This is a genomic window from Microbacterium sp. cx-59, from assembly GCF_020805625.1.
In the GTDB taxonomy this organism is placed as follows: Bacteria; Actinomycetota; Actinomycetes; order Actinomycetales; family Microbacteriaceae; genus Microbacterium.
In genome coordinates, this window is the sequence record NZ_JAJHGO010000009.1 from 168,862 (window position 1) to 284,204 (window position 115,343).

General features: G+C 69.7%; 84 protein-coding genes and 2 tRNA genes. 39 read left to right on the top strand and 47 right to left on the bottom strand.

Translation table 11 applies throughout. The features are described from left to right. The first annotated feature begins 67 nt into the window (after nucleotides 1–67). From LMI96_RS13070 to LMI96_RS16355, 6 genes are all read left to right on the top strand, one after another. Nucleotides 68–2,974, top strand: coding sequence for a glycoside hydrolase family 3 N-terminal domain-containing protein (locus LMI96_RS13070; protein WP_228361805.1), 2,907 nt, complete (start codon nucleotides 68–70; stop codon nucleotides 2,972–2,974). 78 nt (nucleotides 2,975–3,052) lie between these two features. Continuing rightward, entirely contained in the window at nucleotides 3,053–5,500 is a 2,448-nt protein-coding gene (locus LMI96_RS13075) for a glycoside hydrolase family 3 C-terminal domain-containing protein (RefSeq protein ID WP_228361806.1), read from the top strand. Continuing rightward, the gene (locus LMI96_RS13080; protein ID WP_223722579.1) at nucleotides 5,500–6,120 is read left to right on the top strand and encodes a hypothetical protein; all 621 of its coding nucleotides are present in this window, start codon (nucleotides 5,500–5,502) and stop codon (nucleotides 6,118–6,120) included. The genes LMI96_RS13075 and LMI96_RS13080 overlap by 1 nt, the downstream gene beginning before the upstream one ends. Before the next feature lie 19 nt (nucleotides 6,121–6,139). Next, nucleotides 6,140–7,183 (top strand): glycosyltransferase family A protein, encoded by a 1,044-nt coding sequence (locus tag LMI96_RS13085; protein WP_223722578.1) that lies wholly within the window; start codon nucleotides 6,140–6,142, stop codon nucleotides 7,181–7,183. Between the two features lie 28 nt (nucleotides 7,184–7,211). Beyond that, nucleotides 7,212–7,934 (top strand): LytTR family DNA-binding domain-containing protein, encoded by a 723-nt coding sequence (locus LMI96_RS13090; protein WP_223722577.1) that lies wholly within the window; start codon nucleotides 7,212–7,214, stop codon nucleotides 7,932–7,934. Then, on the top strand, nucleotides 7,931–9,244 hold the full coding sequence (locus LMI96_RS16355) for a sensor histidine kinase (RefSeq protein ID WP_223722576.1): 1,314 nt from the start codon (nucleotides 7,931–7,933) through the stop codon (nucleotides 9,242–9,244). Before LMI96_RS13090 ends, LMI96_RS16355 begins: the two co-directional genes overlap by 4 nt. On the opposite strand, the gene LMI96_RS13100 is transcribed toward LMI96_RS16355, so the two are convergent. Next, nucleotides 9,241–9,879 carry a hypothetical protein gene (locus LMI96_RS13100; RefSeq protein ID WP_223722575.1) on the bottom strand — a complete coding sequence of 213 codons (639 nt, stop codon included), beginning with the start codon at nucleotides 9,877–9,879 and terminating at the stop codon, nucleotides 9,241–9,243. The two genes, LMI96_RS16355 and LMI96_RS13100, sit on opposite strands and share 4 nt — an antisense overlap. Before the next feature lie 319 nt (nucleotides 9,880–10,198). On the opposite strand from LMI96_RS13100, the gene LMI96_RS13105 reads away from it, so the two are divergent. After that, nucleotides 10,199–10,876, top strand: a complete 678-nt coding sequence (locus LMI96_RS13105) for a gamma carbonic anhydrase family protein (RefSeq protein WP_228361807.1) — start codon at nucleotides 10,199–10,201, stop codon at nucleotides 10,874–10,876. Here LMI96_RS13105 and LMI96_RS13110 read toward each other — a convergent pair. From LMI96_RS13110 to serS, 6 genes are all read right to left on the bottom strand, one after another. Continuing rightward, a tRNA-Ser gene (locus LMI96_RS13110) sits at nucleotides 10,855–10,946 on the bottom strand. The genes LMI96_RS13105 and LMI96_RS13110 overlap by 22 nt on opposite strands. Before the next feature lie 64 nt (nucleotides 10,947–11,010). Beyond that, entirely contained in the window at nucleotides 11,011–12,282 is a 1,272-nt protein-coding gene (locus LMI96_RS13115) for an LCP family protein (RefSeq protein ID WP_228361808.1), read from the bottom strand. Nucleotides 12,283–12,453: 171 nt separating this feature from the next. Further along, a complete protein-coding gene (locus LMI96_RS13120; protein ID WP_228361809.1) occupies nucleotides 12,454–13,500 on the bottom strand; it encodes an NAD(P)-dependent alcohol dehydrogenase in 1,047 nt (348 codons plus the stop codon). A 184-nt stretch (nucleotides 13,501–13,684) separates the two neighbouring features. After that, nucleotides 13,685–13,769 (bottom strand) — tRNA-Ser (locus LMI96_RS13125). A 59-nt stretch (nucleotides 13,770–13,828) separates the two neighbouring features. Continuing rightward, entirely contained in the window at nucleotides 13,829–14,737 is a 909-nt protein-coding gene (locus LMI96_RS13130; protein WP_223722571.1) for an HAD family hydrolase, read from the bottom strand. Further along, entirely contained in the window at nucleotides 14,734–15,999 is a 1,266-nt protein-coding gene (serS, locus tag LMI96_RS13135) for a serine--tRNA ligase (protein WP_228361810.1), read from the bottom strand. The genes LMI96_RS13130 and serS overlap by 4 nt, the downstream gene beginning before the upstream one ends. Nucleotides 16,000–16,783: 784 nt before the next feature. Here serS and LMI96_RS13140 point away from each other — a divergent pair. Then, nucleotides 16,784–17,782, top strand: coding sequence for a diacylglycerol kinase family protein (locus LMI96_RS13140; RefSeq protein WP_223722569.1), 999 nt, complete (start codon nucleotides 16,784–16,786; stop codon nucleotides 17,780–17,782). Between the two features lie 156 nt (nucleotides 17,783–17,938). After that, nucleotides 17,939–19,291: a deoxyribodipyrimidine photo-lyase gene (locus tag LMI96_RS13145; RefSeq protein WP_228361811.1), complete on the top strand. Its 1,353-nt coding sequence runs from the start codon at nucleotides 17,939–17,941 to the stop codon at nucleotides 19,289–19,291. A 34-nt stretch (nucleotides 19,292–19,325) separates the two neighbouring features. Here LMI96_RS13145 and LMI96_RS13150 read toward each other — a convergent pair whose 3' ends face one another. Further along, nucleotides 19,326–20,681, bottom strand: a complete 1,356-nt coding sequence (locus LMI96_RS13150; RefSeq protein ID WP_223722567.1) for a hypothetical protein — start codon at nucleotides 20,679–20,681, stop codon at nucleotides 19,326–19,328. Further along, nucleotides 20,674–21,093 (bottom strand): hypothetical protein, encoded by a 420-nt coding sequence (locus LMI96_RS13155; protein ID WP_228361812.1) that lies wholly within the window; start codon nucleotides 21,091–21,093, stop codon nucleotides 20,674–20,676. The genes LMI96_RS13150 and LMI96_RS13155 overlap by 8 nt, the downstream gene beginning before the upstream one ends. 306 nt (nucleotides 21,094–21,399) lie before the next feature. Between LMI96_RS13155 and LMI96_RS13160 the strand changes: the two genes are divergently transcribed. Further along, a complete protein-coding gene (locus LMI96_RS13160; RefSeq protein WP_228361813.1) occupies nucleotides 21,400–22,446 on the top strand; it encodes an LLM class flavin-dependent oxidoreductase in 1,047 nt (348 codons plus the stop codon). A gap of 393 nt (nucleotides 22,447–22,839) precedes the next feature. Here the strand turns inward: LMI96_RS13160 and pheA are convergent, their stop codons facing one another. Continuing rightward, on the bottom strand, nucleotides 22,840–23,793 hold the full coding sequence (gene pheA, locus LMI96_RS13165) for a prephenate dehydratase (RefSeq protein ID WP_223722564.1): 954 nt from the start codon (nucleotides 23,791–23,793) through the stop codon (nucleotides 22,840–22,842). A 245-nt stretch (nucleotides 23,794–24,038) separates the two neighbouring features. On the opposite strand from pheA, the gene LMI96_RS13170 reads away from it, so the two are divergent. Both LMI96_RS13170 and LMI96_RS13175 read left to right on the top strand, forming a co-directional pair. After that, nucleotides 24,039–26,336: a glycosyltransferase family 2 protein gene (locus tag LMI96_RS13170; protein ID WP_223722563.1), complete on the top strand. Its 2,298-nt coding sequence runs from the start codon at nucleotides 24,039–24,041 to the stop codon at nucleotides 26,334–26,336. After that, nucleotides 26,333–27,880 (top strand): chitinase, encoded by a 1,548-nt coding sequence (locus LMI96_RS13175; RefSeq protein WP_228361814.1) that lies wholly within the window; start codon nucleotides 26,333–26,335, stop codon nucleotides 27,878–27,880. The genes LMI96_RS13170 and LMI96_RS13175 overlap by 4 nt, the downstream gene beginning before the upstream one ends. On the opposite strand, the gene LMI96_RS13180 is transcribed toward LMI96_RS13175, so the two are convergent. Both LMI96_RS13180 and LMI96_RS13185 read right to left on the bottom strand, forming a co-directional pair. Further along, a complete protein-coding gene (locus LMI96_RS13180) occupies nucleotides 27,847–30,012 on the bottom strand; it encodes a sensor histidine kinase (protein WP_228361815.1) in 2,166 nt (721 codons plus the stop codon). The genes LMI96_RS13175 and LMI96_RS13180 overlap by 34 nt on opposite strands. Then, nucleotides 30,005–30,652, bottom strand: a complete 648-nt coding sequence (locus LMI96_RS13185) for a response regulator transcription factor (RefSeq protein ID WP_228361816.1) — start codon at nucleotides 30,650–30,652, stop codon at nucleotides 30,005–30,007. Before LMI96_RS13185 ends, LMI96_RS13180 begins: the two co-directional genes overlap by 8 nt. Nucleotides 30,653–30,765: 113 nt before the next feature. On the opposite strand from LMI96_RS13185, the gene pgm reads away from it, so the two are divergent. After that, nucleotides 30,766–32,409: a phosphoglucomutase (alpha-D-glucose-1,6-bisphosphate-dependent) gene (gene pgm / locus LMI96_RS13190; protein WP_223722559.1), complete on the top strand. Its 1,644-nt coding sequence runs from the start codon at nucleotides 30,766–30,768 to the stop codon at nucleotides 32,407–32,409. A 112-nt stretch (nucleotides 32,410–32,521) separates the two neighbouring features. Here the strand turns inward: pgm and LMI96_RS13195 are convergent, their stop codons facing one another. From LMI96_RS13195 to LMI96_RS13205, 3 genes are all read right to left on the bottom strand, one after another. Then, complete coding sequence (locus LMI96_RS13195) at nucleotides 32,522–33,499, bottom strand: Gfo/Idh/MocA family protein (RefSeq protein ID WP_228361817.1); 978 nt, start codon at nucleotides 33,497–33,499, stop codon at nucleotides 32,522–32,524. Nucleotides 33,500–33,673: 174 nt separating this feature from the next. Further along, on the bottom strand, nucleotides 33,674–37,774 hold the full coding sequence (locus LMI96_RS13200; RefSeq protein WP_228361818.1) for an RICIN domain-containing protein: 4,101 nt from the start codon (nucleotides 37,772–37,774) through the stop codon (nucleotides 33,674–33,676). 212 nt (nucleotides 37,775–37,986) lie between these two features. Then, nucleotides 37,987–39,030, bottom strand: coding sequence for a LacI family DNA-binding transcriptional regulator (locus tag LMI96_RS13205; protein ID WP_223722556.1), 1,044 nt, complete (start codon nucleotides 39,028–39,030; stop codon nucleotides 37,987–37,989). A gap of 121 nt (nucleotides 39,031–39,151) precedes the next feature. On the opposite strand from LMI96_RS13205, the gene LMI96_RS13210 reads away from it, so the two are divergent. From LMI96_RS13210 to galE, 6 genes are all read left to right on the top strand, one after another. Beyond that, on the top strand, nucleotides 39,152–40,072 hold the full coding sequence (locus tag LMI96_RS13210; protein ID WP_228361819.1) for a carbohydrate ABC transporter permease: 921 nt from the start codon (nucleotides 39,152–39,154) through the stop codon (nucleotides 40,070–40,072). Further along, nucleotides 40,069–40,995 carry a carbohydrate ABC transporter permease gene (locus LMI96_RS13215; RefSeq protein WP_223722554.1) on the top strand — a complete coding sequence of 309 codons (927 nt, stop codon included), beginning with the start codon at nucleotides 40,069–40,071 and terminating at the stop codon, nucleotides 40,993–40,995. Before LMI96_RS13210 ends, LMI96_RS13215 begins: the two co-directional genes overlap by 4 nt. Before the next feature lie 174 nt (nucleotides 40,996–41,169). Then, the gene (locus tag LMI96_RS13220) at nucleotides 41,170–42,516 is read left to right on the top strand and encodes a sugar ABC transporter substrate-binding protein (protein ID WP_308015772.1); all 1,347 of its coding nucleotides are present in this window, start codon (nucleotides 41,170–41,172) and stop codon (nucleotides 42,514–42,516) included. Nucleotides 42,517–42,588: 72 nt separating this feature from the next. Further along, on the top strand, nucleotides 42,589–44,112 hold the full coding sequence (locus LMI96_RS13225; protein WP_228361820.1) for an alpha-N-arabinofuranosidase: 1,524 nt from the start codon (nucleotides 42,589–42,591) through the stop codon (nucleotides 44,110–44,112). A gap of 17 nt (nucleotides 44,113–44,129) precedes the next feature. Beyond that, on the top strand, nucleotides 44,130–45,965 hold the full coding sequence (locus LMI96_RS13230; RefSeq protein ID WP_228361821.1) for a beta-galactosidase family protein: 1,836 nt from the start codon (nucleotides 44,130–44,132) through the stop codon (nucleotides 45,963–45,965). 166 nt (nucleotides 45,966–46,131) lie between these two features. Continuing rightward, the gene (gene galE / locus LMI96_RS13235) at nucleotides 46,132–47,106 is read left to right on the top strand and encodes a UDP-glucose 4-epimerase GalE (RefSeq protein WP_223723037.1); all 975 of its coding nucleotides are present in this window, start codon (nucleotides 46,132–46,134) and stop codon (nucleotides 47,104–47,106) included. Between the two features lie 225 nt (nucleotides 47,107–47,331). On the opposite strand, the gene LMI96_RS13240 is transcribed toward galE, so the two are convergent. Further along, complete coding sequence (locus LMI96_RS13240) at nucleotides 47,332–48,348, bottom strand: LacI family DNA-binding transcriptional regulator (protein WP_228361822.1); 1,017 nt, start codon at nucleotides 48,346–48,348, stop codon at nucleotides 47,332–47,334. A gap of 159 nt (nucleotides 48,349–48,507) precedes the next feature. Between LMI96_RS13240 and LMI96_RS13245 the strand changes: the two genes are divergently transcribed. The 5 genes from LMI96_RS13245 (at nucleotide 48,508) to LMI96_RS13265 (ending at nucleotide 55,967) form a co-directional block, all read left to right on the top strand. Next, nucleotides 48,508–50,526 (top strand): beta-galactosidase, encoded by a 2,019-nt coding sequence (locus tag LMI96_RS13245; RefSeq protein WP_228361823.1) that lies wholly within the window; start codon nucleotides 48,508–48,510, stop codon nucleotides 50,524–50,526. Next, a complete protein-coding gene (locus LMI96_RS13250) occupies nucleotides 50,523–51,431 on the top strand; it encodes a carbohydrate ABC transporter permease (RefSeq protein ID WP_223723040.1) in 909 nt (302 codons plus the stop codon). Before LMI96_RS13245 ends, LMI96_RS13250 begins: the two co-directional genes overlap by 4 nt. Next, nucleotides 51,428–52,315, top strand: a complete 888-nt coding sequence (locus LMI96_RS13255; protein ID WP_223723041.1) for a carbohydrate ABC transporter permease — start codon at nucleotides 51,428–51,430, stop codon at nucleotides 52,313–52,315. Before LMI96_RS13250 ends, LMI96_RS13255 begins: the two co-directional genes overlap by 4 nt. Before the next feature lie 83 nt (nucleotides 52,316–52,398). Then, the gene (locus LMI96_RS13260) at nucleotides 52,399–53,730 is read left to right on the top strand and encodes an ABC transporter substrate-binding protein (protein WP_228361824.1); all 1,332 of its coding nucleotides are present in this window, start codon (nucleotides 52,399–52,401) and stop codon (nucleotides 53,728–53,730) included. Nucleotides 53,731–53,810: 80 nt separating this feature from the next. After that, nucleotides 53,811–55,967 carry an alpha-galactosidase gene (locus tag LMI96_RS13265; RefSeq protein ID WP_228361825.1) on the top strand — a complete coding sequence of 719 codons (2,157 nt, stop codon included), beginning with the start codon at nucleotides 53,811–53,813 and terminating at the stop codon, nucleotides 55,965–55,967. A gap of 582 nt (nucleotides 55,968–56,549) precedes the next feature. On the opposite strand, the gene LMI96_RS13270 is transcribed toward LMI96_RS13265, so the two are convergent. Next, nucleotides 56,550–57,515 (bottom strand): LacI family DNA-binding transcriptional regulator, encoded by a 966-nt coding sequence (locus LMI96_RS13270; RefSeq protein ID WP_228361826.1) that lies wholly within the window; start codon nucleotides 57,513–57,515, stop codon nucleotides 56,550–56,552. Between the two features lie 66 nt (nucleotides 57,516–57,581). Between LMI96_RS13270 and galT the strand changes: the two genes are divergently transcribed. Both galT and galK read left to right on the top strand, forming a co-directional pair. Further along, complete coding sequence (galT, locus tag LMI96_RS13275; protein WP_223723045.1) at nucleotides 57,582–58,748, top strand: galactose-1-phosphate uridylyltransferase; 1,167 nt, start codon at nucleotides 57,582–57,584, stop codon at nucleotides 58,746–58,748. Beyond that, nucleotides 58,745–59,926 (top strand): galactokinase, encoded by a 1,182-nt coding sequence (gene galK / locus LMI96_RS13280; protein ID WP_228361827.1) that lies wholly within the window; start codon nucleotides 58,745–58,747, stop codon nucleotides 59,924–59,926. Before galT ends, galK begins: the two co-directional genes overlap by 4 nt. A 142-nt stretch (nucleotides 59,927–60,068) precedes the next feature. Here galK and LMI96_RS13285 read toward each other — a convergent pair whose 3' ends face one another. After that, on the bottom strand, nucleotides 60,069–62,288 hold the full coding sequence (locus tag LMI96_RS13285) for a glycoside hydrolase family 3 C-terminal domain-containing protein (protein ID WP_228361828.1): 2,220 nt from the start codon (nucleotides 62,286–62,288) through the stop codon (nucleotides 60,069–60,071). A 102-nt stretch (nucleotides 62,289–62,390) separates the two neighbouring features. Between LMI96_RS13285 and LMI96_RS13290 the strand changes: the two genes are divergently transcribed. Then, a complete protein-coding gene (locus LMI96_RS13290) occupies nucleotides 62,391–63,002 on the top strand; it encodes a TetR/AcrR family transcriptional regulator (RefSeq protein WP_228361829.1) in 612 nt (203 codons plus the stop codon). Next, complete coding sequence (locus LMI96_RS13295) at nucleotides 62,999–64,465, top strand: carboxylesterase/lipase family protein (protein ID WP_228361830.1); 1,467 nt, start codon at nucleotides 62,999–63,001, stop codon at nucleotides 64,463–64,465. Before LMI96_RS13290 ends, LMI96_RS13295 begins: the two co-directional genes overlap by 4 nt. Nucleotides 64,466–64,852: 387 nt before the next feature. Here LMI96_RS13295 and LMI96_RS13300 read toward each other — a convergent pair whose 3' ends face one another. Next, nucleotides 64,853–65,686 (bottom strand): site-specific DNA-methyltransferase, encoded by an 834-nt coding sequence (locus LMI96_RS13300; RefSeq protein WP_228361831.1) that lies wholly within the window; start codon nucleotides 65,684–65,686, stop codon nucleotides 64,853–64,855. Then, nucleotides 65,683–66,732 carry a biotin/lipoate A/B protein ligase family protein gene (locus LMI96_RS13305; protein ID WP_228361832.1) on the bottom strand — a complete coding sequence of 350 codons (1,050 nt, stop codon included), beginning with the start codon at nucleotides 66,730–66,732 and terminating at the stop codon, nucleotides 65,683–65,685. Before LMI96_RS13305 ends, LMI96_RS13300 begins: the two co-directional genes overlap by 4 nt. A 100-nt stretch (nucleotides 66,733–66,832) precedes the next feature. On the opposite strand from LMI96_RS13305, the gene LMI96_RS13310 reads away from it, so the two are divergent. Further along, nucleotides 66,833–68,446, top strand: coding sequence for a DHA2 family efflux MFS transporter permease subunit (locus LMI96_RS13310; protein ID WP_228361833.1), 1,614 nt, complete (start codon nucleotides 66,833–66,835; stop codon nucleotides 68,444–68,446). 85 nt (nucleotides 68,447–68,531) lie between these two features. On the opposite strand, the gene LMI96_RS13315 is transcribed toward LMI96_RS13310, so the two are convergent. Next, nucleotides 68,532–69,383 carry an alpha/beta fold hydrolase gene (locus tag LMI96_RS13315; protein WP_228361834.1) on the bottom strand — a complete coding sequence of 284 codons (852 nt, stop codon included), beginning with the start codon at nucleotides 69,381–69,383 and terminating at the stop codon, nucleotides 68,532–68,534. 87 nt (nucleotides 69,384–69,470) lie between these two features. Between LMI96_RS13315 and LMI96_RS13320 the strand changes: the two genes are divergently transcribed. After that, nucleotides 69,471–69,950 carry a MarR family winged helix-turn-helix transcriptional regulator gene (locus LMI96_RS13320; protein WP_374197927.1) on the top strand — a complete coding sequence of 160 codons (480 nt, stop codon included), beginning with the start codon at nucleotides 69,471–69,473 and terminating at the stop codon, nucleotides 69,948–69,950. Nucleotides 69,951–69,955: 5 nt separating this feature from the next. Next, a complete protein-coding gene (locus LMI96_RS13325) occupies nucleotides 69,956–71,275 on the top strand; it encodes an MFS transporter (protein WP_223723054.1) in 1,320 nt (439 codons plus the stop codon). Between the two features lie 457 nt (nucleotides 71,276–71,732). Here LMI96_RS13325 and LMI96_RS13330 read toward each other — a convergent pair whose 3' ends face one another. The 5 genes from LMI96_RS13330 to ddaH all read right to left on the bottom strand — a co-directional run bounded on the left by LMI96_RS13330 (nucleotide 71,733) and on the right by ddaH (nucleotide 77,571). Beyond that, nucleotides 71,733–72,578: a transglutaminase family protein gene (locus LMI96_RS13330; protein WP_223723055.1), complete on the bottom strand. Its 846-nt coding sequence runs from the start codon at nucleotides 72,576–72,578 to the stop codon at nucleotides 71,733–71,735. Then, a complete protein-coding gene (locus LMI96_RS13335; RefSeq protein WP_223723312.1) occupies nucleotides 72,575–73,507 on the bottom strand; it encodes an alpha-E domain-containing protein in 933 nt (310 codons plus the stop codon). The genes LMI96_RS13330 and LMI96_RS13335 overlap by 4 nt, the downstream gene beginning before the upstream one ends. Then, a complete protein-coding gene (locus LMI96_RS13340) occupies nucleotides 73,501–75,210 on the bottom strand; it encodes a circularly permuted type 2 ATP-grasp protein (protein ID WP_228361835.1) in 1,710 nt (569 codons plus the stop codon). Before LMI96_RS13340 ends, LMI96_RS13335 begins: the two co-directional genes overlap by 7 nt. Nucleotides 75,211–75,481: 271 nt before the next feature. Continuing rightward, nucleotides 75,482–76,702: an ornithine--oxo-acid transaminase gene (gene rocD / locus LMI96_RS13345; protein WP_228361836.1), complete on the bottom strand. Its 1,221-nt coding sequence runs from the start codon at nucleotides 76,700–76,702 to the stop codon at nucleotides 75,482–75,484. Next, nucleotides 76,699–77,571: a dimethylargininase gene (gene ddaH, locus LMI96_RS13350; RefSeq protein ID WP_228361837.1), complete on the bottom strand. Its 873-nt coding sequence runs from the start codon at nucleotides 77,569–77,571 to the stop codon at nucleotides 76,699–76,701. Before ddaH ends, rocD begins: the two co-directional genes overlap by 4 nt. Nucleotides 77,572–77,752: 181 nt before the next feature. Here ddaH and LMI96_RS13355 point away from each other — a divergent pair, with 181 nt between their 5' ends. Next, complete coding sequence (locus LMI96_RS13355) at nucleotides 77,753–78,643, top strand: aldo/keto reductase (protein ID WP_228361838.1); 891 nt, start codon at nucleotides 77,753–77,755, stop codon at nucleotides 78,641–78,643. Nucleotides 78,644–78,667: 24 nt separating this feature from the next. On the opposite strand, the gene LMI96_RS13360 is transcribed toward LMI96_RS13355, so the two are convergent. The 5 genes from LMI96_RS13360 to LMI96_RS13380 all read right to left on the bottom strand — a co-directional run bounded on the left by LMI96_RS13360 (nucleotide 78,668) and on the right by LMI96_RS13380 (nucleotide 84,685). After that, the gene (locus tag LMI96_RS13360) at nucleotides 78,668–80,179 is read right to left on the bottom strand and encodes an alpha-N-arabinofuranosidase (protein WP_223723060.1); all 1,512 of its coding nucleotides are present in this window, start codon (nucleotides 80,177–80,179) and stop codon (nucleotides 78,668–78,670) included. 82 nt (nucleotides 80,180–80,261) lie between these two features. Continuing rightward, the gene (locus LMI96_RS13365; protein WP_228361839.1) at nucleotides 80,262–81,200 is read right to left on the bottom strand and encodes a carbohydrate ABC transporter permease; all 939 of its coding nucleotides are present in this window, start codon (nucleotides 81,198–81,200) and stop codon (nucleotides 80,262–80,264) included. Continuing rightward, nucleotides 81,200–82,120: a carbohydrate ABC transporter permease gene (locus LMI96_RS13370; RefSeq protein WP_223723062.1), complete on the bottom strand. Its 921-nt coding sequence runs from the start codon at nucleotides 82,118–82,120 to the stop codon at nucleotides 81,200–81,202. The genes LMI96_RS13365 and LMI96_RS13370 overlap by 1 nt, the downstream gene beginning before the upstream one ends. Before the next feature lie 50 nt (nucleotides 82,121–82,170). Beyond that, complete coding sequence (locus LMI96_RS13375) at nucleotides 82,171–83,508, bottom strand: ABC transporter substrate-binding protein (protein ID WP_228361840.1); 1,338 nt, start codon at nucleotides 83,506–83,508, stop codon at nucleotides 82,171–82,173. Between the two features lie 163 nt (nucleotides 83,509–83,671). After that, entirely contained in the window at nucleotides 83,672–84,685 is a 1,014-nt protein-coding gene (locus LMI96_RS13380; RefSeq protein ID WP_228361841.1) for a LacI family DNA-binding transcriptional regulator, read from the bottom strand. 186 nt (nucleotides 84,686–84,871) lie between these two features. Here LMI96_RS13380 and LMI96_RS13385 point away from each other — a divergent pair, with 186 nt between their 5' ends. Next, nucleotides 84,872–86,785, top strand: coding sequence for an MDR family MFS transporter (locus tag LMI96_RS13385; protein ID WP_228362023.1), 1,914 nt, complete (start codon nucleotides 84,872–84,874; stop codon nucleotides 86,783–86,785). Between the two features lie 113 nt (nucleotides 86,786–86,898). Here the strand turns inward: LMI96_RS13385 and LMI96_RS13390 are convergent, their stop codons facing one another. Together LMI96_RS13390 and LMI96_RS13395 are read right to left on the bottom strand one after the other, a co-directional pair. Next, on the bottom strand, nucleotides 86,899–90,630 hold the full coding sequence (locus LMI96_RS13390) for a bifunctional proline dehydrogenase/L-glutamate gamma-semialdehyde dehydrogenase (RefSeq protein WP_228361842.1): 3,732 nt from the start codon (nucleotides 90,628–90,630) through the stop codon (nucleotides 86,899–86,901). A gap of 76 nt (nucleotides 90,631–90,706) precedes the next feature. Further along, nucleotides 90,707–91,201, bottom strand: a complete 495-nt coding sequence (locus LMI96_RS13395; RefSeq protein WP_267059848.1) for a thioesterase family protein — start codon at nucleotides 91,199–91,201, stop codon at nucleotides 90,707–90,709. 208 nt (nucleotides 91,202–91,409) lie between these two features. On the opposite strand from LMI96_RS13395, the gene LMI96_RS13400 reads away from it, so the two are divergent. Beyond that, on the top strand, nucleotides 91,410–91,916 hold the full coding sequence (locus tag LMI96_RS13400; protein WP_223723068.1) for a GNAT family N-acetyltransferase: 507 nt from the start codon (nucleotides 91,410–91,412) through the stop codon (nucleotides 91,914–91,916). Between the two features lie 168 nt (nucleotides 91,917–92,084). Here LMI96_RS13400 and LMI96_RS13405 read toward each other — a convergent pair whose 3' ends face one another. The 8 genes from LMI96_RS13405 to LMI96_RS13440 form a co-directional block, all read right to left on the bottom strand. After that, nucleotides 92,085–93,113: a cytochrome b/b6 domain-containing protein gene (locus tag LMI96_RS13405; protein WP_228361844.1), complete on the bottom strand. Its 1,029-nt coding sequence runs from the start codon at nucleotides 93,111–93,113 to the stop codon at nucleotides 92,085–92,087. Nucleotides 93,114–93,133: 20 nt separating this feature from the next. Beyond that, nucleotides 93,134–93,910, bottom strand: a complete 777-nt coding sequence (locus LMI96_RS13410) for an enoyl-CoA hydratase-related protein (protein ID WP_223723070.1) — start codon at nucleotides 93,908–93,910, stop codon at nucleotides 93,134–93,136. 139 nt (nucleotides 93,911–94,049) lie between these two features. Further along, complete coding sequence (locus LMI96_RS13415) at nucleotides 94,050–95,234, bottom strand: thiolase family protein (protein WP_228361845.1); 1,185 nt, start codon at nucleotides 95,232–95,234, stop codon at nucleotides 94,050–94,052. Between the two features lie 2 nt (nucleotides 95,235–95,236). Continuing rightward, nucleotides 95,237–96,427: a bifunctional 2-methylcitrate synthase/citrate synthase gene (locus LMI96_RS13420; RefSeq protein WP_223723072.1), complete on the bottom strand. Its 1,191-nt coding sequence runs from the start codon at nucleotides 96,425–96,427 to the stop codon at nucleotides 95,237–95,239. Between the two features lie 118 nt (nucleotides 96,428–96,545). Continuing rightward, nucleotides 96,546–97,445, bottom strand: a complete 900-nt coding sequence (prpB, locus tag LMI96_RS13425; RefSeq protein ID WP_228361846.1) for a methylisocitrate lyase — start codon at nucleotides 97,443–97,445, stop codon at nucleotides 96,546–96,548. Beyond that, nucleotides 97,445–98,971 (bottom strand): MmgE/PrpD family protein, encoded by a 1,527-nt coding sequence (locus tag LMI96_RS13430; protein ID WP_228361847.1) that lies wholly within the window; start codon nucleotides 98,969–98,971, stop codon nucleotides 97,445–97,447. Before LMI96_RS13430 ends, prpB begins: the two co-directional genes overlap by 1 nt. A 321-nt stretch (nucleotides 98,972–99,292) precedes the next feature. Further along, nucleotides 99,293–99,778, bottom strand: a complete 486-nt coding sequence (locus LMI96_RS13435) for an NUDIX domain-containing protein (RefSeq protein WP_228361848.1) — start codon at nucleotides 99,776–99,778, stop codon at nucleotides 99,293–99,295. 2 nt (nucleotides 99,779–99,780) lie between these two features. Next, complete coding sequence (locus tag LMI96_RS13440; RefSeq protein ID WP_228361849.1) at nucleotides 99,781–100,791, bottom strand: aldo/keto reductase family protein; 1,011 nt, start codon at nucleotides 100,789–100,791, stop codon at nucleotides 99,781–99,783. A 290-nt stretch (nucleotides 100,792–101,081) separates the two neighbouring features. Between LMI96_RS13440 and LMI96_RS13445 the strand changes: the two genes are divergently transcribed. Further along, nucleotides 101,082–102,545 carry an HNH endonuclease signature motif containing protein gene (locus tag LMI96_RS13445; protein WP_228361850.1) on the top strand — a complete coding sequence of 488 codons (1,464 nt, stop codon included), beginning with the start codon at nucleotides 101,082–101,084 and terminating at the stop codon, nucleotides 102,543–102,545. A gap of 9 nt (nucleotides 102,546–102,554) precedes the next feature. Here LMI96_RS13445 and LMI96_RS13450 read toward each other — a convergent pair whose 3' ends face one another. The 6 genes from LMI96_RS13450 to rlmN all read right to left on the bottom strand — a co-directional run bounded on the left by LMI96_RS13450 (nucleotide 102,555) and on the right by rlmN (nucleotide 109,504). After that, nucleotides 102,555–103,181 carry a response regulator transcription factor gene (locus LMI96_RS13450; RefSeq protein ID WP_223723078.1) on the bottom strand — a complete coding sequence of 209 codons (627 nt, stop codon included), beginning with the start codon at nucleotides 103,179–103,181 and terminating at the stop codon, nucleotides 102,555–102,557. Beyond that, the gene (locus LMI96_RS13455) at nucleotides 103,178–104,362 is read right to left on the bottom strand and encodes a sensor histidine kinase (RefSeq protein ID WP_228361851.1); all 1,185 of its coding nucleotides are present in this window, start codon (nucleotides 104,360–104,362) and stop codon (nucleotides 103,178–103,180) included. The genes LMI96_RS13450 and LMI96_RS13455 overlap by 4 nt, the downstream gene beginning before the upstream one ends. Further along, nucleotides 104,363–105,220 (bottom strand): ABC transporter permease, encoded by an 858-nt coding sequence (locus tag LMI96_RS13460; protein WP_228361852.1) that lies wholly within the window; start codon nucleotides 105,218–105,220, stop codon nucleotides 104,363–104,365. After that, entirely contained in the window at nucleotides 105,217–106,125 is a 909-nt protein-coding gene (locus tag LMI96_RS13465) for an ABC transporter ATP-binding protein (RefSeq protein WP_228361853.1), read from the bottom strand. Before LMI96_RS13465 ends, LMI96_RS13460 begins: the two co-directional genes overlap by 4 nt. A 124-nt stretch (nucleotides 106,126–106,249) precedes the next feature. Further along, nucleotides 106,250–108,217 (bottom strand): AarF/ABC1/UbiB kinase family protein, encoded by a 1,968-nt coding sequence (locus LMI96_RS13470; protein ID WP_228361854.1) that lies wholly within the window; start codon nucleotides 108,215–108,217, stop codon nucleotides 106,250–106,252. A gap of 30 nt (nucleotides 108,218–108,247) precedes the next feature. Further along, the gene (gene rlmN, locus LMI96_RS13475) at nucleotides 108,248–109,504 is read right to left on the bottom strand and encodes a 23S rRNA (adenine(2503)-C(2))-methyltransferase RlmN (protein WP_228361855.1); all 1,257 of its coding nucleotides are present in this window, start codon (nucleotides 109,502–109,504) and stop codon (nucleotides 108,248–108,250) included. An 83-nt stretch (nucleotides 109,505–109,587) separates the two neighbouring features. Here rlmN and LMI96_RS13480 point away from each other — a divergent pair, with 83 nt between their 5' ends. The 4 genes from LMI96_RS13480 to LMI96_RS13495 all read left to right on the top strand — a co-directional run bounded on the left by LMI96_RS13480 (nucleotide 109,588) and on the right by LMI96_RS13495 (nucleotide 115,034). Beyond that, nucleotides 109,588–110,523, top strand: coding sequence for a PRD domain-containing protein (locus LMI96_RS13480; protein ID WP_223723084.1), 936 nt, complete (start codon nucleotides 109,588–109,590; stop codon nucleotides 110,521–110,523). 184 nt (nucleotides 110,524–110,707) lie between these two features. After that, entirely contained in the window at nucleotides 110,708–112,564 is a 1,857-nt protein-coding gene (locus tag LMI96_RS13485) for a beta-glucoside-specific PTS transporter subunit IIABC (protein ID WP_223723085.1), read from the top strand. Nucleotides 112,565–112,656: 92 nt separating this feature from the next. Then, on the top strand, nucleotides 112,657–114,072 hold the full coding sequence (locus LMI96_RS13490) for a glycoside hydrolase family 1 protein (protein WP_228361856.1): 1,416 nt from the start codon (nucleotides 112,657–112,659) through the stop codon (nucleotides 114,070–114,072). Nucleotides 114,073–114,197: 125 nt separating this feature from the next. Then, nucleotides 114,198–115,034, top strand: a complete 837-nt coding sequence (locus LMI96_RS13495) for an HAD family hydrolase (protein WP_228361857.1) — start codon at nucleotides 114,198–114,200, stop codon at nucleotides 115,032–115,034. Nucleotides 115,035–115,343: the final 309 nt, after the last annotated feature.

Consider the following 115,343-nt stretch of genomic DNA (forward strand, 5'->3'; position numbering starts at 1 on the left):
GGCACCGCTGCGCCGATGCAGGGTACCGATCTCCATCGTCGGAGATCTGCACACAGAGGAGTACACAGTGAGTTCAGCGACGGCTAAGCGGCCGATGTCGAACAAGAAGTTTCTCGCCATCTGGATCCCGATCGTCGCCGTGGTGGCCATCGTGGCCATCGGCGCGAACATCGCGATCGGAATGTTCCGAGGCGCGATCGAGTCGTACATGGGGGCCGGGACCTACGACATCAGCAATACCGCTGAAGGATCGGAGCTCGACACCGACTACTACGGCGCCGACTACGAGACCGTCGATGACGCCAAAGCGGCATCCAGCGCTCTCGTCGAAGAGATCGCCGGCGAGGGAATGACCCTGGTCAAGAACAACGGCACGCTCCCGCTTGCTGCGGGCGCCGTCACTCTGCTGGGTCGCGGTGCAGCCGATCCCGTCTACGGCGGCTCCGGCTCGGGCACCGCCGACACCCGGACGGCGATCAACATCCGCGCGGGCGTCGAGAACGGCGGGTTCACCGTCAACGGAACCGTCTACGACCAGCTCGCCGCGTTCGCAGAGGCGAACCCTGCGGCCGAGGGCGGACGCACCAACATCGTGATGGACAAGCCCGACGAGTCCAACTACAACATCGGCGAGATGCCGGTGGATCAGTACACGCAGGAATCCGTCGACAGCTTCGCCGAGTTCGGCGACGCAGCGGTCGTCGTCATCGCCCGCGGCGGCGGCGAGGGCGGCGATCTGGCGACGAACATGGAGCAGTGGGATGAGAACGCCGAGCCCGGCCAGCACCAGCTCGAGCTGAACAAAGACGAGAAGGACCTCCTCGAACTCGCGAAGTCGAACTTCGACAACGTGGTCGTCGTCGTCAACGCGTCGACCTCACTCGAGCTTGGTGCACTCCAGGACGATGAGGGCATCGACGGCGTTCTTCTCGCCGGATCTCCCGGTGCCGTCGGCTTCGGCGCCCTCGGCCCGATCCTCGCCGGCGAAATCAACCCGTCCGGCCGCACGGTCGACATCTTCTCGAGCGATTTCACCGCCGACCCGACGTTCGCCAACTTCGGCGACTATGCCTACAGCAACGTCGACGACGCCTACTTCGTGGACTACGAAGAGGGCATCTACGTCGGATACCGCTACTACGAGACGGCGGCCGTCGAAGGATTCATCGACTACGACGCGGCTGTCGTCTACCCGTTCGGCTACGGCCTGAGCTACACGGAGTTCGACTACGCGGTGACGGGGCAGAGCCTCGGAGCCACCGACGGAGAGATCTCCGTGGACGTCGAGGTCACCAACAGCGGTGACACGGCGGGCAAGGACGTCGTGCAGCTCTACTACACGGCGCCCTACACTCCCGGCGGCATCGAGAAGTCGTCCGTCGTGCTCGGCTCGTTCGCGAAGACCGATGTCCTCGAGCCCGGCGCGTCCGAGACCGTGACGCTCAGCATCCCGGTCGAGCAGATGGCTTCTTACGACAGCGAGGGCGCCGGGGCGTACGTGCTCGATGCGGGCACCTACGAGATCAAGGTGCAGACCGACTCGCACACGGTCGCGCCGGGGACCTCCCCGATCGCATACACCGTCGCCGAGACGGTCGCGTACACCGACGGTCGAGCCAGTGACGAGACCCCGGCGACGAATCAGTTCGCCGACGCGACGGCGCCGTTCACCGACGGCACTCTGACCGAGTTCTCGCGCGCGGACTTCGCCGGAACCTTCCCGAACGCCCCCGAGGGCGACGACCTCGTGGCGAACGACGCGACTCTCGCCGCGTTCGCTCCGTACGACGCCGCGGCTGCGGCAGAGGAGAACGGCGACGTCGAGGCACCGACCTGGGGCGCCGACGGCGACCTGTCGCTCATCGACATGCGCGGGCTCGCCTGGGACGACCCGGCCTGGGATTCGTTCCTCGACCAGCTCGAACTAGCCGACATCGTCGACATGCTCACCTCGGGTGCGTACAACACGGCCGGGCTCCCGGAGATCGGCAAGATCCGCACGAACGACCTCGACGGTCCCGCCGGATTCAGCTCGTTCATCAACCCGGACCTGTGGACCGGCACCGCGTTCCCGTCCGAGTACCTGCTGGGCCAGACGTGGAACGTGGATCTCGCCGAAAAGATGGGCGTCGCGATCGGCAACGAGGCGCTGACGATGGGCGCGAACGGCTGGTACGCGCCCGCCGCGAACCTTCATCGCTCGCCGTTCGCGGGTCGCAACTTCGAGTACTACTCCGAAGACCCGACCCTGTCGGGGATGCTGGCGACCGCCGCCGTCGACGGTGCGCTGACGAAGGGCGTCTACTCCTTCACGAAGCACTTCGCGATGAACGATCAGGAGACCAACCGTGTCAACGGCATGGGCATCGCGACGTGGGCCACGGAGCAGACCATCCGCGAGATCTACCTGAAGCCGTTCGAGATGATCGTCAAGGACGCCTCAGGGGAACTCAGCTGGTATGACGCGGACAACCAGAAGCAGACCACCGAGATCGGCGCGACGGCCATGATGAGCTCGTTCAACCGCATCGGGGCCACCTGGGCGGGCGGCTCGTCCGCGCTGATGCACGACGTGCTCCGCGAGGAGTGGGGCTTCACCGGCTTCGTCATCACGGACTTCAACCTGTACCCGTACATGTATGTCGATGAGGCGTGGGCCGCACGCGGAACCGATCACATGCTGACCTTCTCGGGCACGAAGACCGTCGACGACACGGAGAGCGCATTCGCGCAGTCGAACATCCGGTACGCCGCGCACAACGTGCTGTACACGGTCGCCAACTCCAACGCCGTCAACGGCATGGCCCCGGGCGCGACCCTGGCCTACCAGCCGGCCGCGTGGGAGATCTGGGTGACCGTGGTCACGGTCGTCCTCGGGGCACTGATCGTCGCCGGCATCGTCTGGATGGTGGTTCGCGTGCGTCGCCACCGCCGCCGCCCCGTCGTCACCACAGAAGACACCGCGTCGGCCTGATCTCGGTCCGACACCGAACGGGGCCGGGCGAGGTCTCCCCTCACCCGGCCCCGAACAGAAAGAACCATCGTGACTGACGTGAACGACACACTGGCGGACTTGAGCCTCACGGAGAAGGCTGCTCTGCTGAGCGGCGAGAACACGTGGCAGACGCGCGCCATCCCCGCACTCGGGGTTCCGCGCATCTGGATGGCCGACGGTCCGCACGGGGTGCGCAAGCAGATCGGGTCCGCCGATCACCTCGGCATCAACGGCTCCGAGCCCGCCACCTGTTTCCCGACCGCGGCCACGGTCGCCAACAGCTGGGACGAGTCACTAGCGGAGGAGATCGGCGCCGCACTGGGGCGCGAGGCGTCCGAACAGGGCGTGCACGTGCTCCTCGGGCCCGGCCTGAACATCAAGCGCAGCCCGCTCGGCGGGCGCAACTTCGAGTACTTCTCCGAAGACCCCGAGCTCGCCGGACGACTCGCCGCCGCCTACGTCCGCGGTATCCAGTCCGAGGGCGTCGCCGCATCTCCCAAGCATTTCGCCGTCAACAGCCAAGAACTCCGCCGCATGGTCAGCGACTCCATCGTCGACGAACGCACCCTCCGCGAGCTGTACCTCACGGCGTTCGAGATCGTCGTCCAGGAATCCGCCCCGTGGACGGTCATGAGTTCGTACAACCTCGTGAACGGCGAGTACGCGCACGAGAACACCCACCTTCTCCAGCACGTCCTGCGCGACGAATGGGGCTTCGGCGGGGCCGTCGTCTCCGACTGGGGCGGCAGCAACGACGCCGTGGCCGCCGTTCGCGCCGGCGGCACGATCGAGATGCCCTCCCCCGGTTTCGATTCCGCACGGGAGATCGAAGCGGCCGTGCGTTCGGGTGCTCTCGACGAAGCCGACCTCGATGCGCGGGTGCGCGAGGTCCTGACGCTCGTAGCACGGGTGACGGCTCGCCCCGTCCCCGCCTCCGTCGACGTCACCGCCCATCGCGCGCTCGCACGCCGCGCTGCCGCCGAATCCGCCGTTCTCCTTCGCAACGAGAACCGGATGCTGCCGCTCGCTACGGGCACTCGCGTCGCACTGATCGGTGATTTCGCGACCACGCCGCGCTACCAGGGCGCCGGTTCGTCGCTCGTGAACGCGCGGGACGTCTCCACTCTCGCGCAGGCGCTCGGAGCCAGCACGCTCGACCTCGTCGGCACCGCCCGCGGATTCCGCCGCGACGGCGTCGCCGATGCCGCGCTCGTCTCGGAGGCGCGAAGCCTGGCCGCATCCGCCGACGTGGTGATCCTCACGCTCGGACTTCCGGAGATCGCCGAGTCCGAGGGCTCTGACCGCGTCACGCTTGCCCTGCCGGCCGACCAGATCGCCCTCATGAACTCCGTCGCCGCCGTGAACGCACGTGTCGTGGTCGTGCTGAGCGCCGGTGGGGTGGTCGAGGTCCCGGCACTCGATGGTGCCGCCGCTCTCGTGCACGGTTACCTCGGCGGTGAGGCCGGTGCCGAGGGCATGGCTGATGTCCTCACCGGCGTCGCCGAGCCCGGAGGACGTCTGTCCGAGTCGATGCCCCTCCGACTCGCGGACACCCCGACCGCGGGGAGGTTCCCCAGTACCGCCCGCACCGCCGAGTACCGCGAAGCGCTCTCGGTCGGCTACCGCTGGTACGACGCATCCGGCACTCCCGTTGCCTTCCCGTTCGGATTCGGGCTCGGCTACACGACCTTTGCGTACAGCGACCTCCGGGTGCAGAACGGCATCGTGACGGTGACCGTCACGAACACCGGCGAGCGCGCCGGTAGCGATGTCGTGCAGGTCTACGTCGGGCGTTCCACGCCGAGCCGGATGCCGCGGCCCACGCGCGAGCTGAAAGGCTTCTCGAAGGTGCGCCTCGAGCCCGGCGCGTCGACGACCGTGCGTGTGCCGCTCGGCGACCGCGCCTTCCGCTATTTCGACGTCGATCTCGACTCATGGCAGGTCGAGGGCGGCGAGTACGACGTCTCGGTCGGGCACCACTCGGGCGATCACACGCTGTCGGAGACGGTGCACGTCGAGGAGTCGATCTCCGAGGGTGCGGCCGCGAGCGATCCGCACGCGGCGCGTGCGGAGGCGGGGCGAGTGCTCACCGATTCCGAGTTCGCCGCGCTCCTCGGCCACGACGTGCCAGCACCGGGCTGGGGAAGCGGTCCGCTCGGCTACAACGATCCGATCGACCGCATCTCGACGTCGAAGAGCGCGCTGGTGCGGCTCGTGTTCCGCATCCTCGACCGGCGCCGCCGCAAGGCAGAGGCGTCGGGGCACCCCGATCTCAACATCCTGTTCATGTTCAATGCGCCGTTCCGCGTGCTGTCGAAGATGAGTGGCGGCCTCGCCACCCGTCGCCTCACCGAAGCCGTCCTCACGGTCGTCAACGGTCAGGTCGTCCGCGGCGTGGGAGCGGTCGTGTCCGCCTACTTCCGCGGGCGACGTCTCGAGAAGACGAGCCGTGAGCGCTTCCGCGCCGCATCCGAACGCCCCCGCACGACCCGAAGGAGCCGGTGATGTTCACCGCCATCAAAACCCGCTGGACCACATTCGCGGACGGTCACCCGGAGCTGTCGAAGTTCCTGATGTTCTTCGTCTTCTCCAACGGCGTGACCCTCCTGCAGATCGCGCTCATGCCCCTGTTCCGCTGGGGATTCGACGCGTTCAGCGATCTCACGCAGGTCTCGTTCCAGGTGCTGCCCATCGGGTCGAACGTGGACGGCAGCCAGTACTACATGTTCAACTACGCCGCGGGTCCGCTCCCTGAAGGCGGCGGCGGCCTGTCGTACTTCCTGTCGGTGCAGATCACGCTGCTGATCGCACAGGTGATCAACTTCTTCCTGCAGCGCAACATCACCTTCAAATCGAACACCTCGGCCTGGGTCGCTGCCGGGTGGTACACGCTCGCGTACGTCGTGATCACGTTCGTCGCGGCCGCGGCGCAGGGTTTCTACAAGGCACCCATCTACGATTTGCTCATGAACATCTGGGGCTGGGGCGCGACCGGCGCGGTCGTCGCCGACGTCATCACGGTGATCATCAACTCGGCCATCTCGTTCTGGGTGTTCTACCCGATCTTCAAAGTCATCTTCCGGCAGAAGACCGTCGAGCCGACGCTCACCGGCGCCTCCGCTTGACCCGCCCGCAACACCTCGAATGCACACCGTCCCCACTCCGCTGCTGAGCGTCATCGTGCCGGCGTACAACGCCGTCGCGTACCTCTCGCGCGCACTCGACCCGTTGGCGACAGCGTCGCCGCGGGAGATCGAGGTCATCGTGGTCGACGACGGATCGACCGATGCCACGGGAGCCCTCGCCGACGCGTACGCGGCGGCCCTCCCCGATCTCATCCGAGTGGTGCATCAGCGCAACGGCGGCCACGGCGCGGCGATCGAGGCGGGGATCGCGCTCGCGCGCGGCGAGTACGTCAAGGTTCTGGATGCCGACGACTGGCTCGATACCTCGGCGCTGCTCTCAGTGCTCGCCACGCTGAGAGACCTGGCCGGACGCGGCGGTGTCGATGCGCTATTCACCGACTTCGTCTACGACCGCGCCGGGAAGAGCAACCGCGTCTCCCGGTTCGATACCGTCTTCCCCAGCGACCGGCTCTTCGGCTGGCACCAGACGGAACGGTTCGGAAAGCGTCAGCACCTGATGATGCACGCCATCATCTACCGCACCTCACTGCTCCGGGCGAGCGACCTCTCGCTGCCGCACCACACCTTCTACGTTGACAACCTCTACGTCGTCCGGCCGCTCGTGCGCGTCCGCACGATGTACTACCTGCCCGTGCAGCTCTACCACTACTTCATCGGACGGGCCGGGCAGTCGGTCGACGCCGACGTGATGCTCGCGCGGGTCGACCAGCAGCTCCTCGTGAACAAGCTCGCTCTGGGCGCCCTCCCGCCCGCCGCAGACGTCGCCGCCGGGTCCATCCCCGTCCAGCTCTATGCCGCGCTCCTCCACTACGTCGAAGCGCTGTGCGCGGTCACGTCCGCCACGCTCGCGCGGGGCGGCGACGACGCCCACCTCGCCAAGCGCGACGCGTTCTGGTCGCACGTGAAGCGCGAGAACCCGTGGGTGTACACCCGGATGCGGCGGAGTTTCATCGGCACGAGCAGCAATCTGCCGGGCGGCGCGGGCCGCAGGGTCACCTCGCTCGCCTACCACGTCGCGAGGCGCGTCGTGGGGTTCAGTTAGGATCGCGCGAGCGGGAGAGGAGCACTCGATGATTCGGATCGGCGTCGTCGAAGACGACCCCGCCAGCATCGACCGTTTGGTCTCCCACCTCGACCGCTTCCAACGCGACCACGGCGAGCGGTTCCACGTGGGTGCGTTCCGCGACGGTCGGGACATCATCGACGACTACCGCCCCGACTGGGACATCCTGCTGATGGACATCCAGATGGAGCGCGTCGACGGGATGACTGCGGCCCGCCGCATCCGGGAACACGACGCCGAAGTTCTGATCCTGTTCGTCACCAGCTCGCCGCAGTTCGCGATCAGCGGGTACGAAGTCGACGCCCTCAGCTACCTGCTGAAGCCCGTGTCGTACCCGGTTTTCGAACAAGAGCTCCAACGATGCCTGGTTCGGCTGCGACGACGGGAACGTCGCCACATCCTGTTCTCCACCGTCGACGGCGACCGCCACCGCGTCGACGTCGCAGACGTGCTGTACGTCGAGAGCGCCAAGCATCAGGTCGTCATCCACACGCTGACCGGTGACTACTCGGTCGTCTCGTCGCTGAAGGCGATGGAGGCCGAGCTCGCCGGCGACGACTTCTTCCGGTGCAACAGCGGCTATCTCGTGAACCTGCGCCACGTCACCGGGATCGAGGGCAACGACTGCTCGATTCGCGGCGGAGTCCACGTTCAAGTGAGCCGCCCTCGGAAGAAGCTCTTCCTCGCCGCCCTGGCCGCGCACATCGGCGCGAAGGGCATCACCTCGTGATCCCCGAGGTGGTCGCGAACATCCCCCGCACGTACACCGCCCTGGCCGAGTGGGGTGCGTGCATGGTGTTCGTGTTGATCGTGGCGCGGCGGATGCCGTGGCTGGCGACCGCGGCGACGATGCTGGGCGGCCTCGGCGCGCTGCTCGCGGTGCAGACGATTGCGGGCCTCCTGTCGGTGACACTGTGGATCCCCGGCATGCTGGCCGCGGTGGCGACGATGTTCGTGCTGCTGCTCGGAGTGCTGAGGGTGACCGCGGTGACCGCCGGCTACCTCACGGCGCGGGCGTTCGTTCTCGCCGAGCTCACCGCATCCATCCACTGGCAACTGGACAGGTTCTACGCCGACGCCCCGGAGGCGGGAAAGGCCGCCCTGCTCGTGCTCGTCTACGCGGGCGTGCTGGCGGCCGCGTGGTTCGTGGAACGCCGGCACATGCCGCGTGGCACGCACGTCGACGTCGGCGTCGCGGACCTCGTGAGCGCATTGGCCATCGCCGGCGCGACGTTCGGCATCTCGAACCTCAGCTTCGTGAATGCCTCGACCCCGTTCAGCGGTCGCCTCGGCCCGGAGATCCTCTACATCCGGACCCTGGTCGACCTCTGCGGCTTCATCGCCCTGTACGTGCAGCACGAGGTGCGGCGAAGTTTGCAGACCCGACGCGAGTCGGAAGCGATGGCCCGTCTCCTCACCAGTCAGCACGATCAATACGAGATCTCGCGGCGGACGATCGACGAGGTCAACCGCAAGTATCACGACATGAAGCACCACCTCGACGCTGTCCGCGCCGAACAGGACGCCCAGCAGCGCCTGGTGATCCTGGACGAGCTGGAGACGTCGATCCGCGATTACGGTGCGCAGGTGCGCAGCGGGAATGCTGTTCTGGATGCGGTGCTCACGGGCAAGCAGATGTACGCGCGAGAGCAGGGCATCCCGGTCGTCGTGGTCGCCGACGGCCGACTGGTCGACTTCGTTCGACCTCTCGATCTCACCGCGATCGTGGGAAACGCACTCGACAACGCGTTCGAGGCGACGATGCGCCTCGGCGAGCGAGAACAACGGATGGTGAAGTTCTCGCTCTTCGCCCACGACGATTTCGTCATGCTGCGCGTGGAGAACACCTTCGACGGCCGGGTGCACCGTCGCGCCGGTCGGATCGTGACGCGCAAAGAGGGCGAGGGCCACGGGTACGGGCTGCGTAACATCGAGGCCGCCGCCGAGAAGTACGGCGGATCGGTCTCGCTCGGGCAGGACGACGGCTGGTTCTCTCTGCGTGTCCTGCTCCCCCGGCGCGGGTCTGCGCAGTCTTCCTAGGCCGGGATTCGATCGCGTTCGTCGGCCGCATCTGCGGTCGTGCCGATCTCCGGCTCGCGCCGGAAGATGATCTTGAAGATCGGGAAGTACACCGCCGCTGAGAGCAGGGCGTTGATCAACATGGTGACCATGTCGGCCGCAGCCTCGCCCGTCGCCCCCATTCCCCACGTCGTGATGAAGAGGTCGTAGATCGGCGCTTTGTAGAAGCCCTGCAGCGCCGCGGCGCCGAACGTGATGACGACGTAGGCGAGCGCGTACCAGACGGCTGCGACCCACGGGTTGCTGTTCGATTTGAACGTGATGTTCCGCTGGGCGAAGAAGTTGATCACCTGCGCGATCGCGAGCGTGATCTGGACGGCGAGGAAGTACGCGAGCCCGCCGCCACCATCCGGAAGCGCGCCGGCGGCGTAGTCGAAGACGTAGTACTGACCGGTCTCGGTGGGCGCCCCGATCGGCAGCGCTTGGAAGCCCGTTTCCACGAGGGGCGTGGACTCGAAGAGCATCTTGATGACCGGCATGAGGATGAGCTGCAGGACCGTCATCCCGACGTTCAAGATCATGAAGATGATGAGCTGCGCGAGAGTCGGCTTCGCAGCTTCGAAGCTCGACCAGCGACGGGTGATCCGAGTGAACATGACGCGCTTTCTGACGACGGCGTGAGGTGGCTTCGCATGGGCCGAAGTTCAGGCAATCACGGACATGAAGGGTGGCCCCGGCGGCACACACGATCTGTCGATCTGACGTCACAACCTGCGTGCGAATCCCCGCGACTCCGCCCTGAGAGGGAGGCACGCACCCGCGCGGCTGGTTAGCGTGAATACTGGGAGCAAGACGGCCAAGAGCTCCTCTCGGGACGGCGACGACGCGTAGGGAGCGTCCATCGCACCAACCTCGCGGGGTACGGTCGGGAGGAGCCGAAGCGAGCGGCGCTGGTGCGGGACGAGGAGCGAGCGAATGCTCATCAGACATCGGGACTGCGAGCCGACGATCGATCCGACCGCCTACGTCGCTCCGTCCGCCGTCATCGTGGGAGCTGTGCGGATCGAGGCGGGCGCCCGCATCCTGCACGGGGTGGTCATCACCGCCGAAGACGGCGAAGTCACCATCGGCGAGAACACCGTCGTGATGGAGCAGGCCCTGATCCGTGGCCGATCGGGGCATCCGGTGCGCATCGGCGCAGCGGTCATGATCGGCCCGCACGCGCACGTGAACGGCAGCGTCGTGGAAGACGAGGTCTTCGTCGCCACGGGGGCGTCACTGTTCCCCGGGAGCCGCATCGGCCGCGGGGCCGAGATTCGAATCAACGCGGTCGTGCACGTGAACACGGTCCTCGAACCGGGCGCCGTCGTTCCGATCGGATGGGTTGCGGTGGGCGAACCGGCGTCGATTCTGCCGCCGGAACGTCACGACGAGATCTGGGCGATCCAGCGACAGCTCAACTTCGGAGGAACCGTTTACGGCATCGGACCTGCCGTGTCGATGCGGGAACTCATGCGACAGCAGTCCGCGTTCTACGGCGCACACCTGGAAGACCGAGCGATCGACGAGGAAGACCGCTGCCGGATAGGCGGCGTCGAGCAAATAGATTCGACGTCTGGCGGGGCGTTGACTGGCGGAGACGGAGGGATTTGAACCCTCGGTCCCCGTGAGGGGACTCCACCTTAGCAGGGTGGTGCACTAGGCCGAACTATGCGACGTCTCCAGGCGCTCGCCTCGCGACGAGCACACCTGGCAATCATAACGGCTGCCAGGCGATCTTCCGAACGCTAGCGAACGTTGCCGTTCGAGCAGGTTTCTTCGGCCGCCGTCTGACCGGCGATCGCGGACGGAAGCTCGGCCACATCCGGTGCGGTCGCCGCCGACTCCGTCGGGGCGGGCGTCTCCTCCGGCGCGGTCGTTTCAGCGGGCGCCGGCGTCTCCGTCGGGCTCGCGACGATCGTGCCGTCGCCCTGGCTGGTGGTTCCGGTCAGCACGAGCTGCTGGTTCGCCTCGAGCGCCGTGAACAGCGCCTCGGCGGCCGGGTAGTTCGGCACGACCTTGTTCGGGTCGGACGGATCGGCGTTCGTCGGGTACTGCACGAACACGATGTCCTCGAACGGCACGCCCTTCAGCGCGAGCGCGAGCTGCACGAGCTTCAGCGGGTTCGTCAGGCTCTGGCTGGGCGTGATGTTGTCAACGGCCACGGTGGCGAGCTTGTACAGCGTCGCCGGGTCGGACAGCACATCTTCGCTCACGACCTTGCGGGCCAGACGCGACATGTACTGCTGCTGGTTCGAGATGCGACCGAGGTCGCCGCCGTCGCCGACGCCGTGCCGGGTGCGCAGGAACTGCAATGCTTCGAGGCCCTGGATGTTGCGCGGACCGGCCGGCCAGTCGATGCCGGTGTAGCGGTCCTTGATGCCGTTCGCGATGCAGACATCGACACCGCCGACGGCGTTCGTGATCTCGATCACGCCACCCCAGGTGACCTTCGCCGCGTACGGAATGCTCTCGCCCGTGAGCGTCGAGATCGTCTTCACCGTGCACGACAGCCCGCCGTAGGTGAACGTCGAATTCAACGGCTGCTTGCTCATCGCCGACGTCGAGGACCCGTCCTCCTGCTCGCAGGAGGGGACCGGCAGCATGAGGTCGCGCGGGAACGAGATGACGGTGACCCGGCGCGGATTGTCGGAGATGTGCACCATCAGGTTCACGTCGTTGAGCTCGCCGCCCGCATCCGCACCCGTGCACCGGGCACCGAAGTACTGCTCGTATGCCGCTTCGCACGCGTCGGTTCCGGCGAGGAACACGTTCGTGCCGCCCTCGATCGCCCCGATGTCGGGCGGTGCCGCATCCTGACCCTCGAGCGCGACAGCTCCGTCGGCGTAATCCGTCGCCAGGGTGGCGACGTTGTACCCGATGATCCCGACACCGGCGACGAGAACGACGGCAAGGCCCACCGCCAGAAGTTTGAAGAACTGCGAGACCGGATGCGGCGAACGCAACTGGCCGTGGCGCGCGATGGTCTCGCGGCGCCCAGGTCGGGTTGACGGGCTCACTCGGGTCCTCTCCTCCGGGGACGCGACCGAATGCGCCGCTCCTCCATGACGGCCCTCATCCTACGGGCGCAGCCCTGAAAGCTCGTTGAAGGCGCGGCGTGCGTTGCCCGGGTGGTCCGGCTCCGCTTCCGGCGAGGAATGTTCGTCGCGGAAGCGGAGCCGGATGCAGACCTACGCGGTGACGAGGGTCTTGGCGTCGATGACGAAGCGGTAGCGGACGTCGGAACGGAGCACACGCTCCCACGCATCGTTGATCTCATCGGCCGAGATCAGCTCGGTCTCCGGCGCGATGCCGTGCTCGGCGCAGAAGTCGAGCATCTCCTGCGTCTCCTGGATGCTGCCGATGCCGGAGCCGGCGAAGGACCGCCGGTTGCCGAACAGCGTGAACACCTGGATCGGCAGCGGCTCGGGCGGGGCCCCCACGTTGACGAGCGTGCCATCGAGAGCCAGCAGCCCGAGATACGCGCCCATGTCGATGACGGCAGACACCGTGTTGATGATGAGATCGAACTCGTTCGCGTGCTCTTCGAAGACCACGCCATCGGCGGTGGCGTAGTAGTGGTCGGCACCGAGCCGGAGCCCGTCTTCCTGCTTCGACAGCGACTGCGACAGCACCGTGACCTCGGCGCCCAGAGCGTGCGCGATCTTCACGGCCATGTGCCCGAGGCCCCCCATCCCGACGACCGCGACCTTCTTGCCGGGGCCGGCGTTCCAGTGGCGGAGAGGTGAGTACGTGGTGATGCCGGCGCAGAGGAGGGGAGCGGCGGCGGCGTAGTCGATCGACTCCGGCACGCGGAGCACGAAGTCCTCGTCGACGACGATGTGGGTCGAGTACCCACCCTGCGTGATCGTGCCGTCGCGGTCGACGGACGTGTACGTCTGAGTGTTGCCCTTCAGGCAGTAGTTCTCCATGCCTGCCTTGCAGTTCACGCACTCGCGGCACGAGTTGACCATGCAGCCGACGCCGACACGGTCGCCGACGGCGTACTTCGTGACGCCCGAGCCGACCTCGGTGACGACGCCGACGATCTCGTGACCGACGACCTGCGGGTAGCTGATCGGGCCCCACTCACCGCGGGCGGCGTGGATGTCGGAGTGGCAGATGCCGGCGTAGGCGATCTCGATCAGGACGTCCTGGGCGCCCACATCGCGGCGCTCGATGGTCGTAGGGACGAGGGGTTCTGTGGCGGACGGGGCCGCATAAGCGTTAACAATCATCCTGGCCACCATAACCACCGCACGCCCGAAGAAAGAGGGTCTGATGGGGCACCCCTCCGCGGGAATAAACCGGAGACCGGATGCGGATGCGGTTGCGGGGGCGGCGTGGGCCCACCCAAGGCTTCGAACCCGCTCTACCGAATGGTGAGAGGGAGGCCCCCTGCGGGGACCTCCCTCTCACCAGCGGAGGGTGTGGGATTCGAACCCACGGGACATCTCTGCCCACTGGTTTTCAAGACCAGGTCCATCGGCCGCTCGGACAACCCTCCCGACGACACCGTCACCGGCGCGCGTCGAAACCCGAGTCTAATGCGCGGGCCGACCCGGCTCAGAGTTCGCGCAGAACCGCCGCGACGCCGCCCTCGGAGACGGATGCGGTGACCTCGCCCGCCGCATCCCGAACCTCCTGCGGCCCCTGGCCCATGGCGACCGCGCGGCCACCGTTCTCGCGCGCCCACGCGAACATGCCGACATCGTTGCGCCCGTCGCCCATCACGAGCACCCGCGCGGCGTCGATGCCGGTCCACTCACTGACGTGCGCCAGCGCCGTGCCCTTGTCGACGCCCTTGGGCGCGATATCGAGCCAGGCCGTCCAGCCCACGGCATACGAGACCTGGTTCAGCCCCACCCGCTCGACGAGCTCGACGAAATCACGCTCGGTCTGCTCGGGCGACACCACCACGACGCGGGTGACCGGCACCCGTGACAGCTCCTCGAACTCGACCTGCTCGGCCCGATCGAGGTTCCAGTCGTCCATGTAATCGGTGTACTGACGGCGACCGTCGGGCAACTCCACGAGGTAATGCGCGTCGGGCAGGTGCTCGCGCAGCAGCGTCAGCACCTCGCGCGCATCGAACGTCTCGGTGTGGAACCGCTCGTAGGCGGCGGCGCCCGCATCCGGATCCCCCGTGCGCTTCATGATCACCGCACCGTTCGAGCACACCGCGTAGTCGGGCGCGATCTCGAGCACGTCGTGCAGGCGATGCGTCGCCTCCCAGCTGCGACCGGTCGCGAGCATCACATCGTGACCCGCGCGACGGGCGTCGGCGATGGCCTCGACGATTCCGGGGCTCGTGGACTCGTCCTCGAGCAGCACCGTCCCGTCGATGTCGAGCACGATCAGCATCGTCTCGGCGCCGGATGCGGCATCCTTCGCCAGCCCCTCGACGAGCTCCGCCGCTTCGCTCACCGGCTCGACGTCGACCTCGCCGCGGGCGGGAAGGCTCGCGTCGTTCACGCGATCGGCTCCATGACCTCGAGACCACCCAGATACGGGCGGAGCACCTCGGGCACCGTGACCGAGCCGTCGGCCCGCTGGTGCGTCTCGAGGATCGCCACGATCCAGCGCGTCGTGCCGAGCGTGCCGTTCAACGTCGCGACCGGAGCGGTCTTGCCGCCGTCGGGGCGATGCCGCACATCCAGGCGACGCGCCTGGTAGGTCGTGCAATTGCTCGTGCTGGTGAGCTCGCGGTACGCATCCTGCGTCGGAACCCACGCCTCGACGTCATACTTGCGGGCGGCGGAGGATCCGAGGTCGCCGGCCGCGACGTCGATGACGCGGTACGCCAGACCGAGGTCCTGCAGCATCCGCTCCTGCATGTCGACCAGGCGCAGGTGCTCCGCCTCGGCGTCGCTCGGGTCGGCGTAGACGAACATCTCGAGCTTGTTGAACTGGTGCACCCGGATGATGCCGCGGGTGTCTTTTCCGTACGAACCGGCCTCGCTGCGGTAGCAGGTGGACCACCCCGCGTAGCGCTTCGCGCCGCGGGTCAAGTCGAGGATCTCGCCCATGTGATAACCCGCGAGCGGTACCTCGCTCGTGCCGACGAGGTAGAGGTCCTGCTCCTCGAGGTGGTAGACCTCGGCGGCATGCTTGCCGAGGAACCCGGTGCCGCGCATGACCTCGGGACGCACGAGCGTCGGGGGGATCATCGGGGTGAAGCCGGCCTGCAGCGCGCGGTCGAGCGCGAGGCTCATGAGCGCGAGCTCGAGGCGGGCGCCGATGCCGGTGAGGAAGTAGAAGCGGCTACCCGAGACCTTCGTGCCGCGTTCCATGTCGATCGCACCAAGCAGTTCGCCGAGCTCGAGGTGGTCGCGGGGCGCGAAGTCGAAGGAGGGGATCTCCCCGTGCGTCCGCAGCGTCACGAAGTCGTCTTCGCCGCCGGCCGGAACACCGTCGATCACGATGTTCTCGATCGCACCGAGAGCCTCGGCGGCCGCCTCTTCGGCAGCGGTCGCGGCGACCTGTGCCGCCTTGACCCGCTCGCTCAGCTCCTTGGCCTCGGCCACGAGCGCGGCCTTCTCGTCTTTGGGGGCCTGCGCGACCTTCTTGCCGTGGGCGTTCTGGGCCGCGCGCAGCTCCTCGAAAGCGGTGATGGCGGCGCGCCGGTCGCGGTCCGCGACGAGCGCGGCATCGACCGTGTCGGCCGACTCTCCCCGGGCTTCCTGCGAGGCTTTGACCAGCTCGGGCGCGTCGCGAAGCAGTGCAAGATCGATCACCCCGCAAGTCTAGACGCGCCCGGGGTGCAGACTCGCGTGGGGTGCGTGGGGTGCGGGGGTGCGGGGTGCGGGGTGCCAGGCGGGTGCGGCGTGCAACTCCTCCAAAACGAGCTGTCCCCGCACCCCTGGCGCCCGAGATAGCCCCGTTTGGAGGATTTACGCCATGCGCTACCCCCGAACCGCCGCCGAACGGGGGCGGTTCCCCGGCGAGAGGCCGCGGGGTGAGCCTCCGGAGCGAGGGGGTGCGCAGTGCGAGGGAGGTGCGCGGTGCCAGGCGGGCACGCCGTGTAACTCCTCCAAAACGAGCTGTCCCCGCACCCCTGGGCGCCCGAGTTAGCCCCGTTTGGAGGAGTTGCGCCATGCGCTGCCCCCGAACCGCCGTCGAACAGGGGCGAGGGTGGCTCTCCGAACGCGGAGCCGCGGGGTGGGGCTCGCGGAGGGCGGAGCGAGGGGTGCGCGGAGCGTGGGGCGCGCGGTGCGAGGAAGGTGCGCGGTGCGAGGCGGATACGCCGTGCGAGGCGGGTACGCCGTGCAACTCCTCCAATACGAGCGATACGCGCGCCCCAGGCGCCCGGGGCGCGCATTCTGGAGGAGTTGCACGCCGGCTGCGGCCGAACACCTCACCGCACGCCGCGGCGGCCGAACCCCCTGCCGCACGCCGCTGCGGCCGCGCCGCATGCCGCTCGCCGCGGCGGCCGCGCCGCACGCCGCTCGGCGCGGCCCAGACCAGCACCCCACGCCGCTCGGCGCGGCGGCGCGGCCGTACCGGGTTATCGTGTGACCCATGACAGCGGACGCGGCGACACGGCGCCGCGCCGCACTCATCTACAACCCGATCAAGGTCGACGCCGAGGCGCTGCGCGAGCAGGTCACACACTTCTCCCGACGCGCCGGGTGGACCGACCCGCTGTTCTTCCCGACCTCGATCGACGACATCGGGCAAGGACAAGCTCACGCGGCCGTGGCCGCGGGCGTGGACGCTGTGCTCGTCGCGGGCGGTGACGGCACGGTGCGCGCGGTCGCGGAGGGCCTCGCCGGCACCGGAGTCGCCCTCACCATCGTGCCCAGCGGAACGGGCAATCTGCTCGCCCGCAACCTGCGGTTGCCGCTCGATGACGCGGAACGCATCATCCGCAGCACGTTCACCGGCGAGCGGATGCAGGTCGACGTCGGCTTCGCCCTCCTTCGCCGCGTCGATGGCACCGCCGACGAGCACGCGTTCGTCGTGATGGGCGGCATCGGACTCGATGCCGCGATGATCGCCAACACGAACCCGAAGCTCAAGAAGAGCATGGGCTGGGTGGCCTACGTCGACGGCGCCGCCCGCTCGCTCGCGTCGGCCCATCCCTTCCGCGTCGTCTACCAGGTCGGCGATAACCGCATGCATTCGGCCCGGGTGCAGAGCGTTCTCTTCGCCAACTGCGGCTCGCTCCCCGCCGGGCTCGAGCTCATCCCGGAGGCATCCGTCACCGATGGGTCGATGGACGTCGCGGTGTTCCAGCCGAAGGGCTGGTGGGGCTGGCTCTTCGTGTGGCGACGGGTCGCCTGGGACAACAGCGTGCTCCGACGGTTCCGCGCCGGGCGCCGCGTGCTGTCGCTCCGCACGCGCGACAACTCGGTGCGGTACTCGCGCGGGGTGTCGCTGGACGTGGCGGCGGCGGGTCCGCATCCGGTGCAGCTGGATGGCGACGAGTTCGGCGAGGCGGTGCACATCATCGCGCGCATCGAAGCGGGGGCGCTGACGGTCGCCGTGCCGCCCGGGCACGACCTCCGCGGGCTCTGACCCGCCCCAGGTCTCCCGACCGCGAGACGGCAGTGGGGCGGCGAGACGTTGGCCCGCGACCGACGTCTCGTTGCGAAACTGCAGTCTCGCGGTCGGAGCAGCGGCGGGGTGTCAAGCCCGCGGCGGCGGCGCAACGGGCCCGGCATGATGAGTGGAATGACCGGCCCTTCGATCGTGTGGTTCCGCGACGACCTGCGCCTCGCCGACAACCCCGCCCTGCGCGCGGCCGTCGACCGCGATGAGCCCGTGATCGCTCTGTTCGTGCTCGACGAGGAATCCCCCGGCATCCGTCCGCTCGGTGGCGCCGCGCACTGGTGGCTGCATCACTCGCTCGCGTCTCTCGGCGAGCGCCTCCGCGAACGCGGCGGCAATCTCATCCTCCGCCGCGGCCCGGCCGCCGAGGTCGTTCCTACGGTGGTGTCGGATGCGGGCGCCACCGCCGTCTACTGGAACCGCCGCTACGGCGGCCCGGAGCGCGAGATCGACGCGGCGCTGAAGTCGAGCCTGCGTGCCGACGGGCTCGAGGTCCAGTCGTTCGCCGCGAACCTCCTGTTCGAGCCGTGGACGGTGCAGACCGGCGCCGGCACGCCGTTCGCCGTCTACACCCCGTTCTGGCGCGCCTGCCTGCAATCACCCACCCCGCGCGCGCCGCTTCCGGAGCCGCAGAAGATCCGCGGGGCGACGCCGCATCCGCCGTCCGACGACCTCGCCGACTGGAACCTGCTGCCGACCTCCCCCGACTGGGCCGGCGGCTTCCGCGAGGCATGGGAACCCGGCGAGCCCGCCGCCCGCGCCCGCCTGCGGGAATTCCTCGCGGACGACATCGCCGACTACGACCGCGCCCGGGACGAGCCCGCCGCGGGGGTCACCTCGGCGCTGTCGCCGCGCCTGCGCTGGGGCGAGATCAGTCCGTTCACGGTGTGGCACGAGACTCTCGCGGCGAACGCGGATGCGGGGCGCTTCCTCTCCGAGATCGGCTGGCGCGAGTTCGCGTGGCACACGCTCTTCTTCCACCCCGACCTCGCGACGGTGAACCTGCGGCGGCGCTTCGATGCGTTCCCCTGGCCGGACCTCGACGAGGAGCACCTCCGCGCCTGGCAGCAGGGGCGCACCGGGATTCCGCTCGTCGACGCCGGCATGAAGGAGCTGTGGCAGAGCGGCGCGATGCACAACCGCATCCGGATGGCGACGGCGTCGTTCCTCATCAAGAACCTGCTGATCGACTGGCGCCTCGGCGAACAGTGGTTCTGGGACACCCTCGTCGACGCCGACGGCGCGAGCAATGCGTTCAACTGGCAGTGGGTCGCGGGTTCCGGGGCGGATGCGTCGCCCTACTTCCGCATCTTCAACCCCGAGACGCAGGCCGCGAAGTTCGACGCGAACGGCGAGTACATCGCGCGCTGGGCCCCCGAGCACCGCAGCGGCGACGCGCCGGACCCGATCGTCGACCTCAAGGCGACACGAGCCCGCGCACTCGACGCCTACGACGTCGTCAAGAACGCGAACTGACCCGCCGCACGGCGGAGTCGGCGGTCGGCGTCGGTCAGTTCCAGGGGTCGGTCGGGTTGCCCGCGTCGAGATCGGCGAGCACCTTCTCGATCTCCTGAGTGATCCGTTCCTCGTGCGCCTGCAGATCCTGCAGCACGAGATCGAGGTTCGTGGCCGCCTTCGTGACGTCCCAGGACAGGTTGGTGAGAAGTTCGCGGAGCAGGAACGACAGCTCCGCCCACTCCACCCCCGGCCCCGTGGCGCCGATCCCCAGCGACGGGTCACGACGCGCGCCACCGATCGACGTGCCCGCTACCGTTCCGGCAACACTCGTCAGCTCGGTGGCGATCGCCGGGAGGTAGGTCTTCGTGATCTCGGTAATGAGGCCTGGCTGGTAGGCGATGACGTCGGTGGTGTCGGCCTGGTCGTTGCGGATCGGCGGGGCCGACAGGTCGTACGACGTCTGATCCGCACGGACGTTCGCGAGGTTCGTCGAGAGGTTGTCCCGCAGCCGGGTCTCCTCGGTCGAGATGTCGGAGTTGATGCGTTCCAGCGCGGATTCGAACGCGCTCAGCACGGCCTCCGCATCGGCCCCCGATACCTTCGGGTCATCGCCGGGTTTGCCCGTCGATTCACCGAGGATCTCGATCCCGAGCGACGCGACTTCGAGCACGGCACCCGCGCCGGGTACGAAGATCTTGGCGCCCTTCGCCGCCCAGCCGGCGACTTGCAGCACCACCTCGGGACTCCCCGATGACCCTGACGCGGCGAGCGCGGAGGAGGCTGCGACTCCGGCGGCGACCGCATCCGCCACCGCCTGGCGCGCCGCGCCCCAGAGCCCTTCCTCCGCCGCCAGCGCCGAGCCGACCACGAGGGAAATTCCGTGGTGTCCTCCGATCACCGGCCCCAGCTGCGCGAGGAACTGCGACTTGAACGCCGCGATCGCGTGACCGGCCATCGCGTCGCTGTTCTCCAGGATGAGCGAAATGTTCCCCGGGATGATGCCCGCGCCCACCTGACCGCCACTCGACGCCGCCGCCGCACCCGACAGCTTGCGGGTCACCTGGCGGCACTCCTCGACCTCCGGCGTGATGTCGGCGGGGTCGGGAAGAGTCAGCCACGGCGCGATCGCGGAGTCGATCCGGGAGCGGATGCTGTCGAACGCACCGCCGTACTCCTCGTCGTTCGAACCTCCAGTGAAGATATTCGCGATGAAGTTGTTGCTCGACCAGTCGCCGCCGCCCTCGCCGTCCGCGCCGGGGCGGGTCACCTTTGTGTTGGTGCTGCTCGAGCTGATCTCGTAGTGGTCGCCCTCGATCGACCACGCGTACGGCAGGGTGCGCATGTACGCGTCGATCGCGGCGCGCTTGAAGTCCTTGATCAGGTCCGGAATCTCGCTGTACTCAGCCACGGGTCGCCTCCTCGGTGTGGGCGACGGTGCCGGTGTCGGTGCGGCGGACGAGGGTCAGCGCGAGAGCGAGTCCGGTTCCGAACACCGCGGTCAGAGTCATCCACAGTGAGCGGGTGTCGCGGGCGTCCTCGCACAGCGCGCGGACATTCGCGAAGACTTCGCCCGCATCCTCTGCCGTCGGCGATTGGGAGATGTCGTCGATGTACAGGTTCTGCAGCAGCCACTCCTGGCTCCGCTCCTGCTGCTGATCGGTCAGCGAGTCGGTCAGATCTGCCGCATCGATGGGCGCGAGAACCGCACGGCACTCCATCGCCCCTACCCCCGCCGAGAGGCCGACGGATGTGGGCGCGAACCCCATCCACGCGACCCCCGCGATCGTCACCGCTGCCACTGCGATAGCGGACTTCCGCATCGTTCCCCCATTCATCTCTTCACAGCAGCCTATGGACACACGGGATTCTGGCCTCGTGCTCTTTCATCTGCGGCGGCGCTGGTGTAGCGGGGCGGGGCGGGGGCGGGGCTCTGTGGGTGGCGGGGGCGGGGGCGATACTCCCGGGGGCGGGACGGCCGCGCATCGTGGGTGCGGCCGCGAGTCGTCGGATCGGAGCGACGCCGGGCGCCACACCCGCCACATCCGTCATCATCCGCCCCACCGATCCGACGACTGCGGAGCGCCGGGGGGAATGAGCGCGCCCGCGGGCGGGTTGGCATGAGGGATATGAGCATCTCCCTGTCTGTCCTCGACCTCGTTCCCGTGCGCACCGGCCAGACCAGTGCCGAAGCGGTCGCCTCGTCGCTCGCCCTCGCCGAGCGCGCCGACGAACTCGGCTTCACGCGCTACTGGTTCGCCGAACACCACAACATGCCCGCCGTGGCCTCGACGACTCCGCCGGTTCTGATCGCCGCCGCGGCCGCACGCACGCGCCGCATCCGGGTCGGGTCGGGCGGCGTGATGCTGCCGAACCACTCGCCGCTCATCGTCGCGGAGCAGTTCGCCGCGCTCGAGGCGCTTGCCCCCGGGCGCATCGACCTCGGTATCGGCCGCGCCCCGGGCAGCGACCCGGTCATCACCCAGCTGCTGCACCGCAGCGGAACGACGAGCGACGTGGACCGGTTCCCCGATCACGTCCGCGACATCCTCGCGCTCACGAGCGCCGAGGGTGCCACCATGTCCTTCACGTCGGGCGGCACCTACACCGTGCGCGCGACGCCCACCCCGACCGGCACCCCCGAGGTGTGGTTGCTCGGCTCGAGCGACTACTCGGCGCAGTTGGCGGCCGCATCCGGGCTCCCCTACGTCTTCGCGAACCACTTCTCCGGTGAAGGACTCGAACGGGCGCTCGCTCTCTACCGAGGGCAGTACCGGCCGAGCGAGGCGCACCCCGAACCCCGCACGTTCGTGACGGCGAACGCGGTCGTCTCGCCCACGGCCGAGGAGGCCTGGGATCGCGCGCTGCCGCAGGTGCGCATGATGGCGCGCCTGCGCACCGGGCGTCCGCTCGTCGCGCTCGAGACGGTCGAGGAGGCCCGGGATGCGGAGGCCTCCGACAACCTCGCCGCACCGTTCGCCGACTGGGCACGCTCGTCGTGGTTCCTCGGAACGCCGACGGATGCGGCCACCGCCCTCCGCGACTTCAGCGCACGCCATGGCGTCGACGAGGTCATGATCTCACCGGTCGCCGGGGCCTACGCGGACGAGCCGATGAGCTCGGCCACGGGGCGCGCGCAGACACTCGAGCTGCTGTCGGGCGCGATCGCCGCGTAGCGTCCGCGTTCCGCATCCGTCCGCGCTGCATCTTCCCGCCGCTCACGTGTCGCAATCGGTCGCCGCGCCCCACGGAATGCGACACGTGAGCAAAACGGGCTCGCGCTCACATGACGCAATCCGTCGCCGCACCCAGCGAATTGCGCCACGTGAGCGATGTCGACTCGCGCTCACGTGACGCAATCGGTGCGCTCGCCCGACGGAATGCGACACGTGAGCGATGTCGACTCGCGCTCACGTGACGCAATCGGCGCGCTCACCCGACGGAATGCGACACGTGAGCGAAGTGGGCTCACGCTCACGTGGCGCAATCGGCGCGCGCGCCCAGCGGATTGCGACACGTGAGCAAAGTGGGCTCACGTGAGCGAAATGGGCTCGCGCACGCCCGGGGGATCAGGCCTCGGGCTCGCCGCTCAGCAGCCCGCGCAGCCAGTCGCGCGCTTCGACGAAGATGTCGTCGGAGTAGCGATCGGGATAGCGGATGATGGCGCGATCGGCCCGCGGATACGAGCCGAGGAAGATGACTTTCGGGCTCGTGCGGCGAAGACCGAGCAGCGCGTCGGCCATCCGCTCGTCGAGCACGTGACCGTCCGCGTCGATGACGAATCGGTAGCGCCCGAGGGCGTCGCCGATCGGGCGCGAGGCCAGCAGACTCAGGTTGATGCCGCGGGTCGCGAACTGCTCGAGCATGTCGAGCAGGGCGCCCGGGCGGTCATCGGACAGCTCCACGATGAGCGAGGTCTTGTCGGCGCCGGTCTGGGCCGGCGGGGCGACCGTGCGGCTCACGAGCACGAAGCGGGTGACCGCATCCTTCTTATCGCCAATGCCGTCGGCGAGCAGGTGGAGATCGTGGTGCTCGAGGATTCCGGGCGGGGAGATCGCCGCATCCGCAGCGCTCGTGCCGTCGATCAGTCCGATCGCGCTCGCAACGTTGCTCGCGGCGGGAATGTGGGCGTGAGCCGGCAGTTCGCGGCTCAGCCACTGCAGGCACTGCGCGTACGCGACCGGGTGCGCGGCGATCAGCGACACATCGGCCAGCGTCGTTCCGGGGCGGCCGACGAGCACGAAGTTCACCGGCACCAGATACTCGCCGACGATCCGCAGACCCGGCATGGTCGCGAGCGCGTCCTGCGCGGTCGAGACACCGCCGTCGACCGAGTTCTCGATCGCGATCATGGCGGCATCCGAACGCCCCTCGACGACATCGGCGAGCGCTTCGGCGACGTTCCGCACCGGGCGCCACACCTGTCCGCGCGCTTCGGGCACCTGCGCGAGGGCCGCTTCCGTGAACGTCCCGGCGGGGCCCAGATAGCTGTAGGTACGGGGCGGGACGGATGCGGTAGTCACAGCGACCCAGCCTAGGCGGTCGCGCGCCGTCGCCGCCTTGGAAGGTTCGATGCATCCCCCGCACCCGCAAACCCCCACACCCGCAAACCCCCGCCCGCCGAAAACCACCAGTCTCGGTGGCCGGGCGGGCGACGCCGCATGCGCCGGAGCCGAGAGGATGACGATCGAATGCCCCCGGCTGCGTGCCGGCCGCGCGCACAGACGACCCGAAGCCCGTCTGCGCGCCGGGCAGGGGAGGAAACGCCATGACCCTCAACGCGCCCGCACGCACCCGGCACCGCCGCCGCGACGATCGCCGGCGGCCGCGTGCCGCATCCGCGCCGCCCCGGCGCCCCGGGCGGCGTGCCCGCCGCATCGCGAGAGACGCCGCGCAGCCGTCGGTGTTCCACGCCGCCCCGAGCGCCGGCCGCATCGCGCGGGCTCGACTCGCGGTGTGCCTGTGCATCGTGCTGTGGATGCTGTACATCGTCACGGTCATCGTCACGCTCGCCCGGGGCGGCGCGCTCTCGGATGCCGCGCAGCTGCTCTCGACCAGCGCGTTCCTGCTGTCCGTGACGCTGCTCACGTTCTCGGCCTGCATGTATCTGCTCGCCCGGGCGGCCGCGCTCCCGCGGTTCGCGGCGCATCGCCGGGTGCGCCGGGTCGACCTGGACGCGCACTTCGCGCACCACTCCCCCACGCTGACCGCGCTGCTGCCGTCGCGGGCAGAGGATCCGGACCTCGTTCGGATGGCGCTGTGGTCGGTCGCTCTGCAGGAGTTCGGCGCGCTGCGGATCGTGCTGCTGCTCGATGACGATCCGCATCCGAGCGATGCCGACGAGCGCGCGGTCCTCGACCGCAGCCGCGCCCTGACCGCCGAACTGGTGCAGGACTTCGCGCCGCCCCGCGCCCGCGCCGAGTACGCCCTCGAGCGGCTTCGCGGCGAGGTCCTGGACGCCCGCACGACCGAGATCGTGATGCGCGAGCACGCGGCCGCCGCGGCCTGGCTGCGTGGGCGAGCGGATGCGGAACCCCCGCGCACGCACGTCGAGACGTTCTTCGTCGACCGGGTCCTGCGCGGTCTCGCGGCCGACCTGGACGCGACGGCGACGGCTCTGCACGAGGCCGCCGAGGCGGGCGAGCCGCCGCTTCCCCGGGCGCGCGCCGAGCAGCTCCTGCTGCGGATCGTGCGGATCTTCTCGGTCGAGGCGACGGTCTTCGAACGGAAACGCTTCGCCTCCCTCTCGCACGAGCCCAACAAGGCAATGAACCTGAACAGCTACCTCCAGCTGCTCGGCGGTCGCTACCGTGTCGTCTCCGACGGGATCACCGAAACGCTCGTCCCCGCCGGCGACGCCGCGCACGAGACGGGCGAGATCATCGACGTGCCCGAGAGCGACTACATCCTGACCCTCGACGCCGATTCGATGCTGCTTCCGGAGTACTGCCTCCGGCTGGTGCTCGAACTCGAGCGGGCCGGCAACGAGCGGGTGGCGGTCATGCAGACCCCGTACTCCGCGTACCGCGGCGCCCCGTCGCGGATCGAACGCCTCGCGGGCGCGACGACCGACCTGCAGCACATCGTGCACCAGGGGCTCTCGGCGTTCGGGGCGACGTTCTGGGTGGGCGCGAACGCGATCCTCCGCCGCGAAGCGCTCACCGATCTGCGCCGCGAGAGCGTGGAGCGCGGGATGCGGGTCGTCCGGTTCATCTCCGACCGCACCGCGATAGAAGACACCGACTCCAGCCTCGATCTCGCGATCCACGGCTGGTCGCTGCGCAACTACCCCGAGCGGCTCAGCTACAGCGCCACCCCTCCGGATTTCGGCGCCCTCGTGATCCAGCGCCGGCGTTGGGCGGATGGCGGACTGCTCGTGCTGCCGCGACTGCACGACCTGATCCAGCGTCGCCGCCGCGCGGGCACCCCGCTGTCGGTCCCCGAGCGCCTGCTGCGCGCGAACTACCTCGGTTCGATCGCCTGGGTCACGCTCGGGCTGATCGCGATCCTCACGCTGTATCCGCTGGACGGGCAGCTGGTCACGGTGCTGCTGCTGCTGATCGTGCTGCCCTACTTCGTCGAGATGGCGTCCGATCTGCATCACCTCGGGTACCGACGTCGTGACGTCGTCGGCGTCTACGGCCTCAATCTCCTGCTGCTGACCGTGAATCTCGCGGGCACGATCGGGTCGATCGGGCAGGCTCTGACCGGCCGCAAAGCCCGGTTCGTCCGCACCCCCAAGGTGCACACCCGCACGTCGGCGCCGGCTTTGATGCTGGTGGCGCCGCTGCTCCTCACCGCCGGCGCCACCGTCATCGCGGTGCGCGGGGCACTCGACGGCGCCTGGGGAACGACCGTGTTCGCAGGCATCACCGCGCTCTCGCTCGCTCTGGCGCTCGTGCGACTCGTCGGCATCCGGAACACGCTGTCGGACATCTGGTGGGGATGGCTGAACTGGATCTGGGTCGCCGCCGACGCGGCCCCGGCGCCTGCCCACGCGGGCGCGGCCCGATGGGCGAGCATCATCGACGACGGCCCCCTCGAGGCGATGGAGGTGGCCCGATGAGCCGCATCCGCCCCGCCACCGTCTCGCGGTTCGCCGGCAGGCGCCTCTCGCTGCCGCGTCTCGCGGCGAGCATCGTGGGCATGATCGTCGCGTCCGCATCCGTGTTCGCGGCCGTCGTGATGCCCCAGCTGGCCCCGCCGATCTCCGGCGCGGCCGCCGCGCAGCAGTGGTTCGCCGGCTACTACGACGTGACGCTGGAGTCGGGCGAACAGCTCGCTCGGAGCGCGCTCGAGCAGACGACGGGCGGCGCGGTCCTCGCGTTCGTGGTGGCCGCAGGAGACGACGACTGCACGCCGACCTGGGGCAAGGCCTACACGCTCGACGACGCGGCGAGACTCTTCGAGCTCGACCGGCGGGTGGAGCGGATGCACCGCGAGGGCACACCGGTCGCGGTCTCGTTCGGCGGTGCGATCAACACCGAACTCGCCGCCGCCTGCGCGGATGCGGAATCGCTGGCGGGCGCGTACCGCACGGTGCTCGACAGGTATCGCCTCGACGTCATCGACCTCGACATCGAGGGCGACCTGCTCGCCGATACGGCCGCGACCGCCCGCCGCGCCGCCGCCGTCGCCGCACTCCAGGCGGAGCGTCGCGCCGATGACCGCCCGCTCGACGTCTGGCTCACCCTGCCGATCGCGCCGTACGGGTTGACGCCCGAGGGCCTCGAACAGGTCGACGCGTTGCTCTCGGCCGGGGTCGAGGTCGCCGGGGTGAACGGCATGACCATGAACTACGGCACCGACGGATCGGTCGCGTCGATGTCGGCGCTCAGCATCGACGCGCTGACCGCGCTCGCCCCTCAGCTGGCGGATGCGTGGGATCGCCACGCGGTCGACCTCCCGCCCGGCGGCGCCTGGTCGCTGATCGGCGCGACGCCCATGATCGGCCGCAACGACGTCGCCGGCGAGGTGTTCACGCTCGACGACGCGCGCGCACTGAACGCCTTCGCGAAGGAGCACGGGGTCGCGCGCATGTCGATGTGGTCACTCAACCGCGATCAAACCTGTGGGTCGAACTACCCGCATCCGACCGTCGTGTCGACCGGATGCAGCGGCATCGAGCAGGGCGGGGAGCGCTTCGCCGATCTGCTCGATGATGGCTACTCCGGGACGCCCGGGGGGCGCGCCCTCGACGAGGGCGACGGCGAGGTCATCGCCGACGACCCGAAGACGAGCCCGTACCCGGTCTGGTCGTCGCAGATGTTCTACTCGTCTGCCGTCAAGGTCGTCTGGAACGGTTCGGTCTACATGTCGAAGTGGTGGAACGAGGACGGCCCGACTCCCGATGACCCGACCCTCGACGTCGCCGGGTCCGCGTGGAGCTATCTCGGCCCCGTCCTCGACTCGGACACGCCCTTCACGTTGCCGCAGCTGCCGGCCGGCACCTATCCGGACTGGTCGGTGTCGACGCTGTACAACCAGGGCGACCGTGTGATGCTCGACGGCAGCGGCTACGAGGCCAGATGGTGGTCGCAGGGTCAGCGACCCGACCGGTCCGTCCTCGACCGCGACTACTCGCCCTGGAAGCTCATCACTCCGTCGTGAACGGATGCGGCCGGTGCGTCCGCGGGCCCGAACTCGGCGAATCGCTCATCGATGGCGACCGTCGCCCAGGTCTCGCGCGACCTCGGCAGCATCCGCCCCACGGCGCGGAATCTCGCCTCACCGACGCGCGCCGCCATCCAGACCGCGACCGCATCCACGATCGCGTCCGCCGCCCCGACATCGCTGTCGTCCAGAAGGACGACATCCACTCCGCGCGCGCGGGCCTGCGCGGCGGCCGCGGTCAGCGGCTCGCGCACCAGTAGTCCGGCCCGCAGACTGTCGCGCAGTTCGCCCTCCTGCGCGGCGAACCGGCGCCGGTCCGCGGCGGTCGGCGGCGGGCCGTCGGCGAGCCGTTGCAGCACCGGCACGACCGTGCGAGCGAGGTCCGCGACGCGGTCGGCGAGCTCGTCACGCGCAGCGCGCGACCAGCTCTCGGCCTCGATCGACGCGACGGCCTCGGCATGCAGCGCGGCGATGTCGGCCTGCATCCGTCCGAGAACGCCGAGCAGCGCGGCCGCGAGGATCACGATCGCGATCGGTCGCACCGTCATCTGCAGCACCTGGCCCGAAGGAGCCTGCGCGACGAACCCCGCGACGACGATCGCGGTGACGACGACCGCCGCGCCGAGGAGCGCGATCCGCGGACGGCGGCGGAGGGCCACCGCGACGAGGACGAAGGCGGCGGCGGTCGCGAACCAGGTCGCGCCGTAGGTGAAGGGCACGAACGCGAGGCCGACGGCCACGGCTCCGACGACCGTCGCGACCACCACCGCGACCCGGCCGCGGGACGGAACGAGAGTCGGCGAACGCCGGAGGGTTTCGGCGGCCCACACCACGGCCGCGAGAATGACCGCCTGCACGAACACGCTCGAGGGGGCTGCCGCGACCGCCGCGACCGCCGAGAAGACCTGGACGATCACGAACATGACGGCGATCACGCCGAGTCCCGCACGGAGCGCGCGCTGGCCGTCGGCGCGGAGATCGCCGCCCACGGCCGGCCGCTGCACCACCAGCCGCACGCGGGTGCCCCGGCCGGGGGTCGAGAAGATCTCGCCGCTGCCGCCGGGCACGCGCGCCATCCGCGCCACGATGCTCTGCCGGATGCCGAGACGGTCGTGCGGGATCGCCGACACGTCGAACCCGACGCCGTCGTCTCCGACCTCGACATGGATCTCGGAGTCGGAGACGACCAGCGCGACGGTGCGCGCCGCATCCGGACCGGCGTGCCGCACGCTGTTGCCCAACGCCTGCCGCACCGCCGCCACGATCGGCTCCTGCACCTCGGCCGGCATCTCGGATCCCGTGCGTCCCGCCTCGCGGAACGCGGCGCCGTGCTGCGCGGCTTCGGCCCAGAGAGCCGCCCGCAGCGTCGGCCGTTCGTCGGCATCCGCATCGACGAGCCGGGTCACGCCCGCGGCCGCACGTCGCGCCTGCTCGGCCACCCGATCGTGCGGAATGGGCAGGTCGGTCGCCGCGACGTTCAACGTCGCGAGGATCTCGTCGTGCACGAGCGCACTCGCCCGGGCACGGGCAGCGAGCCTCCCCCGCTCCGCCGACGCGCGGGCCGCCGCGGCGGCGGTCTCGGTCGCGGCCCGATCGAGACCGCGCGCGACCGACAGGATGCGGTCGCCGACGACGCAGATCACCGCCCCGGTCAGCAGGGCGTGCAGGTCGTTGACGACGCCGTCCATGTCGAATCCGCCGAACAGCGGGCGGTAGACGATGCCGGCGGCCGCTCCCGCCGCGACCGTCACCCATGCCAGCGTGCGCCCCTGCGCGACGAGCGCCATCACGACCGCCGCACTGGACGCGGTCAGGATCCACGGGATCCGGCCGACGCCGTGCCCGGATGCGGCGACGGGGAAGGCGAGCAGCACCGACAGGTAGAGAAGCACGGCGACGAGCCCGCACACCCGCACCGCCCGGTCGGGCAGCCAGCGGACGACGACCGCGGGCAGAAGGGTGAGTACGGCCGCCGCACCCGCGAGCAGCGAGTACCAGAGCGGGAACGGGCGCTGCCCGCCGCCGGCGATGAAGGTGAGGTTGACCGCGACGATCGCCCCGATCAGGACGGCGGCGGCGATCACGAAGATTCGGCGCGCGGAACGCTCGCCGGGCCCGGCTTCAGCCACGGCGCGGAGCGGGCACGAACCCGTCTTCGATGCCGCGCTGGTAGAGCTCGACCTTCGTCGTGGCGGGCCGGCCGAGCTGGTGGTAGATCGAACGGATGCGGCGGAGGTGGTCGTTGACGGTGTTCTCACTGATGAAGAGGCGCGCGGCGACCTCCCGGGCGCCCAGCCCGGAGGCGTACAGCCCGAGCACCTCGCGCTCGCGCACCGTCAGCGGGGCGCTCTCGAGGCGGGGGTCGGTGTCGAGCGCCGACGCCCATTCGGCCGTCGGCACGTGCGTGCCCTCCGCGGCGGCGTGCAGCGCCGCGACGATGCTCTCGTGCGGGGCGGACTTGCGGAGGATGCCGAGCACGTCGGTGCGCGAGGCGGCACGGACCAGGTACGCGTCTTCGCCGGAGGTCAGCACGAGCACGCGCGCACCCCACGACCGGATGCGCGCGACGTTCGTCTCCGGATCGGTGCCGTCCCGGAGGCTGAGATCGAGCAGCACGACGTCCGCATCCCGCATCGGCTGCACCAGGTCGTGCACCGTGAGGGCGTGGCGGGCGAACACGAGCCCGTCCGCGCCGTCGACGAGGTGCCGCACGGCCAGGGCCAGCAGCTCGTGGTCATCCACGATCGCGATGCGCGCCGCATCTGCCATCGCTCCCCCTCGGGTCAACGTTCACCCTGAGTATGGCCCACCGGCCGGCGCGGTGAACGAACGAAGTCACGCAAGACGTGACCGATGCCGCCCGCGCACGGCAGACTAAGCGTATGAGCCGAGCTGGATCTCCCGCAGACGCGTCCGACCTCATCGATGTCGACGAGCTGATCTCCGCCTACTACGACCGCAAGCCCGACCCCTCGGTGCCCGCCCAGCGCGTGGCATTCGGCACGAGCGGCCACCGCGGCTCCAGCCTGTCGACGAGCTTCAACGAAGACCACATCCTCGCCACGACCCAGGCGATCGTGGATTACCGCAACGCGCAGGGCATCGCCGGCCCCCTGTTCCTCGGGCGCGACACGCACGGGCTGTCGCTGCCGGCGGAGCGGAGCGCGATCGAGGTGCTCGTCGCGAACGGCATCGATGTGCGCGTCGACGCCCGCGATTCGTGGGTGCCGACACCGGCGCTCAGCCACGCCATCCTGAACTACAACCGTGACCGCGACGCAGCCGACCCCGGCCGGAGCGACGGCATCGTCGTGACGCCGAGCCACAACCCGCCTCGCGACGGCGGCTTCAAGTACAACCCGCCCCACGGCGGCCCCGCCGACACCGACGCGACGAGCTGGATCGCCGACCGGGCGAACGAGCTGATCGCGGGCGGCCTCGAGGGCGTCCGCCGCACGCCGCACGCCGACATCGACGCCGACGCGCTCGGTCAGTACGACTTCCGCGAGGCGTACGTCCGCGATCTCGACTCGATCATCGACATCGCCGCGATCAAGAAGTCCGGCATCCGGATCGGCGCCGACCCGCTCGGTGGCGCCTCGGTCGAGTACTGGGGCCTCATCGCCGAGCACTACGGCATCGACCTCACGGTTGTGAACCCCGACGTCGACCCGACCTGGCGTTTCATGACGCTCGATTGGGACGAGAAGATCCGGATGGACCCGTCGTCGCCGAACGCGATGGCCTCGCTGGTCGCACGCCGTGACGAGTACGACATCCTCACCGGCAACGATGCGGATGCCGACCGGCACGGCATCGTCACCCCCGACGCCGGGCTCATGAACCCGAACCACTACCTCGCGGTCGCCATCGACTACCTGTTCTCGCACCGCGAGGGGTGGCCGGCGGATGCGGCAGTGGGCAAGACGCTCGTCTCGTCGATGATCATCGACCGGGTCGTCGAAGCGCTCGGCCGCCCGCTCTACGAGGTGCCGGTCGGCTTCAAGTGGTTCGTTCCCGGGCTGCTCGACGGGTCCGTGGCCTTCGGCGGAGAAGAGTCGGCCGGTGCGTCGTTCCTCCGCTTCGACGGCTCGGTGTGGACGACCGACAAGGACGGCATCCTGCTGTGCCTGCTCGCCGCCGAGATCCTCGCGGTCACCGGCAAGACGCCGTCGCAGCGGTACGCCGAGCTCGAGGACACCTACGGGGCATCCGTGTACCAGCGCGTCGACGCACCGGCGACCCCGGCGCAGAAGGCCGCACTCGGAAAGCTGTCGCCGGATGCGGTCACCGCGACCGAGCTCGCCGGCTCCGAGATCATCGCCAAGCTGTCGCACGCGCCGGGCAACGGCGCGCCGATCGGCGGCCTCAAGGTGGTCACGGCCGACGCGTGGTTCGCCGCGCGCCCCTCCGGCACCGAAGACGTCTACAAGCTTTACGCCGAGTCGCTCCGCGGCGAGGGACACCTCCGCCAGGTGCAAGACGCGGCCCGCGCGGTCGTCACCGAGGCCCTCGGCGACGCCTGACCCGCGCCGCGCGACCACGTCGGTCGAGCAACCCCTTTAGCATCGAGCCGGCCCGTTGGCAGCGCGACAAAAAGGGGTGGGTCGGCGATAAAGGGGCGGTTCGGGTCGAGGGTCAGGGGCGGAGGGACGCGCGCCAGTCCGCGAGCAAGCGGGCGGTCGCGACCGACTGCGCCCACGGCATCTGCGGGGCCTCACTGCGACCGTCGGCGATCGCGGCGGAGACCGCATCCGCTTCCGCCGCGAACGGATCGAGCGTCGACACCGTGACGATCTCGGCGCGCGATTCGGTCCGCACACCGAAGGTTCGGCCCGACTCGAGCCGGCTGCCCCAGAGGTCGCCGGAGGTGATCGTGCCCAGCCCGCCCTCGAGCGTCACGATTCTCGGCAGATCCTCCACGATCGAGGCACGCACGTCGGCGACGAAGGTGCCGGCCACGACCCGCGCGCGAGCGGTCTCGTCGACCGCGCCGACGACACCATCCGCTTCGCCGATGTGCAACTCGTCGAGGTCGATCCCCGCCGCCGCGGCGACGGCCACCACGAGCGACATCGGATAGCCGCCCACATCGAGGATCGCCCCACCCGCAACAGCCGGATCGAACAGCCGACCCTCGCGCGAGCCGGCCGCGAACCCGAACGACGCGGTCAGCGCACGCATCCCGCCGATCCGCCGCGAACGGATGACGTCATCGAACGCGCCCGCGAAGGGACCGAAGCGGTACTTGTAGGCCTCGACGAACGGGCGCCCGGTCGCCGCTGCGGCCGCGAGGACGCGCGTGGTCTCGGAGAGCGACGGCGACACGGGCTTCTCGCAGAGCACGGCTTTGCCCGACTCGAGCGCGGCGACCGACAACTCCGCGTGCGTCGTGTGCACGGTCGCGATGTAGACCGCGTCGACGTCGTCGCGGGCGAGCACGTCGGCGTATGTTCCGGCGACCGGAGCGCCGTATTCGTCGGCGAAGGCGCGCGCGCGGTCGGGATCGGTGCTGCCGACCGCCTGCAGCACCCCATGGGTGCTCCGCGGCAACGCGCGGGCGAAGAATCCGCCGATCTGCCCCGGCCCGAGGATGGCCCACCGTGTCCGCTGCACGCCCCGACCGTAGCAGCGTCCGCCCCGCTCGCCGCCACGCTCGGCCCCACCCCTGTGCCCCCGCCCGCAGCTCGCTAGGACGCCGAGACGGGATCTTCGCGCCGAGACAGTGGGGTTACCCCTCCGTCTCGGCGCGAAGATCCCGTCTCGCGGCCGATCTGGCCCGGGCGGCGGTTAGGCGCGGGAGCGGCGGATGCGGCGGCGGCGCGCGCCGACCGCGAACAGCAGCCCACCGAGCAGCAGCACGCCGTAGGCGATCGGGATGATCGGGCCGAGTTCGGCGCCGGTGACCGCCAGCGGAGACGCCGCGCGCACCTCCAGCGGAACCCAGCCGATCAGGGCACCGGACGCATCCGTCACCGCCAGACGGTGAGCGCCGACCGGCGTCTCCACCGGAACGCGCACCGAGATGTCTCCCGACGACGAGACGGTCCGCGTCCCGAGCAGCGTCGGCGTCGAGAACAACCACGCACTCACCGACTCACCCGCCCGGCCCGCGTCCACCCCGACCGTGATCGACGAACCCGCCGCCACCGAGCCCGGAGCGGTGATCCCACCCTGCAGCGCGGGCGTCAGCGCCGACTCGAGCGGCGCGATCGCACCACTCGGCGTACCGGGGCCACCACCCGGGCCCCCAGGCGTACCGGGCCCACCCGGCGTACCCGGACCACCCGGCGTACCCGGACCACCCGGCTCGACCGGCGCGGTCTCGACGATCACCGGCGACGACGTTCCCTCTCCGGCGACGAAGCCGGAGGCGGATGCGGTCGCCACCGCGCGCAGCTCGGCGCCCACGTCGGCCGTGGTCGCCGTGTACGTCGCTCCGGTCGCTCCGGTCGCGCCGATCGCGCGGCCGTCGCGGGTCCACGTGTAGGCGACCTCCGCGTCGCTCGGGTCGGTGGTGACGCTGGCGGTCAGCACCTCTCCGACGCGGGGCGTGCCCGTGATCGTCACGTCACCGAGGGTCACCTGACGCTCGATCGCAACCGCGTAGGTCCGTACCGCGCCGTTCGGGGCGGTGACGGTCACACTGCCGGTGGCGGATGCATCCGACGGCTGCGCGATCTGCACGGTCGCGTCGGAGTCGACGGCGACCGCAGACAGCACCGGCCAGCCGGAACCCTGAGTGCGCACGGTGTACTGCTCTGTCGCCGGATCGAAGTCCGCGACGGCGGTGCCGCCGACCGACAGGCGCGCGAGGTCGGCGATCCCGGCGGGCGCCGCGGAGAGGCCGAAGATCTCCACCTCGGAGACGATCATGTGCGTGTTCGGCCGCGCCTGCAGCACGACGCGCACGTCGTCCGCGGTGACGCCGGCGAGCGGCACGTCGACGACCGGTGCACCCGTGTCGGGCGCGGGAACGGCCACGGACTCTCCGGCGACCCACTCGCCGCCGGCCGTGCGGTGCTCGACGCGCAGGCTCGCGGGCCAGGTCGCCCCGCCATCGCGGTAGAAAGACACGCGCACGTGCCCGACCTGCTCGGTGCCGGAGAGCGCGTAGGTCAACGTGTCCTGCGCGTTCTTCGTGCCCGAGCGCCAGTTCGACCAGCCCTTGTCGGTGGTGACCCCGTTCGTCGTGCGTTCGACGCCGTAGCTCGAGCTCTCGGTGAACGTGGCCGTCGCCCTGCTCTGCGGAGCCACGTTGCGCTCGCTGGGTTCGGTGACGATCACCGTGAGCCGGGCGGGCAACGTGTCGGCGCCTCGTCCCGCGGCGGTTCCCGTCACGACGACGGTGCCCGGCTGGGCGAGGTCCGCATCCGATATCCCCGACCAGTCCCACTCGACCGGGGTGTCGTACGCGGTACCGCCCAGGCGCACCTCGGCGGGAACCGCGGTCGGCGCCGCCGCGCGCACCCGGTCGACCGCCGCGCCGGCGTAGGTCGTCAGCGATACGGGACGGGTCGCGGTGTACGCGCCCACCTCGACCGTCGCGAGCGCACCCTCGAAGCGGGCGCCGAACACGTCGGTACCCGATCCGGGCACCTCGACGGTTCCGGGCACCGACCAATCGGCCCCCGACAGATCCCATTCGACGGCCGCGGTGCGCTCGACGCCCCCGCGGTAGCGGAGCGTCACGGTGCCGGGAAGCTCCGGAGCCTCACCGACCGCCGTGCTGGCGGTGACAGGAGCGACCCCCTGCACCGCCGTCGAGGCCGGCGTCCACCGCTGGTTCGCACCGTTGTTCGAGGTCCATGTGCCGACGCTCGTGCCGTCCGCCGTGCCCTGACCGTTCACATCGAGAACTCGCTCCGCGGCGACGCTGAGCAGCGAGTACGTGCGACCGTCCGCGGTCGACGGAATCCACTGCAGCGCGGGATCGGATGCGGCCGCCGCCGCATCCGCCGTCACCAGGGTCGTGCCGGTACCGGACACCGCGAGGAACCGGCCGTCACCCGCCTGCAACGCCAGGCGGTGCCGGTTCGTGCCCTCGCCGCCGAGCGACCGCACGGTCCACGCCTGCGCGGGCGCGGTGGTCGCGTCGGTCGCACTCGTCCGGATGCGGAGGCCGGCCGCATCCGCGGCGAGCGCCTTTCCGCTCTGCACACCGAGCAGCTGGAGGGTCGCCCCGTCCTCGAACGCGACCGCATCCGCGGAGACGCCCGACACACCCGTGACCACGAAGGTCGTCACGGACTTCGCCGGAACCGTCAGGACGGCCGACCGGGATGCGGCGTCGATCGGCACCGCATCGCCCTCGACGAGCGCGTTGCCGGTGACGTCGCCGGCCGACGATTCGGTGGTCACCACGGGAGTGACGGTCGCGCCGGGAGCGATCTGCCCGAACTGCGAGAGGTCGAGCTCGACCGTGCGCGCAGACGCCTCACTGTTGACGTGCACGAGCGTGACACCGTCGCCCTCGGCCGTGAGAGCCGCGGTCGTCTGCGCGTCGTTCGTCGGGATCAGGTGGTCGCCGGGCTCGATGTAGTGCGTGAAGTTGCGCACGGTGTTGAACTTCGCGTTCGTCAGCACCTGGCACGACGGGTCGGCGTCGCCATCCGCGATGCGCCGTTCCGAATCGCCCTCGGCGTTGCAGTCGAAGTCGATGAAGACGCTGCCCCAGTTGAGGTCTTCGACCTTCTCCATGTTGTAGAGATCTTCGACGGGCTGCCAGAACACCCATGCCGCCGGCTCGAGCTCGCGGAGGTCGTCGACGATGCGCGTGGCCATCCCGAGACCGTTCTCGATGTTCGTCTGGTTGAAGCCCGTGCCGTCCCAGTCGCCCTCGACCTCGCTCATCCACAGCGGCTTGTCGGATGCTTTCGCGATGTCGCGCGCGACCATCCGGTCGCCCGTGCCGTACGTGTGCACGTTGAGCTGATCGACCGCGTCCTTCGACTCGTCGCTCCAGCCGTTCCAGTTCTGCACGAAGATCGACGGGTTCGTCTCGTCCATCGCGGAGATGCTGACGTCGGTGGCCGTGCCGGGGGCGGCGAGGCGGTCGCGGAGCACCTGGATCATCTGGTCCTGGCGCGAGGGCCCGATGTGCGCGCCCTCCTGACGGCTCGCGCTCGTCGGCCAGGTCGCACCCGCAGGGATCCGTGTCTGCCAGTAGTTCGTGTTGGGTTCGTTGAACGGATCGAGCGTGTCGAACTGGATGCCGTGATCCTTCTCGAGCTCCTCGACGACGTTCACGAGGTACCCGGCGAACGCCTCCATGTCTTCGGGCGCCAGCTGCTCGCTCGTGGCGTTGTTCACGCCGCCGGAGACGAATCCGCTCTGGGTGAGGAAGTACGGCGGCGAGTTGCTGAACGCCTCCCAGTGGGTGACCTTGTCTTTCAGCGCGTCGATCCACCAGCGCTGCGCCGCGTCCGCGTCGAGGTCGTAGCTCGCCGGGTCCTCCGCGTCCCACGCGGCCGCGTACCGGTCGCGGTCGGCGAACGTCGCAGAGATGTCGCCGTCCGCATCCGTCGCGTCGAGGTCGGGGTTCCACCATCCGGGCACCGCGCCACCCGGGCGCAGGTACGACGGCACATCGGTCGCGTTGCCGCCGCCGATGTTGTACCGGGCGATGTTGAGGTTCAGCCCCTCTTCACCGAAGACCGCGTCGAACAGCTTCTGGCGCACATCCGCCGGGTAGCCACCGGTCGCGTTCGCGAACCAGACCAGGCTCGTGCCCCACCCCTCGAAGGGATCCGACGCGTACGACGGATTCGGGGTGATGCGGACGGATGCGGCCGCGTGCGCAGCCTGCGGCGCGGCCGTCGTTCCCGCGACGAGCGCGCCGGCGCTGAGTGCGCCGACGCACAGTAGCGACAGGATTCGGGTGGACTTCATCGTCGTTCCTTCCGGCCGCGGCGATGCGGCGTGGAGTGTGTGGCGGTGTGGTGCAGAGAGCGCCCGCGCAGAGCGGCACTCGTGTTGACGTAAACATGTTGACGTCAACACCGACCATAGGCGACACACAGTCCGCGCACAAGGTCTTTTCGCCCGCTCCCCGCGAGGGCGTGAGCCAGCGGCGGGTCAGGCGCGGAGGAGTGAGCGGCGGGTCAGGCGGGGGCGGCCGAACTGCCGCGGACCACGAGCTCGGTCGGGATCACCATCCGCTCGGTCGCCGCGCCCTCGCCGTCGATCTCGGCGAGGAGAGCCCGGATGGCGGCGGCACCGACGCGTCCGAAATGCTGGCGCACGGTCGTCAGCGGGGGCCAGAAGTTCGCCGCGTCGGCGGTGTCGTCGAACCCCACGACGCTGACCTCGCCCGGAACCGCGCGGCCCGCCTCGTGCAGCGCCCGGATCACACCCAGCGCCATCTGATCGTTCGCCACGAACACGGCGGTGATGTCGCGATCTTCGGCGATCCGCCGGCCGATCTCGTACCCGGAGTCCGCGGTCCAGTCCCCGACGGCCACCTCGGGCACGCGCACCCCGCGCGCCTCGAGCGTTTCGCGCCACGCCTCGCGGCGTCGCTCGGCGGCGTAGGACTCCAGCGGGCCCGACACGTGCCAGACCGTCTCGTGCCCGAGATCGAGCAGATGGCCCGTCGCGAGTCGCGCACCCTGCGCCTGATCGTTGTCGACGACCGGGTAGGCGTACGCCGCGTTCGAGTCGACGACGACCACGGGAAGTCCCGTCGGCAGCGCGAGCTCGGTCTCGCCCAGCCGGTGCGTCTCGATCAGGATGACGACGCCGTCCACCGCGTGCTCGACCAGGCGCACGAAGGCCCCCGACACATCGGACTGCGTCGCGGACTCGACCGTGATGAGGGTCAGCGAGTAGCCCGCATCCGCCGCGACCGACGCGACGGCGTCGAGCGTGCGCGTGTTGCCGTAGCTCGAGAGCGAGAACATGATCACGCCGATGCTGCGGAAGCGTCCGGAGCGGAGCGCCCGCGCGGCGCTGTTGGGCCGGTAGCCGAGCCGGGCCATCGCTTCGAGCACGCGTTTGCGGGTGTCGGGGTCGACGTTCGCGCGGCCGTTCGCCACCCGCGACACGGTCTGGCCCGAGACTCCGGCCTCGGCGGCGACGTCGGCCATCGAGGTCTCGCGTCGTCGGGAGCGCGCCGCAGCGGTCACGGATGCTGCGTCTTCGCCCATGTCCGGATCCCCTCGATGTTGACGTTGACATGTTATCCATACCGGTTTATGTTTACGTCAACATCCTCCGCATCGGTCAGTAACGACCCGCGGAGCGGCATGACAGAAAAGGCTTCGGACGATGACGACCACAGCAGCACCCCCACCCGCGGTGCACACACCCCGACGGCGACGGCTCCGGATCGACGAGCGCGGCTGGCTGTTCGTGGCCCCGTTCGCGATCGTCTTCGCGCTCGTGTTCCTCGCCCCGCTCGCGTACTCGCTCTACCTGAGCCTGTTCCGCGAACAGATCGTCGGCGGCAACGCCTTCGTCGGGTTCGAGAACTACCTCACCGCGTTCAGCGACCCGAAGCTCTGGGACGGATTCCTGCGCGTTCTGCTCTTCCTGCTCATCCAGGTGCCGATCATGCTGGCGCTCGCCCTCGCCGCCGCGCTCGCGATCGACAGCGGCCGCCTCCTCGGCTCGGGCTTCAGCCGCATCGTGATCTTCCTCCCGTACGCGGTGCCCGCCGTCGTGGCGGTGCTCATGTGGGGCTACATCTACGGCGATCGATTCGGTCTCGCCGGCAACATCAACGACTTCCTCGGGGGCGAGTTCCTGGGGCCCTTCCTGCCGGAATGGATGATGCTGTCGATCGGCAACATCGTCACGTGGCAGTTCATCGGCTACAACATGCTGATCTTCTACTCCTCGCTGAAGACCATCCCCGGCGACCTGTACGAGGCCGCGTCCCTCGACGGCGCGGGCGCCTGGCGCACGATCGTCTCGATCAAGCTCCCCGCGCTCCGCGGATCCATCGTGATCGCGACGATCTTCTCGATCATCGGCAGCTTCCAGCTCTTCAACGAGCCGAACATCCTGAAGCCGCTCGCCCCGAACACGATCACCACGTTCTTCACGCCCAACATGTACGCGTACAACCTTTCGTTCGCGGGCCAGCAGTACAACTACGCCGCCACCGTCGCGATCATCATGGGCCTCATCACCGCGATCGTCGCCTACGTCGTGCAGCTGCGTGGATCCCGTCAGGAGATTCGATGACCGCCCCCACCCTCGACCGGACGCCCACGACGCGGCGCCGTCGCTCGTCGGCACCCGGATACGTCCGAGCGTCCTCCACTCGTCCGCGCCGCTCGGTCGTGCTCACGATCCTGGTCGCGCTGTTCTTGATCTACTCGCTGCTGCCGCTGTTCTGGCTGCTGATCAACGCGACCAAGACGCAGGCCGACCTGTTCACGACCTTCGGGCTCTGGTTCGGCGACAGCTTCTCGCTGTGGGACAACATCGTCGCGACATTCACCTACCGCGACGGCATCTTCCTCCGCTGGCTCGGCAACACCCTGCTCTACGTCGTGGTCGGCGCCGGCGGCGCGACACTGCTCGCGACCCTCGCCGGGTACGGGCTCGCGAAGTACAACTTCCGCGGACGCAAAGCGGTCTTCGCCGTCGTCATCGGTGCCGTCGCGGTGCCCGGCACCGCCCTCGCCGTTCCGACCTTCCTGATGTTCAGCCAGCTGGGCCTCACGAACACCCCGTGGGCCATCATCATCCCGTCGCTGATCAGCCCCTTCGGCCTGTACCTGATGTGGGTGTTCGCCACCGAGGCCGTTCCGACCGAGCTGCTGGAAGCGGCGCGGATGGATGGCGCGGGCGAGTTCCGCACCTTCTTCACCATCTCCGCGAAGCTGCTCACCCCCGGCATCGTGACGGTGCTGCTGTTCGCGGTCGTCGCGACCTGGAACAACTACTTCCTGCCGCTCATCATGCTGAGCGATCCGGCCTGGTACCCGCTCACGGTCGGCCTCAACCAGTGGAACGCGCAGGCCACCGGCGCCGCCGCGCAGCCCATCTACAACCTGGTGATCACGGGCTCGCTCCTGTCGATCATCCCCATCGTCGTCGCGTTCCTCATGCTGCAGCGGTTCTGGCAGTCGGGACTCAGCGCCGGAAGCGTCAAGCAGTGACGAGGGGAACTGCCTGACCACGTTCGTCTCCTCCCTGCGGGGCATCCCGCCCCGCACCCGAAGAGCCGGAGCATCCGCCCCGGCACCCGAAATACCCCGGGGCATCCGCCCGGGAACCTGCAACACCCGGGGCACCCGCCCCGGCATCCACAACAACGAAGTGAAGGACATCCCATGACACCCATGCGCAAGGGCTCGGCGCTGCGTCGCATCGCATTCGTCGTGGCCGCGACTGCCATCGCCGGCAGCTCGCTCGCCGCGTGCTCCTCCGGCGGACCCGCCGCGGGCAGCGGCTCGGCCGACGACCTGGACGCCGCCCTCGAGGCCGGCGGCGAGATCACCTACTGGTCCTGGACCCCGTCCGCCGAGGACCAGGCCGCCGCGTTCGAGAAGGAATACCCGAACGTCAAGGTCAACGTCGTCAACGCCGGAACGAACACCGAGGAGTACACCAAGCTCCAGAACGCGATCAAGGCCGGTTCGGGCGCGCCCGATGTGGTGCAGGTCGAGTACTACGCCTTCCCGCAGTTCGCCCTCACCGAGGGCCTGCTCGACCTGGCCCCGTACGGCTTCGGCGACCTCGAGGGCGACTACACGGCATCCACCTGGAATTCGGTCGACTTCGACGGCAAGATCTACGGTCTGCCGCAGGACTCGGGCCCCATGGCGCTGTTCTACAACAAGACGGTGTTCGACCAGTACGGCCTCACCGTCCCCACCACCTGGGACGAGTACATCGCGGAAGCCAAGAAGCTGACCGCCGCCGACCCGACGAAGAAGATCACCAACGACACCGGCGACTCCGGCTTCGCGACCAGCATGATCTGGCAGGCCGGCGGCCAGCCGTTCCAGGTCGACGGAACGAACGTGACGCTCGACCTGGCCGACGAGGGCTCGCAGAAGTGGGCCGACACGTGGAACCAGCTCGTCGACGGCGATCTGCTCTCGGATGCCTCCAGCTGGAGCGACGAGTGGTTCCAGGGCCTCGGCGACGGATCGATCGCGACCCTCGTGATCGGCGCATGGATGCCCGGCAACCTGGAGGCATCGGTTCCGGATGCCGCCGGCGACTGGCGCGTCGCCCCCATGCCGACCTACGACGGCACCCCGGTGTCGGCGGAGAACGGCGGCGGCGGCCAGGCGGTCACCAAGCAGAGCGAGAACCCGGCGCTGGCCGCCGCGTTCCTCAAATGGCTGAACAACGACCAGGCGAGCATCGACATCTTCGCGGCGAGCGGTGGCTTCCCCTCCACCACCGCCGACCTCGAGTCGGATGACTTCCTGAACGCGACGTCGGACTACTTCGGCGGCCAGGAGATCAACAAGGTGCTGGCGCAGTCCGCATCCGACGTTCGCGAGGGATGGCAGTACCTGCCGTTCCAGGTGTACGCGAACAGCATCTTCAGCGACACCGTGGGCCAGTCCTACGCCTCCAAGGGCGACCTGAACGAGGGTCTCGCCACCTGGCAGGACCAGCTCGTGCAGTACGGCAACGAGCAGGGCTTCACCGTCAACAAGTGACGCACGCGAGGGGCGGGTCGCATCGATCATCGATCCGGCCCGCCCCTCGTCACGTCGCCGCAGAAAGCGATCATGACCTCCTCCACACGAATCGTCCTCGACCCGGCCGCCCCCGGCGCCGCGGTACCGCCTCGCCTGTTCGGCACCTTCGTCGAGCACATGGGCCGGTGCGTCTACGACGGCATCCACGAGCCCGGTCACCCGACGGCGGATACGGCCGGCTTCCGACGCGACGTACTCGAGCTCGTCCGCGAGCTGGGTGCGACCGTCGTGCGCTACCCGGGCGGCAACTTCGTGTCGGGATACCGCTGGGAGGACGGCGTGGGCCCCTCCGACGAGCGCCCCGTGCGCCTCGACGCCGCCTGGCACAGCACCGAGACGAACCAGGTCGGCCTGCACGAGTTCGCCGACTGGGCGGAGCAGGCCGGTCTCGAACTCATGCAGGCCGTGAACCTCGGCACCCGGGGCGCCGCCGAGGCCGCCGATCTGCTCGAGTACACGAATCATCCGGCGGGCACCGCGCTCAGCGACCGCCGGCGCCGCAACGGCCGCGACGAGCCGTTCGGGGTGCGCCTGTGGTGCCTCGGGAACGAGATGGACGGCCCCTGGCAGATCGGCCACAAGACGGCCGACGAGTACGGTCGGCTGGCCGCCGAGACCGCGCGCCTCATGCGCTTCATCGACCCCGACATCGAGCTCGTCGCCGCGGGCAGCTCCAACCACGAGATGCCGACGTTCGACGCGTGGGAGCGCACCGTGCTGCGCCACACTGCCGGCCTCGTCGACCACATCTCGGTGCACGCGTACTACGAGGAGGCCCCGGGCGACCCGGAGAGCTTCCTCGCCTCCGGCGTCGGGCTCGACCGCTACCTCGGCGACGTCGCCCGCATCATCGACGAGGTGCGCGCCGAAGAGGGCATCGAGAAGCCCATCGGCATCAGCGTCGACGAGTGGAACGTCTGGAACCAGACGCGGTGGAACGAGGTCGACAAACCCGACGTCTTCACGGGTGACTGGCCGGTCGCCCCGCGCCTCATCGAAGACGACTACACCGTGACGGATGCGGTCGTCGTCGGCTCCCTCCTCATCACGCTGCTCCGCCGGGCCGACCGGGTGACGATGGCGAACCTCGCGCAACTCGTCAACGTGATCGCCCCGATCCGCACCGAACCGGGCGGCGCCGCATGGCGCCAGACGACGTTCTTCCCGTTCCAGCTCACCGCGACCGCCGCGGCCGGTCACGTCGTCATTCCCGAGATCGCCGCCGCATCCGTCGACACGGACCGGTACGGCGCGGTCGACGCGGTGGATGCGGTCGCCACCGTGGACGGCGACGACATCGCCGTCTTCCTCGCGCACCGCTCGCTCACCGAAGCGACCGAGGTCGAGCTGCGTCTCGGCGTCGCCGCGCACGAGGTCGAGGGCGTCGTCCTGACGACACCCGACGGCGGCGATCGCGACACCGTCAACGCCGCCGCATCCCAGCCCGTCGCCCCCGTCCCCCTCCGGGTCGAGACCGACGACGACGGCTCCGTCCTGCGGTTCACCCTCCCCCCGCTGTCCTGGGCGCGCCTGCGCCTCGGGACCGCCCGCTGATCGAATCGGAACAGACTGTGACCACCTTCACCATCGGCGAGACCGACTTCCTGCTGGACGGCCAGCCGCACCGCATCCTGTCGGGGGCGCTGCACTACTTCCGCGTGCATCCCGACCAGTGGGCCGACCGCATCCACAAGGCCCGCCTGCTGGGGCTGAACACGATCGAGACCTACGTCGCCTGGAACTCCCACGAGCCCGTGCACGGCGAGTGGGACGCCACCGGCTGGAACGACCTCGGCCGCTTCCTCGACCTCGTCGCCGCCGAGGGCATGCACGCGATCGTGCGCCCCGGCCCGTACATCTGCGCCGAATGGCACAACGGCGGCCTGCCGGTGTGGCTGACCGGGCTGCCGGGGGCGACGCTCCGCAGCTCGGAGCCGACCTATCTCGCCGAGGTCTCGACCTACCTGCGCCGGGTATACGAGATCGTCGCGCCCCGCCAGATCGACCGGGGCGGCAACGTCGTGCTCGTGCAGATCGAGAACGAGTACGGCGCATACGGCGCCGACAAGGACTACCTGCGAGAACTCACCCGCGTCACGCGGGAGGCCGGGATCACCGTGCCGCTCACGACCGTGGATCAGCCGATGCCGCAGATGCTGCGTGACGGCAGCCTGGAGGGCCTGCACCTGACCGGATCGTTCGGCTCGCGCGCCGCCGAGCGCCTGCAGACGCTCCGCGAGTTCCAGCCGACCGGGCCCCTGATGTGCTCGGAGTTCTGGGACGGCTGGTTCGACTGGTGGGGCGGGGTGCACCACACGACAGATGCCGCCGCATCCGCCGCCGAACTCGACACCCTGCTCGCCGCCGGCGCCTCGGTGAACCTCTACATGCTGCACGGCGGCACGAACTTCGGGCTCACGAACGGCGCGAATGACAAGGGCCGGTACGCGCCGCTCGTCACGTCGTACGACTACGACGCGCCGCTGGATGAAGCGGGCAACCCGACGGAGAAGTTCCACGCCTTCCGCCAGGTGATCGCGAAATACGCGCCCGTGCCGAGCGAGGTGCCGGCGCCCGCCGTGCCCGCCCCCGCGTTCGAGGTTCCGCTCGAGTCGGTCGGCGACTGGCTTCCGGAGGCCGCGGGTGGCGGTGCCTCGGGTGCGGGTGCCGCGGGTGCGGGTGCCGCGGGTGCGGGTGGCGGTGCCGCGGGTGCGGGTGCCGCGGGTGCGGGTGCCGCCGGCTCGGCCGTGCCGCCGACGTTCGAGGATCTCGGGCATCTCGGCGCGCTCGTCCGCTACGACGCGGCCCTGCCGGAGGCGGCTTTCGACGGGTCGGATGCGGCCACTCTCGTCTTCGACGAGGTGCGCGACATGGCCTGGGTCATGGTCGACGGCGTTCCGGCAGGCCGCCTGTCCCGGGCACTGCACGAGCGTGCGCTCGTCGTTCCGCGCGGGGCGCAGCTCACGGTGCTCGTCGAGGATCAGGGCCGGGTGAACTACGACGTACGCCTCGGCGAGCGCAAGGGACTCATCGGCGAGGCGTCGGTCGGTGGCGTGACGGTGACGGGTTGGCGGGCGACCCCGGTCGACCTCGACGCGGTGCGCGGGGCGGTTGCTGCATCCGCCGTCCGCCCGACGGTCGGGCGCACGGGTCTTCGCGCATCGTTCGAGCTGGCGGAGCAGGCCGACCTGTTCCTCGACACCGCCGCATTCGGCAAGGGGTTCGCGTTCGTGAACGGCTTCCTGCTCGGCCGCTACTGGGTGAACGGCCCGCAGCGCACGCTCTTCGTGCCCGCGCCCGCGACGCGCGCCGGCGCGAACGAACTCGTCGTGATCGAGCTCGACCAGCTCGCCGAGCCCGTCGCACGCTTCCTCCCCACCCCCGCCCTCGGCCACACCGAGGAGTAACTCCCCCTCCCCTCCCCCACCTCCTCTCCGCCGACCCACCCCTCTATTCCCGACCCACCCCTTGCCACCGCGCATAAGGGGGTGGGTCGGAGACAAGGGGGTGGGTCGGCGAAGGGAGCGACGGGGATGCGGGAGAATGAGAACCACACACAGACGAAGGAGAACCATGTCCTGGCTCGTGACCGGCGGCGCCGGCTACATCGGTGCACACGTGGTACGCGCGTTGGCGGATGCGGGCATGCCGCCCGTCGTCATCGACGACCTCTCCAGCGGGCACGCCGGGTTCGTTCCCGACGACGTGCCGTTCGTGCGCGGCAGCATCCTGGACCACGCTCTCGTCGAGAAGACCCTGCGCGACCACGCGGTCGAGGGCGTCATCCACGTCGCCGGCTACAAGTACGCCGGCGTCTCGGTGCAGCGGCCGCTGCACACCTACGCGCAGAACGTCGAGGGAACCCGGGTCGTGCTCGCCGCGATGGCCGACGCGGGTGTCGACAAGCTGGTGTTCTCCTCGAGCGCTGCGGTCTACGGCACGCCCGATGTGCCCCTCGTCACCGAGGACCTGCCGAAGCGGCCGGCGTCGCCGTACGGCGAGTCGAAGCTCATCGGCGAGTGGCTGATCCGCGATCAGGCCGTCGCGACGGCGGACTCCCCGCATCCACTGCGGCATACGTCGCTCCGCTACTTCAACGTCGTCGGGTCGGGTGACCCGGTGATCTATGACACCAGCCCGCACAACCTGTTCCCGATCGTGTTCGAGAAGCTCATCGCGGGCGAGGTTCCGCAGATCAACGGCGACGACTACGACACCGCCGACGGAACGAACGTCCGCGACTACGTGCACGTCGCCGACATCGCCGCGGCCCACGCCGTCGCGGCGCGCCGTCTCGCCGCCGGCGAACCCGTCGAACCCGCGTACAACCTGGGGTCGCAGAACGGCCTGTCGGTGCGCGAGATCATGGACGCGATGGCCCGGGTGACCGGCATCGACTTCACGCCGAAGATCGGCCCTCGCCGCCCCGGCGACCCTGACCGCATCGTCGCCACCGGCGAGCTCGCGGCGCGCGACCTGGAGTGGGCGAACCGATTCCGCGTCGATGACATGGTGCGAAGCGGCTGGGAAGCCCGCCGCAACGCCTGAGCCGGCGGTGATCGCCCGCTAACTCCTCCAGATCGGTCGCTTCCGCCCACGTACGGGCCCGAAGTGGCAGTTCTGGAGGAGTTAGCCGCGCAACCCGACCGGCATCGCCCGATTGGGAGCGCTCCCGGAGGGCGAAAGCACCCCGCGCCTGCGCGGAGACCACCCCGGGAGGGGCGGCGGCACCCCGCGCAGGTGCGGCGGCACCCCCACGAGGGGCGGAAACCCCTACGCCGACCCGCGCCAGACGATCGGCGCGTCGAGGATGATGCCCTTCCGGGCCGATTCGTCGCCGCCGAGCTGGGCGAGCACGGCCTGGGCCGCGGCCACGCCCAGCCCTTCGGCCGGCTGGTGCACGGTCGACAGGTGCGGCGTCGTGCGGCGTGCCCATGCGCTGTCGTCGAACCCCACCACGCCGATGTCTTCGGGAACGCGCCGCCCGGCCGCGCGCAGCGCCTGCATGGCGCCGGCCGCGACGGCATCGGATGCGGCGAACACGCCGTCGAGATCGGGCACGCGCGCGAGCAGGCGCTCCATGCCGGCCGCGCCGTCGGCGAAGGCGTAGAGCGGCACGGGCTCGACGAGCGCGGGGTCGAAGTCCTCCCCCAGCGCCTCCCGGAATCCGGCGAGGCGGTCGGTGCCCGAGTCGCGGTCGAGGGCGGCGGCGATGATGCCGATCCGGCGACGGCCGGTGGCGCGGAGCCGTTGCGTCACGGCGCGTGCGGCGCCGCGGTTGTCGATGCCCACCCACGCCCCGCTGATGTCGGGCGGATGACCCACGTAGGCCGCGGGCAGCCCGAGGCGCGAGACGACGGCCGTGATCGGGTCGTGCTCGCGCGCGGAGATGACGACGACGCCGTCGACGAATCCCCCGCTGAGGTAGCGCGCGACGCGGTCGGTATCGCGGGCCGTGTCGACCACGAGGCAGACCATCTGGTAGTCCGCTTCCGACAGGGCGGTGTTGGCTCCGAGCAGGATGCCGCCGATGTTCGGGTCCTCCAGGAACAGCGAGTGGGGTTCGTGCACGATGAGCCCCACGGCCTGGGTGCGCTGGCGCACGAGGTTCCGCGCGGCGGTGTTCGGCACGTAGCCGACCTCGTGGATCGCCTGCTCGATGGCGGCGCGCGCGCCGTCCGAGACGTATCCGCCGTTCAGCACGCGGCTCACGGTGCCCCGCGAGACCCCTGCCGCGCGTGCGACGTCGTGCACTGTGCTGCGGCGCCGCACGGAGGAAGGGGAGTCCATGCGCGTCAGCCTATCGACGCGAGTCGGACTTGACGGAGTCGGCGCGCGATGTCAGTATGTGCACGTTCACACATTCTGCTGATGACTTTCGCAGTCCGAATGTGTGCACGTGCACAGTCCGCACAACTTTCTCGCCTGACGCAAAGGAGCGCCCCTCGGATGTCCGACGCCGCTGCACCCGACCTGCTCGCCACCCTGGGCGGCGATGGGCTGATCTTCGGATGCGACTACAACCCCGAGCAGTGGGACCGCGAGACGTGGCTCGACGATGTGCGACTCATGCGCGAGGTCGGCGTGGGCCTCGCGGCGATCAACGTCTTCGGGTGGTCGGAGATCAATCCGGCGCACGGCGTGTGGGACTTCGCGGCGCTCGATGAGATCATCGCGCTGCTCCACGAGAACGGCATCCGCGTCAACCTCGGCACGGGCACGGCGTCACCGCCGCCGTGGCTGAGTGCGCGGCATCCGGAGATCCTCCCGGTCGCCGAGGACGGCACCCGCAGCTACCCGGGCGGGCGGCAGGCCTACTGCCCGAGCTCCCCCGTGTTCCGCGCGTACGCGGCAGAACTCACGACGCGTGTGGCCGAGCGATACGGCGCACACCCCGCCGTGGCGCTCTGGCACGTGTCGAACGAGCTCGGCTGCCACAACGCGCTCTGTTACTGCGACGCGAGCGCCGAGGCGTTCCGCGGATGGCTGCGCGCGCGCTACGACTCGGTCGACGCCCTCAACCGCGCGTGGGGCACGGCGTTCTGGAGCCAGCGCTACGGCGCGTGGGAGGAGATCTTCCCGCCCCGACGCGCCCTGTCGCTCCGGAACCCCGCGCAGATGCTCGACTTCCAGCGCTTCAGTTCGGATGAGGAGCTCGGGCTCTACCGCGCCGAGGCCGCCATCATCCGCGGCCGCAGCGTCGCTCCCGTCACGACGAACTTCATGGTGACGGCGCACATCCGCAACCTCGACTACTGGTCGTGGGCCGCCGAGATGGACGTCATCGCGAACGACCACTACCTCGACCGCCGCCTCGACGACCCGCGCGCCGAGCTCGCGTTCTCGGCCGACCTCACCCGCGGCCTGGCGGGCGGCGGGCCCTGGATCCTGATGGAGACCTCGACCGGCGCGGTCAACTGGCAGCCGCAGAACCTCGCGAAGGCTCCGGGCGAGTTGCTCCGCAACATCACCGCGTACGTCGCGCGCGGCGCCGACGGCATCTGCTTCTTCCAGTGGCGTGCGTCTGTGCAGGGCGCGGAGAAGTACCACTCGGCGCTCCTGCCGCACGCCGGCACCGACACGGCGGCCTGGGCCGATGTGCAGCGACTCGGCGCCCTCCTCGGCCGACTCGGCGGGCTGCACGGCACCCGGGTCACGGCGCAGAGCGCGATCCTCTTCGACTGGAACAGCTGGTGGGCCCTCGAGGGCGAGGGTCGCCCCAGCGACCAGCTCGCGTACCTCGATCAGGTGCACGCGGCCCACGCCGCCCTCAGCGCGCACGGCCTGACCGCCGATGTCGTGCATCCGAGCACCGACCTGTCGGGGTATCGCCTCGTGATCGTGCCCGCGCTGCATCTGGTATCGGATGCGGATGCCGCCGCGCTCCGCGCCTTCGCCGAGGCGGGCGGCACCGTGCTCGTCACGTTCTCCAGCGGCATCGTCGACGAGACCGACCGGGTGCGTCTCGGCGGCTACCCGGGGGCGTTCCGCGACCTCGTCGGCGTGTTCGGTGAGGAGTTCGCGCCCCTCGCGGCGGGTCGCTCCGTGGCTCTCTTGAACGGCGCGACCGGGTCGATCTGGACCGAGCGTCTCCGCGCGCACGACGACACCGAGGTCATCGCGACTTACCTCGACGGCCCCGCGGCGGGCGGGCCCGCTCTCACCCGGCGGCGCGCCGGCGACGGCACCGCCTGGTACGCCGCCACCCTGCTGGACCCGTCCGGCTACGCCGATCTGATCGGGCGGATCGCCGCGGAGGCGGGCCTCACGGGCTTCGCCGGCGCCGGCCCCGACGTCGAGATCGTCCGTCGCGCAGGCCAGGGCCGTTCCTACCTTTTCGCCATCAATCACGGGCACGCAGAGGCGTTCGTCGAGGCGCGGGGACGCGATCTCGTCTCGGGAGAGGCCGCGACCGGCCGCCTCCCGATCGCCGCCGGCGGCGTGCGGATCATCGAGGAGATCTCATGACGACGTCCATCGTCCAGGCGCCGCCCCCGCGGCGACGGATCCGGGTCGCGCACAAGCGCGCGATCGCGATCCTGCTGGTGCCCTTCGGCATCCTCTTCACGCTCTTCTACATCCTCCCGATCGGGTTCGCGATCGGGCAGTCTCTGCTCGTCGTCGAGCGCAACGGCACCTTCGGTCGCGCGGAGCTCGTGTTCGGCGGGTTCGCACAGTACGCGCTGGTGTTCCAGAACGAGCAGTTCTGGGCCTCGGTCGGCCGGATGCTGACGTTCGGGGTCGTGCAGGTGCCGGTCATGCTCGGGCTCGCGCTGCTGTTCGCCCTGCTGCTCGACTCGCCGCTCGTGCGCGGGAAGCGGTTCTTCCGCCTCGCGTTCTTCGTGCCGTACGCGGTTCCCGGCGTCATCGCGGCGATCATGTGGGGCTCGCTCCTCTCCCCCAACCTGTCGCCGTTCAGCGCGGTGACGAGCCAGATCGACTTCCTCGGCGCCGACCTGGTGCTCTGGTCGATCGCCAACGTCGTCACGTGGGTCTACGTCGGCTACAACATGCTGATCATCTACTCGTCGCTCCTGTCGATCCCGACGGAACTGTACGAGGCGGCGCGACTCGACGGCGCAGGCCAGTGGCGGATGGCGTGGTCGATCAAGATTCCGCTGGTACGGCCCGCGATCGTCATGACCGCGATCTTTTCGATCATCGGCACGCTGCAGCTGCTCGCGGAGCCCCAGGTGTTCCGCTCCTTCAGCTCGGCGGTCACGAGCACCTTCACCCCGAACATGACCGTGTACGCCACGGCCTCGATCCCGAACGCGAACCTCGCGGCGGCGTTCTCGGTGGTGCTCGCCCTGACGACCTTCGTGCTCTCGTTCGGCTTCATGAAGTACATGCAGAAGAAGGACAACGCATGAGCGCCTCCACGTTCCCCTCCCGCGTCGGCACCCGCGCCCGGGTCGCGCGCGAGCCGATCGTCTCCCGCGGCAGCGCGATGCTCGTCATGGCCGTCTTCACGATCTACTTCCTGCTCCCGCTGTGGTGGCTGCTGGTCGCCTCGAGCAAGGACACCGGTGACATCCTCACCACGAACCCGCTCACGTTCGCCGACTTCCGGCTCTTCGAGAACATCGGCACGCTCTTCGCCTACCGCGACGGCGTCTACCTCAAGTGGCTCGGCAATTCGGTGCTCTACGCCGGACTCGGCGGGGCGATCGCGACGCTCCTGGCCGCCATGGCCGGCTACGCACTCGCGAAATACCGGTTCCCCGGCCGAGAACTGATCTTCAACGTCGTGCTCGGCGGCGTACTCGTCCCCGCGACGGCCCTCGCGCTCCCGCTCTTCCTGATCTTCAGCCAGGTGCAGCTCACGAACACGTTCTGGGCGGTGTTCCTCCCCTCGCTGGTGAGCCCGTTCGGGGTCTACCTCGCCCGGATCTTCGCCGCATCCTCGGTGCCCGATGAGCTTCTCGAGGCGAGCCGCCTGGATGGTGCGGGCGAAGTGCGCACGTTCTTCACGGTCAGCGTCCGGCTCATGACGCCCGCGCTCGTGACGATGTTCCTGTTCCAGTTCGTCGCGATCTGGAACAACTTCTTCCTGCCGCTCATCATGCTCCGCAGCGAAGATCTCTTCCCCGTGACCTACGGCCTCTACAACTGGAACAACCAGCTGAACCAGCTGCCGGAACTCCGCGGGCTCGTGCTCATCGGCGCGCTGCTGTCGGTCATCCCGCTCATCATCACTTTCCTCTTGCTTCAGCGTTTCTGGCGGAACGGACTGGGCGCTGGCGCCCTGAAGTAAGTCGATCGCCGGACGGAACGACCCGTCCGGCACCCTGCCGGTCGGAATGGACCGCTCGGCACCCTCACCAAGAAAGGATCGAAATGCAGCACAAGACCATGAAGGCGGCGGCAGCTGTCCTACTCTCCTCCCTCCTGCTCGCCGGTTGCTCGTCCGGCGGCGGGAACCCCGGTGGCGACGCAGCCGCAGGCGACTGCACGCCCGCCGGCGAGAACGTGACCCTGGAGTTCACCTCCTGGATCCCCGGCATCGAAGACGTCGTCGACATCTGGAACCAGGAGAACCCCGACATCCAGGTCGAGGTGCAGACCGGCCCGAACGGCAACGGCGGCACGTACCAGAACTTCTTCAACCAGATCGCGGCGGGCGATGCGCCCGACCTCGGTCAGATCGAGTACGACGCCCTCCCGAACTTCCTCGTGCAGGACGGCCTGGAAGACATCGGCGGCTGCGCCGACGTCGTCGCGGCGCAGGACCAGTTCGTCGACTGGGCGTGGGGACAGGTGAGCCTCGGCACCGAGGGCAGCGTCTACGGCATCCCGCAGGACATCGGCCCGATGGCCCTGTTCTACCGTTCCGACCTCTTCGCCCAGAACGGGATCACGATCCCGACGACGTGGGAAGAATACAAGGAAGCCGCGAAGCAGATCCGCGCGCTCGGCGGCTACATCACGAACTTCTCCACCGCCGACATCAACCAGTTCGCCGGATTCGTCTGGCAGGCGGGCGGCCAGTGGTTCGCGAACGACGGCGACGCCTGGGACGTGACACTGACAGACGATGCATCCGTCAAGGTCGCCGACTACTGGCAGGAACTCATCGACGAGGACCTCGTGTCGTCCTACCCGGCGTGGACCGACGAGTGGAACAACGCCTACAACTCCAGCGAGGTCTGGACCTGGAACTCCGCCGTCTGGGGTGCCAACTCGATCTCCTCGGGCGCACCCGACACGGCCGGCAACTGGTCGGTCGCCCCGCTCCCGCAGTGGTCTGCGGGCGAGGCGGTCGCCGGCAACTGGGGCGGTTCGTCGATCGCGGTACTGAAGGGCAGCGAGCACCTCTACGAAGCGACGAAGTTCGCCCTGTGGCTCAACACCTCGGATGAAGCGCTCACCGCGCTGAACGAGTCGGCCAACATCTACCCGGCGACGACCAAGGGCCTGACCCTGCCGTCGCTCGCGGAAGGTGTCGACTTCTACGGCGGTCAGAAGATCTACGACGTGTTCGCGGAGGCAGCCACCGAAGTGTCGCCGAACTTCACGTGGGGTCCGACCATGACGCAGACCTACGCCGACGTCTCGGACGGGTTCAAGTCGGCCGTGACCGGCAGCGGTACGCTGTCCGACGCGCTGACGAAGGGCCAGGAGTCCACGATCGCGACGCTGAAGACGCAGTCGATCCCGGTCGCCGAATAATCACCTGGTACACAGCACCCCGCCCGCGGACGCCGAAAGGCGTTCGCGGGCGGTCCGTACGTCCAAGGAGCATCCGCATCATGCCGAACGAGACCGGCGACACGATCACCCTCGCGCACCTGCGGGCCGCGGGAACGAGCCTCGTGGTGGCCTGCGATGCCTCCGCCCCGCGCGTGCTGCACTGGGGCACCGAACTCACCGACGCCGACGCCGCGCTCCTTCTCGACACGGATGCCGGCGCCGTCACCTTCAGCTCATTCGATGAGCCCCGACGATTCCCGGTGCTGCCGGTCGAGTCGGACGGCTGGTCGGGCACGCCCGCGCTCGCCTGGCACCGGGCGGGGACCGCATCCGCCCCGCTCCTCCACCTGCGCGCGGTCGATGCAACCGCGACGACGCTGCGACTCGGGTTCACGGATGCGGTCGCCGCTGCCGACGTCACCCTCGACTACGCGATCGATGTGGACGGCGCCCTGACCGCGCAGCTGCAGATCACGAGCACGGCGGATGCGGCGGCCCCACCGCTCGATCTCGCCGCCGCCCGCATCCTGGTCCCCCTGCCCGCGCGGGCGGAGGAGATCGCCGACCACACCGGCGCGTGGACGGGCGAGCGTCGCCCGCAGCGCCTGCCCGTGCGCGACGGCGCGCACGTGCGGGCGGGGCGCCGCGGCCGACGCGGCCACGATGACGCGTTCGTCACGCTCGTCGGAACTCCCGGTTTCGGGTTCCGCGACGGAGAGCTCTGGGCGGCCCACCTCGCCTGGAGCGGCGACACCGAGATGATCGTCGAGCGCCTCCCCGAGGGCGCGGGCGTGCACACGTCCGTTCTGGGCGGCGGCGAGGGGCTCCGGCCCGGGGAGGTCCGGCTCGCCGGCGGCGACACGTATCGCTCGCCCCTCCTGTACCTCGCGCACAGCACGCGCGGGATCGACGGCGTCTCGGAGCGGCTGCACGGTGCCGCCCGCCGGCTGCCCGGCCACCCCGACACCCCCCGGCCGCTCGTTCTGAACACGTGGGAGGCCGTCTACTTCGATCACCGCCCCGAGCGCATCGCCGAGCTCGCCCGCGCCGCCGCCGACATCGGTGTCGAACGGTTCGTGCTCGATGACGGGTGGTTCGCGGGGCGTACCGACGACCGCCGCGCACTCGGGGACTGGGTCGTCGACACCGCCAAGTGGCCGGACGGCCTCCGCCCACTGTCCGACCTGGTGCACGGACTCGGGATGCAGTTCGGGCTCTGGTTCGAACCCGAGATGGTCAACCCCGACTCCGACCTCGCCCGCGCGCACCCCGACTGGATCCTGTCGGCGCATCCGTCGCCGCCCACCTGGCGCCACCAGCTCGTGCTCGACCTCACCCACCCGGACGCCTGGGCGCACATCCTCGCGCGACTCGACGCCGTGATCACCGAGGCGGGCGTCGACTTCGTCAAGTGGGACCACAACCGCGACCTGCACGCCGCCGTGTCGCCGCATTCCGGCCGGGCGGCGGTGCACGCGCAGACGACCGCGTTCTACGCGCTCGTCGACGAGTTGCGCCGCCGGCATCCGCGCCTGGAGATCGAATCCTGCGCGAGCGGCGGGGCCCGGGTGGACCTCGGCGTGCTCCGTCGCGCGCAGCGGGTGTGGGCGTCGGATTCGAACGACCCGATCGAACGGCAGGCGATCCAGCGGTGGACCGGCGTGCTCGTGCCACCCGAAGTCGCCGGCGCCCACGTCGGGCCGCCCGTCGCCGAGACCACGCACCGCGCGGCGTCGATGTCGTTCCGCCTGATTACCGCCCTGTTCGGACACGCCGGCATCGAGTGGGACGTCACGACGTGCACGCCCGACGAGCGCGACGCCCTCCGCAGGTGGGCCGCGCTCTACCGCGAGCTGCGCCCGCTCCTCCACCACGGACGCACTGTACGCACCGACGAGGTCGACCCCGGCAGCATCCTGCACGGCGTCGTCAGCACGGAGGGCGACCACGCCGTATTCGCCTGGGTGCGAACGGCCACCTCGGCGGTCGCGTCGACACCGCGCACCCGGATCCCCGGGCTCGACCCCGAGAGCCGCTACGAACTGCGCCCGCGCACCGAGGTCGGCGCCGCCGCGCGGCATGCGGTGCACGACCCCGCGTGGCTTGCGGACGGCGCCGGGCTCACCGCATCCGGTCACTTCCTCGCCGAGGTCGGCGTACCGCTCCCGCTCCTCGCGCCGGGCGCCGCGATGCTGTTCGAGCTCCGCCGGGTGTAGCGCGGACTCGCGCCGGCGCGGCCGGCGGCTATTGCGCGCGCTAACTCCTCCAGATCGGCACGCAACGGCGACTTCGACGCCCGAAACGCGAGTTCTGGAGGAGTTGGCCGGCGGCCGACCCCGGGCCCCGGCGGCAGAGCCCGAACGTCAGTGCCGCTGACCGCGCTTCAGCGGCACAGCCTGAGCATCAGCGGCACTGCCCGGACCAGGAGCCCGGGAGCAGCCCCGGCGGGCCGGGCGGGCCGCTTCGCGCCCGGCCCGCACGCTAACTCCTCCAGATCGGCACGCAACGGCAACTTCAACGCCCGAAACGTGGATTCTGGAGGAGTTAGCCGGCGGCGGGCGCCGAGCCTCGGCGGCAGAGCCCGGACGTCAGTGCCGCTGACCGCGCTTCAGCGGCACAGCCTGAGCATCAGCGGCACTGGCCGGACCAGGAGCCCGGGAGCAGCCCAGGACGGGCGCTTCGCGCCCGAGCGCACGCTAACTCCTCCAGATCCGCACGCAACGGCGGCCCCAACGCCCGAAACGCGCATTCCGGAGGAGTTTGCCGGCGGCAGGCGCCGAGCACCTCGCCGACACGGATCAGGAGCTGGCGCGCACGACCAGGGTCGCGGGCACCTCGGTACGCCCAACCTCGGCGTTCTCCTCGAGCAAGTCGACCAGCACCTCGACCGCGCGCGTGCCGAGCGCGTCGAAATCCTGACGGACGGTCGTGAGCGGCGGGCGGTACTCGGCGGCGTCGACGACGTCGTCGAATCCGACGACCGCGACATCGTCCGGCACTGACCGGCCCGCGTCGGCGAGCGCCCGCAGAAGCCCGAGAGCCATCTGGTCGTTCGCCACGAACACGGCGGATGCGGCGCCCAGCGCGGCTCCCGCGGCGTACCCGGATGCGGAGGTCCAGTCGCCCCGCACCGCCTCGGCGACGGGGGCTCCGGCATCCGCCAGCGCCTCCTGCCACCCGCGCTCCCGCTCGACCGCCGCGAACGACGATCGCGGCCCGGCGAGGTGGTGGACCGTCGGGTGACCCCGTTCGAGGAGGTGCGCAACGGCCGCGCGCGCTCCCGCGGCGTGATCGGTCTGCACGATCGCGAAGCGGTCATCGGCGGGCGAGTCGACCACGACCAGCCGCAGCCCCGCCGGCGGAGCGCTGTCGCGCGCCAGCCGGGTGGCCTCGTTCAGCACGACAGCGCCGTCCACCCCCTGTTCGCGCAGACGCGCGAAGGCGTCGGCGATGTCGCGCGAGCCGGCGACCGTGACGATCGCGAGTGCGTAGTCGCGGGCCGAGGCCGCCTCGGCGATCGCCTGCAGCATCCGCGAGTTGCCGACCGAGGCGAGGGTGGAGACGACGAGGCCGATCGTGCGGGTACGCCCGGTGCGCAGCGCCTGCGCCGCGCGGTGCACCCGGTAGCCGAGCGCGGCCATGGCCGCTTCGACCCGGGCACGCGTGACGGGATCGACGCGGGGACTCGCGTTGACGACGCGCGAGACGGTCTGCGCGGAGACGCCGGCGTGCGCCGCGACATCCGCCATCGATACTCGCGACATGCGTTCTTCCCCTCGCGCTCCGCTGATCATGTTGACGATAGCATCCCCGGAATATAGCGTGTTATCGTGAACACACCTCAGCAGCCCGCCGTGACGCTCGGCGCGGGCGTCGTCAAGCGTTCGACCCGTCTCGCCGACGGTCGCGAACTCGTCTACTTCGACGACCCCGACACGACGCTCGGTGCCGAGCGCTCCGTCGACACGCGCGATCTGGCGCCCCGCCCCGAGACGGCCACGATGCGCCTCGACGTCCTCACCGGCGACTGGATCTCGATCGCCGCGAACCGGCAGAACCGCGCATTCCTGCCGCCGGCCGAGCTCGACCCGCTGGCCCCGCAGTCACCGACGAACCCGTCGGAGATCCCGTCGCTCTACGACGTGGCCGTCTTCGAGAACAAGTCGCCCTCGTTCGGGCCGGCCCTCGCGACCGAGACCGACGACGTCCCGGCCGGAATCGACCCGCCGCGCGGCCTCGCCGACCTCGCGGAGTACGGCCTCGGCCGCACCCGCACCTCGGTCGGACGCACGGAGGTCGTGTGCTTCAGCCCCGCGCATTCCGGCTCGTTCGGCACGCAGACCGTCACCCGCGCCCGCACCGTGATCGAGGCGTGGGCCGATCGCACGGCCGCCCTCTCGGCCCTTCCGGGTATCGAGCAGGTGTTCCCGTTCGAGAACCGCGGGCAGGAGATCGGGGTGACCCTGCAGCATCCGCACGGCCAGATCTACGCCTACCCGTACGTCACTCCGCGCACGCAGCGGCTGCTGACCGCGCTCGAGTCCACCGGCCCCGACCTGTTCGACCGCATCCTCGAGTTCGAGTCCGCGAGCGACCGCGTGGTGCTCTCGGGCGAGCACTGGACGGCGTTCGTGCCGTTCGCGGCGCGCTGGCCGATCGAGATCCACCTCGTGCCGCACCGTCACGTCGCCGATTTCGCCGAGACCTCGGATGCGGAGCGCGACGAACTCGCCCCGCTGTATCTGCGGATCCTCCGCGGCGTCGACGCCCTCTACGACACACCGACGCCGTACATCGCCGCATGGCACCAGGCGCCGGTGCGCGTCGGGCGCGACGGTGCGCGCCTCCACCTCGAGCTCACCTCGCCGCGCCGCGCGGCCGACAAGCTGAAGTACCTCGCCGGGTCCGAGGCCGCCATGGGCGCCTGGATCGGCGACGTTCCCCCCGAAACTGCGGCCGCTCGCCTGCGCGAGGCCATCGAAGGAGTACAGCTGTGACCGGAACGGATGCGGCATCCGCCGCCCGCGACCTTTTCCTCCGCGTGACGGGCGCCGAGCCCACCGGCCACTGGTCCGCGCCCGGACGCGTCAACCTGATCGGTGAGCACACCGACTACAACGACGGTTTCGTGCTTCCCTTCGCGATCCCGCACCGCACGCACGTGCAGCTCGGCACCCGGGCGGACGGCCGCATCCGCGTGGTGTCGACGTTCGACGAGGTGCCGGTCGAGGTGCCGCTGGCCGACCTCGCTGCGCTGTTCCCGGATGACCGCGAGAGCGTACCGGAATGGTCGCGGTACCCGCTGGGCGTCGCGTGGGCGCTGCTGCACGCCGCGGGGCGCGACGCCGACGTGACGGGTGTCGACATCGCGATCGCCTCCGACGTACCGGTGGGGGCCGGGCTGTCGTCGTCGGCCGCGATCGAGAGCGCGACCGCGATCGCCCTCAACGACACCTGGGACCTCGGACTCGACCGGGTGGCACTCGCTCGGGTCGGGCGCACGGCCGAGAACGAGGCCGTCGGTGCGCCGACGGGGATCATGGACCAGATGGCGTCGATGCTCGGTGAGGCGGATGCGGCCATCTTCCTCGACTGCCGCTCGCTCGACGCGAACGTGGTCGAGCTCGGCTTCGCGTCGGCGGGACTCGAACTGCTCGTGATGGACACGCGGGTTGCGCACGCGCACTCGACGGGCGGATATCGCGAACGCCGCGCCTCGTGCGAACTGGGCGCCGAGATCATGGGCGTTGCCGCGCTCCGCGATCTCACGGTCGGCGATCTCGCCGCGGCCGCCGAGAAGATGGACGATGTCACGTTCCGGCGCGTGCGCCACGTCGTGACGGAGAACCAGCGGGTGCTCGACACGGTGCAGACCCTCCGCAATTCGGGACCGCGCGCGATCGGTGAGCTGCTGGTCGCCTCGCACGCGTCGATGCGCGACGATTTCGAGATCTCGGTGCCCGAACTCGACACGGCCGTCGACGCCGCCCTCGCGGCGGGTGCGATCGGTGCCCGCATGACCGGCGGCGGATTCGGCGGCGCGGCGATCGCGCTGGTCGAGCGCGCGCAGGCAGCGGAGGTCACCGCATCCGTCACCCGCGCCTTCGCCGACGCGGGCTACGGCGCTCCGCACATCTTCGCCGTCACCCCGTCCCCCGGCGCCACCCGCGCCTGACCCCGGCTCTCTCGACCGCGAGACGGGATCTTCGCGCCGAGACAGTGGGGTAACCCCACGGTCTCGGCGCCCCGATCCCGTCTCGCGGTCGATCGGGCGGATGGGCGGGCGCGGCGCGGGCGGGCGGGCAGGAGCGCGCGGGTCAGGGGGCGGCGTTGGCGGAGGCGAGGAGCTCCTCGATCTGCGCGGTGCTCACCGGCGCGTTCGGGAACGCCGCGAGGCGGCCGATCGGGAACGACGCCATCATCCGCAGCATCCCCTGGTCGTCGCCGAACATCGGCTTCAGCGCCTCGCGCATGACCGGGCCCGCGACGGGGTTCTCGAGCAGGTCGCCGATCGACGAGTTCTGGCTCAGCGGCACCCGCACCGCGTCGCCCTCGAGCGTGACGGTCGTGCTCGCGCGGATGTCGCGGCTCGACGCAGCCACCTCGACCGTGTACTCGCCGCCCTCGACGACCCATTCGTCGACTCGGGTGTCCCAGTAGGCCAGATCGCCGCGGCGTACGACGAGTTCGACGCGACGGCTCTCGCCGGGATCGAGCTGCACGGTTCCGAACGCCTTCAGTTCGCGCGGCGCGCGAGCGACGAGCGACTCGGCGAGCGACGTGTAGACCTGCACGATCTCGCGTCCTGCCACCTCACCCGTGTTGGTGAGAGTCGCCGTGACGACGACGTCGCCGGTCTCGGAGACGGATGCGGCGGCGTCGCTGTACGCGAACGACGTGTACGACAGGCCGTGCCCGAACGGGAACGCCACCTCGGTCTTCTTCGCATCGAACCCGCGGTAGCCGACGAAGATGCCCTCGCCGTAGCGCACGTGGCCGAACTCGCCGGGGAAGTACCCGAACGACGGGGTGTCCTCCAGGCGCAGCGGGATCGTCTCGGTGAGCTTCGCGGAGGGGTTCACCACACCGAAGAGCACGTCGGCCGTGGCGCTGCCACCGGCCTGGCCGAGCAGCCACCCCTCGAGGATCGCGGGGACCCGGTCGGCGAACGGCAGCGCGACCACGCCGCCGTTCGAGAGCACGACGGCCACGTTCGCGCCCGCCTCCAGCAGCGCGTCGAGCAGGGCGAGCTGCGCGGCAGGCAGATCGATGTGCTCACGGTCGAAGCCCTCCGACTCCTCCTCCGCCGGAAGCCCGAGGAAGAGCACGGTCGCGTCGGAGCCGGCAGCCGCCACGACGGCCTCCTCGCGAAGCGTCGCCGCGTCGCCCGATCCGTCGAGCGTGAACCCGGGGGCGAAGGCGACGTCACCGTCGGCGAGCTCGCGGATCGCGTCGAGCGCCGCGTCGAGACGCGTCGGGTTGATGAGCGACGAACCCGCGCCCTGGTAGCGGGGGGTCTCGGCAAAGGCGCCGACGACCGCGATCTTCGCGCTCGGGGCGAGCGGCAGCATCCCGCCGTCGTTCTTCAGCAGCACGATCGACCGCGACGCCGCTTCGTGCGCCAGCGCGTGGTGCGCGTCGACGTCGAGGACGTCCGCGCTGCGGGAGTTCGCGGTCTTCCGGATGAGGTCGAGCACACGGCCGGCGGCGATGTCGAGCGCCACCTCGTCGAGCGACCCGTCCTGCACCGCGGCGACGAGTTCGGCGTCGGTGCGTCCTCCGCTGGAGGGCATCTCCAGGTCGAGACCGGCGGGCAGGCCCACGACGCGGTTGTTGACGGCACCCCAGTCCGAGACGACGAGGCCTTCGAAGCCCCACTCGCCGCGCAGGACCGAGGTCAGCAGCCACGGGTCCTCCGAGGCGTAGACGCCGTTGATCCGGTTGTAGGCGCACATCACGGTCCACGGCTGCGCGTCTTCGACGACCCGCTGGAAGCCGCGCAGGTAGATCTCACGAAGCGGCCTCGGGTCGACATCGCTCGAGACGCGGAGTCGATCGGTCTCCTGGTTGTTCGCGGCGAAGTGCTTGAGCGAGGCGCCGACGCCGCGCGACTGGATGCCGCGGACGAGGCCCGCGGCCATCGCACCCGAGACGATCGGGTCTTCGGAGAAGTACTCGAAGTTGCGGCCGCACAGCGGCGAGCGCTTGATGTTGACGCCGGGACCGAGGATGACCGCGACGTCTTCGATCGCCGACTCGGTGCCGAGCGCGACGCCCACGCGCTGCGCGAGCTCCGGATCGAACGACGAACCGAGCGCCACCGCGGGCGGGAAGCACGTGGCGGGCACGCTCTCGGCGAGGCCGAGGTGGTCGCTCGCCCCCGACTGCTTGCGCAGCCCATGCGGTCCGTCGGTCATCATGATCGCCGGCACGCCCAGCCGCTCAATGGGCTTCGTGCGCCAGAAATCTGCGCCGCTCGTGAGCGCCGCTTTCTCCTCGAGGGTGAGGTCGTCCGTGGTGGGCAGGTTCTCCGTCATCGGAAGCACTCCTTGATCGATGGTCGGCGGCGTCGCTCGTCAGAAAACCATACGTCCTTTGGTTTTCGAGGTGCAAGCACTGTTCGGCCTATTCTCGGTTCCATGGTTCAACGCGGTTCGTACGCCAAGGGTGTCGCCAAACGCGAGCAGATCCTGCACGAAGCCCTCGCGGTCATCGCCCGCGAAGGCTACCGCGGGGCGTCGGTGCGAGAGATCGCGGATGCGGTCGGCCTCAGCCAGGCGGGACTCCTCCACTACTTCGACAGCAAGGAGGAGCTCTTCGTCGAGATCCTCCGGGTACGCGACCGGGTCGACGTGGCCGCGCTCGGCGGGGAGACGGATGACGCCGCCGATCTCGGCGCTCTCACCGACGGATACCTCCGCATCATCCGGCACAACACCGATGTTCCCGGGCTCGTGCAGCTCTTCGCCCAGATGGCCTCGGATGCGGCGGATCCCCAGCATCCGGCGCACGCGTACTTCCTCGAACGCGGGGCGATGTTCCGATCCGGATGCGCCGCGGCCTTCGCCCGCGCGCAGTCGGCGGGCACGGTCACCGACCGGGTCGCGCCGGAGACGATCGCCCGCACGCTGCAGGCCGTGTGGGATGGTGCGCAGATGCAGTGGTTGCTCGACAGCTCGGTCGACGTCGCCGGCATCGTCGGGGCCTACCTCCATTCCCTCGCCCCCGCGCCGGAGGGGCAGCGCGCATGAACGATGCACCGGTGGTGCGAACAGCCTCGGGTCTGGTCCGCGGCATGCGACGCGAGGACTCCCTCGCCTTTCTCGGCATCCCGTTCGCCCAGCCACCTGTGGGTGAGCGCAGGTTCGCCGCTCCGGTACCGATGGAGCCGTGGGAGGGCATCCGCGATGCCACGACGTTCGGGGCGACCGCGCAGCGGGGTGACACCGGCTTCACCCTGATCCCGGAGCCGTCGGTCCCGGGCGACTCCACGCTGAACGTCAACGTCTTCACCCCCGCCGCCTTGAGCGATACGCCGCTGCCCGTCCTGGTGTGGATCCACGGCGGCGGGTTCACCTCCGGAACCCCGTCGAGCCCCTGGTACGACGGCGGCACGTTCGCCCGCGACGGCGTCGTGCTCGTGGCCCTGTCGTACCGGCTCGGGTTCGACGGCTTCGGCGACATCGTCGGGGCGCCGAGCAACCGAGGAGTACGCGACTGGATCGCCGGTCTCGAGTGGGTGCAGGAGAACATCGCCGCGTTCGGCGGCGACCCCGATCGCGTGACGATCGGCGGGCAATCCGCGGGCGGCGGCGCCGTACTCACCCTCCTCGGCATGCCCGCCGCGCAACACCTCTTCCACGCCGCGTGGTCGGTGTCGGGCGCGCTCGGCGACGTGCCCGCGGCGGATGCGCGTGCCCGCGCGGTGCGCCTGGCCGACCTCGTGGGGGTCGAACCCACCCGGTCGGGCTTCGAGTCGGTCGCCGAGGAGCACCTCCGCGACCTGCAGGAGCGCGCCGCGCACATGCCGCGGCGCGACAAGCTCGTGGCGGTCCGCGAGATGCTGGCCGGACTCTCTTGGGGTCCGATGATCGACGGCGACCTCCTCGTCCGTTCGACCCGCGACGCGCTGGCGGCCGGCATCGGCGCCGACAAGCCGCTGCTGCTCGGCGCCGCCGACGACGAGTTCACGATGGTCACGGCCCGGATGCGGCGGATGCTGCGGTGGGTGCCGCCGGGGCTCGGACTCCGCGCGCTCGGCGTGCCCGCATCCGCGCGTCGTCGATACCTGCGCGCGAACCCCGGCCCGCGGCGCGGCGGCTCGCCCGCCCTGCTCGGGCGCTACGTGACGGACCGCATCTTCCGCGCGCTGGTGTCGGATGTGGCCGCGCTACGCGCCGAGGCTCCCGCGCCCACCTGGGTGTACCGCTTCAGCTGGGCCTCCCCCGTCATCGGGTGGGCGTGCCACTGCCTCGATGTGCCGTTCTGGTTCGACGCGCTGGGCGAGTCGCACGTCGCCGCGATCGCCGGCGACCACCCGCCCGCCGCCCTCGCGACAGCGATGCACGGAACCGCGGTCGGGTTCGTGCGGTCTCGCGCCGCAGCCTGGCCACGGTGGTCGGCGTCCGATAAGCCGACGCGTGTGTTCGGCGGCTCCGCATCCGCCCCCGAGGTGATCCCCGACGGATACGCCGGCGCCGCCGCCCTCGCCTGACCCGCGCTGATCCGCGCTGATCCGCGCTGATCCGTCCTAACCTGCCCTGATTCACCCTGACCCGCGGCGCCCCGACCGGACCCGCCCAAACTCGCCGCAGGAGGGTGCTGCGGTGTCTCACGGGAGGTCGCGGCGCGCGATGCGGCGCGCGAATCTGCCGAAGCGAGGGGATCTGCCGAAGCGAGGACGGATGCGGCCCGAACGGCCCTCGCTTCGGCAGATCCCCTCGCTACAGCCGGCCATTAGCCCGCGCCGACCCCCTCGCGAGAGCGAAACCCCTCACCCCAGCAGGGCATCGGCCCCGCCAACCCCTCGCGACAGCAAACCACCCCAGCAGAGCTCGACCCCGCGAGAGCCCGCCCGCGAGAGCCCGCCGCACCCCGCACCTCACCCCGGTGGGATGAGCACCGCGCCGGGCAGGCGCTCCCGCATCACGGCGATGGCGGCGGGGTTGTCGTCCACGAGCACGGCGTCGCGACCGAGCGCGGCGGCCACGGCGCCGGTCGTGCCGCTGCCGGCGAACAGGTCGAGCACGGCGTCGCCCGGGCGGCTCGAGGCCTGCACGATGCGTCGGATGATGCCCTCGGGTTTCTGCGTCGGGTACCCGGTCTTCTCGCGGCCGGTCGTCGGCACGATCGTGTGCCACCAGACGTCGGTCGGCAGTTTGCCGCGCGCCGCCTTCTCCGGGGTCACGAGACCCGGAGCCATGTACGGCTCGCGGTCGACCGCATCCGAATCGAACCAGTACCGATCGGGATTCTTGACGTACACGAGGATCGTCTCGTGCTTCGGTGGCCAGCGCCGCTTCGTCTTGGCCCCGTAGTCGTACGCCCAGATGATCTCGTTCAGAAACCGTTCGCGACCGAGGAGCGCGTCGAGCAGCACTTTCGCGTAGTGCACCTCGCGGTAGTCCAGGTGCAGGTACAGCGTGCCGTCGTCGGCGAGGAGGCGCCAGGACTCGAGCAGTCGCGGTTCGAGGAACGCCCAGTAGTCCTGGAACTCGTCGGCGTACACCCCGAGATCTCCCCGGAGCCTCGTGTACTCGCGGTCGCGGAATCCGCGACGCACATCGGGAACCGCAGCGTCGACGGCGGCGATCCGGGTGCGCGAACGCCCCGTGTTGAACGGCGGATCGAGGTAGATCACCGTGAACGCGCCATCCGGAAGCCGGCGCGCGACGGCGAGGTTGTCGCCCTGATGGATCGCGATCGATCCCGTCACGGAACGCGCTGCAGCCAGGCGTCGGTCGCGAACTTCGACGCGACGAGCGCCTCGGCCTCAGCGTATTCCTCTTCGGTGATATGTCCGGGGACGGCGCCGTACAGGTTCGTGAAAATGTCGATGAAGCGCTCGATGACGGCCTCGCGCGGCAGGCCCGTCTGCGAGCGGAGCGGGTCGACGCGCTTCGCCGCCGAGACGGTGCCCTTGTCGCTCAGCTTCTCGCGACCGATGCGCAGCACCTCGGTCATGACCTGGCCGTCCATGTCGTAGCTGAGGGTCGCATGGTGCAGCACGCCGCCGTTCGCCAGCCGCTTCTGCGCGGCGCCGCCGATCTTGCCCGTGGGCGAGGCGATGTCGTTGAGCGGCTGGTAGGTCGCGTCGACGCCGAGCGAGCGGAGCGCCTGCAGCACCCACTCGTCGAGGAAGGCGTAGGAGTCGGCGAACGTCATCCCGGCGACCAGGGATGCGGGCACGTACAGCGAGTAGGTCACGATCGAGTTCGCGGCCATCATCATGGCGCCGCCGCCCGAGATCCGGCGCACGACGTCGAAGCCGTGCCGGGCCGCGCCCTCGGGGTCGACCTCGTTCCGGTACGACTGGAACGACCCGATCACGACGGCGGACTCGTTCCATTCCCACAGGCGCAGGGTCGGGTTCCGACGCCCGTCGCCCACGCGGGTGGTGAGCACTTCGTCGAGCGCGAGGTTCATACGCGCCGAGACGGGCGCATCGTGCACGACCTCCCAGGTGAAGTCCTTCCAGCCGGGCGCCGTGATGAGCGCGCGCCGCACCGCGGTGCCGACGGACTCGGGGGTGAACCCGAGCAGCTGGGCTCCGGCCGGAAGCGCCGCGCGCACCGCTGCGGCGATGGCGGATGCATCCGTTTCGACGGGAAGGCCCGTGACGGCCGCGTCGATATCGGCGAGGGCGTCGTCGGGTTCGAGGAAGAAGTCTCCCGCCAGATGGAAATCCACGATGCGGCCGTCCCGCACCTCCAGGTCGACCACCACGAGCTTGCCGCCAGGCACCTTGTATTCACCGTGCATGCTGACAGCCTAGGCCTGCTGCATCCGGGCGAAGAGGTGCCGCGGATATGCCCATCGGGTGTACTCTCGCTCCGAGATAGCTAGATAAGCGAGATAAATCATGTCGAACCGTTCATCGCGACGTTGGGTCGCCCTGGTCTTCATCAGCATCGCCGTGTCGCTGATCATCGTCGACTCGACGATCGTGAATGTGGCCGTGCCGTCGATCGTCGACGAGCTGGGCATCAGCTCCACCGAGGTGCAGTGGGTGCAGGAGGCGTACACCCTCGTCTTCGCGTCGCTCCTCCTCCTGTTCGGGTCGCTCGCCGACCGGTTCGGGCGCCGGCGTCTGCTGCTCATCGGCGTCGCCATCTTCGCCCTCTCCTCGCTCGCGGCCGCCACGGCGCCGAGCGGCAGTCTGCTGATCCTCGCGCGCCTGGTGCAGGGCATCGGCGGCGCCATGATCCTGCCGACGACGCTCTCGCTGATCAACGCGACCTTCCGCGGCCGGGAACGCGGCATCGCGTTCGCGGTGTGGGGCTCCACGATCGGCGGCATGGCCGCGGTCGGGCCCCTGCTCGGCGGCTGGTTGACGACGGCGTTCTCCTGGCGTTGGGCATTCGGCATCAACCTGCCGCTCGCGGTGATCATCGTGATCGGCGTGCTGCTGACGGTGTCCGAATCGCGCGAGTCGGCCCGTCGCGGCGTGGATCTGCTCGGCGCCGTGCTCTCGGTCACGCTGTTCGGCAGCCTCGTCTTCGCCCTCATCGAAGGACGCACCTACGGATGGTGGGATGCCACCGAGACGTTCTCGGTGGCGGGCATCGAGTGGCCCGGGAGCCTTTCGCCCGTGCCGGTCGCGTTCGTCATCACCGTCGCCTCGCTCGTCCTCTTCCTGCTCTGGAGTCGGCGTCGGCTGCGGCGGGGGCAGGCGGCGCTGCTCGATCTGACGCTGTTCCGGATCGGGTCGTTCCGCAACGGCAACATCGCCGCGCTCGTGGTCGCGCTCGGCGAGTTCGGCATCATCCTCTCGCTGCCGCTGTGGCTGCAGTTCGTGCTCGGGTTCGACGCCCTGCAGACCGGCCTCGTCCTGCTCGCCCTGGCGGTCGGATCGTTCGTCGCCAGCGGGTTCGCCGGCGCGACGAGCGGCCGCATCCGGCCGGTCGTCATCGTGCGCGTCGGCCTGGCCGCCGAGATCATCGGCGTCGCGTGGGCGGGGTTCGTCATCGGACCGGATGCGGCCTGGGGATGGCTCATCCCCGCACTCTTCGTCTACGGATTCGGCGTCGGACTCGCCACCGCGCAGCTGACCGGCGTCATCCTGCAGGACGTGCCGGTCGAGCTGTCCGGTCAGGGTTCGGGCACGCAATCCACGTCACGGCAAGTGGGCGCGGCGCTCGGCGTCGCGATCCTCGGCACGGTGCTCTTCTCGAGCACCGGGGCAGTGCTCTCGAACGCCCTCGACGATGCCGGGGTGCCCGCCGACCAGCGCGATCAGGTCGTGTCGGCCGTCGTGGACTCGGCCGGCGGCGCCATCGCCGGGCTGCGCGCGAATCCGGAGACGGCGGCGGCCGGGGATGCGGCGGCGCTCGCCTTCTCCGACGGCACTCGCTGGGCCGCGTTCACCGCGGCGGGGTTCCTGCTGGTCGGGCTCGCCACGACGTGGTCGCTCGGTCGCGGCCCCTCGGCCACGAGCGATGAACCGCGCCCCTCGGCCGAATCCTCCGCGGCCTGAGTCGCCCGGCGCGTTCGCGTCAGCCGCTCGGCGCGTTCGCGTCAGCCGCCCGGCGCGTTCGCCTCGGTCGCCCAGCGCACCAGCGTCAGTCGCCGCGCGCCGGGAAGCGCCGGTCGAGCCAGGCCATCAGGTCGGCGCGGACATCGCCCTGCACGGTCTCCTGGAAGATCTCGTGGCGCGCACCCGGGTAGACCAGGGTCGTCACGTCGCTGAGGCCCGAGCGTTCCCGATAATCGGCGGCCAGGCGGTGAACGCTCCGCGGTCCGCCGACCGTGTCGTCGCTGCCGACCATGAGCAGGATCGGAACATCCCGCCCGAGATCCCGACGTGGGCGGCCGAAGATCCGGAGCGCGTCCCGCAGACCGAACAGCTTCACCAGCGGCACGCTCGTCGTCAGCGGATCGGCCAGGAATGCCCGCCCCACGGCCAGATCGCTCGACAGCCACTCCGTGCCGAGCGCGCCCTTGCCCTTCCAGGGCGCGTTGAGATCGCCGCCGTTCAGCGCGCCGGGCGTGCGCAGGGCCGACCCCGAGAGCACAACCGCGTCGTACGAATCCGGATGCTGATCGAGCAGCATCTGCGCGAGGAACGACCCCCACGAGTGCCCGAGCAGCACGAGGGGAAATCCGGGGTGCGCGTCGCGGATCAGCCCGGTCAGCTGCCAGACCGCGTCGACGGCGGCGCGGTGGCCGCCGGGTCCGAGGCGGCCGAGGCGGTCCGCATCCGCCCACTGCCCCATGCCGGTTCGCCCGTGCCCGCGATGGTCGTCGGCGTACACGGTGAAACCGGCGGCGGCGAGCGCCTCCGCGAGCGCCACGTACCGGCCGGCGTGTTCGCCGACGCCGTGCAGCAGCTGCACGACACCGCGCGGGGTGGACTGCGCCTCGTACACGTCGTAGACGATCGTGATCCCGTGCGCATCGATGAACTCGGGCATGCGGCCGAGTCTATGGCCCCGGATGCGGTCCGCTCGCCCGCCCGCGAAGACCCTTAGCCGGGCTAATGAGCTATGCTAAGGATCGACATGAGTTCCTCCGCACAGCCCGCTGATCCCGCTCCGCCCGCAGATGCTGCCGCCGATCCGGCCGACCACTCCGCCGATGCATCCGAGCTGCGGATGGCGACATTCCGACTCGCCCGACGACTGCGCGGCCAGCGCGCGGTCGACACCATGAGCGACGGCCAGTTCGCGGTGCTCGCGGGCCTCAAGGTGCACGGCGATCACACCCTCGGCGAGTTGGCGGCGCGCGAGCGCGTGACGGCCCCGTCGATGAATCGCACCGTGAACGGCCTCGAGGAGTCCGGTTACGTCATCCGCACCCCCGACGAGCAGGACCGTCGCAAGGTCAACATCTCGCTGACCGACGAGGGACGCGCGGTGGTCCACGAGACCGTCCGCCGCCGCGACGCCTGGCTCGAAGAGGCCCTCGGACACCTCACCGCGGCCGAGCGCGACATTCTCGGGCAGGCGGCGCAGATCATGCGGGGAGTCGCCGAACGATGAGCGCGATGTTCCGCTCCCTCGGACTCTTCAACTACCGCGTCTGGTTCATCGGCGCGCTCGTGTCGAACATCGGCGGATGGATGCAGTCCACCGCCCAGGACTGGGTCGTGCTCACGCAACTGACCGACAACGACGCGGCCGCGATGGGCGTGACGATGGCCTTGCAGTTCGGCCCGCCGCTGTTGTTCGTCGGAGCGACCGGGTGGGTTGCCGACCGGTTCGATCGGCGACGACTGCTGCTCGTGACGCAGTCCGCGCTGATGGCTCTCGCGGTGATCGTCGGCATCCTGCTGATGACCGGCGTGATGACGCTGCCGCTGATGTTCTGCTTCGCCTTCGCGTTCGGCCTGGTGAACGCGTTCGACGCGCCCGCACGTCAGGCGTTCGTGACCGACGTCGTGGCCCGCGAGAACGCGGCGAACGCCGTGGCACTGAACTCGGCATCGTTCAACGCGGCCCGGATGATCGGCCCGGCGGTCGCGGGCTTCCTGATCGTGCTCGTCGGCACGGGGTGGGTCTTCATCCTGAACGCCGCGACGTTCCTCGCCATGCTCGTGGCGCTGACGCTCATCCGTCGATCGGAGCTCGTGCCGCGCGCCCGCACGGCCGGCGGGGCGCGCCTGGCCGACGGATTCCGCTACGTCGCCGGACGACCGGACCTCGTCGTGACCTTCGTCATGGTGTTCCTGATCGGCGCCTTCGGGATGAACTTCCCCATCTTCGCCTCGACGATGGCGCTGGAGTTCGGCCAGCAGGCCGACGGATACGGCATCCTGAGTTCGATCCTCGCGATCGGTTCGCTCGCGGGCGCTCTGCTCGCCGCCCGGCGCGATCGCGCGCGGATGCGGGTCATCATGGTCGCCGCGGGCGGGTTCGGGGTGTTCTCGCTCATCTCCGCGGCGATGCCGACCTACGGCCTGTACGCCGCGTCGCTCGTGTTCGTCGGATTCGCGACGGTCACGGTGCTGACGACCGCGAACGGCTACGTGCAGACGACGACCGATCCGGCCCTCCGCGGCCGCGTGCTCGCGCTGTACATGGCCGTGATCATGGGCGCGACGCCGATCGGCGCGCCCATCGCCGGATGGGTCGCCGACACGTTCGGCCCGCGCGCGGCGATCGTCGTCGGCGCGGTGGCAGGGCTTGCCGCCTGCCTCGTCGGGGTGACATGGCTCGCACTCTCGGGTCGCATGCACCGCGATTCGGCGCACCGCTTCCGCGTCACGATCGACGAGACGCGGCCGATCCCCGTCGTCGCGCCCGAGGAGTTCAGCGACGCGGTCGCGAGCACGACCCCGATCCCGCTCCCCGAGCGCCGCCGCTAGCGGGCCGCACTCCCGAGCGCCGGGTCGCAGCTCAGGCGTCGCGTTCCGATGTTTGGGGCACAAAATTGCGTTCGGGGCACGATATTCACGCCCCAAACGAAGAATTGCGCCCCGAACCCGCGGATGCCGGGAACACAGGGTCAAGGTCGGCACTGACCGGTCGGGGCTCTCCACCCTTGCGTAGGCCCCGTATGGCTCCGAGTCGTCGGGTCCGACGCCCCCGAGCCGCCTCACACGCCCCATCCGTCACCACCAGCCCCACCGGTCCGACGACTGCGGAGCCGCGAAGCCGGAACAGGCCCCCCGGCACGGGCCATCGGCCGTCGACCACCCCGACGCAGGACATCAGGTCGACCGCCCACAGGGCGCTCCCGCGCAGGACCCCCGTCGACCACCCCGGCGTCCCGAAACCGCCCACAGACCGCCCCGGCACAGGGGCCCCACCGTCGGGCCGAAGTCAGGCCTCGCGGGTGATCGTGACCTTGACGTGCAGGTTGCTCTTGAAGGGACCTGCGTACACACCGCGCAGCGGCGGCACGTCGTTGTAGTCCCGCGCCCGCCCGACCAGCACGTGCCGGTCGCCGATCTCGATGTTGTTGGTCGGGTCGAAGCCGGTCCAGTCGCCGGCGAACCATTCCACCCAGGCGTGCGACTCTCCCGTGACGGGCGTGCCGATCTCGGCCTGCGGCTTCGGATGCAGATACCCCGACACGTAGCGCGCCGGAATGCCGACCGATCGCAGTGCGCCGAGCGCGATGTGCGCCATGTCCTGACACACGCCCTTTCGCGCTTCCCATGCCTCGACGGCGGTGGAGTGCACCCCGGTCACGCCGTGCATGTACTCCACGGCGTCACCGATCGCGACGCAGATGTCGTGCGCGGCCCGGCCGGGATCGTCGTGCCGTCCGGCGATCGAGCGGGCGATCTCGGCGACCTCCGGATGCGGACGCGTCCGGTGCGTCTGTTCCAGCTGCTCGATGGTGTCGATGCTGCGCTCGGCCTCGACGCGCAGTCGGTCCCAGCTGATGCCGCTGTGCTCGATCGGGCGCGGACGCACCTCGACGAGCGAACGCGCCGTAATGCGCAACGCCCGGTGGGGCGAGAGCACATCGAACGAACTCACCCGCGTGCCGAAGTAGTCGACGTAGCTGTTGACCGAGGTCGACGGCTCGATGTCGAGCGACGAGCTCAGCACGAACTGACTGTCGGTCGTGCCCGGCAGCATCCGGGCTTCGTTGTACGAGGCCGACACGTCTCCGCCGTAGCTGAAGCCCGTTTCGTGCTCGATGCGCAGGCGCTTCATGAGGTCTCTCCGATCCAGCTGGGTTCGGCCTGCGTCGGGAAGAACCGCTGCCGGATCGCGTCGGATGCTTCGCGCGTCACGGTCTGCACGCGCAGCATGTGGTCGGGGAGTTCCTCGAGGATCTCGCCGATGGGCTGGTATTCGAGATCGTTCCGGATGCGGCCGAGCGCGCGCAAGACGTGATTGGAGTGGCCGACGCGGTCTTCGCGCGGGTCGATCGCGCTGATGCACTCTTCGGCGCGTGAGATCGAGTAGATGATCGAGCGCGGGAAGAGGCGGTCGAGCAGCAGGAACTCGGCGGCGTTTCGGGCGCTGGGCATTCCGCGGTAGGTGCGGAGGTAGGCCTCGTACGCGCCGCAGGAGCGCAGGATCGTCGTCCACGACGGTCCGGATGCTTCGGTCAGCGACCGCGTCGCCAGCAGGCGTGCCGACATGTCGGCGCGTTCGATGGAGCGTCCGAGCGTGAAGAACTGCCAGGCTTCGTCGCGGCTCGTCGACGAGTCGACGATGCCGACGGCGAGCGCCGACCGCTCCCGCACCCACTGGAAGAACTCGTGCACCTTCTCGGTCTGCAGCCGTCGCGGCATCCGGGAATTGGTGGTGTTGAGGCACTCCCAGAGCTCGGTGGAGACGATCTCGCGCGCCCGCCGCGCGTTCTCGCGCGCCGCGGTGAGCGAGTACTGGATGCTGGAGGGGTTCATCCGGTCGACGGCGAGCCGGGCGAGCACGTGCTCGCGGGTGACGTCTTCGACGCCTTCCGGCGGCGACGATCCCATGACCGACAGCAGCGACCGGCACGCGGTGTCCTCGTCGATCCAGGGGTCCTCGAGGAGCAGTTGCAGGTGCACGTCCAGGATGCGGGCGGTGCCGTCGCTGCGCTCGACGTAGCGACCGATCCAGAAGAGGCTTTCGGCGATGCGGCTCAGCAGCATGGCGCGCTCCCCTCGGCCGACTCGGCCTGCTGCTGCTGTTCCTGCTGATCGACGCGCGAGCGCGGGCGATCGTGCGGGGAGTGCGAGACCTCGACGTTGGTGGCGGGCGCGGCGGCGGATGCATCCGTGATGATCGGGATGGCCTGCGTCACGGTCGACGCCTGATCGGCGACGAGTCCAGCGAGACCGTGCCCCTGCCCGTACTCGACCTTGCCCGGAGCGGCGCCGCCGACGATCCAGGTGTCCTTCGAGCCCCCGCCCTGCGACGAGTTCACGACCAGCTCGCCCTCGGGAAGAGCGACGCGCGTGAGGCCGCCGGGGAGCACCCAGATGTCGTCGCCGTCGTTCACGGCGAAGGGCCGGAGGTCGGCGTGCCGCGGGCGCATGCCGTCTTCGACCAGCGTCGGGATGGTGGACAGCATCATCACCGGCTGCGCGATCCAGCCGCGCGGATCGGCGAGCAGGGTTTTACGCAGCGTCTCGAGCTCGGAGCGCGAGGCATCCGGACCCACGACGAGCCCCTTGCCGCCGGAACCGTCGACAGGCTTCACGACGAGCTCGTCGAGCCGGTCGAGCACCTCCTCGAGCGCCGCCGGGTCTTCCAGCCGCCAGGTGTCGACGATCGGCAGGATCGGCTCCTCCGACAGGTAGTACCGGATGAGGTCGGGCGTGTAGGTGTAGAGCAGCTTGTCGTCGGCGACGCCGTTGCCGACCGCGTTCGCGATCGTGACGTTACCCATGCGCGCCGCGAGCATGACCCCGGGCGAACCCAGCATCGAGTCGGCGCGGAACTGCAGCGGGTCGAGGAACTCGTCGTCGACCCGGCGGTAGATGACGTCGACCCGGCGCGGTCCGCGCGTGGTGCGCATGAACACGCGGCCACCCATGCAGAGCAGGTCGCGGCCTTCGACGAGTTCGACGCCCATCAGGCGCGCGAGGAGCGTGTGCTCGAAGTAGGCGGAGTTGTAGACGCCGGGGGTCAGCACGACGACATTCGGGTCTTCGATCCCGGGCGGGGCCGATGCGCGGAGCGCCGCGAGGAGTTTGTTCGGGTAGTCGCCGACGGGGCGTACCCGCATCGACACGAACAGCTCGGGGAGGGTCTGCGCCATCACCCGACGGTTCGAGATCACGTAGCTGACGCCCGACGGCACCCGCACGTTGTCTTCGAGGACGCGCATCTTGCCGTGCTCGTCGCGGATGAGGTCGATGCCCGACACCTGGATGCGCACACCGTTGGCGGAGCGGATGCCGTACGCCTGGCGGTAGTAGTACTGGCTCGAGGCGATCAGTTTCGCCGGAATGACCCCGTCGCGCACGCAGTTCTGCCGGCCGTACGCGTCGTCGAGGAAGGCCTCCAGCGCACGCACCCGCTGCTTGATGCCGGCTTCGACCTCCGACCACTCGGCGTAGTCGATGATGCGGGGCACGGCGTCGAGCGGGAACGGTCGTTCCTCGCCCGCGAAGTCGAAGGTGACGCCCTGCGCAAGGTAGGAGCTCGCCAGCGAGTCGGTGCGCCCGCGCAGCTCTTCCTGCGTCATGCGGGCCAGCGCCTGGTAGAGCTCGCGGTAGGCGATGCGCGACTCGGCGAGCGCACCGGGGGTGTCGGGGTGGCCGAACATCTCGTCGAACGCGGGCAAGCCCTGCGAGTTCCTCCGCGGCGCGAGAGTGGAGCCGTAGCCGTCGAAGAGGTCGCCCATGGCACCACCCTAGACCGGCCGATGTTGCCGTGATGTTTCGCGGCCAGGGGGTGGACAGCGCCCCCGACTCACGGCATCCGTCTCCGCCGATCGCGCGGGCTGGTGCCGCGAGCGCGCCACATTTCTGCTCCCGCGCCACAGATTTCTGGCGCGGGAGCAGAAACATGGCGCGTCGCAGTGCCGGCATACACGGCGCGGGCCGCGAGACACCAGCCCAGATCGCAAGCCCCCACCGCGCAACCCGCCACCATCGCGAGCGAGCGCGCGCGGGTCAGGCGGCGAGCACCACGCGCAGCTGCTCGACGGCCCAGTCCAGCTCGGTCGCTCGCACCACGAGCGGCGGCGCGATGCGGATGGTCTGGCCGTGCGTGTCTTTCACGAGCACGCCGCGCGCGAGCAGGCGTTCGGCCACCTCGCGCCCCGTGCCGACCGCGGGATCGATGTCGACGCCGGCCCAGAGCCCGGCGACCCGCACGGTCGTCACCCCGTGACCGACGAGGTCGGCGAGCTTCGCCTCGAGGTGCTCGCCGAGCGCGAGCGCGCGCTTCTGGAACTCGCCCGTCTCCAGCATCTCGACCACGCGGAGCCCGACCGCGGCCGCGAGCGGGTTGCCGCCGAACGTCGATCCGTGCTCGCCGGGGCGGATGACACCGAGGATCTCGCGATCGGCGACCACGGCCGACAGGGGCAGGATGCCGCCACCGAGCGCTTTGCCGAGCACGTACACGTCCGGAACGACGCCCTCGCGGTCGCACGCGAAGGTGTGCCCGACCCGGCCGAGCCCCGACTGGATCTCGTCTGCGATGAAGAGCACTCCGCGCCGGGTGCAGATCTCGCGTACCGCCGCCAGGTATCCCTCGGGCGGAATCACGACGCCCGCCTCGCCCTGCACCGGTTCGATCAGCACGGCGGCGGTGTTGTCGTCGATCGCGGCCTCGATCGCGGCTGCGTCCCCGAACGGAACGTGCGCGAACCCGGGCGCGAACGGCCCGAACCCGTCGCGCGCGCTCGGGTCGTCGCTGAAGCCGACGATCGTGGTCGTGCGGCCGTGGAAGTTGCCGTCCGCGACGATGATCGACGCCTGATCGGCGGCCACGCCCTTGACCCGGTACGCCCACGCGCGAGCGACCTTGATGGCCGTCTCAACCGCCTCGGCACCCGTGTTCATCGGCAGCACGAGGTCCTTGCCGCAGAGCGCGGCGAGCGCCGCCGCGAACGACCCGAGCTGGTCGTTGTGGTAGGCCCGACTGGTCAGGGTGAGGCGTCCGAGCTGCTCCTGGGCGACCGCGACGATCGCCGGATGCAGATGCCCGAAGTTCAGGGCGGAGTAGGCCGACAGCAGGTCGAGGTAACGCTTGCCGTCCACATCCGTCACCCACGATCCCTCGCCGCGCGAGATGACCACGGGCAGCGGGTGGTAGTTGTGGGCGAGGTGCTGCTCTTCCGCGGTGATCACATCGTTCGTCGCGGAATCGGGGATGAGGTTCGTCATGCGTTCTCCTGGTTCGCCGCGCGCAGCTCCAGCGTGCAGCACTTGATCCCGCCGCCGCCGAGCAGCAGCTCGGACAGGTCGATCAGCACCGGGTTGTAGCCGCGCTCGCGCAGCTGCGCTTCGAAGCCCGTCGCCCGGGGGGAGATGAAGACGTTGAGTCCGTCGCTGGCCGAGTTCAGACCGAAGACGTCGCCGTCGGCATCCGAGACCAGGATGGCGTCGGGGAAGCGCTCCTCGAGGGTCGCGCGGCTGGCGTCGTCGAACGCGCCCGGCAGGTACGCGACGTTGGCCCGCTCGACGCCGCCCTCGCCCTGCACGGGGTCGAGCACGGTGAGCGCGGTGTCGAGGTGGTAGAACCGGGGGTCGGTGAGGGTGAGCGACACGACCTCGCGGCCGAAGACCTCGCCGATCTCGCGGTGGCTGTCTCCGGTCGAACGGAAGCCGGTGCCGGCGAGGATGATGTCGCCGACGAGCAGGAAGTCGCCCTCGCCCTCGTTGACCTCGACCGGCTCGGCGAGACGGTAGCCGTGAGAGGCGAACCAGTCCATGAACGGCCTCTCCTCACCGGAACGCTCCGCGAAGCGGAACTTCGGCCCGTAGGCGACGCCGTCGACGAGGAAGCCGCCGTTCGCGGTGTAGACCATGTCGGGAAGCCCCGGCACGGGGTCGATCAGGTGGATCTCGTGCCCGAGGGCGATGTAGGCGTCGAACAGGGTCTGCCACTGCTCGATGGCCCGCCCGGTGTTCGTCGGCTTGGCCGGCTCCATCCACGGGTTGATCGAGTAGCTGACGACGAAGTGCTCCGGCCGGCACATGAGGTAGGTGCGGTGCTGGGCGACGCGGACGGGGGTCTGGGTGGTGAGGGACATTCGGCTCCTTGGCGAAGGCGGCGGACGCTGTCCTACAGGCCCGGCTGAGCGAAGAGGCTGACGCACGGGCACGCCGGGACTCATTCTGGCACGCGGGCCGGGCTCGAGACAGTAGCTGCCGGCCGTGACAGGCTGGAGGAGCCGGCCTGTCACGGCCGGTCATTTCCACAAAGGAGTTGCAATGCAGGAGCGGAAGCTCGGACCTTTCACGGTGTCGGCCATCGGACTCGGCGCCATGCCGCTGTCGATGAACAACGACAAAGAGGTGCCCGATCGGGATGCGGCGATCGCCACCGTGCACGCGGCGCTCGACGCCGGGGTCACGCTGATCGACACCTCCGACATCTACGCACCGGCCTGGGATCAGATGGGGCACAACGAGGTGCTCATCGGGGAGGCGCTGCGCAGTTGGGGCGGTGACACCGCATCCGTCGTCGTCGCGACCAAGGGCGGAATCACGCGGAGCGAGGGCGAGGTCTGGGGCCGCGACGGATCGCTCGCGTACCTGCGTTCGGCCGTGGAGAAGTCGCTTCGGAACCTGCAGGTCGACGTCATCGACCTGTACCAGTACCACCGGCCCGACCGCTGGATCGTCTACGGCGAGGTGATGCAGAGCTTCCAGACCCTGAAGGACGAGGGCAAGATCCGCTCCATCGGCATCTCGAACGCGAACATCGAAGAGATCGAGGTGGCGACCCAGGTGCTCGGCGAGGGCGCGCTCGTGAGCGTGCAGAACGAGTTCTCACCCGCGCATCCCGGTAGCTACGACGAGCTGCGCTACTGCGCCGCCCACGGGATCGCATTCCTGCCGTGGAGTCCGCTCGGCGGCACCGGCGGCGGCGGGCGCTCGGTCGGCGACCGCTTCGGCGTGTTCACCGAGATCGGCCGTGACCGCGGCGTCAGCCCGCAGCAGGTCGTGCTCGCCTGGGAGCTGGCCCTCGGCTCGAACGTGATCGCCATCCCGGGTGCGCGCCGTGCGCAGTCGATCGTCGACTCCGCGAAGGCCGCCGACCTGCGGCTGTCGGGCGATGAGATCGCTCGCTGCTCCGCCTCCGTCGGGATCACACCGTAAGCCCCGACGGAGGCAGAGCGGGCCTCACCCGAGCGCGATCGCGCTCCACGACACGGGCGGCAGCGTGACCGTGAGCTGCCCGTCGACGACGGATGCGGAGTCGTTCGTCGCGGGCGCGACGCGCTCCCTGTCGTCGAGGGTGTTCTTCGCATTCACGTCCTCGTCGCTCAGCGTGTGCGTCTCGAGGACGGCGACGCCGCCGAGCGAGGTCACGTCGACCGTCACATCGATGGCCTCGGTCTGACTGCGATTCACGAGGAAGACGGCGCTCCGGCCCGATTCGGCATCGTGGGTGGCGACGGCGTCGACGAGCGGCACCTCGCCGTACACCTCGGTCGCGTAGGTCGGCACGTCGAGGGTGAGGCGCAGCGCGGTGCCTCGGGCAAGCCGCGAGGTGATCGAGAACGGGTAGAACGTCGTCTGCCGCCAGGCCGGACCCCCGGGCTCGGTCATGATCGGGGCGATCACGTTCACGAGCTGCGCGAGCGACGCGCTCGCCACCCGATCGGCGTGCTTGAGCAACGAGATCATCAGGTTGCCGAAGACGACCGCATCCGCCACGGAGTAGATGTCTTCGAGCAGGCGCGGGGCGATCGGCCAGTTGTCGATGCCCTCGATCTTGTCGACCCCGTGGAAGCGGTCGATGTACCAGACGTTCCACTCGTCGAACGAGATGTCGATCTTCTTCGTGGACCCGCGGACCGCGCCGACGTGGTCGGCCGTCGCGACGACGGTTTCGATGAACCCGTCCATGTCGACCGCAGATGCGAGGAAGCTGCCGAGGTCGCCGTTCTTCTCCTCGTAGTAGGCGTGGCACGAGATGAGGTCGACGTCGTCATAGGTGTGCGTCAGGACGACACGCTCCCACTCGCCGAACGTCGGCATGTGCGCGCTCGACGAGCCGCAGACGACGAGTTCGATCGACGGGTCGAGCTGGCGAAGTCCCTTCGCGGCCTGCGACGCGATCTTGCCGTAGTCGTCGGCCGAACGATGGCCGAGCTGCCAGGGCCCGTCCATCTCGTTACCGAGGCACCACATCCGCACATCGAACGGCTCCGCGCGCCCGTTCGCGATGCGCTGATCACTCAGCGCCGTGCCGGAACGGATGTTGGAGTACTCCAGCAGATCGATCGCCTCGAGCGTGCCGCGGGTGCCGAGGTTGACGGCCATCATGAGGTCGCTGCCGACCTTCTCGAGCCACGATGAGAACTCGTGCAGACCCACCTCGTTCGTCTCGGTCGAGTGCCAAGCGAGGTCGAGGCGGCGCGGACGCTCGGAGACCGGGCCGACCGAGTCCTCCCACCGGAACCCCGACACGAAGTTGCCGCCGGGGTAGCGGATGGTGTCGACCCCGAGCTCCTTGACGAGATCGATGACGTCGGTACGGAAGCCCTCCGCATCCGCCGTCGGGTGACCCGGTTCGTAGATTCCGTCGTAGACATGCCGCCCGAGGTGCTCGACGAAGCCCCCGAAGAGCTTTCGCCGAACCGCGCCGATCGCGAAGGCCGGGTCGAGGGTGAGACGTGCAACAGGCATGGATGTGCTTTCTGGTCGAGAGAAGAGAAGACGATCAGCGGATGCGTGAGCCGTCATCGATGGGGATCGATCACGGTGCCGGTCACTTGACCGAGCCGATGGCGAGCCCGCCCTGCCAGTACCGCTGCAGGAGAAGGAAGGACAACAGGAGCGGAAGCACGGAGATGAACGCCCCCGAGGTGATGAGGTTCCACACCTGCTCGCCGCCGGCGCCGGCGTTCGACAACGCGAGCCAGCGGTTGAGTCCCACCGTCACCGGCAGCAGCTGCGGATCGGTCAGCACCGCCAGCGGCAGGAAGAAGTTGTTCCACGTGCCGACGATCGACAGAAGCAACACGGTCACGATGGCGGGGCGGAGCAACGGCACGACGATCGTCGTGAACGTACGCCACTCCCCCGCGCCGTCGATGCGCGCGGCCTCCAGCAGCTCTTCGGGCACCGCATCCTGCGTGTAGACCCGCATGAGGTAGACACCGAACGGGTTCAGGAGCGAGGGCAGGATGACCGCCCACGGAGTGTTGATGAGCCCGTACTGGCTGAGCAGCATGAATGTCGGGATGACGAGCGCCGTGAGCGGCACCATGACCGAGCCGAGGATCATGCCGAACACGACACCGCGCCCCCGGAACCGGTACTTCGCGAACCCGTAGCCCGCGAGGACCGCCACGACCGTCGCGCCGACTCCCGAGACGAATGCGTAGAAGAAGGAGTTGCCGAGCCAGCGCCAGTAGATCCCACCCTGGTGCTCGAAGAGCCCGGCGATGTTCGAAAAGAAGCTGCCGGGATTGTCGAACCAGAACGCGGGACTGGAGAAGAGGCTCCCCGTGTCTTTGGTCGCCGAGACGAACAGCCACCAGATCGGGATGATGAAGTAGATCGCGAGCACGATCAGCAGCACGTGGGAGCCGATGCGGCGCTGTCCGCCGCGGCGTCCGGCCGAGCGATTGCGACGGGACGGGATGCCGGTGACCGTCGTGTGCGCCCCGTCGAGAGCGGCGGTGGAGGAGGGAAGGGCGGACATCACTTCAGTCCGTTCTGCTTGCGCGTGAGGAAGAGGAAGCCGAAGGACCCGATGAACACGAGGATCCCGAGCGAGAACGCGATCGTGGCGGCGTAGTTGAACTGGCTGTAGCTGAACGCCAGCGCGTACGCGTACATATTCGGCGTGTATTCGGCCGGGAGTGCTCCGGAGGCGATCGAGCGCAGCACGGTCGGCTCCGTGAAGAACTGCAGCGTGCCGATCAGGGCGAATGTGATGACCATGACCATCGACGAGGAGATCATCGGCACCTTGATGCGCGTCGCGATCTGCCACCCACCGGCACCGTCGATGCGGGCCGCTTCGTAGATCGCCGGATCGATCGATCGCAGCGCGGCGTAGATGACGATCATGTAGTACCCGGCCCACTGCCAGGTGACGATGTTGACCAGGCTGAAGAAGATCGAGTCGCTCGCGAGGAAGTTCGGGGCCTCGAGTCCGAACAGACTGAAGATCGTCCCGCCGGGACCGAACCGCGGACTGTAGAGGAAGCTCCACATCAACGCCCCGATCACGACCGGGATCGCATACGGCGCAAAGATCAGCAACCGGGAGAGCTTGGAGAGCCAGGTGGCGAGCGAGTCGAGCACGAGCGCCGCGACGAGCGCGACGATCAGCTGGGCCGGGATCATGATGATCGCGAACAGGGCCACCCGGCCGAGGCCGCCGAGGAACAGCGGATCGGTGAAGGCCTTGGCGTAGTTGTCGATGCCGACGAACTTCGTGCCGGTTGCGAGCGTCGAGCTGAACAGGCTCATACCGAAGGCGTAGATGAGAGGGAAGACGAGGAACGCGGCGAAGATCACGAGGAACGGCGTGATGAACAGCCAACCGACCCGTTGCCGCCGCTCAATGCCGCTGCGCCGCCGGGTGACGGGTCGCTGCAGTGTCTGAGTGGTCATGGTGTCACTTCCGTGAGGATGGGGCCGACCCGCAGGCCGGCCCCATCGGGTCAGCCTGCGAGCTCGAAGCCCTGATCGGTCGCGTACGTCTCGAGGGTGGACTGCAGGTCATCGAGCGCCGCGGAGGCATCCTTGTTCTGGTCGACCACCACCGCGGTGACCTGCTGCTGGAGCTGGTCGTAGGCGTAGTTCTGGAACGGGCTGAACGTGAATCCGGCGTACCCGGATGCGGCGGGCAGGAATACGTCCTTGTTGATCTGCTGGCCTCCGAAGAACGGGTACTCGAGGTCACGGAAGTAGTCCGACTCGAGGACGGGCTTCCACAGCGGGAAGAGCGCCGCCTTCTCGATTCCGATCTTCCACGCCTCTTCGGTGCCGAAGACCTCCTTGGCGACGGTCGCGGCGGCCTCCTTGTCCTTCGCCTGGGAGGTCACCGCGAACGTGGATCCACCCCAGTTGATCTGCACCGGGTTCGCTGCATCCCACTGGGGAACGGGCGCGGCTCGCCACTCGGCCGTGTCGTCGGTGCCTTCCAGCCCCTGAAGGTAGCCGGGGCCCCAGGCCGCAGCGACGTAGATGGCGTACGAGCCGTCGACGAGCTTCGTGTTGTAGTCGGCCGTGAATGCCTCATCGGTCGCGACGAGACCCTTCTCGGCCAGGTCCTGCCAGTACGCGAGCACGTCCTTCGAACCTTGATCGGCAACGTCGATGCCGATCTCCTGGGGCGACGCGCTGTCGTAGGTGAAGGGCACAGAGCCCGCCTGGGCGAACAGCGCCTGCGTGAATGCGCGGCCGTTCGGGGGGAAGTTGGCGAGCACGCCGGGCGCTCCGGCATCCTTCAGCTTCTGCGCAGCATCCGCGAACTCGGCCCAGGTCGTGGGCGGAGCGATGCCGTACTGGTCGAGGATGTCTTGCCGGTACAGCATGCCCATGGGGCCACCGTCGACCGGGATCGCGTAGACGGCGTCTCCACTGGAGACGTCCTTCCACGCACCCTCGGTGTAATCGGCCTGCACGTCGCCGGCGCCGTACTCCGACAGGTCGACGAGCGCGTTGCGGATGGCGAAGCTCGAGAGCACTTCGGATTCGAGCATGATCACGTCGGGAGCGCCGCTGCCCGATTCGATCGAGGTGGAGAACTTCGTGTACTCGTCGTTGCCCTGGCCGGCGTTGGTCCAGCAGATCTGGACGTCGTCGTGGCTCTCATTGAAGAGATCGACGACCTCCTCGAAGGACGGGTACCAGGCCCAGACCGACACCTGCGTCGCGTCGGGGTTGACGATCTTGTTCGTGCACGAGCTCTCGGCAGCGCCGGAACCGGCGCATCCGGTGAGGGCAGCAGCTGCAACGGCAACGACGCCGAAGCCTGCGATGACCTTGGATCTCATGGGCTGTGTGCTTCCTCTCGCGGTGTGGACACCGGTGTCTTACGGAGATGGATGCGGTGCGCCCGAGCACCGACTGGTGCTGCGCTGCACTCGCTTTACAACGTTGGAAAGTAAACGTTGTAAAGCGATGATGACGCGCGTCGGGACTTCTGTCAAGAAGTCGTCACACGGCCGGTGCGGACTCCCGCGTCGCGATGCGGAAGTCCGCGAGCAGAAGCCCCGGAGCATTGCCTGCGGCCGGGCCGGCGATGCGAGCCAGCAGTGTCTGCACCGCCGTCCGCGCGATCCAGGCCTGCCCCGGGTCGACCGTCGTCAACGAGGGGATGGAGTACTGCGCCTCGTCGAGGTCGTCGAAACCCATCACCGCGACATCGTCGGGCACACGTCGGCCGCTCTCCTGGAGGGCGCGCATCGCCCCGAGCGCGAGCGTGTCGTTCAGTCCGAAAACGGCGTCGAACTCCGCGCCGCGAGCAAGGAGATCACGCATCGTTCGGGCACCGTTGGAGCGGTGCCACATCGTCGTGTATCCGATGAGCGCGTCGTCGTAGGCGATTCCCGCCACAGCGAGCGCCTCGCGGTATCCGCGCAGGCGCAGCCCCGCCGAACCGATCACCTCGCCGTCGTGCGCACCGACCACCGCGATCCGACGCCGCCCGGCGGCGATCAGATACTCCGTCGCCGCGCGCGCCGCATCCACGTTCCGCATCGTCACGTGATCCACGGGTCCGTCGAAGATCCGCTCACCGAGCAGCACCATCGGGTACGGCACGCTCAGCCGCTCGGCGTCGTCCTGGCCCATGCCGAGCGGACTGAAGATGAGCCCGTCGGTGAGCTTCAGTCGCGGGCTCCGCAGCAGATCGAGTTCTCGGCCGCGGTCGCCGCCGGTCTGCTCCACGAGCACGACGACGCCGAGCCGCTCCGCTTCGGCGATGACGGTGGCGGCGAGTTCGGCGAAGTAGCTGAGGCCGAGATCGGGAACGGCGAGAGCGATCGCTCCGGTGCGACCGCTCCGCAGGTTCCGAGCCGTGAGGTTCGGCGTGTAGCCGAGCTCTGCGATCGCCAATTGCACCTTCTCGCGGGTGGCGGGACGGATGTGCGGGTAGTCGTTGATGACGTTGGAGACGGTCTTGATGGACACGCCGGCCAGCCGTGCGACGTCGTGCAACGTCGGTGTCATGCCCGCCCCATGCCGTCACTGTACAACGTTGTAGCGCCGCGGATGCGGACGCCGCCGCGCGAGCGCACTACGATAAGTCGTTCCGCTCGCGCGGGGCATCGCTCCGAGGATTCCCCTCGGGCCCTCTCCTTCCCCGGAGGTCGCATGTCCGAGACCGTTCGTCCCCCCGCGTCCGCTCAGCCGGTGATGACGCACCGTGCGATCCTGCTGGTGATCTTCGGTCTCATGGCGGGCATGTTCCTCTCCGCGCTCGACCAGACGATCGTCGGCACCTCGATCCGCACGATCGGCGACGACCTCGACGGGCTCAGCCTGCAGGCCTGGGTGACCACGGCGTATTTGATCGTGTCGACGATCTCGACCCCGATCTACGGCAAGCTCTCCGACATCTTCGGTCGGCGTCCGCTGTTCCTGTTCGCGATCATCGTGTTCATCGTCGGCTCGGTGCTGGCGAGCTTCTCGACCGACATGGTGCAGCTCGCGGCGTTCCGCGCCGTGCAGGGACTCGGCGCGGGCGGGCTCATGTCGATGCCCCTCGCGATCATGGGCGACATCCTCGCGCCGCGCGAGCGGGCGAAGTACCAGGGCTACTTCCTCGCGGTTTTCGGCATCTCCAGCGTGATCGGCCCGCTCGTCGGCGGCGTGTTCGCGGGCACCGACCAGATCCTCTTCATCACCGGATGGCGCTGGGTCTTCCTGATCAACGTGCCGATCGGCATCATCGCGCTGTTCATCGTGCTGCGGTTCCTGCACATCCCGCACCACCCGCGGGACTCGGTGCGCATCGACTGGTGGGGCGCGACCTTCGTCGTCGTCGCCCTCGTGCCTCTTCTGCTGATCGCCGAACAGGGCCGCGAATGGGGCTGGACCTCGCCGATCGCGATCGCCTGCTACGTCGTGGGTGCGGGCGGCGTGCTGGCGTTCATCCTCGTCGAACGCGCGATGAAGACCGACGCGCTCATCCCCCTCGCGCTCTTCCGCTCGCCGACGTTCTCGATGGCGACCGTCATCGGCGTGCTGGTCGGCTTCGGAATGTTCGGGGCGATGCTGACGCTGCCGCTCTACCTGCAGCTCGTGCTCGGCGCGACGCCGACCGAGAGCGGCTTCCAGATGCTGCCGATGATCCTCGGCCTCATGATCGCCTCGATCGCGAGCGGTCAGATCATCGCGCGCACGGGCCGCTACCGGATCTTCCCGATCCTCGGCACCCTGTTCCTCTCCGCCGGCTATCTCGCCCTCACGTTCCTGCACGCCGACAACTCGTACTGGTACCTCGCCGGCGCCATGCTGCTGCTGGGCCTCGGACTCGGCCAGCTCATGCAGACCCTCACGATCGCGAGCCAGAACGCCGTGGGCCTCCGCGACATGGGCGTCGCCACGAGCGCCTCGACGTTCTTCCGCCAGATCGGTGGCACGCTCGGCACCGCCATCCTGCTCTCGCTGCTGTTCACGCTCGTGCCCACCAACATCCAGGCATCGTTCTCCGATGACGAGACGCTGACCGAAGCGATCGACGCGGCGCTCGACCCGTCCGTCGCGGATGCGCCGCAGAACGCGGCCATCATGCAGAGCATCTACACCCCGATCGTGTCGGGGCTGCAGGATGCGGCAGCCGCCGCATCCGTCGACCTCTCCGACGACACGCAGCGGAGCGCCTTCGTCGCGAGCGCGCTGCCGCAGCTGCAGGAGGGTCTCACCGGCGGCGGATCGGACGGCGGCTCGTTCGACAGCACCGTGATGGACGACACGTCGTTCCTCAACGGCGCCGACCCGCGCCTCACCGCCCCCATCCTGATCGGCTTCAATGACTCGGCGGTCTCGGTGTACCGGGTCGCGCTCGGGGTCGTGCTGCTCGCGTTCCTGCTGGCGCTCTTCTTCCGCACGCCCCCGCTCCGCGCGAAGTCGGCGCTGCAGGAGGCGGCGGATGACGCGGCCGTGCTCGCCGAGCAGGCCGCGGCCGAGTCCGGCGCGCTGGCCGCTCCGATGGCCGACGAGGAGGAGCGCGAACCCGCCTCAGCGGGACGCGAGCCGGCCTCCGAGGAGCGCGAGCCCGCCTCCGCCGCGCCGCTCACTCGCCGCGAGCTGCGCGAGCGCGGCTGACGGCCGCCGCCGCGCCGATCGCGCGGGGTCTCGCCCCGGTTCGCTTGCCTCACATACACGCGAAACGCCCCGAAAAGCGTGAATATGAGGCAAGTGAACCGGGTTCGGGGGCGTCAGATGACGGACTCGCTCCACGGGTCGGGGTTGCCGAAACGGTGCGCCGTGATCGAGATCGCCTGCTCGTGCAGGAACGGCAGCAGCTCGAGCCGCCCGGCGGTCGTGACCGGGTTCGGGTACACCGCGAGGTCGGGGTCGCCGGCGACGGCCTCCGCGAGCACGCGGTGCAGCGCCTCCGTTTCCACCGCCGGGCCGATCAGGCGAACGCGCGGAGCGCGCGCGGGCGGCGCATCCGTCCCGGTACTCATCAGCGTCACCGCGGCGTCGACACTCGCGCGGGTCGCGCGTTCGATCCACTCCGCATCCGTGTCGACGTGCACGGTGACGCCCGCATCCGACAGGGCGCGGCGGATGCCGCCGGGCAACCCGGCCGCGACGCTCAGCGTGAAGGCGGACGCCGCGCGGATGCCGGCCAGCGCCACCCGCAGCACCTCCTGCACCTCGGCACCGGCGGTCGCGCGCACGGCGACCTCGACCGGCCGGTAGCGGAACAGGTTCCGCTCCACACCGAGCTTCGAGACGTCCTTGATGCGACCGAATTCGCGGTCCCACTCGACCGCATCCGACAGCGCCGCACGACGCAGCCACTCGAAGCGGTCGTAGTCGAGCGACGGCTGTGCGGCCTCGATGATCGTCGTGATGCGCGAGTCGAGCCCGCGCAGGTGCAGGGTGCTCGATGCGGCCCCGGATGCGGTCGGCCGCCACGAACCGAGTCCGATGAGGTAGTTCGGGCCACCCGCTTTCGTACCCGCCCCGACCGAGGAACGCTTCCATCCGCCGAACGGCTGACGCTGCACGATCGCGCCGGTGATGCCGCGGTTCACGTACAGATTTCCGGCCTCGACCCCGTCGAGCCACGTCGAGAGGTCATCCGGGTTCTGCGTGTACAGACCCGCGGTCAGCCCGTAAGCGACCGCGTTCTGCAGCTCGATCGCTTCCGCGAGCGACGACGCGTGCATGACGCCGAGCACCGGCCCGAAGAACTCCTCGAGGTGGAAGCGCGAACGGGGCTGCACGCCGACGCGGATGCCGGGACGCCACAGCCGTCCCGCGAGTTCCGGCGGACCGTCGACCTGCTCCGGACGGACGAGCCACTTCTCACCGTCGTCCAGCTCGTCGAGCGCCCAGGCGAGCTTCCCGTGCGGCGGCTCGATGACCGGCCCCACCTCGGCGAGCGCGTCGGACGGCGGCCCGACCCGCAGCGAACGGGTCGCATCGATGAGCTGGCGGGCGAAGCGCGACGAGCGCCCGACCGGGCCCACGAGAATCGCGAGCGACGCGGCCGAGCACTTCTGCCCCGCGTGACCGAAGGCGCTCTTCACGAGATCGGATGCGGCGAGATCGAGGTCGGCCGACGGCATCACGATCATCGCGTTCTTGCCGCTCGTCTCCGCGAGGATCGGCAGGTCGGCGCGCCACGAGCGGAACAGCTGCGCGGTCTCCCACGATCCGGTCAGGATCACGCGGTCGACATCGGGGTGGGCGATCAGTCGCTGTCCGAGCTCGCCTTCGTCGATGTCGACGAGCGCGAGCGCATCGCGCGGAACGCCCGCATCCCACAGCGCCTCCGCGACGACGGCCGCGCAGCGACGCGCCTGCGGAGCCGGCTTGAAGACGACCCCGGAGCCGGCGGCGAGCGCGGCGAGCACTCCGCCGGCGGGGATCGCGAGCGGGAAGTTCCAGGGCGGTGCGACGACCGTGACCCGCGACGGCTCGAAGACTGCCCCCGTCACCCGGTCGAGCTCGCGCGCGGTGGCGGCGTAGTAGTTCGCGAAGTCAACCGCTTCGCTCACCTCGACGTCGGCCTCCGCGAGCACCTTGCCGGTCTCGGATGCGGCGACCTCGATCAGTCGCGCGCGTCGGGCTTCCAGCATCCGCCCCGCTGACCGCAGCACGACCGCGCGATCGGCGGCGGGCAGGGCGCCCCACGTGCCGGCGGCCGTCCGCACGCGGGCAACGATCTTCTCCAGCGCGGCGGCGTCATCGACCCGCGCCGCATCGATGACGGCGTCGCCGGCGGTCGAGCCGTCGATGCGGGCCAGGATGTCGCGCGCCCACTCGCGCCCGGCCGGAAGCGCCGGGTCGGAATCCGCCGCGTTCCGGAAGCCGGATGCGCCGAGCGCACGCCCCTCGGACTCACGGTCTTCGAACACGGCGGTCTCGACGAACTCGGCACCGCCGAACAGCACGGATCGGGCGTCGGCCTCGGCGTGATCGGACGCGATCCCCATGACGGCCTGCGTGAGGCCCGTCTGGATCTCCTGGGTCGGCGCCGGGTCGCGGAGGATCGCGGGGTCGGCCGGGTCGGCGGGAAGACGGCCGCGGTCCTGGCCACGGCGCGGCCCGACGCGCAGGCCCGGCTCCGTCATCCGGTCGAGGGAGGCGAGGAAACGATCCCGCTCGCGCGCCCACAGCTCCGGCTCGTCCTCCAGCTCGAACGCGGCCGAGAGGAAGTTCTCCTCCGACGCGTTCTCCTCGAGGCGCCGCACGAGGTAGCTGATCGCGACGTCGAACTCGTCGGGGCGCACGACCGGAACGTAGAGCAGCACGTGGCCGACGGTGCGGGTCACCGCCTGCACCTGCCCCTGCGCCATGCCGAGCAGCATCTCGAACTCCACGCGGCCCCGCACGCCGCGCTCGCCCGCGAGCAGCCAGGCGTACGCGATGTCGAACAGGTTGTGGCCCGCGACGCCGATGCGCACCGCATCCGTCCGCTCGCTCTGGAAGGCCCAGTCGAGGCAGCGCAGGTAGTTCGCGTCGGTGTCGAGCTTGGTGTCGAAGGGGGCCTGCGGCCAGCCGTGCATGACGGCGTCGACGTGCTCCATGGCGAGGTTGGCGCCCTTGACGAGGCGCACCTTGATGGCGGCGCCCCCGCCGGCCACGCGCTGACGGGCCCACGCCGTGAGCTGCTGCAGGGCCGGCAGGGCGTCGGGCAGGTACGCCTGCAGCACGATTCCCGCCTGGAGTCCGACGAGCCGCTCGTCTTCGAGGATGCGGGTGAACACCGCGATCGTCAGGTCGAGATCGCGGTACTCCTCCATGTCGAGGTTGATGAACGTGCCGTCCTGCCGGGCCGAGAGGTACAGCGGCAGGAGCCGCTCGACGACGCGATCGACGACCTCGTCGAACGCCCACATCGAGATGTGGCTCGCGATGGCCGACACCTTCACCGAGACGTAGTCGACATCGGGGCGACGGATGAGGTCGTGGATGCCCGCGAGGCGACGGGCGGCCTCGTCCTCGCCCAGCACGGCCTCGCCGAGGAGGTTCAGGTTCAGACGCGCACCGGACTCGCGGAGCTTCGCGATCGCCGGGCCGAGCTTCGCGGGCCGGGCGTCGACGATCAGGTGGCCGACCATCTCGCGCAGCACGCGACGAGCGATCGGCACGACGGGGGTCGGCGCGGCGGACGCGACCGCACCTCCGAGCCGCACGGCGGACCGGAGGTACCAGGGCAGGAAGTGCGGCACGAGCGGGGCGACACGGCTGAGATTCGCGGCCGCGGCGGAGAGACTCTCGGGCCGCATGACACCGTCGACGAAACCGATCGTGAAGGGAAGGCCCTTCGGGTCGCGGAGCACGCCGGCGAGGCGCTCGGCCGACGGATCGACGTCGGCGGACGCTGCTTCCGAGACCCAGCTGCGGGCGAGCGCGACAGCGGTGTCGGCGAGGGATGCGGTGGCCGCTGCTTGTGGCGCGACCGAGCCGTCTTCGAAGCTCTGGGACATGCGCTCAGCCTATGTCTGGCCCGCCGCCGCGCCCCGTGACGACGCGCACTCCGTCGCGCCTCGCCCGCTCCCCCGCTCAGGCCCAGGTGCTCGGGGCGGGGGCCTTCGTCGGCGGCAGGGCGACATCATCCGCCCACCGGGTCATCCACTCGTCCGGAGCCGGCACCGCGGCGGGATCCAGACCGATCGCCTCGAACAGTTCCCCGATGGGCAGCACGCCGCCGGAGCGCTTCACGAACCGCCCGCGCACGAGCAGCCGCGCGTAGATCTCGCCGCGCACGACCACGCGATGCTCGAGGTACATGGCCCGGTCGTCCGCCGCGACGAGCCGGGACTCGATGTCGAAGCGCTGCCAGAGGTGCAGCGACTTCCGGTAGCTGATCGTCGCGTTGGCCACGACCGGATACCAGCCGCGCTCGCGCCCGAGATCCCAGAGCCCCGTGCGCATCAGCAGATCGAATCGTCCGAGGTCGAACAGCGACAGATAGCGCCCGTTGTTCATGTGCCCGACGAGGTCGAGGTCGGTGGGCAGGGTCGTGAGCCGCACGACGCCGACATCGAGGGGTTCCATCGCGCCTTCGCGACGGTATCGGCGGCGGGAACGGCACAGAAGGAGCAGGGTTCGCCAGATCACATTCACGTCCCGGATCGTAGCGATCCACCCGTGGGCACCGCAGTTCCTTGTGCGAATCCCACAGCGGGGCGGGCCGCATCCGTCGCCTGCGCACGTCGACGCCGCACGATTTCCGGTGCCGTGGGGCCGCGCGTAGAGTCTGGCCATGGATGCCGAAACCTCCGCCCGCGTCACCGTCCGACCCGTTCGCGACGTCGACGCCGAAGCCCTCGGCCGGGTGCACGCGACGTGCTGGCACGAGACCTACGACCACCTCATCAGCAAGGCCGCACTGGAGCGCGTCTCAGCGAAGAGACTCGCCGAGCTCTGGACGCACTGGGCGTCGCAAGGACCCGACTTCCGGATGAGCGCCGCGCTCGTCGACGGCGACATCGTCGGGTTCGCGGGGTCCGGCCCCGCGCGCGACCGCGATGCGCCGCGCGGCCGCGAGTTGTACTTCATCTACCTGCTCGACGCCTGGCACGGCACGGGCATCGGCCAGGAGCTGTTCGACGCCGCGATCGACGCCGGCGAGCCCGCGTACCTGTGGGTCGCCGAAGACAACCCGCGCGCTCACCGCTTCTACCAGCGCAACGGTTTCACGCTCGACGGCGAGACGCACACCGAGCCGTTCCTCGGCGAAACCCTGACCGAAGCCCGCTTCGTCCGCTGACCCGCTGCCGCATCCGCGGCCGGCCGGCCAGCCGCGCCTCCCGGCCCCCTTCGTTCCCGCGAGACGGGTTCTTCGCGCCGAGACGGAGGGGTTACCCCGCTGTCTCGGCGCCAAAATCCCGTCTCGCGGAAATCTGCGGGTTGTCGGGTCGCGGCGGCCCGGGCCGGATCAGCGCTCGGTGACGGTGCCGAACAGGCGGGCGATCGGGATGAGGACGCGCGGGCGGTAGGCGATCCACCCCGCGAGAATCACGGCGATCGACGCGACGAAGATCCCGAACCCGAGCCAGTTGTCGGCGTAGGCGTTCGGATCGACCGACCCCTGCGCCGCATACATGTGGTTGAGGTTTCGCAGCGCACCGGTGGCCAGCACGAGCGTGACGTGCACGACGATGAACATCACGAAGAAGAGCATCACCGGGAAATGGATGCGGCGGGCCGCCTCGAACGTGATCACCCGGTCGAGGCGGGGCGTGTTCTTCGGCCACAGCTTCGACAGACGCACCCCCGTCAGCGTCGCGAGCGGCGCGGCGAGGAAGACGACCGCGAAATACGACAGTTGCTGAACGCTGTTGTAGTTCACCCAGCCGTTCTCGGTCGGCCAGTCGAGCGACGCGTACTGCAGCACGGCCGACAGCGCATTCGGGAAGACGTCGAGGCTCGTCGGCACGATCCGCATCCACTGTCCCGTGCTGAACAGCAGCACGACGTACACGGCCCCGTTCACAAGCCAGAGCAGGTCGACCGCGAGGTGCCCCCAGAGCGTGAGGGTGATGCGGACCTTGCGGTCGCGGCGCGGATGCCAGAACGCGCGCGGCCGCTTCTCACGGCGCACCTGCATGCCGGAGCGGATGATGAGCACGAGCAGGAACGCGTTGAAGAAGTGCTGCCAGCCGAGCCAGGCGGGGATGCCGACGGGCGCCGACGCCGGCAGCGCGTAGGCGCCCGGGTAGTCGGCTGTGAAGTCGCGCAACGCGTCGAGGGAGAGCAGCCAGCGCGCCGCGAGAACGGTCATGGCCGCCGCGAACAGCAGCCCTCCGCCGACGACGATCACCGCCCCCGCCCACTGCCACCGCGTGAACGGACCGTACCGTCGGGGCTCGGGCCGCGGCGCCGGGCGGACGGATGCGGCCGCCCCGGGAAAGACGGTCGGCCGGAACGGCAGCGGGGCGCGCGCGTCTTCCTTCTCGTCACTCACCGTGCGTCATCCGCCCCGGATCAGCGGTGACGGAATTCGGGAGCGCGCTTGGCGCGGAAGGCGGCCATGCCCTCCTTCTGATCCTCGAGCGCGAACAGCCCGGCGAAGACCTGCTTCTCGAACCGCAGCCCCTCGGCGAGCGTCGTCTCCTGCGCCGCGCGGAGCGCTTCCTTCGCGGCGTAGACGACCGGCAGCGACTTCGATGCGATCGTCTCCGCCACGGCCGCGGCCTCGGCGAGAAGATCGGCGGCGGGCACGACGCGGGCGACCAGGCCGGCGCGTTCGGCTTCGACCGCATCCATCGTTCGCCCGGTGAGCACGAGTTCCGCCGCCTTCGCCGCGCCGATCGCGCGCGTCAGCCGCTGGGTGCCGCCGAGCCCGGGGATGACGCCCAGGTTGATCTCGGGCTGGCCGAACTTCGCGGTGTCGGCGGCGAGGATGAGGTCGCAGATCATCGCGAGTTCGCACCCGCCGCCGAGCGCGAACCCGGCGACCGCGGCGATGATCGGGGTGCGGGCGCGCGCGACCGACTCCAGCGGGGCGAACGGGCTCTGCATGAGCATCTCGCGCGCGGACTTGTCGGCCATCTCCTTGATGTCGGCGCCCGCGGCGAACGCACGCTCGCTGCCGGTCAGCACGATGCATCCGATGCCCTCATCGCCGTCGAACGCGGCGACGGCGGCGGCCAGTTCGGTGGCGAGGGTCGAGTTGAGGGCGTTCAGGGCCTCGGGGCGGTTCAGGGTGATCCAGCCGACCCGTCCGCGCTGCTCGACGAGGATCGTCTCATAGGAGCTCATACGCTCCATCGTGTCACGCGCGCCGCGCTTCGCGCAGACTCCGCTGCCGGAGCAAACCCGCACCCTCACTTGCCTCAGATACACGCTTTTCGACGCGCAAAGCGTGTATTTGAGGCAAGTGAAGCGGGTGTCGGCGGCGTCAGAGTCGTTCGATGACGGTGGCGTTCGCCATCCCGCCGCCCTCGCACATCGTCTGCAGCCCGAAGCGACCCCCGGTCGCCTCGAGGTGGGCGAGCAGCGTGCCGAGCAGGCGCGTGCCCGAGGAGCCGAGTGCATGCCCGAGCGCGATCGCGCCGCCGCGTGGGTTCAGGCGTTCGTCGTCGGCGCCGAGCTCGGCCGCCCACGCGAGCGGCACCGACGCGAACGCCTCGTTCACTTCGTACGCGTCGATGTCGTCGAGGCGCAGGCCGCTGCGTTCCAGGATGCGGCGGGTCGCCGGGATCGGCCCGGTCAGCATCAGCAGCGGGTCGTCGCCGACGACCGCGAACGCGTGGAACCGCGCGCGGGGCACGAGGCCCAGCGCGATCGCGCGCTCCTCGCTCATGATGAGCACCGCCGATGCACCGTCGGTCAGGGGAGACGACGTTCCCGCGGTGATGCGCCATTCGAGTTCGGGGAACCGGGCCGCCATCTCGTCGGTGCGGAAGGCCGGAGCGAGCCCGGCAAGCCGCTCTGCCGTCGTCCCCGGGCGGACGGTCTCATCGACCGTGACGAGTCCGGCATCCGTTGCCACCGGCACGAGCTGGCTGTCGAAGAAGCCGGCGGATGCGGCGGCCGCCGCGCGGTCGTGCGACCGGGCCGCGTACGCATCGAGGTCCGCGCGCCCGAGCGACCACCGCGCGGCGATCAGCTCGGCAGAGACACCCTGCCCCACGAGTCCCTCGGGGTAGCGGGCGCGGAGCCCCGGCGACCACGGGGAACCCGCGACCGATGCGGCGGCGCCGAGCGGCACGCGACTCATCGACTCCACCCCGCCGGCGATCACGATGTCCGCCGCGCCCGCCATGACGGCCTGCGCGGCGGCGTGCACGGCCTGCTGACTCGAGCCGCACTGCCGGTCGAGGGTCGTTCCCGGCACGGATTCGGCGAAGCCCGCCGCGAGCACGGCCTGCCGGGCGATGTTCATGCTCTGCTCGCCGACCTGGCTGACGCAGCCCAGCATCACGTCGTCGACCAGCACCGGATCGAGTCCGTTCCGCTCGACGATCGCGCACAGCACGCCGGCGGCGAGGTCGACCGGGTGCACGCCGCTCAGCGCACCGCCCGGCTTTCCGCGCCCCGAGGGCGTTCGCACGACGTCGACGATGACGGCCGTGCGGGTCATCGTCAGACCCGCTCTTCGGGCCGTCGGGCCGCGTCGCGCTCGGCGGCATCCTGCACGTAGCCGGGGATGTGCCGTTCGTCCGGGCCGATGTACGACGACAGCGGACGGATCAGAGCGTTCGCGGAGAACTGCTCCTGGATGTGGGCGGTCCACCCCGTCACGCGAGCGGCGACGAACAGCGGCGTGAAGGTGACCGTGTCGAATCCGATCAGGTTGTAGACCGGGCCGGACGGATAGTCGAGGTTCGGGTAGATGCCCTTGCGCGCGACGAACTCCGACTCGAGCGTGCTGTACAGCGCGCCGATGTCGGGGCGGTCGTAGTGCTCGACGAGATCGTCGAGCGCCGCCTTCATGGTCGGCACGCGCGAGTCCCCGCGCTTGTAGACCCGGTGGCCGAATCCCATGATCTTGCGCTTGGCGGCGAGGGCCTCATCGAGCCACTCGTCGACGTTGGCGGCATCGCCGATCTCGTCGAAGATGTGCAGCACGGCCTCGTTGGCGCCGCCGTGCAGCGGCCCCTTCAGCGCGCCGACGGCACCGACGACGGCCGAGTACAGGTCGCTGAGCGTCGACGCGATCACGCGTGCCGTGAAGGTCGACGCGTTGAACGAGTGCTCGGCGTACAGCACCATCGAGCGGTTGAACGCGTCGACGACGACCTCATCCGACTCCTCGCCGAAGGTCATCCAGAGGAAGTTCGCGGCGTAGTCGAGGTCATCGCGCGGCGCGATCGCCGTCGTCCCGCGGCGCCGACGCTGACCGTACGCGACGATCGCGGGAAGCGCGGCGAACAGTCGGATGCTGCGCGCCAGGTTCAGCTCGGGGTTGCCGCTTGCGTCGAGCACCGAGCCGGAGCCGGCGAGGTCGGCGGCGCCGAGCACGCTGAGCGCCGTCCGCACCTCGTCCATCGGGTGCGCATCGAGCGGCACGAGGTCGATGGCGGACTGCACCGCCGGGGTCAGCGCGCGATGCTCGCGCTCGAGACGACGCAGCTCGGCGAGTTGCGCATCCGTCGGCAGGTCGCCGTGCCAGAGGAGGTACGCGACCGCCTCGAACGGCTGCGTCGCGGCGAGCTCCTGCACGGGATACCCGCGGTACAGCAGCGAATTCGTCTCGGGATCGACCTTCGAGATGGCCGTCGTATCGGCCACCACTCCGGCGAGGCCCCGGTGAACCTCGTTCTGCTCGGTCATGTCACTCCTTCGTGATGCGCGCCGTGTTCCCCGCGCCCGTATGCCGAATTGTGCCGCTGAACCGCAGCGGCAGATTTCGGAACACGGAACGCGATGAACAGGACACGGATGCGTGGGGTCAGCGTTCGACGTGGAAGTCGAAGACGCTTTGGTCGAAGCGGTTGTACTGCTCGTAGTCGATCAGGTCGTAGAGATCGGCGCGGTGCTGCATCTCCCCGAGCTTCGCACGGAGATGGCCTTCGGTGGTGAGCTCGTCGAGGGCGCGGTCGGCGGCGCCCATCGCGATGCGCAGCAGCGATACCGGCCAGATCACGATGTTCACACCCGCATCCCGCAGCTGCGCGGTCGAGAACAGTTCGCTCTTCCCGAACTCGGTCATGTTCGCGAGGATCGGCACGTCGAGCGCGGCACGCATCGCCTCGAACTCGCCGAGGTCGCGCATCGCCTCGGGGAAAACCGCATCCGCCCCCGCATCGACGAGGGCCTTCGCGCGGTCGATCGCCGCGTCCAACCCCTCGACAGCGCGCACGTCGGTGCGGGCCATGATCAGGAAGTTCGGATCCCGCCGGGCATCCACCGCCGCGCGGATGCGCTTGACCGCGGTATCGGCATCGACGACCGACTTGCCGTCGAGATGCCCGCAGCGCTTCGGGTTGACTTGGTCCTCGATGTGCGCGCCGCCGAGACCGGCGTCTTCGAGGGTCTGGATGCTGCGCGCCACGTTCATCGGCTCACCGAACCCCGTGTCGGCGTCGATGATGGCGGGGAGCTCGGTCATCCGGGCGATCTGCTGACCCCGGCCGGCGACCTCGGTGAGGGTCGTCAACCCGATGTCGGGCAGGCCCAGGTCGGCGGCGAGCACCGCACCCGAGATGTACACGCCATCGAATCCCTTGCGCTCGATCAACCGCGCCGACAGCGGGTTGAACGCGCCCGGGAAACGCAGCAGCTCACCCGACGCGAGCCGTTCGCGCAGCAACCGACGCTTCTCGGCCGCGGATGTGGTGGCGTACAGCATCAGAACAGACCCTTGGGCGCCGGCGCCGAGAGGATCACGCCGGGCTTCGCGACGATCGAGAGCTGGCGCACCTCGTCGACAGTGAGCTCGGGAAGACGCTGCACGAGAGCGAGGAATCGCTCGATCTCGGCAGCATCCAGCACCGGTTCGGCGAGGATGCGGAACTTGCGGATGTAGTCGGCCCGCGCGAACGGGCGAGCGCCCAGCGGGTGCGCGTCGGCGACCGCGATCTCGTCGACGATCGTCGAGCCGTCGGTCAGGCGGATCTCCACCCGGCCGCCGAAAGCCTTCTCGTCGGGGTCGTCGGAGTGGTACCGGCGGGTCCATTCCGCATCCTCGGCGGTCGTGACCTTCTGCCACAGCGCGATCGTGTCGGCGCGTCCGGCGCGCTCCGGCGTGTACGAGTCGACGTGGTGCCAGCTGCCGTCCTGCAGGGCGACGGTGAAGATGTACGGGATCGAGTGATCCAACGTCTCCCGGGATGCCGTCGGGTCGTACTTCTGCGGGTCGTTCGCGCCCGAACCGATCACGAAGTGTGTGTGATGGCTGGTGTGCAGCACGACCGACTCGATGCTCTCCGGGTCGCGCAGCGCCGGATTCTCGCCCCCGAGGCGCCGGGCCAGATCGATCCACGCCTGCGCCTGGTACTCGGCCGAATGCTCCTTCGTATACGAGTCGAGGATCGCGCGCTTCGGCTCGCCCTCGGCCGGCAACGGCACGTCATACGACGCGTCGGGGCCGTCCAGCATCCACGCCACGACACCGTCCTCGCCCTCGTAGATCGGCGACGGCGAGGTCTCACCGCGCATCGCCCGGTCGACGGCCTCGACCGCCATCTTCCCCGCGAACGCCGGGGCGTGCGCCTTCCAGGTGGAGATCTCACCCTTGCGCGACTGCCGGGTCGCGGTGGTCGTGTGCAGCGCCTGCCCGATCGCCTGGAAGATCGTCTCGACGGGGAGCCCGAGGAGCGTACCGATTCCGGCGGCGGCCGACGGCCCCAGGTGCGCGACGTGGTCGATCTTGTGCTTGTGCAGGCAGATCGCCCGAACGAGGTCGATCTGGATCTCGTACCCCGTCGCGATGCCGCGCAGCAGCGCCGCGCCATCCGCCCCCACGTGCTGCGCGACCGCGAGGATCGGCGGGATGTTGTCACCGGGATGCGAATAGTCGGCGGCGAGGAACGTGTCGTGATAGTCGAGCTCGCGGACGGCGACCCCGTTCGCCCACGCGGCCCACTCCGGGCTCGAACGCCGCTCGAGCGCGCACCCGAACACGGTCGCCCCGTTTCCGCCGATCGAGACCGCGTGGTCGAGCGCCTGCTGGCGCGCGGCGCTCACCGGCCGCCGGGTGAGGGATGCCGCCGCCACGGCCGCGTTGTCGATCAGCCGGTTGACGATCATGTCGACCACGTCGTCGTCGACGGCCACGGGGTCGGCGGCGACCTGGGCGATGTGCCACGCGAGCTGCCCCTCGCGGGCGAGGTTCTCGTCACTGCGATGGACGCGCAGGTGGTGCGTGATGGTCATGATGCTCCCGGATGGTGGGCGGCGCGGCCGGCGCCGAAGTCTGGCATCCACGGCGCTGCGGACGGCTCACCCTCCACCGTACGACAGCGCGGCCGCGACGGCTCGCCCGCGTGCGGTGCGGGGAAGCCGATCCGTCGCGCGCCACTTTCCTGCTCACTCGGCCCGCCGCGCGCCAGTTTCCTGCTCACGCGCCTCAGATCTGAAGCGCGGGAGCAGAAAAGTAGCGCGCCGGGCGGGGTGATGGCGGACGCGGGCGGCGAGAGGGGTGATGGCGGACGCGGGCGGCGAGAGGGGAGACGGCGGACGCGCGAGGCTGGCGAGCTACCCCTCGGGCCCGGCGGCGCGCGCGGCCTCCAGCGCGTCGATCGCGGGGCGTTGCCCTTTCACGAGCAGCTCACGCGCGCGGGCGGGAGTGACCCATGCGACACGGTCCACCTCGGGGAAGGATGCGGTGCGCCCCGACCGCGGCGGCCACTCCATCTCGAACTCACCGAAACTCAGCGCGGTGAGATCGAGATCGCCGCCTTCTGCGACGAAGACCGTCACGCGCTTGCCGGAGGCGTACGCGAACGTGCCGAGTTCGGCGAAGTCCGACGGGTCGGCGGGGGCGGTGACGCCGAGCTCCTCTCGGAACTCGCGCGCCGCCGCATCCGCCGCCGACTCTTCCGCCGGGTCGAACTCCCCCTTGGGGATCGACCAGGCGCCCTCGTTCTTGCGCGCCCAGAACGGGCCGCCCATGTGCGCGATCAGCACCTCGAGCGCCGGCTGCACCCGGTAGAGCAAGAGCCCCGCGCTGTGGACGGTCATCGTCAGTCGGTCGGACGGCCCTTCGGCGACACGGTCTTCGCCGGATCGGTCTCGGCAACGCCCGAGAGGGCATCGTCGATGGCCGTCATCACGTCGGCGTCGAGCACGACGCCGGACGCCTTGACGGTGTCATCGAGCTGTTCGGGACGCGAAGCTCCCACGAGAGCGGCCGAGACGTTCGGGTTCTGCAGCACCCACGCGATTGCGAGCTGCGGCATCGTCAGCCCTGCCTGCTCAGCGACCGGCTTCAGCCGCTGCACGGCCTCGAGCACCTCGTCGCGGAGGAAGTTCTTGATGAAGTTCGCTCCGCTCTTGTCATCGGTCGCCCGCGATCCGGCGGGCACGGCCTGACCCGGAAGGTACTTTCCGCTCAGCACGCCCTGCGCCATCGGCGACCAGACGATCTGCGAGATGCCGAGCTCTTCCGAGGTCGGCACGACCTTCTCCTCGATGACCCGCCACAGCGCCGAGTACTGCGGCTGGTTCGAGATGAGCTGGAACCCGAGTTCCTTCGACAGCGCGTGACCGGCGCGAAGCTGCTCAGCGCTCCATTCGGACACACCGATGTACAGCACCTTGCCCTGGCGGACGAGGTCGGCGAAGGCCTGCATCGTCTCTTCGAGGGGAGTTTCGTAGTCGTACCGGTGCGCCTGGTACAGGTCGACGTAGTCGACACCGAGCCGGCGGAGTGAGCCATTGATGCTGTCGAGAATGTGCTTGCGGCTGAGTCCCTGGTCGTTGGGACCCGCGGGGCCGGTCGGCCAGTAGACCTTCGTGAAGATCTCGAGCGACTCGCGACGCTGCCCCTTCAGCGCCTCGCCGAGCACCTCTTCGGCGGCGGTGTTCGCGTAGGCGTCGGCCGTGTCGAAGCTCGTGATGCCGAGGTCGAGTGCGCGGTGCACCGTGGCGACCGCGGCCTCGTTCTCGACCTGCGAGGCGTGCGTGATCCAGTTGCCGTAGGTGATCTCCGAGACCTTGAAACCACTGTTGCCGAGATAGCGATAATTGACCATTCCTCCACGCTAACGGCGGCTCCGGATGCGGGGGCCGCGCTTGACTTCTCCGTGACGCGGGCGGGCGATTTGGGGGCGGCGCGCAGTCCTGTGGACTCTCCGGCCGTATCCGCGAGACTGCATCTGGGCGCCGAGAGTGCGGGGTAACCCCACTGTCTCGGCGCGAAGTTGCAGTCTCGCGGGGCTCGACGCCGGCGTCCCGAGGCGCATCAAAAGCGAACCACGTTTGACCACCTAACCTGGGAATCGGGTACCGGGGTGATGTCGGAGGTCGGTGCGAGAATCAAGACATGAACGGGACGAACCGCATCATCCGCGACCTCGAGTCGCGGCTGGGTGCGGTCGCGTCCGAGGTCTTCGCCGAGGGCGCGCTGCGCTCCGCCACGGACGACGACGTCCTCGCGGTGATGGATGCGGCGGCGGCAGTCATCCGTCGAGCCGAAGCACTCGTCACCGAGGCTGCAGGAGAAGTGCAGGCACGCTCCGCCTCGAGCGCACGAGCGGAGCGCATGACGACGCGATACGGATGCCGGCACACCCGTGAGCTGATCCAGCGCGTGACGCGCACATCGGGCCGCACCTCCGGCGACTACGCGCGCGCCGGTGCCGCTACCGCGACCCGGAGGGCACTGACCGGCGACACTCTGCCCGCTCCGTACCCCGCTCTGCGCGCCGCAGTCGCCGCCGGAGCCATCGGCGTCGACGCCGTGACGGCGGTTTCCGCGACCCTCGATGCTGCGGATATCTCCGCGGAGCAGCGCGCCGCGGCCGAGACGGAGCTCGCCGCGAGTGCCCGAGGTGAAGGGGCCGACGAAAACGGGCTGCCGACGGCAGACGATCTGCGGCTGCAGGCCCAGGTGTGGGCGATGTACCTCGACCCCGACGGCGCCGAACCCCGCGCGGATGCGGCCGAGCGTCACCGCGGGCTGGTCCTCGGTGCCTGTCGCGACGGCCGCGTGCCGATCCGCGGCGAACTGCTCCCTGAAGTCGCTGCCCAGCTCACGCGCCTCGACCACGCGATCAACAACCCGCGCGCCCGCGTCACTTTCCGAGACAACACCGAGCTCGAATCCGAGCCCGAATCCGAAGAAGACGCACCTGTCGATTCCCGGACCCGTCCGCAGAAGCTCCACGATGCGTTCGCGACCGCGCTCAACGTCGCCGCCCGGTCGAGCGAGGTCCCCACCATCGGGGGTGCAGCCCCCACACTGCTCGTGTCGGTCCGGCACGAAGACCTCGCTTCCGGACACGGCGTCGCGCACCTCGACGGCATCGACGAGCCGGTCCCGCTGTCCGTCGCACGCCGCATCGCGTGTTCGGGCAGCGTGCAGCACGTCGTCTTCGATCGGGCCGGTCGCATCGCGCGCATCGAGATCCCGGATCGCGTCTTCGATCGGGCCGGTCGCATCGCGCGCATCGAGATCCCGGATCGCGTCTTCGACCATCATCAGCGACGCGCGATCACCCTGCGCGACGGCGGCTGCATCATTCCGGGTTGCGATGTGCCGGCCGCGTGGTGCGAGATCCATCACGTGCACGAGGCGGCGACGGGCGGACCCACGAGCACCGACAACGGCGTCCTGCTTTGCTGGCATCACCACCGCACCCTCGACAGCGGGGGCTGGTCGGTCAGAATGCGTCGCGGCGTCCCCGAGGTGCGCGGCCCCGGATGGTGGGATCCCGGCGGCACCTGGCGGCGAGTGGCGAAGTCCCCGACCCGCACCCTCGACCGCTACATCGCTGCGCGAACGTGACGGGCCCCGTCAGATCAGCCCGAGCTCCATGGCACGGGTGACGGCGCGGGTGCGGTCCCGCACCTCGAGCTTCGTGAACGCGTGCATCAGGTGCGTCTTCACCGTCGCCTCGCCCAGGTAGAGGCGCTCACCGATGGCCCGGTTGCTGTGCCCGGCGGCGACCAGACGCAGCACCTCCACCTCGCGCGGCGACAGCACCGGGGCGTCGGGCTCCTTCGGGCGCCCCGCCTGCCGCACCAGCACCCGGCTCACGCTCGGCGCGAGCGCCACCTCACCCTGCGCGACGGCGCGGATGCCGGCCAGCAGCTCCGCCTCGGGCGATGCCTTCAGCAGGTAGCCACGAGCCCCCGCCCCGATCGCCCGCAAGATCGCGTCATCCGTCTCGTAGGTCGTCAGCACGAGCACCCGCGCATCCGGATCCGCGGCGACGATCTGCTCGGTCGCCTCATCGCCGTCCATTCCCGGCATCCGCAGGTCCATCAGAACGAGATCGGGAGCGACGGATGCGGCGAGCGCCACCGCCTCCGCGCCAGTCGCTGCCGTGCCGACCACCTCCATGTCGGGCGCCGCGGCCACCAGGGCGACGAGCCCCGCCCGCACGATCGGGTGATCGTCAGCGATGAGAACTCGGATCATGCGTCCACCTCCCGGGGCACCCGCGCACGCAGCTCGACCGCCCCGTCCGTCCCGTCGAGATCGAGCGTGCCACCGACCAGCCGCAGGCGCGCACGCAGACCCGCCAGCCCGAAGCCGGTGGCGTCCGCATCCGGATCGAACCCGCGCCCGTCGTTGCGCACGCGCAACTCCGCGCCGGTGTCGTCGCCGGTCAGCAGAACCGTGACCCGGCGAGCACCGGCGTGTTTGCGGATGTTGCCGAACCCCTCTTGCGCGCAGCGCAGCAGCGCTGCCTCCGCCTCGCGGGACAGCGGCGCGTTCAGGCGCACGTCGACGTCGACATCGACCCCCGCCTCCCGGCGAAAACGCGCCGCCAGCGTCTCGAGCGCCGCGCCGAGACCGCCGCCCGCCGCGAGCTCGACGGGGGCATTATCGGCGACCAGCAGGCGCGTCTCGCCGAGTCCGTCGCGCACCGACTCCTCCACGAGATCGAGCGTCTCATCGGCGTCGGCGCCCGCCGCGAGCTCCCGCCGCGCGCGTTGCACGAGCAGCACAGCCGCCGTCAGGCTCTGCGCGAGCGTGTCGTGCAGCTCTCGCGAGAGGCGTTCCCGCTCGGACGTGACACCCGCGTCACGATGCAGCGCCGCGAGTTCGTCCTGCGCGGCCGTCAACTCCGCGAGCAGCCGCTCGCGCTCCCGCCCGTAGGCGTAGACGCTCAGCACCCAGAGTCCCATGATGATGCTGACCGCGAACGAGATCACCTCGGTGAGGAGCGCGGTGACGAACCATCCGCGTTCATCGCCGGTGCTGACCGCGAACCCCGCGAACACCGCCGCGGCGAGCGCGAACGACGCCGGGATCGCGAGGCGCGGGGAGGGAAGCAGCCCCCACAGGAGCGGAAACGCCCAGAACTGGAGCACGGCGCTGCTGGGCACGACCGCGGTCATCACGCCCACCATCACGATGGTCACCGCGGCCGCGACGAACGCCCCGGACGACCGGGGCATCACCCGGCGCACGAAGAGAACGAACACCGCGCCGTAGACCAGCGACACGACAACGGTGAGCCCGATGCTGCGCCAGTCGGGCTCACCCGCCGACGCGTTCAGCGCCGCGATCAGGCAGAACGCCAGCACGGCCGCGAGCGAGACCCCCCAGACCCTCCCGCTCGCGGCCGCCGCGTCGGCCCTCGCATCCGTCATTCAGCCATCCTTGCGGATCCAGCGGAACGTCACACGGGCGAGGACGAGTCCCGCCACCAGCCAGATGCCGGTGACGAGGACGATCAGTCCGTGCTCCCACGTGCCGCTCGGCGTCATCGACGCGAACGACTCCGGAAGGAACACCGACTGCATCCCCTGCGCCAGCCAGCGCAGCGGGAAGATGCTCGCGACGCCCTGCAGCCAGGCCGGCAGCGTCGAGAACTGGATGTAGACGCCGGAGATGAACTGCAGCACCAGCACGATCGGGATGACGACGGCCGACGCGCTGCGCCCCGACCGCGGCAGCGAGCTGAGCCCGATGCCGAGGATGGCGCAGGTGGTGACGCCGAGGAGGAACACCCACCCGAACGTGACCCACTTCATCGGATCGGTGGGCAGGGCGACACCGAAGGCGAGCGCCGCGACCGCGATCAACAACGCCGACTGCAGGAGCCCGGTGACGAGCACCATCCCGAGCTTTCCGATGAAGTACGCCACCGGCCCGAGCGGCGTGCCGCCCAGACGCTTCAGGGTGCCGTCGCTGCGTTCGGTCGCGATGTCGAGCGCCATGTTCTGCGTGCCCGAAAGCAGCAGTCCCGCCGCGACCATCCCTGGCAGATAGAACGCCGCCGCACTGATCTCGTCGCCCGGTGCACCGAAGGTCTGGGCACTGAACGCGACCGAGAAGATCAGCAGCATCACGAGCGGAAAGAGGAATGTGAAGAAGACCGAGTCGCCCTGCCGGAAGTAGCCGCGCACCTCGTAGCCGATGCGCCAGAAGCCGAGACGGAGCGTGTGGCCGATCCCCGACGATCGGCGCGGCGCCGACATGGGGACGGCGGATGCGGGGGCGGTCATGCGGACACTCCTCGGTCGGATGCAGCGCCGGACGCGGGCACCGCCGCGGCGCCCGTTTTCTCCTCGGTCGCGAGGAAGCTCAGGTACACGTCTTCGAGGCTCGGCCGGACGACCTCGAGATCGTCGGGTTCCGCATCCCCCGCGGCCACGAGACGGGACACGAACTCGCCGGGCCGCTCGGTGCGCTGTTCTCGGACGACGCCGTCCTCTCGCCACCGCACGATCGGGATGCGGGCATCCGCACCGCCGATCTGATCGATGGGGCCGATCGCCACGAGGGCGCCCCCGACGACGATGGCGGCCCGACTCGACAGCGCGGACGCCTCTTCGAGGTAGTGGGTCGTCAGGATGATCGTCGTCCCCTCGGCCTGCAGCACGCGGATCAGGTCCCAGAACTGACGCCGGGCCTCCGGGTCGAATCCGGTCGTCGGCTCGTCGAGGAACAGCAGATCGGGGTTGCCGATGATCCCGAGCGCGACGTCGACGCGGCGCCGCTGGCCACCCGAGAGGGTGCGCACGCGCGCGTTCGCCTTCGCCGTGAGCCCGACCGCCGCGATGGTCTCGTCGACGTCGCGTGGCCGGGGGTAGAACCGCGCGAAGTGCACGAGCATCTCGCGGACGGTCGCGACCGGCGCCTCCCCCGTGTTCTGCAGCACGATCCCGAGCCGTGCCTTCCAGTCGAGGTCGCCGTGGTGCGGGTCCGTCCCCAGAACCTCCACCACGCCGCTCGTCCGTTCCCGGTACCCCTCCAGGATTTCGATCGTCGTGCTCTTCCCCGCCCCGTTCGGGCCGAGGAGGGCGAACGTCTCGCCGCGCGCGATCTCGAAACTCACGCCACCGAGGGCCTGGAACCCTCCGTGGTACGTCTTGCGCAGGTCCTCGACCCGCACGACCGTTTCCGTCATGCCCCGAGCATCCCGCGCTCACGGCGCCCGACGCGACCGTCATCCGGTTGCCCCGGCATCCCCCATCCGGTGGACCCGTGAAACCGCCGAGCGTCAGCGGGTCTCGGCTCAGCGGCCGGCCGACTCAGCGACCGGATCGTCGCCGGGCGTATGCGGCGCGCAGGCTCCGCAGCAGAAGCAGAAGCCCGACGAGACCGACGACCGCGCCGAGGAATGGGAAGAGCGGCAGGTCCGGGGTGAGTTCGGGACCGGTGACCGTGACCCCCATGACGACCGCGACGACGATGAGCGCGATGCCGACGAGTGTCGTCGTCAGCCGGCCCATGAGCTCTTCGATCCATCCGCGCCCCTCACTGCCCTCCCACGTCTTCATGCGGATCGAGAACGTGCCGTCCTCCAGTTGGTTCGCGAGCGTCTCGAGCCGCCGCGGCACCTGACGGAGCTGCTCGCTCACGAGAGCGGCCTCGGTCTGCAGGGTCAGCGCGAGCGAACGCGGTGAGACCACTTCGCGAGCGATCCGCGGAGCGATCTCGAGCGCCCGTCCGACCATGTCGTAGCTCGGCACGATGCGCCGGAGCGACCCCTCCAGCGACGCGAGCGTCCGGAAGACGAGCAGCAGCGACGGGGCGAGGGCCAGCCGGTGCCGGCGCAGCACGTCGACGAGCGCGCGGAACACGTTCTGATCCATCGGCGAATTGTGGAGTCTCGTCAGGATGACCCCCACGTCGTGCTGCAGCGCCCCCTGGTCGAGAACGCCCGTGTCGGGCGGCGTCACGACCAGCAGCAACGCATCCGTTGCCGCGACGTCATCCTCGTTCGCCATCGCGGTGAGCAGCGGAAGCAGCAGCCGCCGCATGCTCTTTTCGAGCACCCCCACCGACCCGAAGTCGATCAGCGTGAGCGAACCGTCGTCGGCGAGGAGCACGTTGCCCGGATGCAGATCCGCGTGGAAGACGCCGCGCACGGCGATCTGGTCGAAGACCGAGTCGAGCAGGCGATCGGCGATCGCTCGGGCGTCGTCCGGATCCATCGCGGTCGGATCGATGTGGCTGAGCGCCGTGCCGGACGCGCGTTCCTGCACGAGCATCTGGGCCGTCGTGTACGCCGCGAACACCTGCGGCACGCGCACGCTCTCGCGGGTCGAGCGCGACACCGCGCCGCGGAGCATCTCGGTGTTCCCGGCCTCGACGCGGTAGTCGAGCTCCTCGCGCAGCGACCGGCCGAATTCCGCCGCGAGGGCGACGACGCCGTAATCGCGCCCCCAGTCGGTGCGGCGCTCGACATCGGCGGCCAACCGCTCGACGATATCGAGATCGGTCGCGACCTGCGCACGAGCGGTCGGCCGCTGGATCTTGATGACGACCTCCTCGCCGCTGCGCAGCGTTGCGGCGTGCACCTGCGCAACGGATGCGGCCGCCATCGGAACCTCGTCGACCGACGCAAAGACCTCGTCGAGCGGGCGGCGCAGTTGCGCTTCGATCGCCCCGCGCGCCTCCGACCAGGGAATCGGCGTGGTCTCCATCTGCAGCGTCGCGAGCGCCGTGATGAGGTACGGCGGCAGCACGTCGTCTCGGGTGGAGAGCACCTGCCCGATCTTGATGAAGGTCACCCCGGCCTCGTTCATCGCGGCGACGAGCGAGGCCGCGAGGTCGTCGCCCGCGCCGGTGCGGTGGTGCCGGTACACGCCGAGGCCGTGGCGCGACGCGATCATCAGGATCTGCGCGTAGCGGCGGGCGCGATCCCGGCGGCGGAACAGCTCCCGCACCGTCGTCACGGGGTTCCGGCCGGGCTTGGTCGGCCAGAGGAACTCGAACGCGACGATCGCGATCACCACGACGGCGAACAGCCACCCGAACACGAGCAGGAGGAACAGGACCGCCACCCCGTCATCGACGACGACCCGGTCGCCGACCACGACATCGGCCCGCTCGAGCGCCCAGACGCACAGCGGGGTCCCCGCCAGGAACACGACGATTCCGGTGATCAGCGGACGCACGCGTCCGACCCGGTCATCCAGCAGCCGGCGAGCGACCCAGGTCGCGATCCCCGCGAACGCGATCGTCACGATCGCGTAGACGATGAGCGTCAGCATCCGTTCCCCCTCGGCGGCGTGCGCAGCGCGTCAGCTGTGCTGGTCGGCTCCTACGGGAGTGTCGGCGGCGACCGCTTCGTCTTCGGCGGTGGCGACGAGCTGCCCGCAGGCACCGTCGATCTCCTTACCGCGAGTATCGCGCAGTGTCGTCGGAATTCCGGCGTCGTTGAGACGGCGAACGAATTCGTTCTGCACGGAGACATCGGATGCGGTCCAGATCGACCCGGGAGTCGGGTTCAGCGGGATGGGGTTCACGTGCACCCACCCGCGACCGCGCTGGTTGAGCTTCTCGGCGAGCAGGTCGGCCCGCCAGCCGTGGTCGTTCATGTCCTTGATGAGGGCGTACTCGATCGACACCCGACGGCCGGTCTTGTCGAAGTAGTTGCGCGCCGCATCCAGCGCCTCGTCGACCTTCCAGCGCGAGTTGACCGGGATCAGCTCGTCGCGGAGGTGATCGTCGGGGGCGTGCAACGAGAGGGCGAACGTCACCGGGATGTCTTCGTCGGCGAGCTTGCGGATCGCCGGCACGAGACCCACCGTCGACACGGTGATGCCGCGGGCGCTCATGCCCAGTCCGTGCTCCTTGTCGACCATGACCCGCACCGCCTGCATGACGCGGGCGTAGTTCGCGAGCGGCTCACCCATGCCCATGAAGACGATGTTCGAGACGCGGTCGAGCGAGTGGTCGTCCTTCTTCTTGCCGCCGAGGCCCCCGTCGGCGATGAGCCGGTTGGCGCGCACGATCTGCTCGATGATCTCCGCCGCCGACATGTTGCGCGTGAGCCCCGCCTGGCCGGTGGCGCAGAACGGGCAGTTCATTCCGCATCCGGCCTGCGACGACACGCAGAGCGTGATGCGGCCCGGGTAGCGCATCAGCACCGACTCGACGAGGGCGCCGTCGTGCAGCTTCCAGAGGAACTTGATCGTGTCGCCGCGATCGGTCTCAAGCCGCCGTACCTCGGCGAGCAGCGGCGGCAGCATGCCGGCGACGAGTTCGGTGCGAACGGATGCCGGCAGGTCGGTCATCTGGTCGGGGTCCGACGTGTAGTGCGTGAAATAGTGCTTCTCGAGCTGCTTCGCACGGAAGCCGGGAAGCCCGAGTTCTGTCACCTTCGCAACGCGTTCCTCGGCCGTGAGATCGGCCAGGTGCACGGGCGGTTTGCCGCGCTTCGGGCTCGCGAACTGCAGCAGCGGGCGTCCGGTGTCGTCCTTCTTCTGCGACCAGCCCTCGGTCGCCGGGCGCACCTGGCGGGGTTTCGTGGTGCGCACGGGAGTGAGATCGGTCATCTTCCCAGGGTAGACGAGGGTTCTGGGTGTATGCCCGGGCGAACCGCACTTCGGTACCGCGCACCGCCCGTAGGATGCAAGCCATGGTGACCAGCAGCTCCGGGTCGCACCCCGACGGCGTCGTCGCCCACAAGGTGCTGAACAACAACGTCGTCATCTCGGTCGACGCCGAAGGCCGGGAGCGAGTGCTCATGGGCCGAGGAATCGGCTTCCAGCGCAAACCCGACGACGTGATCGACCCCGCGAAGGTCGAGAAGACGTTCGTGCTGCAGTCCGGCCCCGACGGCGAGCGCGAGCGCAAGATGCTCGCCGAGGTTCCCTACGCGGTCGTCGAGGCCGTTTCCCGTGCCAGCGATGAGGCCGAACGGATGCTGCAGCGCAGCCTCGGGCGGCGCCTCACGATCGCGGCGATCGACCATATCCAGTTCGTGCTCGAGCGCCTCGACAAAGGCATCCGGATCCCCGCGACGCACATGCCCGAGCTCCGGGTGCTGCATCCGCAGGAGTTCGCCGCGGCCGAGCGGATGGCGGCCTCGATCAGCGCGGCGCTCGGTCGCGAGCTGCCGGCGGAGGAGGCGGTGTTCCTCACGATGCACCTCCTGAACGCCACCCGTGACGAACCCAACGGCACGGCCGCCCTGCTGTTCCGCCGCGTGCAGCACGTCGCGACCACGGTCGAGACGGGCCTCGGCGTCGCCCTCGACACGAGCAGTCCCGACTACGCCCGGTTCGTGCTGCACGTGCAGTTCCTGTTGCAGCGGCTCGTCTCGAAGTCGATGCTGCGGGGCAGCGACACGTCGTTCTTCGAGTTCGCCAAGCACAGTTATCCGCGCTCGTACGAGATCGCCGAGCACGTGAAGGACTACGTGCGCGAGGCCACCGGATCCGAGCTCACCGACGAAGAGCTGCTGTACGTGATCGTGCACGTCGAGCGGCTTGCCAGCCAGGTCGCCGCCCCGCCCGCCGCCCCGCCCGCCGAAAATTCTTCTGGCGAAGGCGGAGACGAAGTGGTAGCTTGAGCGTCGCAGGACGGTAACGCCCTGCGACGCGACGGATTGTTACTGCGCACGCAGGCAAAACCTGAACTCACATCACCGAAACGGTGGTGAACGAGTTCAGGTTTTTTTGTTGCCCGGAAGCAGTCCGGCCCGCGTCTTCCTCACCCGAGAGCCGCAGTGGAGCGGCAGAAAGCGAGAGTCCGCGATGGACTACTCCCAGACCGCGGCCGGCGTCCTCAAGGGCGTCGGAGGCGAAGAGAACGTGAGTTCGCTCGTGCATTGCGCAACCCGACTGCGCTTCGTCCTGAAGGACGAAAGCAAAGCGGATGCCGCAGCCCTCAAGGCCACGCCCGGCGTGATCACGACCGCACAGGCCGGCGGCCAGTACCAGGTCGTCATCGGCAACGACGTGCCCGAGGTCTACGCCGCGATCGGCAAGATCTCGAAGTTCGGTGGTTCGTCCGCCGAGGCCGCTCCCGCCGAAGCCGGACCCAAGGGCAACCTGTTCAACCGCTTCATCGCGATGATCTCGGCGATCTTCACCCCGCTCCTGTGGGCGCTCGCCGGCACCGGCCTGCTCAAGGCGTTCCTCGCCGCGGCCGTCACCTTCGGATGGATAGACACCGCCACCTCGACGTATGCGGTGCTGAACGCCCTGTCCGACGCGTTCATCAACTTCCTGCCGCTCGCGCTGGCGTTCACCGCCGCGAGGTACTTCAAGGCATCCGAATACACGTCGTTCGCGATCGCCGCAGCGCTCCTGTATCCGACGCTCACCCCGCTCGTCGGCGCTCCCGACCTGACGTTCTTCGGCATCCCGTTCACGATGGTGACCTACGTCTCCAGCGTCATCCCGATCATCATCATCGTGTGGCTGCAGAGCCACGCGGAGAAGTTCCTCTACGCGAAGCTGCCCGGCGCCATCCGCCGCTTCGTTACCCCGATGATCGTCGTGCTGATCGGTGTTCCGCTGGTCTTCGTCGTCATCGGACCGATCTCCGCCATCCTCAGCGGCTGGATCGGCGAGGGCATCGGCTGGGTCTTCGCGACCGTGCCGTGGCTCGGTGGCGCGATCATGGGTGGCCTGTGGCAGGTCTTCGTCATCTTCGGTCTGCACTGGGGCCTCGTCCCGCTCTTCACGCTCGAGTACCAGACCACCGGTCAGATCCTGCTCGTCGCCCCCATCTTCGCCGCCGTCCTCGCGCAGGCCGCCGCCGTCGCCGGTGTCTGGGTGCGCACGCGCAACAAGAACCTCAAGTCCCTCGCCGCCCCCGCGACGCTCTCCGGCTTCCTCGCCGGCATCACCGAGCCCGCGATCTACGGCATCAACCTGCCCCTCAAGCGCCCCTTCGCCTTCGGCATCGTCGGCGGTGTGATCGGTGGCGCGATCATCACGATGGGTGGCGTCTTCGCGACCGCGTTCGTGGTGCCGTCCACCCTCGCCCTCCCGGCCCTGTTCGGAAACGGCAACATGATCGCGCTCGTGATCGGCCTGGCCGCCGCGATCGTCATCCCCTTCCTGCTCACCGTGATCGTCGGATTCAAGGACCCGGAGGAGAACGCGACGCAGGCCGCCGAGAGCACCAACGTCGACGTCCTCAGCCCCCTCGACGGCACGGCCGTGCCGCTCTCGGAGGTGCCGGATGCGGCATTCGCCGACGGCAGCCTCGGTCAGGGTGTCGCCATCCGTCCCCGTTCGGGTGCGCTGTACGCGCCGTTCGACGCGACCGTCGTGGCCGCCTTCCCGACCGGTCACGCGATCGGCCTGCGCACGGCAGACGGCGCCGAGGTGCTGATCCATGTCGGCATCGACACGGTCAAGCTCGCCGGCCAGCACTTCGACCTGAAGGTGACCTCCGGCCAGGAGGTCACGGCAGGCGCGCTGCTGCTCGAGTTCGACGTCGACGCCATCACGGCCGCCGGCTACGACCTGATCACTCCCGTGATCGTCACGAACTCCGACCTGTACCCCACCATCGGTACGGCCGCCTCGGGGCCGATCGCCCACGGTGAGCTGCTGTTCTCGGCCATCGCCGTCGAGCAGGTCGTCGCCGCCAAGTGACACCGGGGTGGGGGCGCGTACTCCGCTCCCCCACCCTTTCCCCCGGCTTCTCCCCGAAGCGCCTGTATCCCACGAAGAGACAGAGAAGAGCAATGAGCACCACACCTTTCCCCGACGGATTCCTCTGGGGCGGCGCGACCGCCGCGAACCAGATCGAGGGCGGCTACGACCAGGGCGGCAAGGGTCTGTCGATCCAGGACGTCATGCCCAAGGGCATCATGGCGCCGCCCGTCGAGGGCCCCACCCCTGACAACCTCAAGCTCGAGGCGATCGACTTCTACCACCGCTACGCGGAAGACATCGCTCTGTTCGCGAAGATGGGGTTCGGTGTCTACCGCCTCTCGATCGCGTGGAGCCGCATCTTCCCGAACGGTGACGACGCCGAGCCCAACGAAGAGGGCCTCGCCTTCTACGACCGCGTCTTCGACGAGCTCGAGAAGCACGGAATCGAGCCGCTCGTCACGATCTCGCACTACGAGACCCCGCTGAACCTCGCCCGGAAGTACGACGGCTGGGTCAGCCGCGACCTCATCGGGTTCTACGAGCGCTACGTCCGCGTGCTGTTCACCCGCTACGGCGCACGCGTGAAGTACTGGTTGACCTTCAACGAGATCAACTCCGTCCTGCACGCGCCCTTCATGAGCGGTGGAATCCAGACGCCGAAGGAAGAGCTGTCCACGAAGGACCTCTACCAGGCGATCCACCACGAGCTCGTCGCGAGCGCGTCGGCGACCAAGATCGCCCGCGAGCTCGCCCCGAACGCGCAGATCGGCTGCATGATCCTCGCGATGCCGACCTACCCGTTCACGCCCGACCCGCAGGACGTGCTCAAGTCGCTGCACACGGATCACTCGAACCTCATGTTCGGTGACATCCACGTGCGCGGCGAGTACCCCGGCTACGCACTGCGGATCCTGCGCGAGCAGGGCGTCGAGCTCGACATCACCGACGAAGACCGCGAGACCCTCAAGAACACGGTCGACTTCGTGTCGTTCAGCTACTACTCGAGCGTCGCCGAATCGGCCGACCCCGAGGTCATCCGCGAGGGCAAGGGCAACCTGTTCGGCGGCGTGGAGAACCCGAAGCTCCCCGTCAGCCAGTGGGGTTGGGCCATCGACCCGGTGGGTCTGCGCGTCGTGCTGAACCAGTTCTGGGACCGCTGGCAGAAGCCGCTGTTCATCGTCGAGAACGGGCTCGGCGCGCGCGACGAGCTCGTCGAGATCGACGGCCGCAAGACCGTCATCGACGACTACCGCATCGCCTACCTGAACGACCACCTCGTGCAGGTCGGCGAGGCCCTCGAAGACGGCGTCGACCTGCTCGGGTACACCACCTGGGGCTGCATCGACATCGTCAGCGCCAGCACCGCGCAGCTGAGCAAGCGATACGGCTTCATCTACGTCGATCGCAACGACGACGGCAGCGGCACCCTCGAGCGCTACCCGAAGAAGTCGTTCGACTGGTACTCAGAGGTCATCGCCACGAACGGCGCCAGCCTCAGCCGCTGACCTGCACAACGGATGCGGTCCGCCCGACGATTGGCGGACCGCATCCGTTTTCCCGTGTCCGCCTCCGGTCTTTCCCTGGGGCCCGGTTCGCCCGCGCCGCGCTCGACGACGCAGAATGGATCATCGTGACCACTCCCCGCATCGCCTTCCTCGACGTCGACGGCACGATCCTCGACCACGGGCGCACCATCGCCCCCTCCACCATCGACGCGATCCGCGCCGCCCGCGCCGGCGGCGTGCCCGTGTACCTCAGCACCGGCCGCTCGGCGGGCGACATCCACCCCGACGTGCAGGCCATCGGCTTCGACGGCGCCATCACGAACGGTGGCGCCTACGCCGCCGTCGGTAGCGAGGTGCTCGTCGCCGACCCCATGCCGGAGGACGCCGTCGCGCGCCTCGAGGCGTTCTTCGCCGACGCGGGCATCCACTATTTCCTGCAGACCGACGAAGCGGTCTACGCCTCCGTCGAGGTGCAGGCCGTCGTCGCCCAGATGCTGAACCGCTGGCTGTCGGCCCACGAGGGCGCCGAGCCGCAGAGCGCGCCGCAGGGCCGGCCGCGATTCCGCGACCTCGACACGATCGACCGGTCGCGGGTCGCGAAAGCCGTCTTCGTGAGCGAGACGGCCGACGCCGTCGAACGCGCCCGCGTCGAACTCGGCGACACGTTCCACGTCGTCTCCGGCAGCATGCCGCTGCCGGGCGGCAGCAACGGCGAGATCGGCATGCGCGGCGTGACCAAAGGCTCCGCGATCCAGACGGTGCTCGACCACCTCGGCATCGACGCCGCCGACGCGATCGGCATCGGCGACAGCTGGAACGACGTCGAGATGTTCGAGGTCTGCGGAGTCGGCATCGCCATGGGCAACGCCAGCGACGGACTCAAGGCGCTGGCCGACGAAGTCACCACCAGCGTGCTCGACGACGGCGTGGCCAACGCCTTCCGCCGCCACGGCCTGATCTGACCCGGCGGCGGGCGGCTAACTCCTCGAGAACACGGGTTCCGGCGGGCGCCCGGCACATCCCGCACGTTGTTGGAGGAGTTGGCCCGACGTCGAGGCCGGAACCCGCGCCGCACCACCCCGGCGTGATCGCGCGGCGCCGCTTCCCCGCGTCGTGCCCGGGGCCGGACGTCGAGGTCGCGCCCGAGGCCGGTGTCGAGGTCGCCCCGCGCCGCCGCGCGTCGACGCTGCACGCGCTGATGCGCGGCGACGGCCTCGCGCTAACTCCTCCAAAACGGGTGCCAGGTCCGCAGCCAGGCCGCCCAGCGCCGA

Bases quoted from the DNA above. Each gene is read 5' to 3' on its own strand.
- LMI96_RS13080 (WP_223722579.1), top strand. From the start codon at position 5,500: ATGTTCACCGCCATCAAAACCCGCTGGACCACATTCGCGGACGGTCAC.
- LMI96_RS13085 (WP_223722578.1), top strand. From the start codon at position 6,140: ATGCACACCGTCCCCACTCCGCTGCTGAGCGTCATCGTGCCGGCGTAC.
- LMI96_RS13090 (WP_223722577.1), top strand. From the start codon at position 7,212: ATGATTCGGATCGGCGTCGTCGAAGACGACCCCGCCAGCATCGACCGT.
- LMI96_RS13100 (WP_223722575.1), bottom strand. From the start codon at position 9,879: ATGTTCACTCGGATCACCCGTCGCTGGTCGAGCTTCGAAGCTGCGAAG.
- LMI96_RS13105 (WP_228361807.1), top strand. From the start codon at position 10,199: ATGCTCATCAGACATCGGGACTGCGAGCCGACGATCGATCCGACCGCC.
- LMI96_RS13120 (WP_228361809.1), bottom strand. From the start codon at position 13,500: ATGATTGTTAACGCTTATGCGGCCCCGTCCGCCACAGAACCCCTCGTC.
- LMI96_RS13140 (WP_223722569.1), top strand. From the start codon at position 16,784: ATGACAGCGGACGCGGCGACACGGCGCCGCGCCGCACTCATCTACAAC.
- LMI96_RS13145 (WP_228361811.1), top strand. From the start codon at position 17,939: ATGACCGGCCCTTCGATCGTGTGGTTCCGCGACGACCTGCGCCTCGCC.
- LMI96_RS13155 (WP_228361812.1), bottom strand. From the start codon at position 21,093: ATGCGGAAGTCCGCTATCGCAGTGGCAGCGGTGACGATCGCGGGGGTC.
- LMI96_RS13160 (WP_228361813.1), top strand. From the start codon at position 21,400: ATGAGCATCTCCCTGTCTGTCCTCGACCTCGTTCCCGTGCGCACCGGC.
- LMI96_RS13170 (WP_223722563.1), top strand. From the start codon at position 24,039: ATGACCCTCAACGCGCCCGCACGCACCCGGCACCGCCGCCGCGACGAT.
- LMI96_RS13175 (WP_228361814.1), top strand. From the start codon at position 26,333: ATGAGCCGCATCCGCCCCGCCACCGTCTCGCGGTTCGCCGGCAGGCGC.
- LMI96_RS13185 (WP_228361816.1), bottom strand. From the start codon at position 30,652: ATGGCAGATGCGGCGCGCATCGCGATCGTGGATGACCACGAGCTGCTG.
- pgm (WP_223722559.1), top strand. From the start codon at position 30,766: ATGAGCCGAGCTGGATCTCCCGCAGACGCGTCCGACCTCATCGATGTC.
- LMI96_RS13200 (WP_228361818.1), bottom strand. From the start codon at position 37,774: ATGAAGTCCACCCGAATCCTGTCGCTACTGTGCGTCGGCGCACTCAGC.
- LMI96_RS13205 (WP_223722556.1), bottom strand. From the start codon at position 39,030: ATGGGCGAAGACGCAGCATCCGTGACCGCTGCGGCGCGCTCCCGACGA.
- LMI96_RS13210 (WP_228361819.1), top strand. From the start codon at position 39,152: ATGACGACCACAGCAGCACCCCCACCCGCGGTGCACACACCCCGACGG.
- LMI96_RS13215 (WP_223722554.1), top strand. From the start codon at position 40,069: ATGACCGCCCCCACCCTCGACCGGACGCCCACGACGCGGCGCCGTCGC.
- LMI96_RS13220 (WP_308015772.1), top strand. From the start codon at position 41,170: ATGACACCCATGCGCAAGGGCTCGGCGCTGCGTCGCATCGCATTCGTC.
- LMI96_RS13225 (WP_228361820.1), top strand. From the start codon at position 42,589: ATGACCTCCTCCACACGAATCGTCCTCGACCCGGCCGCCCCCGGCGCC.
- galE (WP_223723037.1), top strand. From the start codon at position 46,132: ATGTCCTGGCTCGTGACCGGCGGCGCCGGCTACATCGGTGCACACGTG.
- LMI96_RS13240 (WP_228361822.1), bottom strand. From the start codon at position 48,348: ATGGACTCCCCTTCCTCCGTGCGGCGCCGCAGCACAGTGCACGACGTC.
- LMI96_RS13245 (WP_228361823.1), top strand. From the start codon at position 48,508: ATGTCCGACGCCGCTGCACCCGACCTGCTCGCCACCCTGGGCGGCGAT.
- LMI96_RS13250 (WP_223723040.1), top strand. From the start codon at position 50,523: ATGACGACGTCCATCGTCCAGGCGCCGCCCCCGCGGCGACGGATCCGG.
- LMI96_RS13255 (WP_223723041.1), top strand. From the start codon at position 51,428: ATGAGCGCCTCCACGTTCCCCTCCCGCGTCGGCACCCGCGCCCGGGTC.
- LMI96_RS13260 (WP_228361824.1), top strand. From the start codon at position 52,399: ATGCAGCACAAGACCATGAAGGCGGCGGCAGCTGTCCTACTCTCCTCC.
- LMI96_RS13265 (WP_228361825.1), top strand. From the start codon at position 53,811: ATGCCGAACGAGACCGGCGACACGATCACCCTCGCGCACCTGCGGGCC.
- LMI96_RS13270 (WP_228361826.1), bottom strand. From the start codon at position 57,515: ATGTCGCGAGTATCGATGGCGGATGTCGCGGCGCACGCCGGCGTCTCC.
- LMI96_RS13285 (WP_228361828.1), bottom strand. From the start codon at position 62,288: ATGACGGAGAACCTGCCCACCACGGACGACCTCACCCTCGAGGAGAAA.
- LMI96_RS13290 (WP_228361829.1), top strand. From the start codon at position 62,391: ATGGTTCAACGCGGTTCGTACGCCAAGGGTGTCGCCAAACGCGAGCAG.
- LMI96_RS13295 (WP_228361830.1), top strand. From the start codon at position 62,999: ATGAACGATGCACCGGTGGTGCGAACAGCCTCGGGTCTGGTCCGCGGC.
- LMI96_RS13305 (WP_228361832.1), bottom strand. From the start codon at position 66,732: ATGCACGGTGAATACAAGGTGCCTGGCGGCAAGCTCGTGGTGGTCGAC.
- LMI96_RS13310 (WP_228361833.1), top strand. From the start codon at position 66,833: ATGTCGAACCGTTCATCGCGACGTTGGGTCGCCCTGGTCTTCATCAGC.
- LMI96_RS13315 (WP_228361834.1), bottom strand. From the start codon at position 69,383: ATGCCCGAGTTCATCGATGCGCACGGGATCACGATCGTCTACGACGTG.
- LMI96_RS13320 (WP_374197927.1), top strand. From the start codon at position 69,471: ATGAGTTCCTCCGCACAGCCCGCTGATCCCGCTCCGCCCGCAGATGCT.
- LMI96_RS13325 (WP_223723054.1), top strand. From the start codon at position 69,956: ATGTTCCGCTCCCTCGGACTCTTCAACTACCGCGTCTGGTTCATCGGC.
- LMI96_RS13330 (WP_223723055.1), bottom strand. From the start codon at position 72,578: ATGAAGCGCCTGCGCATCGAGCACGAAACGGGCTTCAGCTACGGCGGA.
- LMI96_RS13340 (WP_228361835.1), bottom strand. From the start codon at position 75,210: ATGGGCGACCTCTTCGACGGCTACGGCTCCACTCTCGCGCCGCGGAGG.
- rocD (WP_228361836.1), bottom strand. From the start codon at position 76,702: ATGACGAACCTCATCCCCGATTCCGCGACGAACGATGTGATCACCGCG.
- ddaH (WP_228361837.1), bottom strand. From the start codon at position 77,571: ATGTCCCTCACCACCCAGACCCCCGTCCGCGTCGCCCAGCACCGCACC.
- LMI96_RS13355 (WP_228361838.1), top strand. From the start codon at position 77,753: ATGCAGGAGCGGAAGCTCGGACCTTTCACGGTGTCGGCCATCGGACTC.
- LMI96_RS13360 (WP_223723060.1), bottom strand. From the start codon at position 80,179: ATGCCTGTTGCACGTCTCACCCTCGACCCGGCCTTCGCGATCGGCGCG.
- LMI96_RS13365 (WP_228361839.1), bottom strand. From the start codon at position 81,200: ATGTCCGCCCTTCCCTCCTCCACCGCCGCTCTCGACGGGGCGCACACG.
- LMI96_RS13370 (WP_223723062.1), bottom strand. From the start codon at position 82,120: ATGACCACTCAGACACTGCAGCGACCCGTCACCCGGCGGCGCAGCGGC.
- LMI96_RS13375 (WP_228361840.1), bottom strand. From the start codon at position 83,508: ATGAGATCCAAGGTCATCGCAGGCTTCGGCGTCGTTGCCGTTGCAGCT.
- LMI96_RS13380 (WP_228361841.1), bottom strand. From the start codon at position 84,685: ATGACACCGACGTTGCACGACGTCGCACGGCTGGCCGGCGTGTCCATC.
- LMI96_RS13385 (WP_228362023.1), top strand. From the start codon at position 84,872: ATGACGCACCGTGCGATCCTGCTGGTGATCTTCGGTCTCATGGCGGGC.
- LMI96_RS13390 (WP_228361842.1), bottom strand. From the start codon at position 90,630: ATGTCCCAGAGCTTCGAAGACGGCTCGGTCGCGCCACAAGCAGCGGCC.
- LMI96_RS13395 (WP_267059848.1), bottom strand. From the start codon at position 91,201: ATGGAACCCCTCGATGTCGGCGTCGTGCGGCTCACGACCCTGCCCACC.
- LMI96_RS13400 (WP_223723068.1), top strand. From the start codon at position 91,410: ATGGATGCCGAAACCTCCGCCCGCGTCACCGTCCGACCCGTTCGCGAC.
- LMI96_RS13410 (WP_223723070.1), bottom strand. From the start codon at position 93,910: ATGAGCTCCTATGAGACGATCCTCGTCGAGCAGCGCGGACGGGTCGGC.
- LMI96_RS13415 (WP_228361845.1), bottom strand. From the start codon at position 95,234: ATGACCCGCACGGCCGTCATCGTCGACGTCGTGCGAACGCCCTCGGGG.
- LMI96_RS13420 (WP_223723072.1), bottom strand. From the start codon at position 96,427: ATGACCGAGCAGAACGAGGTTCACCGGGGCCTCGCCGGAGTGGTGGCC.
- prpB (WP_228361846.1), bottom strand. From the start codon at position 97,445: ATGCTGTACGCCACCACATCCGCGGCCGAGAAGCGTCGGTTGCTGCGC.
- LMI96_RS13430 (WP_228361847.1), bottom strand. From the start codon at position 98,971: ATGACCATCACGCACCACCTGCGCGTCCATCGCAGTGACGAGAACCTC.
- LMI96_RS13435 (WP_228361848.1), bottom strand. From the start codon at position 99,778: ATGACCGTCCACAGCGCGGGGCTCTTGCTCTACCGGGTGCAGCCGGCG.
- LMI96_RS13440 (WP_228361849.1), bottom strand. From the start codon at position 100,791: ATGGTCAATTATCGCTATCTCGGCAACAGTGGTTTCAAGGTCTCGGAG.
- LMI96_RS13445 (WP_228361850.1), top strand. From the start codon at position 101,082: ATGAACGGGACGAACCGCATCATCCGCGACCTCGAGTCGCGGCTGGGT.
- LMI96_RS13450 (WP_223723078.1), bottom strand. From the start codon at position 103,181: ATGATCCGAGTTCTCATCGCTGACGATCACCCGATCGTGCGGGCGGGG.
- LMI96_RS13455 (WP_228361851.1), bottom strand. From the start codon at position 104,362: ATGACGGATGCGAGGGCCGACGCGGCGGCCGCGAGCGGGAGGGTCTGG.
- LMI96_RS13460 (WP_228361852.1), bottom strand. From the start codon at position 105,220: ATGACCGCCCCCGCATCCGCCGTCCCCATGTCGGCGCCGCGCCGATCG.
- LMI96_RS13465 (WP_228361853.1), bottom strand. From the start codon at position 106,125: ATGACGGAAACGGTCGTGCGGGTCGAGGACCTGCGCAAGACGTACCAC.
- LMI96_RS13470 (WP_228361854.1), bottom strand. From the start codon at position 108,217: ATGCTGACGCTCATCGTCTACGCGATCGTGACGATCGCGTTCGCGGGG.
- rlmN (WP_228361855.1), bottom strand. From the start codon at position 109,504: ATGACCGATCTCACTCCCGTGCGCACCACGAAACCCCGCCAGGTGCGC.
- LMI96_RS13480 (WP_223723084.1), top strand. From the start codon at position 109,588: ATGGTGACCAGCAGCTCCGGGTCGCACCCCGACGGCGTCGTCGCCCAC.
- LMI96_RS13485 (WP_223723085.1), top strand. From the start codon at position 110,708: ATGGACTACTCCCAGACCGCGGCCGGCGTCCTCAAGGGCGTCGGAGGC.
- LMI96_RS13490 (WP_228361856.1), top strand. From the start codon at position 112,657: ATGAGCACCACACCTTTCCCCGACGGATTCCTCTGGGGCGGCGCGACC.